Origin of the sequence: Planobispora longispora (assembly GCF_016863135.1) — a bacterium.
In the GTDB taxonomy this organism is placed as follows: Bacteria; Actinomycetota; Actinomycetes; order Streptosporangiales; family Streptosporangiaceae; genus Planobispora; species Planobispora longispora.
This window is the reverse complement of record NZ_BOOH01000016.1, coordinates 57,480-168,845: the sequence shown is the minus strand read 5'-3', so window position 1 is coordinate 168,845 and position 111,366 is coordinate 57,480. Positions and strand designations below refer to the sequence as shown.

At 71.4% G+C, this 111,366-nt stretch carries 106 protein-coding genes, 2 tRNA genes and 1 other RNA gene (2 of these 109 running past the window's edge); 48 read left to right on the top strand and 61 right to left on the bottom strand.

Annotated elements, in window-relative coordinates; genetic code table 11:
• The 13 genes from Plo01_RS09305 to Plo01_RS09245 all read right to left on the bottom strand — a co-directional run.
• On the bottom strand, nt 1-657 hold the beginning of the coding sequence (locus Plo01_RS09305; RefSeq protein ID WP_203890104.1) for an RICIN domain-containing protein. It extends 906 nt beyond the left edge of the window; only the first 657 of its 1,563 coding nucleotides appear in the window; the start codon lies at nt 655-657; its stop codon lies beyond the left edge, outside the window.
• A gap of 2 nt (nt 658-659) precedes the next feature.
• Nucleotides 660-1,421: a PilW family protein gene (locus Plo01_RS09300; RefSeq protein ID WP_203890103.1), complete on the bottom strand. Its 762-nt coding sequence runs from the start codon at nt 1,419-1,421 to the stop codon at nt 660-662.
• Entirely contained in the window at nt 1,421-3,157 is a 1,737-nt protein-coding gene (locus Plo01_RS09295; RefSeq protein ID WP_203890102.1) for a putative Ig domain-containing protein, read from the bottom strand. Before Plo01_RS09295 ends, Plo01_RS09300 begins: the two co-directional genes overlap by 1 nt.
• A 6-nt stretch (nt 3,158-3,163) precedes the next feature.
• The gene (locus Plo01_RS09290; RefSeq protein WP_203890101.1) at nt 3,164-3,730 is read right to left on the bottom strand and encodes a type IV pilus inner membrane component PilO; all 567 of its coding nucleotides are present in this window, start codon (nt 3,728-3,730) and stop codon (nt 3,164-3,166) included.
• Nucleotides 3,730-4,437 carry a PilN domain-containing protein gene (locus Plo01_RS09285; RefSeq protein WP_203890100.1) on the bottom strand — a complete coding sequence of 236 codons (708 nt, stop codon included), beginning with the start codon at nt 4,435-4,437 and terminating at the stop codon, nt 3,730-3,732. The genes Plo01_RS09290 and Plo01_RS09285 overlap by 1 nt, the downstream gene beginning before the upstream one ends.
• Complete coding sequence (gene pilM, locus Plo01_RS09280; RefSeq protein ID WP_203890099.1) at nt 4,437-5,465, bottom strand: type IV pilus assembly protein PilM; 1,029 nt, start codon at nt 5,463-5,465, stop codon at nt 4,437-4,439. The genes Plo01_RS09285 and pilM overlap by 1 nt, the downstream gene beginning before the upstream one ends.
• Nucleotides 5,466-5,524: 59 nt before the next feature.
• A complete protein-coding gene (locus tag Plo01_RS09275; RefSeq protein ID WP_203890098.1) occupies nt 5,525-6,313 on the bottom strand; it encodes a prepilin peptidase in 789 nt (262 codons plus the stop codon).
• Between the two features lie 83 nt (nt 6,314-6,396).
• Nucleotides 6,397-6,861, bottom strand: a complete 465-nt coding sequence (locus tag Plo01_RS41220) for a type II secretion system protein (protein ID WP_203890097.1) — start codon at nt 6,859-6,861, stop codon at nt 6,397-6,399.
• A gap of 119 nt (nt 6,862-6,980) precedes the next feature.
• Complete coding sequence (locus Plo01_RS09265; protein WP_203890096.1) at nt 6,981-8,210, bottom strand: type II secretion system F family protein; 1,230 nt, start codon at nt 8,208-8,210, stop codon at nt 6,981-6,983.
• Nucleotides 8,211-8,212: 2 nt separating this feature from the next.
• A complete protein-coding gene (locus tag Plo01_RS09260; protein WP_203890095.1) occupies nt 8,213-9,388 on the bottom strand; it encodes a type IV pilus twitching motility protein PilT in 1,176 nt (391 codons plus the stop codon).
• A gap of 62 nt (nt 9,389-9,450) precedes the next feature.
• Entirely contained in the window at nt 9,451-11,127 is a 1,677-nt protein-coding gene (locus tag Plo01_RS09255; protein WP_203890094.1) for a GspE/PulE family protein, read from the bottom strand.
• A gap of 219 nt (nt 11,128-11,346) precedes the next feature.
• Nucleotides 11,347-11,880 (bottom strand): DUF5709 domain-containing protein, encoded by a 534-nt coding sequence (locus tag Plo01_RS09250; protein ID WP_203890093.1) that lies wholly within the window; start codon nt 11,878-11,880, stop codon nt 11,347-11,349.
• 104 nt (nt 11,881-11,984) lie between these two features.
• Complete coding sequence (locus tag Plo01_RS09245) at nt 11,985-13,292, bottom strand: PP2C family protein-serine/threonine phosphatase (RefSeq protein WP_203890092.1); 1,308 nt, start codon at nt 13,290-13,292, stop codon at nt 11,985-11,987.
• Nucleotides 13,293-13,521: 229 nt separating this feature from the next.
• Between Plo01_RS09245 and Plo01_RS09240 the strand changes: the two genes are divergently transcribed.
• A complete protein-coding gene (locus tag Plo01_RS09240; protein WP_203890091.1) occupies nt 13,522-15,186 on the top strand; it encodes a hypothetical protein in 1,665 nt (554 codons plus the stop codon).
• Nucleotides 15,187-15,309: 123 nt separating this feature from the next.
• On the opposite strand, the gene Plo01_RS09235 is transcribed toward Plo01_RS09240, so the two are convergent.
• Complete coding sequence (locus Plo01_RS09235; RefSeq protein WP_203890090.1) at nt 15,310-15,924, bottom strand: hypothetical protein; 615 nt, start codon at nt 15,922-15,924, stop codon at nt 15,310-15,312.
• A 548-nt stretch (nt 15,925-16,472) separates the two neighbouring features.
• Between Plo01_RS09235 and Plo01_RS09230 the strand changes: the two genes are divergently transcribed.
• The gene (locus Plo01_RS09230; RefSeq protein WP_203890089.1) at nt 16,473-17,621 is read left to right on the top strand and encodes a DUF8094 domain-containing protein; all 1,149 of its coding nucleotides are present in this window, start codon (nt 16,473-16,475) and stop codon (nt 17,619-17,621) included.
• Between the two features lie 179 nt (nt 17,622-17,800).
• Here the strand turns inward: Plo01_RS09230 and Plo01_RS09225 are convergent, their stop codons facing one another.
• Entirely contained in the window at nt 17,801-18,349 is a 549-nt protein-coding gene (locus Plo01_RS09225) for a hypothetical protein (RefSeq protein ID WP_203890088.1), read from the bottom strand.
• 46 nt (nt 18,350-18,395) lie between these two features.
• Here Plo01_RS09225 and Plo01_RS09220 point away from each other — a divergent pair, with 46 nt between their 5' ends.
• From Plo01_RS09220 to Plo01_RS09205, 4 genes are read left to right on the top strand one after another with little or no spacing between them, the layout of a single operon-like run.
• Nucleotides 18,396-19,244 carry a hypothetical protein gene (locus Plo01_RS09220; RefSeq protein WP_203890087.1) on the top strand — a complete coding sequence of 283 codons (849 nt, stop codon included), beginning with the start codon at nt 18,396-18,398 and terminating at the stop codon, nt 19,242-19,244.
• On the top strand, nt 19,241-21,217 hold the full coding sequence (locus Plo01_RS09215; RefSeq protein WP_203890086.1) for a hypothetical protein: 1,977 nt from the start codon (nt 19,241-19,243) through the stop codon (nt 21,215-21,217). Before Plo01_RS09220 ends, Plo01_RS09215 begins: the two co-directional genes overlap by 4 nt.
• A 44-nt stretch (nt 21,218-21,261) precedes the next feature.
• Nucleotides 21,262-22,335: a MinD/ParA family ATP-binding protein gene (locus Plo01_RS09210; protein ID WP_203890085.1), complete on the top strand. Its 1,074-nt coding sequence runs from the start codon at nt 21,262-21,264 to the stop codon at nt 22,333-22,335.
• Nucleotides 22,335-23,081: a hypothetical protein gene (locus Plo01_RS09205; protein ID WP_203890084.1), complete on the top strand. Its 747-nt coding sequence runs from the start codon at nt 22,335-22,337 to the stop codon at nt 23,079-23,081. The genes Plo01_RS09210 and Plo01_RS09205 overlap by 1 nt, the downstream gene beginning before the upstream one ends.
• A 344-nt stretch (nt 23,082-23,425) precedes the next feature.
• On the opposite strand, the gene Plo01_RS40895 is transcribed toward Plo01_RS09205, so the two are convergent.
• Nucleotides 23,426-23,560 carry a hypothetical protein gene (locus tag Plo01_RS40895; RefSeq protein ID WP_275415372.1) on the bottom strand — a complete coding sequence of 45 codons (135 nt, stop codon included), beginning with the start codon at nt 23,558-23,560 and terminating at the stop codon, nt 23,426-23,428.
• Between the two features lie 586 nt (nt 23,561-24,146).
• Here Plo01_RS40895 and Plo01_RS09200 point away from each other — a divergent pair.
• The gene (locus Plo01_RS09200) at nt 24,147-24,677 is read left to right on the top strand and encodes a hypothetical protein (protein WP_203890083.1); all 531 of its coding nucleotides are present in this window, start codon (nt 24,147-24,149) and stop codon (nt 24,675-24,677) included.
• A 90-nt stretch (nt 24,678-24,767) separates the two neighbouring features.
• Here the strand turns inward: Plo01_RS09200 and Plo01_RS09195 are convergent, their stop codons facing one another.
• Nucleotides 24,768-25,271: a GNAT family N-acetyltransferase gene (locus tag Plo01_RS09195; RefSeq protein WP_239316046.1), complete on the bottom strand. Its 504-nt coding sequence runs from the start codon at nt 25,269-25,271 to the stop codon at nt 24,768-24,770.
• 118 nt (nt 25,272-25,389) lie between these two features.
• Between Plo01_RS09195 and Plo01_RS09190 the strand changes: the two genes are divergently transcribed.
• Entirely contained in the window at nt 25,390-26,826 is a 1,437-nt protein-coding gene (locus Plo01_RS09190; protein ID WP_239316045.1) for an LCP family protein, read from the top strand.
• A gap of 74 nt (nt 26,827-26,900) precedes the next feature.
• On the opposite strand, the gene Plo01_RS09185 is transcribed toward Plo01_RS09190, so the two are convergent.
• Complete coding sequence (locus tag Plo01_RS09185) at nt 26,901-27,155, bottom strand: hypothetical protein (protein WP_203889951.1); 255 nt, start codon at nt 27,153-27,155, stop codon at nt 26,901-26,903.
• 103 nt (nt 27,156-27,258) lie between these two features.
• Complete coding sequence (locus Plo01_RS09180; protein WP_203890082.1) at nt 27,259-27,627, bottom strand: ArsR/SmtB family transcription factor; 369 nt, start codon at nt 27,625-27,627, stop codon at nt 27,259-27,261.
• 332 nt (nt 27,628-27,959) lie between these two features.
• On the opposite strand from Plo01_RS09180, the gene Plo01_RS09175 reads away from it, so the two are divergent.
• From Plo01_RS09175 to Plo01_RS09140, 8 genes are all read left to right on the top strand, one after another.
• The gene (locus Plo01_RS09175) at nt 27,960-29,009 is read left to right on the top strand and encodes a 3-oxoacyl-ACP synthase III family protein (RefSeq protein WP_203890081.1); all 1,050 of its coding nucleotides are present in this window, start codon (nt 27,960-27,962) and stop codon (nt 29,007-29,009) included.
• Nucleotides 29,009-29,740: a glycosyltransferase family 2 protein gene (locus Plo01_RS09170; protein WP_203890080.1), complete on the top strand. Its 732-nt coding sequence runs from the start codon at nt 29,009-29,011 to the stop codon at nt 29,738-29,740. The genes Plo01_RS09175 and Plo01_RS09170 overlap by 1 nt, the downstream gene beginning before the upstream one ends.
• A complete protein-coding gene (locus Plo01_RS09165) occupies nt 29,737-30,993 on the top strand; it encodes a cytochrome P450 (protein WP_239316044.1) in 1,257 nt (418 codons plus the stop codon). Before Plo01_RS09170 ends, Plo01_RS09165 begins: the two co-directional genes overlap by 4 nt.
• Before the next feature lie 79 nt (nt 30,994-31,072).
• Nucleotides 31,073-32,617, top strand: a complete 1,545-nt coding sequence (locus Plo01_RS09160) for a class I adenylate-forming enzyme family protein (RefSeq protein ID WP_203890079.1) — start codon at nt 31,073-31,075, stop codon at nt 32,615-32,617.
• Between the two features lie 196 nt (nt 32,618-32,813).
• Nucleotides 32,814-33,767: an NAD-dependent epimerase/dehydratase family protein gene (locus tag Plo01_RS09155; protein ID WP_203890078.1), complete on the top strand. Its 954-nt coding sequence runs from the start codon at nt 32,814-32,816 to the stop codon at nt 33,765-33,767.
• 131 nt (nt 33,768-33,898) lie between these two features.
• Nucleotides 33,899-35,398, top strand: coding sequence for an LCP family protein (locus tag Plo01_RS09150; RefSeq protein WP_203890077.1), 1,500 nt, complete (start codon nt 33,899-33,901; stop codon nt 35,396-35,398).
• Nucleotides 35,399-35,680: 282 nt separating this feature from the next.
• Complete coding sequence (locus tag Plo01_RS09145) at nt 35,681-36,646, top strand: ATP-binding protein (protein ID WP_203890076.1); 966 nt, start codon at nt 35,681-35,683, stop codon at nt 36,644-36,646.
• A 62-nt stretch (nt 36,647-36,708) separates the two neighbouring features.
• Nucleotides 36,709-37,095 carry an SCO5389 family protein gene (locus tag Plo01_RS09140; RefSeq protein ID WP_203890075.1) on the top strand — a complete coding sequence of 129 codons (387 nt, stop codon included), beginning with the start codon at nt 36,709-36,711 and terminating at the stop codon, nt 37,093-37,095.
• A gap of 138 nt (nt 37,096-37,233) precedes the next feature.
• Here Plo01_RS09140 and Plo01_RS09135 read toward each other — a convergent pair whose 3' ends face one another.
• Genes Plo01_RS09135 through Plo01_RS09125 form a run of 3 tightly spaced genes read right to left on the bottom strand, consistent with a single transcriptional unit; the run spans nt 37,234 to nt 39,931 of the window.
• Entirely contained in the window at nt 37,234-38,280 is a 1,047-nt protein-coding gene (locus Plo01_RS09135; RefSeq protein ID WP_203890074.1) for an LLM class flavin-dependent oxidoreductase, read from the bottom strand.
• Between the two features lie 13 nt (nt 38,281-38,293).
• Nucleotides 38,294-38,971 (bottom strand): ribonuclease HII, encoded by a 678-nt coding sequence (rnhB, locus tag Plo01_RS09130; protein WP_203890073.1) that lies wholly within the window; start codon nt 38,969-38,971, stop codon nt 38,294-38,296.
• A gap of 9 nt (nt 38,972-38,980) precedes the next feature.
• Nucleotides 38,981-39,931 (bottom strand): LysR family transcriptional regulator, encoded by a 951-nt coding sequence (locus tag Plo01_RS09125; RefSeq protein WP_203890072.1) that lies wholly within the window; start codon nt 39,929-39,931, stop codon nt 38,981-38,983.
• A gap of 95 nt (nt 39,932-40,026) precedes the next feature.
• Here Plo01_RS09125 and Plo01_RS09120 point away from each other — a divergent pair, with 95 nt between their 5' ends.
• From Plo01_RS09120 to Plo01_RS09110, 3 genes are all read left to right on the top strand, one after another.
• Complete coding sequence (locus tag Plo01_RS09120) at nt 40,027-41,313, top strand: pyridoxal phosphate-dependent aminotransferase (RefSeq protein WP_203890071.1); 1,287 nt, start codon at nt 40,027-40,029, stop codon at nt 41,311-41,313.
• A gap of 182 nt (nt 41,314-41,495) precedes the next feature.
• The gene (locus tag Plo01_RS09115; RefSeq protein ID WP_203890070.1) at nt 41,496-42,140 is read left to right on the top strand and encodes a GNAT family N-acetyltransferase; all 645 of its coding nucleotides are present in this window, start codon (nt 41,496-41,498) and stop codon (nt 42,138-42,140) included.
• Between the two features lie 309 nt (nt 42,141-42,449).
• The gene (locus Plo01_RS09110) at nt 42,450-45,509 is read left to right on the top strand and encodes an AfsR/SARP family transcriptional regulator (RefSeq protein WP_203890069.1); all 3,060 of its coding nucleotides are present in this window, start codon (nt 42,450-42,452) and stop codon (nt 45,507-45,509) included.
• 335 nt (nt 45,510-45,844) lie between these two features.
• Here Plo01_RS09110 and Plo01_RS09105 read toward each other — a convergent pair whose 3' ends face one another.
• Nucleotides 45,845-47,287 carry a DUF7059 domain-containing protein gene (locus tag Plo01_RS09105; protein ID WP_203890068.1) on the bottom strand — a complete coding sequence of 481 codons (1,443 nt, stop codon included), beginning with the start codon at nt 47,285-47,287 and terminating at the stop codon, nt 45,845-45,847.
• A gap of 135 nt (nt 47,288-47,422) precedes the next feature.
• Between Plo01_RS09105 and Plo01_RS09100 the strand changes: the two genes are divergently transcribed.
• On the top strand, nt 47,423-47,734 hold the full coding sequence (locus Plo01_RS09100; RefSeq protein ID WP_203890067.1) for a hypothetical protein: 312 nt from the start codon (nt 47,423-47,425) through the stop codon (nt 47,732-47,734).
• 159 nt (nt 47,735-47,893) lie between these two features.
• Here Plo01_RS09100 and Plo01_RS09095 read toward each other — a convergent pair whose 3' ends face one another.
• Nucleotides 47,894-48,490: a TetR/AcrR family transcriptional regulator gene (locus tag Plo01_RS09095; RefSeq protein ID WP_203890066.1), complete on the bottom strand. Its 597-nt coding sequence runs from the start codon at nt 48,488-48,490 to the stop codon at nt 47,894-47,896.
• A 52-nt stretch (nt 48,491-48,542) separates the two neighbouring features.
• The gene (locus Plo01_RS09090) at nt 48,543-49,136 is read right to left on the bottom strand and encodes a GNAT family N-acetyltransferase (protein WP_203890065.1); all 594 of its coding nucleotides are present in this window, start codon (nt 49,134-49,136) and stop codon (nt 48,543-48,545) included.
• 86 nt (nt 49,137-49,222) lie between these two features.
• Here Plo01_RS09090 and Plo01_RS09085 point away from each other — a divergent pair, with 86 nt between their 5' ends.
• Nucleotides 49,223-49,741, top strand: a complete 519-nt coding sequence (locus tag Plo01_RS09085; protein WP_239316043.1) for a winged helix-turn-helix transcriptional regulator — start codon at nt 49,223-49,225, stop codon at nt 49,739-49,741.
• A gap of 127 nt (nt 49,742-49,868) precedes the next feature.
• Nucleotides 49,869-50,708 (top strand): SURF1 family cytochrome oxidase biogenesis protein, encoded by an 840-nt coding sequence (locus Plo01_RS09080; RefSeq protein WP_203890063.1) that lies wholly within the window; start codon nt 49,869-49,871, stop codon nt 50,706-50,708.
• 33 nt (nt 50,709-50,741) lie between these two features.
• On the opposite strand, the gene Plo01_RS09075 is transcribed toward Plo01_RS09080, so the two are convergent.
• Complete coding sequence (locus Plo01_RS09075) at nt 50,742-51,188, bottom strand: hypothetical protein (protein ID WP_203890062.1); 447 nt, start codon at nt 51,186-51,188, stop codon at nt 50,742-50,744.
• Between the two features lie 586 nt (nt 51,189-51,774).
• Here Plo01_RS09075 and Plo01_RS09070 point away from each other — a divergent pair.
• Complete coding sequence (locus tag Plo01_RS09070) at nt 51,775-52,971, top strand: amidohydrolase family protein (RefSeq protein ID WP_239316042.1); 1,197 nt, start codon at nt 51,775-51,777, stop codon at nt 52,969-52,971.
• Here Plo01_RS09070 and Plo01_RS09065 read toward each other — a convergent pair.
• The 3 genes from Plo01_RS09065 to Plo01_RS09055 all read right to left on the bottom strand — a co-directional run bounded on the left by Plo01_RS09065 (nt 52,952) and on the right by Plo01_RS09055 (nt 55,327).
• Nucleotides 52,952-53,290: a YkvA family protein gene (locus tag Plo01_RS09065; protein ID WP_203890061.1), complete on the bottom strand. Its 339-nt coding sequence runs from the start codon at nt 53,288-53,290 to the stop codon at nt 52,952-52,954. The two genes, Plo01_RS09070 and Plo01_RS09065, sit on opposite strands and share 20 nt — an antisense overlap.
• A gap of 246 nt (nt 53,291-53,536) precedes the next feature.
• Nucleotides 53,537-54,505 carry an LLM class F420-dependent oxidoreductase gene (locus Plo01_RS09060; protein ID WP_203890060.1) on the bottom strand — a complete coding sequence of 323 codons (969 nt, stop codon included), beginning with the start codon at nt 54,503-54,505 and terminating at the stop codon, nt 53,537-53,539.
• A gap of 201 nt (nt 54,506-54,706) precedes the next feature.
• Complete coding sequence (locus Plo01_RS09055) at nt 54,707-55,327, bottom strand: TetR/AcrR family transcriptional regulator (RefSeq protein WP_239316041.1); 621 nt, start codon at nt 55,325-55,327, stop codon at nt 54,707-54,709.
• Nucleotides 55,328-55,539: 212 nt separating this feature from the next.
• On the opposite strand from Plo01_RS09055, the gene Plo01_RS09050 reads away from it, so the two are divergent.
• A complete protein-coding gene (locus Plo01_RS09050) occupies nt 55,540-56,058 on the top strand; it encodes a hypothetical protein (protein ID WP_203890058.1) in 519 nt (172 codons plus the stop codon).
• A gap of 80 nt (nt 56,059-56,138) precedes the next feature.
• On the opposite strand, the gene Plo01_RS09045 is transcribed toward Plo01_RS09050, so the two are convergent.
• The 5 genes from Plo01_RS09045 to Plo01_RS09025 form a co-directional block, all read right to left on the bottom strand.
• Entirely contained in the window at nt 56,139-57,212 is a 1,074-nt protein-coding gene (locus tag Plo01_RS09045; RefSeq protein ID WP_203890057.1) for an aspartate-semialdehyde dehydrogenase, read from the bottom strand.
• Nucleotides 57,209-58,483: an aspartate kinase gene (locus Plo01_RS09040; protein ID WP_203890056.1), complete on the bottom strand. Its 1,275-nt coding sequence runs from the start codon at nt 58,481-58,483 to the stop codon at nt 57,209-57,211. Before Plo01_RS09040 ends, Plo01_RS09045 begins: the two co-directional genes overlap by 4 nt.
• A gap of 91 nt (nt 58,484-58,574) precedes the next feature.
• A complete protein-coding gene (locus tag Plo01_RS09035) occupies nt 58,575-59,105 on the bottom strand; it encodes a DUF5063 domain-containing protein (protein WP_203890055.1) in 531 nt (176 codons plus the stop codon).
• Nucleotides 59,098-59,697, bottom strand: a complete 600-nt coding sequence (gene recR / locus Plo01_RS09030; protein ID WP_203890054.1) for a recombination mediator RecR — start codon at nt 59,695-59,697, stop codon at nt 59,098-59,100. The genes Plo01_RS09035 and recR overlap by 8 nt, the downstream gene beginning before the upstream one ends.
• 3 nt (nt 59,698-59,700) lie before the next feature.
• Complete coding sequence (locus Plo01_RS09025) at nt 59,701-60,054, bottom strand: YbaB/EbfC family nucleoid-associated protein (protein ID WP_203890227.1); 354 nt, start codon at nt 60,052-60,054, stop codon at nt 59,701-59,703.
• 382 nt (nt 60,055-60,436) lie between these two features.
• Here Plo01_RS09025 and Plo01_RS09020 point away from each other — a divergent pair, with 382 nt between their 5' ends.
• On the top strand, nt 60,437-61,954 hold the full coding sequence (locus Plo01_RS09020; protein ID WP_203890053.1) for a GAF domain-containing protein: 1,518 nt from the start codon (nt 60,437-60,439) through the stop codon (nt 61,952-61,954).
• A gap of 18 nt (nt 61,955-61,972) precedes the next feature.
• Here Plo01_RS09020 and Plo01_RS09015 read toward each other — a convergent pair whose 3' ends face one another.
• Together Plo01_RS09015 and ffs are read right to left on the bottom strand one after the other, a co-directional pair.
• A complete protein-coding gene (locus Plo01_RS09015) occupies nt 61,973-64,288 on the bottom strand; it encodes a DNA polymerase III subunit gamma and tau (protein ID WP_203890052.1) in 2,316 nt (771 codons plus the stop codon).
• A 31-nt stretch (nt 64,289-64,319) separates the two neighbouring features.
• Nucleotides 64,320-64,418: signal recognition particle sRNA small type (ffs, locus tag Plo01_RS09010), an RNA gene on the bottom strand.
• Between the two features lie 82 nt (nt 64,419-64,500).
• On the opposite strand from ffs, the gene Plo01_RS09005 reads away from it, so the two are divergent.
• Nucleotides 64,501-64,589: transfer RNA gene (locus Plo01_RS09005), tRNA-Ser, on the top strand.
• A gap of 293 nt (nt 64,590-64,882) precedes the next feature.
• Here the strand turns inward: Plo01_RS09005 and Plo01_RS09000 are convergent.
• Nucleotides 64,883-65,185 carry a type II toxin-antitoxin system VapB family antitoxin gene (locus Plo01_RS09000; RefSeq protein ID WP_068928210.1) on the bottom strand — a complete coding sequence of 101 codons (303 nt, stop codon included), beginning with the start codon at nt 65,183-65,185 and terminating at the stop codon, nt 64,883-64,885.
• Nucleotides 65,186-65,298: 113 nt separating this feature from the next.
• Nucleotides 65,299-66,153 carry a KPN_02809 family neutral zinc metallopeptidase gene (ypfJ, locus tag Plo01_RS08995; protein ID WP_203890051.1) on the bottom strand — a complete coding sequence of 285 codons (855 nt, stop codon included), beginning with the start codon at nt 66,151-66,153 and terminating at the stop codon, nt 65,299-65,301.
• 261 nt (nt 66,154-66,414) lie between these two features.
• Between ypfJ and Plo01_RS08990 the strand changes: the two genes are divergently transcribed.
• Both Plo01_RS08990 and Plo01_RS08985 read left to right on the top strand, forming a co-directional pair.
• Nucleotides 66,415-66,639, top strand: a complete 225-nt coding sequence (locus Plo01_RS08990) for a hypothetical protein (RefSeq protein WP_203890050.1) — start codon at nt 66,415-66,417, stop codon at nt 66,637-66,639.
• A gap of 61 nt (nt 66,640-66,700) precedes the next feature.
• Nucleotides 66,701-67,117: a TIGR03668 family PPOX class F420-dependent oxidoreductase gene (locus Plo01_RS08985; protein WP_203890049.1), complete on the top strand. Its 417-nt coding sequence runs from the start codon at nt 66,701-66,703 to the stop codon at nt 67,115-67,117.
• 170 nt (nt 67,118-67,287) lie between these two features.
• Here Plo01_RS08985 and Plo01_RS08980 read toward each other — a convergent pair.
• From Plo01_RS08980 to Plo01_RS08965, 4 genes are all read right to left on the bottom strand, one after another.
• Nucleotides 67,288-67,377 (bottom strand) — tRNA-Ser (locus Plo01_RS08980).
• 24 nt (nt 67,378-67,401) lie between these two features.
• Complete coding sequence (gene tadA, locus Plo01_RS08975) at nt 67,402-67,845, bottom strand: tRNA adenosine(34) deaminase TadA (RefSeq protein ID WP_203890048.1); 444 nt, start codon at nt 67,843-67,845, stop codon at nt 67,402-67,404.
• Between the two features lie 70 nt (nt 67,846-67,915).
• Nucleotides 67,916-68,407: a tRNA adenosine deaminase-associated protein gene (locus Plo01_RS08970; protein ID WP_203890047.1), complete on the bottom strand. Its 492-nt coding sequence runs from the start codon at nt 68,405-68,407 to the stop codon at nt 67,916-67,918.
• Between the two features lie 16 nt (nt 68,408-68,423).
• Nucleotides 68,424-68,933, bottom strand: coding sequence for a tRNA adenosine deaminase-associated protein (locus Plo01_RS08965; protein ID WP_373871673.1), 510 nt, complete (start codon nt 68,931-68,933; stop codon nt 68,424-68,426).
• A gap of 160 nt (nt 68,934-69,093) precedes the next feature.
• Here Plo01_RS08965 and upp point away from each other — a divergent pair, with 160 nt between their 5' ends.
• The 6 genes from upp to Plo01_RS08935 all read left to right on the top strand — a co-directional run bounded on the left by upp (nt 69,094) and on the right by Plo01_RS08935 (nt 73,442).
• Nucleotides 69,094-69,732 carry a uracil phosphoribosyltransferase gene (gene upp / locus Plo01_RS08960; RefSeq protein WP_203890045.1) on the top strand — a complete coding sequence of 213 codons (639 nt, stop codon included), beginning with the start codon at nt 69,094-69,096 and terminating at the stop codon, nt 69,730-69,732.
• 369 nt (nt 69,733-70,101) lie between these two features.
• Nucleotides 70,102-70,332 (top strand): hypothetical protein, encoded by a 231-nt coding sequence (locus tag Plo01_RS08955; RefSeq protein ID WP_203890044.1) that lies wholly within the window; start codon nt 70,102-70,104, stop codon nt 70,330-70,332.
• Between the two features lie 113 nt (nt 70,333-70,445).
• Nucleotides 70,446-70,631 carry a hypothetical protein gene (locus Plo01_RS08950; RefSeq protein WP_203890248.1) on the top strand — a complete coding sequence of 62 codons (186 nt, stop codon included), beginning with the start codon at nt 70,446-70,448 and terminating at the stop codon, nt 70,629-70,631.
• Nucleotides 70,628-71,158, top strand: a complete 531-nt coding sequence (locus Plo01_RS08945) for a PH domain-containing protein (protein WP_203890043.1) — start codon at nt 70,628-70,630, stop codon at nt 71,156-71,158. Before Plo01_RS08950 ends, Plo01_RS08945 begins: the two co-directional genes overlap by 4 nt.
• Nucleotides 71,159-71,288: 130 nt before the next feature.
• Nucleotides 71,289-72,644, top strand: a complete 1,356-nt coding sequence (locus tag Plo01_RS08940) for a helix-turn-helix domain-containing protein (RefSeq protein WP_203890042.1) — start codon at nt 71,289-71,291, stop codon at nt 72,642-72,644.
• Nucleotides 72,645-72,752: 108 nt separating this feature from the next.
• Nucleotides 72,753-73,442, top strand: a complete 690-nt coding sequence (locus Plo01_RS08935; RefSeq protein WP_203890041.1) for a FadR/GntR family transcriptional regulator — start codon at nt 72,753-72,755, stop codon at nt 73,440-73,442.
• A 45-nt stretch (nt 73,443-73,487) separates the two neighbouring features.
• On the opposite strand, the gene dnaN is transcribed toward Plo01_RS08935, so the two are convergent.
• Nucleotides 73,488-74,585, bottom strand: a complete 1,098-nt coding sequence (gene dnaN / locus Plo01_RS08930) for a DNA polymerase III subunit beta (protein ID WP_203890040.1) — start codon at nt 74,583-74,585, stop codon at nt 73,488-73,490.
• A 190-nt stretch (nt 74,586-74,775) separates the two neighbouring features.
• Between dnaN and Plo01_RS08925 the strand changes: the two genes are divergently transcribed.
• Nucleotides 74,776-76,413, top strand: coding sequence for a methyl-accepting chemotaxis protein (locus Plo01_RS08925; protein WP_203890039.1), 1,638 nt, complete (start codon nt 74,776-74,778; stop codon nt 76,411-76,413).
• A 97-nt stretch (nt 76,414-76,510) separates the two neighbouring features.
• Here the strand turns inward: Plo01_RS08925 and Plo01_RS08920 are convergent, their stop codons facing one another.
• Both Plo01_RS08920 and Plo01_RS08915 read right to left on the bottom strand, forming a co-directional pair.
• Entirely contained in the window at nt 76,511-77,170 is a 660-nt protein-coding gene (locus tag Plo01_RS08920; RefSeq protein WP_203890038.1) for a response regulator transcription factor, read from the bottom strand.
• Nucleotides 77,171-77,195: 25 nt separating this feature from the next.
• Nucleotides 77,196-78,722, bottom strand: a complete 1,527-nt coding sequence (locus Plo01_RS08915) for a sensor histidine kinase (RefSeq protein ID WP_203890037.1) — start codon at nt 78,720-78,722, stop codon at nt 77,196-77,198.
• A gap of 156 nt (nt 78,723-78,878) precedes the next feature.
• On the opposite strand from Plo01_RS08915, the gene Plo01_RS08910 reads away from it, so the two are divergent.
• On the top strand, nt 78,879-79,790 hold the full coding sequence (locus Plo01_RS08910) for an ABC transporter ATP-binding protein (protein WP_203890036.1): 912 nt from the start codon (nt 78,879-78,881) through the stop codon (nt 79,788-79,790).
• Complete coding sequence (locus tag Plo01_RS08905) at nt 79,787-80,521, top strand: ABC transporter permease (RefSeq protein WP_203890035.1); 735 nt, start codon at nt 79,787-79,789, stop codon at nt 80,519-80,521. Before Plo01_RS08910 ends, Plo01_RS08905 begins: the two co-directional genes overlap by 4 nt.
• A gap of 62 nt (nt 80,522-80,583) precedes the next feature.
• Here the strand turns inward: Plo01_RS08905 and Plo01_RS08900 are convergent, their stop codons facing one another.
• Entirely contained in the window at nt 80,584-81,813 is a 1,230-nt protein-coding gene (locus tag Plo01_RS08900; protein ID WP_203890034.1) for a DUF5685 family protein, read from the bottom strand.
• A 137-nt stretch (nt 81,814-81,950) separates the two neighbouring features.
• Here Plo01_RS08900 and Plo01_RS08895 point away from each other — a divergent pair, with 137 nt between their 5' ends.
• Complete coding sequence (locus Plo01_RS08895; RefSeq protein ID WP_203890033.1) at nt 81,951-82,736, top strand: phosphodiesterase; 786 nt, start codon at nt 81,951-81,953, stop codon at nt 82,734-82,736.
• A gap of 321 nt (nt 82,737-83,057) precedes the next feature.
• On the opposite strand, the gene dnaB is transcribed toward Plo01_RS08895, so the two are convergent.
• On the bottom strand, nt 83,058-84,413 hold the full coding sequence (gene dnaB, locus Plo01_RS08890; RefSeq protein ID WP_068928231.1) for a replicative DNA helicase: 1,356 nt from the start codon (nt 84,411-84,413) through the stop codon (nt 83,058-83,060).
• Nucleotides 84,414-84,824: 411 nt separating this feature from the next.
• Between dnaB and Plo01_RS08885 the strand changes: the two genes are divergently transcribed.
• The 3 genes from Plo01_RS08885 (at nt 84,825) to Plo01_RS08875 (ending at nt 91,438) form a co-directional block, all read left to right on the top strand.
• Nucleotides 84,825-86,126: an MATE family efflux transporter gene (locus tag Plo01_RS08885; RefSeq protein ID WP_203890032.1), complete on the top strand. Its 1,302-nt coding sequence runs from the start codon at nt 84,825-84,827 to the stop codon at nt 86,124-86,126.
• A 217-nt stretch (nt 86,127-86,343) separates the two neighbouring features.
• Nucleotides 86,344-87,843 carry an APC family permease gene (locus tag Plo01_RS08880; RefSeq protein ID WP_203890031.1) on the top strand — a complete coding sequence of 500 codons (1,500 nt, stop codon included), beginning with the start codon at nt 86,344-86,346 and terminating at the stop codon, nt 87,841-87,843.
• Nucleotides 87,844-88,075: 232 nt separating this feature from the next.
• Nucleotides 88,076-91,438: a choice-of-anchor Z repeating domain-containing protein gene (locus Plo01_RS08875; RefSeq protein WP_203890030.1), complete on the top strand. Its 3,363-nt coding sequence runs from the start codon at nt 88,076-88,078 to the stop codon at nt 91,436-91,438.
• Between the two features lie 9 nt (nt 91,439-91,447).
• Here Plo01_RS08875 and Plo01_RS08870 read toward each other — a convergent pair whose 3' ends face one another.
• The 7 genes from Plo01_RS08870 to rpsF all read right to left on the bottom strand — a co-directional run bounded on the left by Plo01_RS08870 (nt 91,448) and on the right by rpsF (nt 96,047).
• Nucleotides 91,448-92,221, bottom strand: coding sequence for an amino acid ABC transporter ATP-binding protein (locus Plo01_RS08870; RefSeq protein WP_203890029.1), 774 nt, complete (start codon nt 92,219-92,221; stop codon nt 91,448-91,450).
• Nucleotides 92,218-93,063 carry an amino acid ABC transporter permease gene (locus Plo01_RS08865; RefSeq protein ID WP_203890028.1) on the bottom strand — a complete coding sequence of 282 codons (846 nt, stop codon included), beginning with the start codon at nt 93,061-93,063 and terminating at the stop codon, nt 92,218-92,220. The genes Plo01_RS08870 and Plo01_RS08865 overlap by 4 nt, the downstream gene beginning before the upstream one ends.
• Nucleotides 93,064-93,159: 96 nt before the next feature.
• Nucleotides 93,160-94,041, bottom strand: coding sequence for an ABC transporter substrate-binding protein (locus Plo01_RS08860; RefSeq protein WP_203890027.1), 882 nt, complete (start codon nt 94,039-94,041; stop codon nt 93,160-93,162).
• A gap of 252 nt (nt 94,042-94,293) precedes the next feature.
• On the bottom strand, nt 94,294-94,740 hold the full coding sequence (rplI, locus tag Plo01_RS08855) for a 50S ribosomal protein L9 (RefSeq protein ID WP_203890026.1): 447 nt from the start codon (nt 94,738-94,740) through the stop codon (nt 94,294-94,296).
• 14 nt (nt 94,741-94,754) lie between these two features.
• Nucleotides 94,755-94,991, bottom strand: coding sequence for a 30S ribosomal protein S18 (gene rpsR / locus Plo01_RS08850; protein ID WP_012895699.1), 237 nt, complete (start codon nt 94,989-94,991; stop codon nt 94,755-94,757).
• 107 nt (nt 94,992-95,098) lie between these two features.
• On the bottom strand, nt 95,099-95,680 hold the full coding sequence (locus Plo01_RS08845) for a single-stranded DNA-binding protein (protein WP_203890025.1): 582 nt from the start codon (nt 95,678-95,680) through the stop codon (nt 95,099-95,101).
• Nucleotides 95,681-95,756: 76 nt separating this feature from the next.
• A complete protein-coding gene (gene rpsF, locus Plo01_RS08840; protein ID WP_184947277.1) occupies nt 95,757-96,047 on the bottom strand; it encodes a 30S ribosomal protein S6 in 291 nt (96 codons plus the stop codon).
• Nucleotides 96,048-96,265: 218 nt separating this feature from the next.
• Between rpsF and Plo01_RS08835 the strand changes: the two genes are divergently transcribed.
• On the top strand, nt 96,266-96,595 hold the full coding sequence (locus tag Plo01_RS08835; RefSeq protein ID WP_239316039.1) for a hypothetical protein: 330 nt from the start codon (nt 96,266-96,268) through the stop codon (nt 96,593-96,595).
• Nucleotides 96,596-96,685: 90 nt separating this feature from the next.
• Here the strand turns inward: Plo01_RS08835 and Plo01_RS08830 are convergent, their stop codons facing one another.
• Nucleotides 96,686-96,871, bottom strand: a complete 186-nt coding sequence (locus tag Plo01_RS08830) for a hypothetical protein (protein WP_203890024.1) — start codon at nt 96,869-96,871, stop codon at nt 96,686-96,688.
• Between the two features lie 135 nt (nt 96,872-97,006).
• On the opposite strand from Plo01_RS08830, the gene Plo01_RS08825 reads away from it, so the two are divergent.
• Nucleotides 97,007-97,765 (top strand): deoxyribonuclease IV, encoded by a 759-nt coding sequence (locus Plo01_RS08825; RefSeq protein ID WP_203890023.1) that lies wholly within the window; start codon nt 97,007-97,009, stop codon nt 97,763-97,765.
• A 125-nt stretch (nt 97,766-97,890) separates the two neighbouring features.
• On the opposite strand, the gene Plo01_RS08820 is transcribed toward Plo01_RS08825, so the two are convergent.
• The 3 genes from Plo01_RS08820 to Plo01_RS08810 are packed head-to-tail and all read right to left on the bottom strand — an operon-like array spanning nt 97,891 to nt 102,896.
• Nucleotides 97,891-99,057, bottom strand: coding sequence for a mannosyltransferase family protein (locus Plo01_RS08820; RefSeq protein WP_239316037.1), 1,167 nt, complete (start codon nt 99,055-99,057; stop codon nt 97,891-97,893).
• Nucleotides 99,058-99,075: 18 nt separating this feature from the next.
• Complete coding sequence (locus tag Plo01_RS08815) at nt 99,076-100,392, bottom strand: glycosyltransferase family 87 protein (protein WP_203890022.1); 1,317 nt, start codon at nt 100,390-100,392, stop codon at nt 99,076-99,078.
• The gene (locus Plo01_RS08810; RefSeq protein ID WP_203890021.1) at nt 100,392-102,896 is read right to left on the bottom strand and encodes a transglycosylase domain-containing protein; all 2,505 of its coding nucleotides are present in this window, start codon (nt 102,894-102,896) and stop codon (nt 100,392-100,394) included. The genes Plo01_RS08815 and Plo01_RS08810 overlap by 1 nt, the downstream gene beginning before the upstream one ends.
• Nucleotides 102,897-103,685: 789 nt before the next feature.
• Between Plo01_RS08810 and Plo01_RS08805 the strand changes: the two genes are divergently transcribed.
• Nucleotides 103,686-104,351 carry a PadR family transcriptional regulator gene (locus Plo01_RS08805; protein WP_203890020.1) on the top strand — a complete coding sequence of 222 codons (666 nt, stop codon included), beginning with the start codon at nt 103,686-103,688 and terminating at the stop codon, nt 104,349-104,351.
• 27 nt (nt 104,352-104,378) lie between these two features.
• Nucleotides 104,379-105,458 (top strand): inositol-3-phosphate synthase, encoded by a 1,080-nt coding sequence (locus Plo01_RS08800; protein ID WP_203890019.1) that lies wholly within the window; start codon nt 104,379-104,381, stop codon nt 105,456-105,458.
• A gap of 82 nt (nt 105,459-105,540) precedes the next feature.
• On the opposite strand, the gene idi is transcribed toward Plo01_RS08800, so the two are convergent.
• Nucleotides 105,541-106,122, bottom strand: coding sequence for an isopentenyl-diphosphate Delta-isomerase (gene idi / locus Plo01_RS08795; protein WP_203890018.1), 582 nt, complete (start codon nt 106,120-106,122; stop codon nt 105,541-105,543).
• Nucleotides 106,123-106,268: 146 nt separating this feature from the next.
• On the opposite strand from idi, the gene Plo01_RS08790 reads away from it, so the two are divergent.
• Nucleotides 106,269-107,564: an MFS transporter gene (locus tag Plo01_RS08790; RefSeq protein WP_203890017.1), complete on the top strand. Its 1,296-nt coding sequence runs from the start codon at nt 106,269-106,271 to the stop codon at nt 107,562-107,564.
• Here the strand turns inward: Plo01_RS08790 and Plo01_RS08785 are convergent.
• Together Plo01_RS08785 and Plo01_RS08780 are read right to left on the bottom strand one after the other, a co-directional pair.
• Entirely contained in the window at nt 107,521-108,741 is a 1,221-nt protein-coding gene (locus tag Plo01_RS08785; RefSeq protein WP_203890224.1) for an adenosylmethionine--8-amino-7-oxononanoate transaminase, read from the bottom strand. The genes Plo01_RS08790 and Plo01_RS08785 overlap by 44 nt on opposite strands.
• A 167-nt stretch (nt 108,742-108,908) precedes the next feature.
• Nucleotides 108,909-110,306, bottom strand: a complete 1,398-nt coding sequence (locus Plo01_RS08780; protein ID WP_203890016.1) for a CCA tRNA nucleotidyltransferase — start codon at nt 110,304-110,306, stop codon at nt 108,909-108,911.
• Nucleotides 110,307-110,466: 160 nt separating this feature from the next.
• On the opposite strand from Plo01_RS08780, the gene Plo01_RS08775 reads away from it, so the two are divergent.
• Together Plo01_RS08775 and Plo01_RS08770 are read left to right on the top strand one after the other, a co-directional pair.
• A complete protein-coding gene (locus Plo01_RS08775; protein ID WP_203890015.1) occupies nt 110,467-110,988 on the top strand; it encodes an aminoacyl-tRNA deacylase in 522 nt (173 codons plus the stop codon).
• 69 nt (nt 110,989-111,057) lie between these two features.
• Nucleotides 111,058-111,366 carry the 5' end (the start) of a DUF6049 family protein gene (locus Plo01_RS08770; protein ID WP_203890014.1) on the top strand. 1,914 nt of this gene lie beyond the right edge of the window, so 309 of the gene's 2,223 nt are visible here — the first part of the coding sequence; it begins with the start codon at nt 111,058-111,060; its stop codon lies off the right edge, out of view.

The following is a 111,366-nucleotide window of genomic DNA, read 5'->3' as shown; positions in this document are numbered from 1 at the left end:
CAGTCCGGGCACGCACTTCTGCATCTTCAGCGGGGTGCCGGGGGTCGGAGTCTCGTCGGTTCCGGCGTCCATGCAGAGCGGGGAGATGGTGGGCTGGGCGACGGGGATCGCCCCGCCGTCGATGTTGGCGTTGGTCGTCTGGAAGGAGTACGTCGCCTTGATCGTCCGCGTGCCCTCGGTGTCGTCGAAGGCGATGTCCGGGGTCTCCACCCCTTTGGAGGTCAGCGTGGCGTAGGCCGGCACCTCCGTCAGAGGGCAGCTGAGGGGGCCTTCAGGGTCGTCGGGGCCGTCGGTGTCCCAGTACTTGATCTTCACCTGGTAGCGGGGTGACTTCAGCGCGTCGTCCGGGAGCACACTGCCCGTCATCGTCGTCAGGCACGGGGGCAGCTTCTCCACCAGGCCGTTGCCCTCGGCGTCCGCGGCGGCGCGGATCTGCCCGAGGGCAGCGTCGATGCCCGCCTCCGCGGCGTGCAGGGCGTGGGTCCGCTCCGACGCGGTGCGGGTGAGAGTCGCCTGGTTGATCACAATCGGTATGAGCAGCGCGCTGAGCGACACGCCGACCAGGGTGAGCAGCAGGGCCACCGGCATCGAACCCCGGTCCGCCGTCCCGGCGGGAAGCCGGAGCGACGGGCGTCCGCGGCCGAGCATGGTGATCATGACTATGGCCTCCCTTCCTGGCAGGTGTTGTCGAGTTCGGTGTTCCGCGAGGTGTTGAGGGCGGTGAACGTGGCGTCGAGCTCGGTGGACCCGGCCTTGTCGCCGTGGCCCACCTCGGCAGTCAGGTGGATCCGGAGCTGCTGGAAGTCCGGGACGAAGTCGGCGCCGACGGGACCCGCCTCGGCGGCGTCGATCCCGTCTCCGGCGAGCTTCCGCACGAAGGGGGCGTTCTCCGCCTTCTCTTCGGCAGTCGCGGTCGTGGACTTTAGGACATCGGTCGCGATGTGCGAGGCCAGCGTCTCGCCCGACGTCCCCTCGGCGGGCGGCGAGCCGGGCTTCCAGCGCAGCAGCTGCAGGACACCTCGGTCGAGGTCCAGCCGGAGCTGCTTGCACTCCTTCTCAGGGAGAGTCTCCTTCTCAGGGGGAGTCTCCTCCGCGGAGGGAGTCTCCGCCTTCACACCGTAGAACTCCACGTACCAGTAGTCGCCGTCGGTGCCCGGCTCGCCGATCCAGGAGGCGTAGCGGACCTCCTTGTCCAGCCGCTGGAACGCGACGTGCGTCTGCTCCTGCGCCGTCGCCAGTGACTCGGTCGAGCCGACGGCGCGGTAGACCTGCACGATGCCGGTGGTGAAGATCGCCATCAGCACGCCCAGGATGCCCATGGTCACGAGGATCTCGATCAGGGAGACCCCGGCGTCCCCGGTGGCCCGGAGGGCCCGGATCCGGTCCGGGAGCGCCGTCTTCACGCGCGCGCGCCCGGCCATCACCGCACCGTCCAGGTGAACATCAGGGTTGCCCACTTCTGGGTGGAGTCCACGACGTCCAGCGTGACCATGTAGGTGCCCCGGGTGGTGGGCGTTCCGGTGATCTCCCCGTCGTACTGGCCGGACTGGGCGATGCTGAGCCCCGGCGGCAGTCCGGTCGCCGACCAGGTGTTGTAACCGCTGTTGCTCCCGCCCGACGCCTTGACCGTGAGCGCGACCGGCTGGCCGGCGGTGCCGATCTGGTCGGGGGCCGACGGATTCGGCGTGGCCACGCTGAGGTCGTTCGGCTGCTTCGCCAGGATGTTCCAGACGAACCTCCTGGCGACCTCGTCGCCCGCGCTGTCCTTGACGTAGACCGTGGTCAGGTATCGGGTGCCCCACCGCGCGGTCCCAGAGATCTCGCCCGTCAGGGCGTTGATCGACAGGCCGTCCGGCAGGTTCTCCGCGCGCCACGTGTACGGCGCGTCACCGCCGGACACCGTGAGCCGCACCCCGCTGATCTGGTCGCGGATGTAGTTGGTCCGCGGGCCGGAGTCGGCCACTGCCAGCGTCAGCACCTCCCAGGTGAACGTCACCGAGTCGGTCTTACCTCCCTGATCGGTGACCTTCACGGTCACGGTCTTCGTTCCGTAGGTCGTCGGGGTGCCGGAGATGACACCGGTCGACGCGTTGATCGACAGCCCGGCGGGCAGCCCGGTGGCCGACCAGGTCAGCGGGGTGCGCCCGCCGGACACCGGGATCGCCAGCGAGACCGCGGTACCGGCCCGGGTCGCCTGGTCCTCCACGGCGGCCAGTCCCGGCAGGTCGTTGACGGTCAGGGGGAACTCGACGGTGTCGGTGTCGGCCCGGCGGTCGGTGACGGTGGCCGTGACGGTGAACTTTCCCAGCACCGTCGGCTTGCCGCTGATCAGGCCGCTCTCCGACGCGCTCAGCCCCGCCGGCAGGCCTTCCACTTTCCAGATCAGCGGGAGCCGCCCGCCGGTCGCGAGGAGCTGCAGGCTCATGTCGACCGTACGGTAGCCGAACGTGGCGCCCGGGTTGCTGATCCGGGGCGGGGGACGCTTGATGTGGAAGACCGCGTCGCTGGCCGAGCTGACCAGGGTCGAGGTGACGTAGACGCACTTCCCGGCCTCGCACCCCTTGTGGGCCCAGGTCACCGCGACCACGACGCGGAAGAACGGAACGTCCGCGGGACCGGGGGTCGGGCCGGGCTTGTCGCAGACCTGATTCTGTGTCGAGGCAGACACGGCCTGCTGCCGGCAGCGGCCGACATACCAGTTCCGCGTGTACTCCACTCCGTTGACCGTCACGACATCGGGCGCGGTCGGCAGCGGGGCCTTCTCACCCGCGGTGGGGGCGGACTCCAGCATCGGGTCCCACTCGATCTTCATCGATCGCAGATGGGAGAACACCTCTTTGGCGACCCTGTCGCCGCCCTCTCCGGCCTTCGACTCGATCTCGTGCCACTGGTTCTCCGAGCTTGTCCGACCGCGACCGGCCCTCAGGGAGGAGCCCTTGAGCGCGCGCGCCCGCTCGATGCCGTCGCCGGCCAGCTGGATGGCCACCTGCTCGCTGCGCTGCTGACCGGTGAAGGTCATCGAGTTGGTGAAGAACACCGCGAGGGCGCTCATGACGATGCCGATCACCGCGAGGGCCATCAGCATCTCGATCAGCGTGAACCCGGCGTCCGGCCGTGCCGGGACGCCCCGGTCACGGAGGGAGGCGAGGGTTCTCACTGTTTCCTACTTTCCGGTCGGCGAGGCGACGAAGATCTTCATGTTGACGACGAGGCTCCACTCGGCGGACGTCTCGCCGCTCTCGCTGACCGTGACGTCGTCGATCAGCACGGCCCGCTGCTGCACCCGCTGGATCTGGTCGAAGAACTTGTCCAGCGCGGCGGTGTCACCCGCGGCGGTCACGGCGACGGGCAGGGCGTACATCTGCACATTGCCGGCGCTGACCTGCGTGGCCCCGCCGATGTTGATCCCGTCGACGGAGACACTCGTGGCCTCGCCCGCCTTCCGGAGCTGGTCGAGGAAATCCTCCGACTGCGCCGTCGCGGGCAGCGCCTGGCGGGCCGTCTCCAGCTCGGCCTTGTACTTCGGCAGGTCGGCGTTCTCCCGGCTCAGCTCCGCGAGCCTGCTGCGCAGGGTGGCCGCCCGCACCTGCGCGGTCTCGGCCTCCGCCCGCATGGTGTCGGTCTCGTCGTGCTGCGGGCCGATGAAGAAGAACCAGCCGACCGCGAGCAGGACGGCGGCGGCGACGATGCCGCCGAGGATCCAGACCCGGTCTGCGCGTCCGGTGAGCATCAGTTCTCCTTCTTCGCGTCGGCGGAGTAGCGGCTGTCGAGCGCGGCGTCGGTGATGTCGACCTTCACGGTGAAGTCCACATCGGTCTCCTCGTGTACATCGGTGAACAGCGGGTTGCCCAGGCCGGACACCTCGCCGAGCGCGCTGACGTAGTCGGCCACGACCTGCTTGCCGGAGCCGACGCCCACGATGCTGAGCTCCCCGATCAGCTCCTTGCCGGAGGCGTTCGGGAGGGCCGACTCGCTCGTTCCGGTCCCCTCGCCGTCTATGAAGAGTCCACCGGCGACGCTGGTGATCCGCACGCCGCTCGGGGCCGCCGCGCGGACCGAGGCGAGCAGGCGGGACCAGCGCACGTCCCGAACGAGCAGCGCGGAGAGCTGCGTGTCGATCGTCTCCGCCTGTTCCCGGGTCGTGACGAGCTCGGAGAACTCGTTCTGCTTGCGGGTCCAGGTCTGGACCTCGGCCTGGGCATCGGCGAGCTGCTGCTCCGCCTCCGCCGTCTGCTGGTTGATCATGAAGTACCAGCCGGCCAGCAGCAGGGCGAACACCGTGAGGACGGACAGGACGACGGCGCGGGCCCGGCGGCCCCGCCGGGCCGTCACGATCTCCGGGGGGAGCAGGTCGGCCGCGAGAGCGAGCGGCCGGAACGGGTCCTGGACCGGTGCGGCAGGACCGGAGGGGCCGGCGGGAATGAGTGTGGTGGTCATCAGGCTGCCACTCCAAGAGCGAGGCCGACGGAGACCGCGGCGGCCGTGCGGAACCGATCGAGGGTGTCCTGCTTGTCCTTGCGGCCGCGACGGATGCGCACCGTGGGATCGGCGAGCGTCACCTCGATGCCGAGCTGGGTGTGCAGGGCCTCGACGAGGCCGGGCATGAGGGCGCCGCCGCCGGAGAGCGCCACCCGGGTGACCCGGATCGGCCGGTCGCCGGAGCCGAGGTAGGCGAACGAGTTGCGGATCTCGTTGATGAGGGGCCGGACGGCGTCGCGGATCGCCTCGGCGGCCTCGGCGTCCTCGCCGCCGCCCTGCAGGCCGGCGTGGCACTTGAGCTCCTCGGCCTGGAACGGGTCGATGCCGAGCTGGGCGGAGAGGGCCTGGGTGATCTCGGCGCCGCCCCGGGGGAGCGTGCGGACGATCACCGGCACGCCGTTGTTGTGGACGACGACGCTCGTGGCGGAGGCCCCGATGTCCACGATGGCCTCCACCTTGGAGTCCAGGCAGGACACCGCGCGCATCAGCGCGAACGAGGCGAGGTCCACCCGGGCGACGTGCAGCCCGGCCTGCTCGGCGGCGTGCACGGCGGTGGTGACGACGTCCTTCGGCGCGGCGATCAGCAGCCCGCGCACCGTCTCCTTCTCGCCCGGGTTCTCCAGAGGGAAGAAGTCGAGCAGCGACCGCTCGACCGGGAGCGGCAGCGCGTCGCGCACCTGGAACGGAAGGGACTGGCGGAGCTCGCGGAGCGGCAGGTTGCTCACGGACATCTCCCGGACCACGACCTGGGGGTTGGTCACACCGAGCACGACCTTGCGGCTGCGGAACTTGGAGGCCGCCCAGAGCCGCTTCAGCTCCGCGGTGACCGCCTTGGCGTCGTTGATGACGCCGCCCTGCACGGCGCCCGCCGGCAGCGGGACCATCCCGACGTTCGTGATGACCGGACCGTCCTTGCCGCGGGTGGTCTCCACCGCGCGGATCGACATCGAACCGATGTCCAGTCCGATGGGGTTGACCGCGGCCATCAGGTGCTCCTCGTCATCGAAGTCGTCGTGGTCGTGAAAGATCGTGGAAGCGGGCCGGGTCAGGCGACCGGCGCCAGGAGGCCGCCGTACCAGGCCGCGATCGGCCCGGCGGCGAACAGGGCGAGCAGGGCGCCGGCGAGCATGGCCGGGCCGAACGGCATGGCGGTCTTGCGACCGGCCCGCCCGGTGGCCAGCAGCGCCACTCCGGCGATCCCGCCGAGCAGGAAGGCGGCGAAGGTGCCGATGACCACCGCGCTCCAGCCCAGCCAGCCGAGGTAGAGGCCGAGCAGCCCGGCGAGTTTCACATCGCCGAAGCCCATGCCACCCGGGTAGAGCAGGGCGAGCGCGAGGTAGAAGATGAAAAGCACGGCCATCGCGGCCAGGCCGCGCAGGGCAGACGTCCAGTCGGCGCCGGCGACCACGGCGGGGGTCAGCAGCAGGGCGCCGACGACGTACGACGGCTTGACGATGGCGTCGGGCAGCCGCTGCACGTCGAGGTCGATCATGGTGAGGGCCACCGCGATCGCCGTGAGGTAGAGGTAGGCCGGCAGCTCCGGCGCCACCCCGATTCGGGCGGTCACCGCGGCGAACAGCAGCGCGGTGGCCAGCTCGACCAGGGGGTAACGGGCGCTGATCGGCGCCCGGCAGGCGGCGCACCGGCCGCGCAGCACGAGCCAGCTCAGCACCGGCACGTTCTGCCAGGGCCGGATGGCCGTACCGCAGTGCGGGCAGCGCGAGCCGGGCCGCACCAGCGACTCGGCCCGCGGCACCCGGTGGATGACCACGTTCAGGAAGGAGCCGACCGTGAGGCCGAGCACGGCGGCCAGGGCGAGCACGAGCGTGTCCATCGGGGTCTCTCCTTCCTGTCGGTGGGTTAAGCAGAGGGGTCCGGTGGGGCGGTACGGCTCCCGTACCGCCCCACCGGGCGGGATCACACCTTGCAGGTGGCGATCTTGGCGTTGGCGACCGTTGCGACCGAGCCGCCCGCAGTGCTGTCGTACACGTACACCGCACCCGAGCCGTTGGCGTTGGTGGCGCAGACGAGGTACGACTTCTTGTCGCTGGCCAGGATGTAGTTGAGGGTGGTGTTGGCCGAGACGGTCACCCGCTCCTCGTTGGGCTTCGTCGGGTCAAGCGAGAAGGCCGTCGTCTTCTGCCCGGAGACCTCCGGGTACTTGTTGCCCTTCGTCGTGTAGAAGCTCTCCACGGCGGTGATGGCGCTACGCACGTCGGACTGGGCCGCCTTGTCGGCCGCGCCCTCGCGGTAGTTCATGTAGACCGGGATCGCGATGGCGACGAGGACGCCGATGATCACGACGACCACCAGCAGTTCGATCAGGGTGAAGCCGCGGTCGCCGTGCGCGCGCTTCTGCAGGCTCTGGAGAGCTGCCTTCATGGTGATACTCCTGTGATTCGTTAGGGTGGAAATGGCCTCCGGGCGGTCGCCCGGGGGGCCGGTCCGGCCTGGTGGCCGGTTTTTCCGTGGCGCGCACGGAAAGTTCTGGGAGGGCCGTACTAGCCCTGGATGTTCTGGTAGATCGTGAACATCGGGAGGTAGAGACAGACGACCATGCCGCCGACCACGACTCCCATGACGATCACCATGAGGGGCTCGATCGCCGCGGTCAGGGCCTCTGCCGCGGTGTCAACCTCTCTGTCATAGAAATCGGCAACCTTGTCGAGCATCTGACTGATTTGTCCACTTTCTTCGCCGACCTCGACCATCTGCGCGACCATGCGCGGGAAGACGGCGTGCTTGCTCAGCTGCGTGGACATGGGAAGGCCGTCGCGCACGGCCGCCTGCAGGTCCTTCATGGCCTCGGTGATGACCGCGTTGCCGGTGGTGGCGCCGACCACGTCGATGGCCTGCATCACCGGGACGCCCACGCCCAGCAGGGTGCCGAAGTTGCGGGCGAACCGGCTGATCGCGATCTTGGCGAACAGCTTCCCGAAGACGGGCAGCCGGAGCTTGACCTTGTCGAAGGCCAGGCGGAGCTTCGGATTGCGCCGCAACTCCCGCCGGAAGAGCATGATCGAGCCGGTGAGCACAGCCACGAACAGCGGCCCCGACCAGGCCAGACTGTGGCTGGCGGTGACGAGGATCTGCGTCGGCAGCGGCAGTTCGCCGCCGAACTGTTTGAACATCCCCTCGAAGACCGGGACGATGAAGGCCAGCACGCCGGCCACGAGCACCCCGGTGAAGAGCAGGACGATGACCGGATACGTCATCGCTCCCTTGATCTTGCCGCGGAGCGCCGCGTCCTTCTCGAAGTTGATCGCGATGCGTTCCAGCGCGTTGTCGAGGAAGCCTCCGGCCTCGCCCGCCCGCACCATCGCGACCATGAGCGTGGGGAAGACCTTGGGATGCTTGGCGAGCGCCCCGGACAGCGACAGACCCGCCTCGATGTCCACCCGGACCTCGCTGATCGCCTTCTTCAGCGGCGGCTTGGTCGACTGGTCCTCCAGGACCGCGAGCGAGCGGATCAGCGACATGCCGGAGGCGGTCATGGTCGCGAACTGGCGGGCGAAGACCGCCAGGTCCTTGAGCGTGGTACGGCCGCCCAGGCCCGGGATGCTGATCTCCTTCTTCAGGAGCGAGCCGCCCTCGGTGATCGAGAGCGGGACGAGCCCCTGCTGGCGGAGGACCTGGACCGCGGCGGCCTCGTTGGCCGCCTCGACGGTGCCCTTGACCTGCTTGCCGTCGCGGCCGATGGTCCTGTACTCGAACTCCTTCGTCACCGGCATGGTCAGTTCCTCCCGACGAGGCGCTTGAACTCCTCCGCCGAGTGGCAGATGTCGAGTGCGTTCTCGAAGCTGACGAGCCCGCTGCGGACCCGGTCGGACAGGTGCTGGTCGAACGCGATCATGCCGCCGCTCCCTCCTGACTGCATGAAGGACGGGATCTGGTGGTTCTTGCCCTCGCGGATCAGGTTGCGGATCGCGGGGGTCGCGATCATCACCTCTGCGACGACCGCGCGGCCGACGCCGTCCGCCCGCGGGGCCAGGGCCTGGGTGACGACGCCCTGCAGCGCCGTGGACAGCTGCGTGCGGATCTGCTGCTGCTGGTGCGGCGGGAAGATGTCGATGACGCGGTCGATCGTCTGGGCGGCGCTCTGGGTGTGCAGGGTGGCCAGGACGAGGTGGCCGGTCTCCGCGGCGGCCAGCGCGGTGGCCGTCGTCTCCAGGTCGCGCAGCTCGCCGACCAGGATGATGTCGGGGTCCTGGCGGAGCGCGTGCTTGAGGGCCTGGGCGAACGAGGTGGTGTCCGCCCCCACCTCGCGCTGGTTGACGATGCAGCGCTTGTGCGGGTGGAGGAACTCGATCGGGTCCTCGATCGTGACGATGTGCCCCGAGCGGGTGCGGTTGGCCAGATCGACGAGGCCGGCCAGCGTGGAGGTCTTGCCCGAGCCGGTGGGCCCGGTCACGAGGACGAGCCCGCGCGGCAGGTGGGCGAACCGCGCCACCGTCTCCGGCAGGCCCAGCTCCTCCAGCGGCTTGATCTCGTGCGGGATGGCCCGGAAGGCCGCGCCGTACGATCCCCGCTGCTGGTAGAAGTTCGCCCGGAACCGGGAGACGCCCTCGATGCTGTAGGCGACGTCGAGCTCCTGGTCCCGCTCGAAGCGGCCCCACTGGGCGTCGTTCACCGCCGCGCGCAGCAGCGTCTCGGTGTCGGCCGGCTCCAGGCGGCCGTACTCCTTCAGCTGGAGCATCCGGCCGTCCACGCGGATCGCGGGCGGCGCCCCCGCCGTCAGGTGCAGGTCGGAGCCGCGCTCGGTGACCAGGGACACGAGCATCGAGTTGAGGGTTTTGATCGCGTCGCGGCGATCGCCCCTCGGGTGGTCGAACGAGTGGGAGTCGACCGCGCGCAGATCGAACGGCTGCGGGTCGAACGAGTGAGAGTCGAACGGGCGCGCTGGCTCCATCGAAGATCTTCCTGTCGTGTTCGTGGCGGCGAGTGCGGGGCGTGGCGGGTACGGCGGGCGGGTCAGATCGCGACGCGCATGACTTCCCGGATCGACGTCTGGCCCTGGGACGCCTTGATCAGGCCGTCCATGCGCAGCGAGCGCATGCCCTGGGCCTCGGCGACCCGCTGCACCTCGCTGGCGGAGGCGCGCTGGATGGTGAGACCTTCGATCTCCGGGGACATCGGCATGACCTCGTGCAGCGCGATCCGGCCGCGGTAGCCGGTGTTGGCGCAGGAGCGGCAGCCCACCGGCCGCCACAGCAGGCTCGGCGGGGGCAGTTCGCCGACCGGCCAACGGGCGGCGGCCACCTCGGCCTCGGTCGGGACGTACTCCTCCTTGCACCAGTCGCAGAGCCGCCGCGCGAGTCGCTGGGCGAGCACGCAGTCGACCGAGGAGCCGACGAGGAACGGCTCGATGCCCATCTCGGTCAGCCGGACGACCGCGCTGGGCGCGTCGTTGGTGTGCAGGGTGGAGAGCACGAGGTGACCGGTGAGGGCGGCCTCGACGGCGAGCTGGGCGGTGGCCCGGTCCCGGATCTCGCCGATCAGCACCACGTCGGGGTCCGAACGCAGGATCGCCGGGAGCACGGCCGCGAACGTCAACCCGGCCTTGTGGTCCACCTGCACCTGGTTGATGCCGGGCAGGCGGTACTCGACCGGGTCCTCGACCGTGATGATGTTGACGGTGGGCTTGCTGATCGCCGAGAGCGTGCCGTACAGCGTGGTCGACTTGCCGGAGCCGGTGGGCCCGGTCACCAGCACCATGCCGTGCGGCTTGGTGAAGGAGCCGGAGAAGCGCCGGTAGTTGTCCTCGGTGAAGCCGAGGTTGTCGAGGGCGAGGTTGACCCCGCCGGTGTCGAGGACCCGCAGGACGATCTTCTCGCCCCACACCGTGGGCAGGGTGGCGGTCCGCAGGTCGACCTTCCGGCCGTTGATCATGACGGTGATGCGGCCGTTCTGCGGGATGCGGCGCTCGGTGATGTCGACACTCGACATGATCTTCAGGCGGGAGATGAGGGCCGACTGCACGTGCTTGGGCACGGTGTCCACCTCGTGGAGCACGCCGTCGATGCGGTAGCGCACCCGCATGTCGTGCTCGGTCGGCTCCAGGTGCAGGTCCGAGGCGCGGTTCTGGATGGCCTGCTCCAGCAGCGAGTTGACGTACCGGACGATCGGCGCGTCCTCCTCGACGGAGTTCAGGTTCGACACGATCGCCTCGGCCTGCTGCTCCTCGCGGAGCATCTCGGCGATGCCGGCGAGGTCGTTCTCCTCGCGCTTGAGCCGGTCGATGATGCGGCGCAGCTCGCTGCGGGCCACCACGACGGGGCGGACCGTGAGGCCGGTCGCCGCGCGCACGTCGTCGAGCGCCACCACGTCACCCGGGTCGGTGATGCCGACGGTGATCTCGTTCTCATCCAGCGAGAGGCCGAGCACGCGGTGGCGCAGCATCAGGGTGAACGGGATCTTGGCCACCGCCACCGGGTCGATCGGATAACCGACCAGGTCGACGCTCTTGATCCCGAAGGCGAGCGCGGACGCCTCGGTGAGCTGTTCCTCCGTGACGACGTTGTCGTTGATGAGCACCGCGCGCAACGAGCGCTCGGTGCGCTCGGCCTCTCCGGCCGCGCGCTCGAGCGCCTGCGGGTCTACACCCAGCTGCTTCAGCGCTTCGAGCAGCGGGGAGAAGGTCTGATTCATGTGGGTCCCTAGAGCAGCCTGTCCCGGGACGGATTTCCGTCCCGGGTGCCCCATCGGCTGTCAGGGACGCGATCTGAGACCCATCGGCCACCCGGATTCGCCCGCGGAGCCCCGGAGCTCAGCCCGGGAACACGACGACACCGGGAACACGACGACCATCCCGGAGCTCAGACCGGGAACCTCTCAGACCGGGAACCTCTCAGACCGGGAACGCGGCCGCTACTCCGGCTCCACCCGCATGGCGGCCTCCTCGGCCGTGTAGCCGCCCGTGTCCGCGCCCACGTCCCCGGCGACGAGATCGGCCTCGGTGTCCTCCCGGACGCCTTCGTCGGGGGCGACCAGCCGCCCCGCGCGGTACGGATCGGACGAGACGGAGGCTCCCGCGTCCGAGTCGCCCTCGCCGGACAGTCCGGGCACGCCCGTCTCCAGGTCGTCCCGGCCGGACGGTTCCAGATCCCCCTCCAGGTCGTCCCGTTCGCCGTCCATCCTCATCCCGCCGCCCGCCCCGTCGGCGCCGAACATCGGCTGCTCCTCGGGAACCTCCCGGGCGAGGCGGCCCTCCAGGGACTCGCCCTGGATCTGCTCGTCGACCGTGGTCCCGAAGTCATCGACGGCGATGGGACGGTCCCCGGGCAGCGGCGCCTCCTGCGGGTCCGCCGCCCACTGCTGCTGCGGGGTGCCGTCCTGCAGGTCCGGAATCCCCTCGTCCTCGAACGCCGAACGCGGGTCGTGCTCCGGTAGGTGCTCGCTCATAGCCACTCCTGCCTGCGGTTTTCCTTATCACCCCTCGATGCCCCGACACCTGCGGCCTTAACGGACCGGCGCGAAACCGAGGCCGGTCACGATCCGGCGGGTGGTCACGGTCCGGCGGGCGGGACGCGCAGGGCGATCAGCGCGATGTCGTCGTCGGACCCGCCCAGCCCGGCGAGGATCTCGTCGCAGAACGCCTCCACCGACTCCCGGGCCAGGGCGGCGGCGTGCTGGCGGAGCCGGGTCATGCCGTGGGTGAGGTGCTCCTCCGGCCGCTCGACCAGCCCGTCGGTGTAGAGCAGGAGCGTGGACTCCGGCGGCAGCTCGTCGAAGGCGTCCTGGCGCGGCACGCCCGGGTCCACGCCGAGCAGCAGCCCCGCGCCGCCCTCCAGGTAACGGGTGTCCCCGTCGCGGGTGACCAGCAGCGGGGGCAGGTGCCCGGCGCTGGAGTGGTGGAAGCCCCACGGCCCGCTCTCCGCCCCGGTGATCAGGCCGTACAGGCAGGTGGCGGTGCGCGTGCCGTACAGGGTCTCGTTGACCGCGTCCAGACGGCGCAGGATCTCGCCCGGCGGTTCCCCCCGGTCGCAGGCCAGGGTGCGCAGCATGTTGCGGAGCTGGCTCATCACCACCGCGGCGGGCAGGTCGTGACCCGCCACGTCCCCGATGATCAGCGCGATGTCGCCCTTGGGCATGACGAACGCGTCGTACCAGTCGCCGCCCACCTCGGCGGTCTCGTGGGCCGGGCTGTAGCGCGCGGCCAGCCGGAGCGCCCCCACCTCGGGGAGCCGGTCCGGCAGGAGCGAGCGCTGCAGCCGTTCGGCGATGTGCTGCGCCGCCCGGTACAGGCGCCCGTTGTCCACGGCCAGGGCCACCCGGTGCGCCAGGTCTTCGACGATGGACTGGTCGTCGTCCGTCAGCGGCCGGTCCGGGCGGGTCCGGACGACGGTCAGCACGCCGAGGATCTGCTGCCGGGCGCGGAGCGGCGCGAGGATCGCGCTGTCCCCGCCCAGCCGCCGGAAGGTCTCGGCCTGTACGGCGTGCAACGGATCATCGGACCGCTCCGGGAACGAGATCGAGGTCAGCAGGAGCGGCCCGGCCCCGCGCAGCGCATGAGTCAGCGGTCCGGGGAGGTCGTCGCGGATCGGCGGCAGCGGCCCCTCGAACCGCCCGGGGGGCAGCCGCTCGGGATCGCGGTGCGTCACCGCCACCCGGTACGGGCGCCCCTGCTCGTCCAGCAGGTCCACCACGCACCAGTCCGCCAGCTGCGGCACCAGGATCCGGCAGAGCCTCCGGACCGCCTCCTCGGTCGACAACGTGCTGGACAGCGCCGCCGTCACGCCGCTGAGCAACGTCAGCCGGGCCAGCGCCTGCTGGAGCACCTCGTCGATGTCATGCCTGTCCGGCTTGCCGGCCATCACCCTCTCTTCCCCCACGCCCCAGGACGGGGACGCTCTCCCGAGAAAAGATCACAGGCAGGCCGGTGAAGGCTCGGGGACGCGACCGGATCGACGAAGTTTTCCTCTTCCCGCACCCGGTTTTCCTCTCCGGACACCCATCCCATTGCCGGAGCCGCCGCCCCGGAGAACGTCGGGGCCGCCGCCGCGCACGGCGGTGCCGGCCGTGGAGCGCCGATACAGTCGCGGTGTGGATGACATCGCCAGGAAAGTCGACGAGTGCCGCGCATGGCGGGAGGTGGACGCCGACGCCCTCACGCTCCTGCTCCGGACCCACCGTGAGGTGTGCCTGCGGGACGACCCCGCGCAGTGGAGCGTCTCGGACGTCGAAGCCGTGACGGAGGCGCTGGCCGAGCGGGATCTGACCCCCGAGGCCGCCGACGCGCTCTCCTCGGCCTGGCTGACCTGGTTCGACTTCCTGGTCGAGACCGGCGGGCTGACCCCGCCCAGCGCCGCCCCGCGCGAGCTGCGCTCCCTCGTCGAGGGGACCGGGGAGGCGCTGCACAACATCGGCATGGCCCCCGGCGACTACGGCAGGGCGCGCAAGCTGATGGCGGCGATGATGGCCGAGGGCGTCGACCCGGACGACGAGAACGCGGTCCAGGCCTGGATGGACCGCCTGCTCCGGGATCCGGCCCGGCTCGCCGAGGTCATGCGCGGCCCGGCCTCCCCCCGCCGGACCGTCGTCGACCGGGCCCGGCAGACCGTCGACGCGCTCCCCCCGGTACGGCTGGCGCCCGCCGCCGAGCTGGCCGCCGCCGCCCGGACCTGCGCCCCCCTCCGGACCGCCTCCGACCTGGCCCGCTGGGTCGGAGAGGGGCGCCCGCTGGCCGAGGGCGGCGACGATCTCTCAGCGGAGGACGCCGAGGCGGCGGGCGTGGCCGGCCGGCCGTGGGTGTTCGCCGCAGCGGTGGACGCGGGCCTCCTGCGGCTCTCCTACACCGAGGTGCTCCCCGGGCCGCGCCTGGCCGACTGGCCGGACGGCGACGACGACGCGGTGCTGCGCGTGTGGGTGGGCGGGTTCGACGCCGCCACCTCCGGCCCGGCCTCCCTGATGCTCGGCTCGATGCTGCTGACGAACCTGTTCCTGTCCGACGCGCCGGGGCTCGCCGTGCAGGAGCTCACCGGGCCGCTGCGCTCGGTGGTGCCGGGGGCCGACGAGCTGGCCGGGCCGGCGCTGGAGCGGCTCGCCGACTACGGGGCCGTGCGGCTGTCGGAGGACGGCGGCCGGGTCGCGATCACCCCGCTGGGCGTCTACGCGGTGGTCGAGCGGCTGCGCCGCAACGGCCAGCACGTCCGCGTCCTGCCCGACCCCTCCTCGTTGTCCGCCGGAGAATTGGTCTCCGTGCTCGGCACGGCCCGCGCCGCCGACATGGAGGCGCTGGCCGCCGGCTGGTTCGCCGCCCGGTCACCCCTCGACGGCGCCCGCGAGCTGCTGTCGGCGGTCGAGGCGCCGGAGGCGTACGCCGCCCGGAGCCTGGTCGTGCACCTCGTCGACGGTCTCGGCCGGGCCGTCGCGCCGCTCTGGCGGGAGCTGGCCGGTCATCCCGTGCTCGGCGGCTGGGCCCGCAAGATCCTGCGGGATCTCGGCGAGACGCCCGAGGAGGACCGGACGGGTGACCTGTGGATGCTCCTGGACGCCTGGGGCGCCAGCGTCGAGCAGGGTTATCCCGAGGAGGCCGCCGAGGACATCGCCCGGCTCGGCGAGGAGGCCGGGCCGCTCCTGGAGGTGCTCTGGCGGCTCGGGCACCCCGCCGCGGGACCGGTGCTCAACGCGGTCAGCACGGCCAGCCCGGACAAGAAGATCGCCAAAGCCGCCCGCCGGGCCGCGTTCAAGCTGGGCAGCACCCGGTAGCCGGACGGCCGCGGCCGGATCGGGTTCCGGCCGTCGCAGAGGCAGCCGTCGCAGAGGCAGCCGTCTCCAGGTAGCCGTGTCAGAGGCAGCCGTCTCCAGGTAGCCGTCTCAGGGCGATCTGCCTCAGGGGCGATCCGTCTCCACCGGCGCCACGTCGTCGAGCCAGGCCTGGTCCCCCTCTCCCGCGACCACGTCGAGGAGCTCCAGGTATTTGAGACCGCGATTCGTGATCTTCACGTACGGCTTGAGGTCGAACCTGTCGTCGGGCGCCTGGTGGTCCCTCCGGATGGCGTTGATGCCGGCTTCCTGGAGCGGGACCACGAACCGCATGGCGTCCAGCCGTTCCAGCTCGCGGACCATGTGGTTGGAGTACTGGACGTCGAACGGCCCGGGGGCGGCCAGCCCGCGCAGGTGCCTGAGCTCGTGTTTGGTCACGATGCCCGACAGGGCCACCTGGAGGACCTGGATGTCGGATTCGATGGCCCGCTGGCGGTCCTCGATGCGGCGCAGGCGGATCCGGCTCGCCCCGCCCGCGTCGAAGGTCAGGTCCTCGATCGAGTACTGCGACAGCACGAGAACCGCCACCGCGACCAGGATCTCCGCCGTCGACAGGCGGTGGTCCGGGGCGATCAGGCCGAGGGGGACCAGGACCAGATAGGTGACGAGGAGGATCGCCGTCACAACGGAGACGATCTGGCGCAGCGGGAGACGGCGCGCCGTACCGGACGGGGAGGGCATCGGAGATCAGTCCCCTCTCTGCTCGGCCGGAGAACCGGCCTCATGACGAGGAGACGCCTCCCGGGAACGCCGGTCAAGTGCGCGCCCCGCCGGCCTGGCGTTCACAACAAATGGCGCTATACATGAAAGCGTTTCATGTCAAGACGGTGAACGCCCGGCGATCGCTTAATCCATCCGTTAGACGAGCCGTCCAAGAATGACTGTCAAGGTTTCATAAACAGCGGGTATTACGAAAAATCTCTAGAGAAGCGCTGATACAGCCAACGTCGCGGAGGGTTAAGATCGCCGGATCACGCATTAGGGGCAGTCCATATTGCGCAGCACGCGGCGTTTCTGAGGCGGAATCCCTAATCGACAATAACCTTCGTCCTTTACCTTCCCCATGAATCACTGTCAGTCTAATATCGGGATCTATGTCGCGGAATGCACCAGATCCCCCAGACAAGGTCGTCTGGCCGTCTGAGCGCATTGCTCCCTTTACCGGACGTGACATCGACGGCAGCGCGGAGCCCGAGCAGCTGCCGGTGTTCGCGTGGCGGAAGGCCGCCATGTCCGGAATCGTCCTGACGGTCGTGAGCGGCGTGGCGATCTGGGCCGCCGCGTCCGGAACCTCCGGACCGGCGACCACGCTCACCCGTGCCACGCCCGCCCCCGCCGGAACGAGCTGGGAGGCGGTGCTCCCGCCACCGGACCCCGCACTCCCGTCATCGGGCGCGGTGCCCCCCTCCCCGGACGCGGCGGCCTCGGAGGACTCCTCGGTCGTGACCTTCCCGACGGTGGACGCCTCGCAGGAGAACCCCTCGTCCGGGAATCCCCCGGCGGAGTCCCGGCCCGTCCGGCTCACCGTCCGGGACGCGCGCCGGGTGCACGACCGCTATGCCCGTGACCTCTCCCTCGCCCAGCAGGACATGGACGACCGCGCGATGGGCCGGCTGGAGCGGGGACTGGCCCTGGAGATGTCGAGGGCGGCCTTCGAGACCGCGCGCGTGCAGGGGACGGGGGCGGCGGCGGGGCTCTGGCCCCGGCCGGAGATCTGGGTTCCCCGCGACACCGCGGGAACCACGGACTGGTTCGTCGCCGTCGCGCACGAACCGCAGGTCGCCAGGGTCAGCAAGCTGATGACCTCCACCCCCGGCGGATGGCGGCTGACGGCGTTCACCGCGGACACGCGCGTTCCCGCCGCGCCGCTCCCCGAGATCGCGATCGACGCCGACGGCTACGCCACGAGCCTGCCGGAGGACGCCCCCGGGCTGCTCGCCACCCCGCGTCAGGTCGTCCACGCCCACCTGGCGAGCCTGGAGAGCACCACGCCGGACCCCCGCTTCGCCGACGGCCCCTGGACCGACGAGGCGGTGACGTTCTGGCGGCAGGAACGCTCCCAGCTGGAGAAGTCCGGGTGGGAGCTGTCGCTCTTCTACCGGCCCGAGGGGCCGGTGCGCTCGCTGATGACGAGCGACGGAGGCGCGCTGGTCTGGTACGGCGCCCGCTCCACCGACCTCCGCGAGGCCCGGCGGGCCGGCGCGACGGTCACCCTGAACGGACCCGCCGGTATCCGTACCGGCGGTACGGCGTTCGCCCGCTCGGCGAGCGTCACATACGGCCGCATGTATGTGGCCCACATCCCACCCGCCAGTTCCGGCGAGCGGGTCCGAGTGCTCGGCGAGTGGTCCGAAGTCCTGGAGAGCCACGGCACCTGACGTCCAACCGGAAGGAGAGGAGCGTTCACGATGGCACCCTCACGTAAGCCCTCACGCGCGACGGTGCTCACCGCAGGTGTCGCGATCGGCGTGTTCGGGGCCGGTGCGGGGCTGGGAGCCGTCATCTCGGCGCGGTCCCAGACCGCCGCGGTGCAGACGGTTCGGCTGACCGCGGGCACCTACCTCCTGAGCTCCGACGCCGCAGTCTCCACGGCACAGGCGGCACGGGCGGCGCGGGCGGAACCCGACCCGGTCTGCATGTCCCTCACCGTCGACGGCCGCGCGGTCGACGGCGACGGATCGGACTGCACCGCCCTGCCCGTCATCGGCGGCGCCCTGCCCGCCTTCAGCCCCGGCAACCCCAACGGCACGCCGGCCCCGCCGTCCAAGAAACCGCCCAAGAAGCCGTCCACGCCTCCCAAACCGACCAAGTCGAGCGCCGGAAAGCCGCCGTCCCAGCCGAAGCCCACCCAGCCTCCGCCGGTCGGGACCTCGACGAAGAAACCCGCTCCCTCGAAACCGACCCAGAAACCGACCCGGAAACCGTCCGGCACCTCGAAACCCACCAGGAAACCCACCGCGAGCTCGAAACCCACCAAGAAGAACACTCCGTCCCCGAGCCCGAGAAGCGAGAAGTCGGAAGGGAGCCGGGTCGCCCCCGCCCCGCCGGACACTTCCGGCACCTCCTCGCCCTCGGCGGAGGCGCGCAGAAACGCGTCGCCCACCACGGAGGCGCCCCCTCCGACGGCCCCGCCCGGAGATACCCGGAACCCGGTGCCTCCGCCCCGCGTCACCCTCACCCCGGACGCCTCCGGCTCAGGCGGGAACACCGCACCCGACCCGGGGACGACGCCCGATCCGGGCGAGAGCCCCGCACCCGATCGCGGGACGACCCCCGATCCGGGCGAGAGATCCACGCCCGACCCCGAGACGCCCCCCGACCCGGGCGAGAGATCCACGCCCGACCCCGAGACGAGCGCCTCCCCCGAGCCCCGCGCACCCGAGACGTCGGCCTCTCCCCCGCCCGGGAACGAGGAGGCGCCCACGGAGCCCGGGGACTCCGTCAACGGCGACTCCTCCCTGCCGATCTTCCGGGATCCGGAGCTGCTCCGGCGCGCCCAGGAAGCGCTCGGACTGGACAGGGACATGCGGTACACGGACGCCGACGGCGTGTGGGACCTCACCATCGCCCCTCCGGGCACCCCGCCGTGCCGCGACTACACCGCCGAGGAGATCCGCGCGCTGAACTCACCCGGGAGCGGCACACCCGCCCCGTCCGGCGAGCAGGTCATCCCCCGTGACTCGTGTCAGTGGCCCGCCTTCATCCGCTGGCTCCTGGCGGACCCGGCCCCCGGTGAGGTCAGCAACTGGACCAAGTTCACCGGACTGCCCGAGCGCAACCTGGAGCTGGTGGTGATCGATCCACCGGCGGCCCCCTCCGGCGCCGCGCCGCCGGAGCAGCCCGATCCCGCGCAGTCCGGCCCCGGCGAGAACGGACAGTCCGGCTCCAGCGAGAACGGACAGTCCGGCTCCGGCGAGAACGGGCAGGACTCGGACGGCGGACCCGCGCAGGATTCCGGCGGCGAGCCCGCGCAGGGCTCCGGCGAGTACACGGGCCCGTGAGCTCACGCACCGGCGCCGGGAACACCGTGCTCGGCCCCGGACAGTGGGCGGCCTGGGTGAGCGAGCACGGCGCTCACCTGCTGGACTACGCCGGATACCACCTCGGAGCGGACCGGGCGCCGGCGGCGGTCGCCTCCGCCGTCGCCGCCTGCGCCGCCCGGAGCGTTCCCGAGGGCATCTCGGCGCGCGCGTGGCTGCTGGCCGTACTGCGGCGGGACTGCTCCACAGCGCCCGGCCACCGGGAGGGGTACGTCCCCGGCACCGGGCCGGGGATGCCGGACGCCCGGCTGATCGAGCGGGCGTGGCGGCTGGTCGAGCCGTTGGGCGCGGAGATCCTCCGGCTGATGTTCCGCCACGGCCTGACCCCGGACGACCTCGTCCACGTCCTCGCGCTTCCCGCAGAGGAGATCGACAGGCTCGCGACCAGGACCCAGGACATCATCGAGACCCTCGTGAGCGCCCTGGACGGCCTCGCCCACGGGCGCGGGTCCTGCCCGGAACTGCGCCCGCTGGCGGACGCGGCCTTCCCCGGCGAGCCGCGGCGGCAGACGCCCGCCGAGCACGCCTGCGCCCGGGCGAACCTGCTGTCCCACGCGGTCAGGTGCCCCGCGTGCACGCGGCCGATCAACATCCGCTACACGGTTCCGCAGATGAGCGCGCACCCGCCGATCCCGCCCCTCACGGCCGAGGCGAGCCGGCGGCTCCTGGACACGCTGCCGCCGGCCACGCCGCCTTCCACCGCGTCGGACCTGCCCGTCCCGGGGGAACGTCCCCCGGGTGCGAGCCCGGCCGGGCGCACGGCCCCGCCCGGATCCGCGGATCCTCCCGGGAGAGCCGGCCCTCCTGGAAGCGCGGACCCGTCCGAGGGGCCGGCCCCGTCCGGGGGTCCGGCCCTGTCCGCCCACCCGTCCGGGGGTCCGGACCCGTCCGCCCGCCGGTCCGGGGGCGCGGTCTCTCCGCCGGGCACGAAGCCGCCCGTGCCGCGGCGCGGGACCGCCCCGTACGCCATGGCGGGTCCCGGCCCGGCGAAGACCTCGCCCCCGCAGCCGCCTCCCCGTCCGCCCGCGGCGCCGTCCGCGCGACGGGAGGAGGAGACGCTCCCCTCCATCCCCGCCCTCCCGCGCTCGCTCCTCTCCGGGGAGGAGACCCTCCCCTCCATAACGGCGCCTGCCCGCTCGCGGGGCGTCCCGGCGCCACCGTCCCGGACCGCGGCGGACGCCGGTGATCCCGGGCAGGACACCCCCCTCTACAACGCGCTGCTCTCCCAGCTCTGGGCACGCGGGACCCCGGCCCGCGACGGCGGCGTCTCCCCCGCCGAACGCGCGAACCTCGACGTCCCCCCGACCATCCCCGACTCCGCCGTACGGCCCCCCGCCCGCCCCTGGGCGCGATCCCGCGGCCCCGGGCGGGACCGTGGCGAGTCCCGGCTCGGAGAGGCGCTCGTGTCGGCCGGGACGCGGGCGCGGGCGACGGCGATCAAGATCGCCATAATCGCCGTCGCCGGTGCGGCGGGAACCCTGACCGGGATGAACCTCCTGGGGCCCTCCATCGGCGACGGATCAGCCGAAGGCGCGCTCCCGTCCTCCCTGTCCCGGGCGTTCACGGCCGGCGCGCCCTCGGCGCCTCCCGCCGCCTCCGCGCCCGAGGACGCCGGGAACCCGCCGGCGGCGCCGCTGCGCATGCCCGCCGAGGTGACCCTGGACGACTACGGCAGGGGCAGCGTGACCCTGACCACCGCCCCGGACGCCGAGCTCCGCGAGCTCCGCGAGCTGCACTGGCGTGTATCGGCTCCCGGCCTGGACGTGACTCCCTCAAGCGGCGTCCTGAAGCGCGGGGAGACGACCGTGCTCACCCTGCGCGCCCTGCGGGTCCGGCACTGGTGCGGCGCTCCCGCCCCGATGACCGTCCCCCTCACCGTCCACGGCCCCGACGACGACTCGACCTCCACGACGGTGCGCTGGCGCACCTGCTGACAAGCCTCCCGTGCCACACCGTCCCGTGTGAAAGGACCCCGGTCATGACAGACCTCTCCCCGCAGATCCGTCCGGTGCCGCCCACCGCGTCCGCGCCGTCCGGGTCCTCCCCCGACTCCCCGTCGGCCCCCCCGCCCGGAACGCACCCGGGAGAACGGCCCGAGGGCCCGGCCGAGGCGGCGCCGGAGACGGTCCCGCTCACCGCGGAGCATCTGCTCACCAACCGGCGGCCGGAGCCCTCGGGCGGCTGGAGACGGCTTGTCTGGCAGCTGTCGGGCAGACGGTTCATCCCCGCCGAGTCCGCCGCGGAGATGGAACGGCGCACCCTGATCGCCCACGCCCAGACGCCGGTGGCGAGCGGGCACCAGCGCATCGCGGTCATGAGCCTCAAGGGCGGCGTGGGCAAGACGACGACGACCGCCGCCCTGGGCAACACACTGGCCTCGCTCCGGGGAGACCGGGTGATCGCGATCGACGCCAACCCCGACCGGGGGACCCTCGGCCTGAAGGTCAAGTCCGAGACGGCCGCGACCATCCGCACCTTCCTCGCCGAGGCTCCCCACATCGTCCGCTACGCCGACGCGCGCGCCTTCACCTCGCAGTCCCCCGCGCGGCTGGAGATCCTCGCCTCCGACACCGACCCGGCCGTCAGCGAGGCCTTCGACGCGGAGGACTACCGCACGGTCGCCAAGCTGATCGAGCGGTACTACTCGATCTGCATCACCGACTGCGGGACCGGGCTGCTCCACGGGGCGATGGGCGCGACCCTGGAGCTGGCCGACCAGATCGTGCTGGTCACCCTTGTCGCCGTGGACGGCGCCAACTCCGCCGCGGCCACCCTGGACTGGCTCAACGCCCACGGCCACGCCGAGCTGGCCAAGGACGCCATCGTCGTGCTGAACGCGGTGGAGCCGAAGACCGACGTGGACATGACGCTCCTGGAGCGCCACTTCGCCTCCCGCTGCCGCGCCGTGATCCGCGTGCCGTACGACCCCCACCTCAAAGAGGGCGCGGAAGTGGACCTGACCCGCCTGCGGCCCGCCACCCGGGGGGCCTACCTGCGCCTGGCCGCCGCGGCGGGCCAGGCGTTCGGCTTACACCTCTCCCGGAGCCGGTGATGTCCCCGACCGTCGAGGAATCCGTGCTCGACGTCGACCTGGGCCCTCCCGGCCGCGCGTTCCGGCGCAGGCTCCTCATCGCCGCCGCGGCCGCCGCAGTGATCGCGGCGGCGCTCGCGGGGTGGTCCCTCCTGCGCGGCGGCCCCGACCCTCAGCGGCCCGCCGCCTCCGGGGCCCCGGCCACGGTCACCCTCGCCACGCCCTCCGCCTACCGCGGAGACGCCGGATATCCGATCGGATTCCCGCACACCGAGCTGGGAGCGGTCTCGGCGGCGGCCGCGGCCCTGGAGGCCGCCTGGACGCTCGACCCCGCCCAGGCCGAGCAGGCCGCGGTCCTGTACGCCCTGCCGGAGCACCGGGAGGCCGCCCGGGACGGCGCGGGCGCCACCGTCGGCGGCTGGCGCAGGACCATCGGGCTGTCCGAGGAGGGATCGCTGCCCGAGGGCGCGGCCCTGCGGACCAGGACGGTCGGCGTGCAGTGGCACAACCGCGCCGAGGACCAGGTGCAGGTCTCCCTCCTGGTCCAGGTGACGGCGACCAAGGGCGTCAAGGAGGCCGGGCCGACGTACTCCAGCCCCTTCGCCATGAGCGTGCTCATGGTCTGGAGGCCCGGGATCCGCGACGGGACCGGGGACTGGCTCAACGCCCCCGACCCCCTGCCAGCCGTCGTGCCCGCGATCGCCGCTCCCGGCACCCCCGAGTTCACCGCGGCCGGATGGAAAGCCGTCACCGGTCCCACCCCGTAGTCCGAGGAGGCCCCCATGCCCCCACGCAGCTCCTCTCGGCGTGTCACCCCCGCCCCGTCCGGCTCTCCTCGGCGCGCCGCCCTCGTCTCCGGCCTCCTCCTGGCCGGGATCTCCGCGACGACCAGCGCGATCGTCGCCCAGCCCTGGATCGCCGCCGCGGAACCGATGCCTATGCCCGTCCCCTCCGCCCCGGACGCTTCCGGGCCCACGGCCACCGGGGCCCCGTCCGAGCCTCCACGGGAGGATCGGCCTGAGCCGTCACCGGAGAACCCGCCGGAACCCTCTCCGGAGGATCCGTCGAAATCTTCACCGGAGAACTCGGCCGAGCCCTCCCCGGAGGATCCTCAGAGATCTTCACCGGAGAATTCGGCGGAACCGTCGAGGGAGAGCTCACCGGAGAACCCGCGCGATCCGACCGCCGATCCCCCGAAGCCCTCGGCCACCCCGTCATCCGGCGATCCCGCGAAGCGCTCGGCCACTCCGTCGCCGAGTGATCCCACGAGATCCCCGAGCCCGCGCCCGAGCTCCGACCCGTCCGGCGGACAGGCGAGAGAGGCGTCACCCACCCCCACCGCGAGCGAAGAGCCGGCTCCCACTCCCAGCGGAACCGCCTCGGCCGCCCCGTCACCGTCCCCCACAGGGAAGGAACAGTCGAGACGTCCTGATCACGGCAGCACGCCCTCCCCGTCCGCGACACGGGGGAAGCGACCCGGAAAACCGGCGCCTCCCTCGGCGAAGCCCAAACCCACCAAGACCACCGCCAAACCCGCCAAGCCCACCGCCCGGCCCACCAAGCCGGCCAAGCCCACCGCCCGGCCCACCAAGCCGGCCAAGCCCACCGCCAAGCCGGCCAAGCCCTCTGCCCGGCCCACCACCAAACCCACCGCCAAACCCGCCAAGCCCACCGCCCGGCCCACCAAGCCGGCCGAGTCCCCTGCCCGGCCCAGCGCCGAACCCGCCGTCACGCCCGCGCCCGACCCGGCCGCCACCGAGCCCGCCGCCCGGCCCGTCCCCGCCCGCACCGACCCTGTCGAGCCCGTCCCCGCGACCACGCTCCGGCAGCCGGTGCCGGAGTCCCTCGCGACGACGCTCCGGAGTCCCGCGCTGAAGGCCCTCCCGAAGCGGGCGGCGCCGCCCGTCACCGCGAACCCGGTCCCCGCGCCGTCCACGGGCGCGCCGGCGCTCGCGATGGCGCCGCGGTCCCGGCGGGTCGTGCCGATCCCGCCGCTGGCGCGGCCTTCCGCCAAGGGCTGCCTGTCCTCCGCCGACGCCATGTGCTGGGGGTTCGCCCCCTGGCGGGGCCGTACCGACGGCTCGACCGGCTCCGCTGACGCTCTCGGCCCGGCCGGCACTCTCACACCTCCCGCCGGAGCCACGGAGGCGGGGCGGGGAAGCCGCTCGCAGGAGTTCCCCCGCTGGGTCTTCGTCCCGCCCGCGGCCCCACCGGCCGACACGCGCGTCAAGGCCGGCGGCGCGGGTGAGGCCGCAATCCCCGATCCCGCGGCGGACGCGGAGCAGCGCACGGCTCCGGGCCGGGCCGGATGCTGGGCGTTCAGCCCGCCGTGGCTCTGCGCCAGGTCCCAGGGACAGCCGTGATCTTCCGTACCCGCGGGGCAGCCGTGATCTTCCGTCCTCGCGGGGCGGTCGTTCCCGGCGCGGTGGCGGTGACGGCGCCGACCGGGTCCGTCACCGCGCCAGGCGCATCTCCAGGAGCTGGCCGGGCCACTCGCCGACCGTGAACGGCTCCGTCCTGGTGAATCCCTGGCTCTCGTAGTAGCGCACCAGCCGGCCGTCGCCTCCCGCGTAGCAGTCGACCCTGACCAGCGAGGCGCCCCGCTCGGCGGCCTCGGCGGGGGCGAGCCCCAGCAGGGCGGAGCCGACGCCGCGACCGTGGAAACGCTGGTCGATGACGAGGGCTTGGACGTAGAGTTCCGGCTCGGAGGCGGGCGCGATGTAGGGCATCGGACCGCCGAAGACGATGCATCCGGCGGGTTCGCCGTCGATCTCGGCGATGCGCATCCCTCCGGAGGCCGCCCACCCGGTGATCCGCTCCGCGCGGGCGGGGTCGGCGGAGAACGGCTCGCTGCCCCACTGGCCGGTACGGCCCTGCGCGATCAGCCATGCGACCGCGCTGTCGAACATCCTCAGAACAGCCTGAACGTCGCCGACATCACCGTTGCGGATAATCACCGGCGGATCGTAACAGGCACCGTTTTCCTCGAACGACACGTTGCGCCACGCCCCGAGTTCTTCCCCGCCTCTTATCAGGAATAAGTACACTCGGTCACGGCCGTAACGCGGTGCCCACGTGAGCGCGCTCTGGCCCGTCCTCATCTGGAGTCTTGTGAGCAGCGGTTCGATCGACGCGGTCCCTCGGAGCGCGCCCCGGCGTCGCCGCCGGTGGGTGTGGTGGCTGGCGGCGACCGTCGTGATCGTCGTGACGGCGGTGACCGCGACGGCGGTCGGCGCCTACGTCAAGCTCGCCGGGAACGTCAAGCACATCGAGGTCGGCGCCGAGGATCTGGGGACCCGGCCGGTCAAGGTGGCGACGAAGGCGATGAACGTCCTGGTCGTCGGCTCGGACCAGCGCAACGGCAAGAACGCGCGATACGGCAGGTTCGCCGGCGAGCGGACCGACACGATCATGCTCGCGCACATCTCCCCGAAGCGTGACAACGCGATGGTGATCAGCTTTCCGCGCGACTCGATGGTCCAGCTCCCGGCCTGCCGGGCCCGGCAGGAACTCCCCGGGCAGCAGCCCCACGTCGGAATGATCAACGAGTCGTTCAACTCCGGCGGCATCGCCTGCACCTGGAAGACGATCGAGACGCTCACCGGCATCCACATCGACCACTTCGTCAAGGTCGACTTCACCGGGTTCAAGGGCATGGTCGACGCGATCGGCGGGGTCGAGGTCTGCGTGCCCGAGCCGATCAACGACACCAAGGCCCTGCTCCACCTGCCCGCCGGACGGCAGACGCTCAAGGGCGAGCAGGCTCTCGGCTACGTCCGCGCCCGGTACAGCCTGGGAGACGGCTCCGACATCGGACGCATCCAGCGGCAGCAGATGTTCATCGCCTCGATGGTCAAGAAGGTGATGAGCGGTGAGACGCTGACCGACCCGACCAGGCTCTACGGGTTCCTCGACGCGGCCACCAAGTCGGTGACCACCGACCCCGCGCTCACCCCCACGGTCATGAAGGACCTCGCGACCAGCGCCCGGGGCCTGGCCGCCGGGCAGATCCACTTCGTCACGACCCCGTGGCGCTACTCGCTCACCTACCCGGGGAGGGTGGAGTGGGTCGAGCCGCTGAGCACGAAGCTGTTCAAGATCGTGGCTGGCGACAAGCCGATCGCCGACGCCGGGATCAAGGGCGGGCAGACCAAGGTGGCGCGCTCGAAGATCCATGTCGAGGTGCGCAACGGCACCTGGCGGTCCGGCCTGGCCACCCAGGTCGCGGCGACGCTGGAGGAGCGGGGCTACCACATCGCCAAGATCGGCGACACCGCGCGCAAGCCGTACCCGAAGACCACGATCGCCTACTCGCCGAAGGGCGCGACCAAGGCGCCGACGCTCTCGCGCGACCTGCTGCGCTCCGCGGGCCGGCCGGTGCCCGCGGCGACGACCGGGCGGCTCGTGCTGACGATCGGCGACGACTGGCAGGGGCTCAAGGAGCTGCGCACGGCCGCCACCGACGGCCTGGAGAGCTTCGACGCCACCAACGACTCCTGCTCGAGCGCCTGACCGTCTCCGGAGCCCCTCCGGCCCCGCGAACCCGGAAGGGCGGGAACAGGTGATCGTTCCTGCCGGGGTCAGGGTCAGGCGGTGGGGAAGGGGCCCTGGTACTCGGTGTAGTCGGAGACGCCGTCGCCGTTGAGGTCGACGCGCACCTCGTCGGTGTAGCCGTCGCCGTTGTGGTCGAGGTAGACCACGTCGGTCACGCCGTCGCCGTCGGTGTCGTAGCGCTCCTCGTCGGCCACGTAGTCGCCGTCGGTGTCGATGAGCTGGACGTCGGTGCCGCCGTCGCCATCGGTGTCGTAGTAGTCGGTGGTGGTGACGTAGAACTCGCTCATCGGGGTTTCCCTCGTCCTTTTCGTTCGTGCCGGTTCGTCAGATAAGAGGGGCGTTCCGGCCGGATGGTTACAGCGACTTCCACGATTTTTTCGCAGCCCCTCCTCAGCCGTGGCGCAGGTGCTCGCGGCTGAGGTCGAGGAGCATGCGGACGTGGGCGTCGGCGAGACGGTAGTAGATCATCCGGCCGGACCGGCGGCTGGCCACGATGCCCGCGGTCCGCAGCAGCCGCAGCGCGTGGGACACGGCGGTGTCGCTGACGTCGACCGTCTCGGTGAGGTCGCAGACGCACAGCTCGCCCGCTTCGAGCAGGGCGTACAGGAGCTGGGCTCGGGTGGGATCGCCGAGCAGCCGGAACAGCTCGGCCAGGCGGGCCGCCTCCTCGGGGGTGACCAGCCGGTCCCGCGTCGCCGCCACACGTGCCTCGTCCGGCTCCGTGGTCGTGCAGGCGTCCAGGCGGGCGACGGCTTCCATGTTCAACTCCTGAACAGATGCTCAAATGATAATGAGTATCGTATCAAGCCGACTGTCCGCGCCATCGACCATTCGTTCCGCGCCGGGTTCCGGGGCCGTGAATCCCGGGCTCCGGGGCCGTGACTCCCGGCCTCCCGCCGTTGTTGACGCGCGCACTCCGGCGCCGCGAGCCCGGGCAGCCCGACAGATGGATCCCGGAACCTGAGACACCGTGAGCCACGGGCCCGAAATCTTCACTCTTCTCCAACTAGGACAAACGTCATCCCTTTGGGTACATTGCGCGAACATGAGAAGACCGCTCCGGTCGTAGCCGGACACATCGAGGGGGCGCGATGAAGGCCCGTATCACGGGCGTCGCGACGTATCTGCCCGAGCGGACGCTGACCAGCGCGGACGTCGAGCACCGGATCGAGGGATACGTCCCCCACCGGGGGATCGTCGAGCGGATGACGGGGATCCGCCGGCGGCACGTGGCACGCGACGACCAGCAGGCGTCGGACCTGGCGGTCGAGGCCGTCCGCAGGCTCGGCCCATCCGGCCCCGGCGGGACCGGCGGGACCGGTGGGAGCCGCGCCGACGGACCCGGTGGGAGCGATGGGAGCCGCGCCGGCGGACCCGGGTACGCCGACGCCGATCTGATGATCTTCGCCTCCGCCTCGCAGGACATGGTCGAGCCCGCCACCGCGCACATCGTCGCGGCCAAGCTCGGCCTGTCGTGCCCGGTCTTCGACGTCAAGAACGCCTGCAACAGCGTGCTCAACGGCATCCAGGTCGCCGAGGCGCTGATCCTGTCGGGCGCGCACCGCACGGTCCTGGTCTGCTCCGGCGAGACCCCGTCGCGGGCGATCCGCTGGCAGGTCAGGGACCGGGCGCAGTTCGTCGACGCCTTCGCCGGGTACACGCTGTCGGACAGCGGGGCCGCCGTGCTGGTCACCGCCGACGACGAGCGCGGCATCTTCTACCGCGACTTCTCGGCCGACTCCACCGCCTGGGCGATCGGCACCCTGCCGGGCGGCGGTTCCGTGCACCCGCGCGACCCCGAGTACTCCTACTTCCGGGGCGACGGGCGGCGGCTGAAGGAGGCCTTCGAGCGGATCGGCCCCGACATCTTCCTCAACGCGCTCAAGCGCACCGGCCTGACCTGGGACGACTTCGCCGTCGTGGCGGTGCACCAGGTGGCGCTGCCGTACCTGGACTTCCTGGCCCGGACCCTGGACATCCCCCAGGACAAGCTCGTGATCAGCCTGCCCGAGCACGGCAACTGCGCCTCGGCCACGCTCCCGCTCCAGCTCTCCCTGGGCCGCTGGGAGGCCGGTGACCGGGTGGCGCTGCTGGGCCTGGGCGGCGGGATCAGCATGGGCGTGATGCTGGCGGAGATGTGATGAACCTCTGGGTGATCATTCCGGCGTACAACGAGGCCGGGAGCATCGAGGCGACGCTGCGGGCGCTGCGGGCGCAGGACGACCGCGACTTCACACTCCTCGTGGTGGACAACGCGAGCACCGACGACACCGCCGAGGTCGTCCGGCGGCACGGGGTGCAGGTGATCTCCGAACCCCGCAAGGGCACCGGCGCCGCCTCCGACACCGGCGTGCGCCACGCCATCGCGGCCGGCGCGACGCACATCGCCAGGACGGACGCCGACTGCCTGCCCCGTCCCGACTGGGTGCGCAACATCCGCCGCGCGTTCGGCGACGGGCTGGAGATGGTCGGCGGACGGCTGCGGCCCCGCACCGACGAGTTCCCGCTGAAGTTCTGGGAGCGGCGGTTCATCCCGCTCGTGGTCCAGGTGGCCGCGACGTTCGGCCGGTTCAGGCCGGGCAACCGGGACCCGCTCTACAAGGGGCCGTACGTGATGATGCCCGGCTGCACCCTCGCGATCACCGCCGGCCTCTACGAGCGCGCGGGGGGCTTCCCGAGGACCGCGATCGAGGAGGTCCACGAGGACCGCGCCCTGGTCAACCGGGTCCGGAAGATCACCTCGGCGTACGGCTCCCGCCGCGACGTGGTCGTCTACGGCTCGGTGCGGCGGCTGCGGGCCTACGGCCTGGCGGGCACGCTGGCCTGGTACGCCGACCACCGCTACCGCCCCGACGTGGTCGACGTGCGATGAGCTCCGCCCCGCCCGCCGCGCCGTCCTCCCCTTCGTCTTCCGTGCTCTCCAGGCTCTCCGGGCTCTCCCCGCTGGCCCGGCTGGACCACGAGGCCCGGCTCTACCTGGCCGCGCATCCTCTCGCCTACCCGCTGATCCGCCTGCTGGGCCGGCTCGGGCCGGTGGTGCGGGTGCCGGGACTGGGCGTGGTGGTGAACGACGCCGCGGTGGCGCGGGCCGTACTGACCGACGAGCGGTTCCGCAAGGACGGTCCCGGCTCGCCCGGAGACCTGTGGACGCCGGTGCTGGGACCGTCTGTGCTGCTCAACATGGAGGGCCCCGACCACCTGGCGCTGCGCAGGAAGCTGATGCCGCTGTTCACCCCGGCCTACGTCTCCGGCCTGGTGGCGGACGTGCTGCGCGAGCCGCTGGAGGCGCTGGACGCCCGGCTGGCCCGTGGAGAGACCGTCGATCTGGTGGACACCATGCGGGTGATGGCCGGGGCGGTGATCTGCCGGACGATCGGGCTGGGAGAGGTGCCGGAGGCGCGGGCCAGGGAGCTGTTCGCCGAGGGGGAGCGGGTCGTCTCGATGGTCTCGCTGCGGTCCCGGCGGCTCTCCGACCGCCAGGTTGTGATCGCCCGCCGGGTGCTCGACCGGATCGGGGACATCGCCCAGGCCGCCTACGAGGCCGGGGACGAGTCCACGATCATGGGCAGGATGCGGGCCCAGGGCCTGTCGGCGGCCGAGGCGAGGGGGGCGGCCGGGGCCTTCTTCCTGACCGGGACCGAGACCGTCGCCACCTTCGTCCCCCGGCTGATCGCTCTCATCTGCGACCACGGTACGACCGTGGACGGGCCGGACCGGCTGGACCGGGTGATCGACGAGGCCATGCGGGTCACCACCCCGACACCGGTCATGCTGCGCTCGGTGGCGGCCCCCGCGCTGATCGGGGGGAACGGTGAGATCGGCCCCGTCGCCGGCAGGGGGGACACCGGCGTGGCGGTGCGTCCGGGTGACCGGGTGCTGATCGCCACCCACAACTGCGCCCGCGCCCACGGCCCCTTCGACCCGTCCCGGCCCCACCCCCCGGAGCTGCGCCACCTCTGGTTCGGCGCGGGCCCGCACTTCTGCATCGGCTATCCCCTGGCGCTGGCCGAGATCCGGGCGGTGGCCTCGACGGTGCTGTCCCATCGCGTCCGCGTCGTACGGCGCCGCGCGGCCCGGGGAGTCCTCATCCCCACCTACGAGCACCTGTGGATCACCGCCTCCTGACCGCCGGAACACCGCTTCACCACCTCCCTGCTCCCGTCCTCCACCCCGACTTCCACCCCCCGTGAACTGGACTCCCCCCATGAACGACATCATCACCGGGATCATCGCGACCGCCGGGCGGGAGCCGTACCGGACCGCGATCATCGACGGCCGGGGCCGCGAGCTGACCTACGGGGAGCTGGCCCGCCGGGTGGACGCCGTCCGCGCCGCGCTGGCCGCCCCGGACGGCGCCGGCGCCGGTGACCGTGCGGGACACGGGCACGACAGTGCGCTCCGGCCGGGGGACGGCGTGCTGTTCGCGGTACGGCCCGGCGTGGACGCGGTCGTGACCGCCCTGGGCGCGGTCGCGGCGGGCGGGATGCTCGTACTCGCCGACCCCGGTCTGGCCCCCGGGGTGCTGGCCGCGCGGATGGCGGCGACCCGGCCGAAATGGGTGGTCACGGAGTCGCTCCTGCACACCCTGAGCGGTCCCCTGAAGGGCCTGGCCCGCCGCCGCGGCCTGCTCCTGCCCGACCTGCGCGACCCCGTGCCCGGCCACCCGGTCCGCCACCTCTACACCGGCCCCTGGCTGCCCGGCGTCCCCCGCGGCGCGCTCCGCCTGGCCTCGGCGCTCAAGACGGCGGACGGCCGGGGCGCCCCCGCTCCCCACCGGGTAGATCAACCTGCTGCGGCGATCTTCACCTCCGGGACCACGGCCAGCCCGCGCGGGGTCGTGCACACCCGCGGATCCCTCGCTGCGGGGTTGGAGCTGTTCCGGGAGGCGTTCCCGCTCGGACCGGGCGACGTCGTCCACACCGACCAGCTGATGCTCGGGCTGCCCGCGCTGATGGCCGGGGCCGCCTGGTCGCTCCCGGGCGGCGGGCCCCTGGTCGAGGAGCTGGCGGCGCGGCGGGCGACGCACACGTTCGCGGTCCCGGTACGGCTGGACCGGCTGCTCCGCGAGACGCCCGTCCTGCCCCCGACCCTGCGCTACCTGCTGCTCGGCTCGGCTCCCGCGCCCGCGGGGGTGCTCCGCCGGGCGGTCGAGGCCGGGCCGGAGGTGCTGTCGGTCTACGCGATGACCGAGGCCCTGCCGATCTCGATCGCCTCGGCGCGGGAGAAACTGGACCACGCCGAGAAGTACGCCGAGGGGGACCTGCTCGGGGCGCCGCTGCCGGGGGTGGGGGTGCGGGTGGCGGACGACGGCGAGCTGTTCGTCTCCGGGCCGCACCTCGCCCGGGGCTACCTCGGCGAGGAGCCGCTGCGCGAGGTCGCCACCGGCGACCTGGTCCGTATCGAGGACGGCCGGCTGATCCTGCTCGGCCGGAAGAAGGACATGATCCTGCGCGACGGGTTCAACATCTACCCGGGTCTCTACGAGCCCGCGATCACCGCGCTGCCCGGCGTCGCCGAGGCGGCCATCGTCGGCCTGGCCGACGCCGTGACCGGGGACGAGGAGGTCGTGCTCGCCGTCGTCCCGGCGGCGGGATACGACGAGACGCTCCTGCGCAAGGCGCTCCCCGACCTCGTGGACGCCGACGCGCTCCCCGACCGCATCGTCCCCCTGGACGCCTTCCCGCGCTCCGGCCGGGCCGACAAACTCGACCGGGCCGCCCTCCGCGCCCTGGTCGCCCGCCGTGCATGAGCGCCGGAACCGCCGTACCCCTCCCCACCGCCCCGGCGCTCTCGAACAACCCGCAGGGCGGAATGAGGGCTGGGGCGTCGCCGAGAGCGGGGCCTCTCCTCACCGGTCCGGCGCTTCCGGATAAGCGCGCGGGACGGGGCGGGTGTCGAGGTGGAGGGACGCGGGGGAGGTCACCGAGGGGTGGAAGGAGCACGGGGTGAGGATCGCGGTGACGGGGGCCTCGGGGTTCGTGGGCGGGGCGGTGTGCCGGGCCGCCCGGGCTGAGGGGTGGGAGGTGCACGCCTTCGGCAGGCGGGCGTCGGTGGAGGCCGGGCACGTCGGCGGCGCGCCGTACCGGACGTGGGACCTGCTCGGTGAGCGGCCGGAACCGCCGGAGGTGGACGCGGTGATCCACTGCGCGGGGAGCGTCACCGACTGGGGGCCCGCCCGGGAGATCTGGGCGGCCAACGTGACCGGGACCGCGAACGCGGCGGCGGCCTTTCCCGGTGCGCGGTTCGTGCACGTGAGCACGGCCAGCGTCTACGACCCGTTCCGGCCGACCGTGATGGCGCGCGAGGACGAGGCGCCGGTCGCCCGGTACGTCAACGCCTACGGCGCGTCCAAGGCCGCCGCGGAGCGGGCCGCGATGCGGGCGGCGCCGGACCGGACGGTCGTCCTGCGGCCGCACGCCGTCTACGGGCCCGGGGACACCACCCTGCTCCCCCGGGTCCTCGGCGCGGTCCGGGGCCGGAGGCTGCTCGCGGTCGGCGACGGGAGGCAGCGCGTCAGCCTGACCTCCGTCGGCAACCTGGTCCGGGCCTGCCTGCTGGCCGCCGCGCCCGCCGATCACCGGACGGGACGGGGAGCCGTCGGCGGTGTCTTCAACGTCACCGACGCCGAGCCCGTCGTCCTGGACGACGCCCTGCGCGCGATCCTCCGGGAACGGGGCATCCGCGCCGAGCCGTACTACCTGCCGCTGAGATTGGTGGAACCTCTCGCCGTCGCCGCCGAGACGGCCTTCCGGCTGTTCGGGCGCGCGGACCCGCCCCGCCTCACCCGCTACGCCGCCGGTCACCTGGCCGTCGAGCGCACGCTGGACATCACCGCGGCCCGGGAGAGGCTCGGCTACCGGCCGGACGCGACGTCCTTCGCCGGGGCCGCCGCCTGGTGAGCCCGCGAGGAACCTGAGTTCGGCCAATCTTGACGTGATTTGTACGGCACATCACGTCGTGCCACGGTCCGGCCATCCACGATGCGTTACTAACCTGTGACAGTTGAGGTTCCGCGAGAGATGTAAGGCGAATGTCGGGTAACGGAAATCGTCCGCGCACCGGGTCGGGCCTGGCGCTCACCGTCGGCTCCGCGCTGCTGTGGGGTCTGGCCCACCTGCGGACGGGCCGTCACCGGACGGGCGCCGTGCTGATGGCGTCCTATCTGACCCTGGTCGCCGTGGGCGTGACCGCGGCGCTCACCGCGCGACCGCTCCTGCTCACCCTGGCCGTGCAGCCGCTCTGGCTCGGGGTCTTCGGGCTGGGCGCGCTGCTGTTCGCGCTCGCCACCGTGGCGGTGGTCATCCGCTCCTACCAGCTCGTCCGGCCCCGGCCGCTGACCGGCGCCGCGGACTACCTCTCCGCCGCCGCCGTCGGCCTGCTGTGCGTGCTGATGATCGCCCCGATGGCCTACGCCGCCCGGCTCGCCTACATCTCCCGGGGCGTGGTGTCGTCGGTGTTCGACACCAGCTCCACCCCCGTGGCGGCGGATCCGTGGAAGGGCCGCGAACGGGTCAACATCCTGCTCATCGGCGCGGACGCGGCGCCCAGCCGGTACGGCGTGCGCACCGACAGCCTCACGGTGGCCAGTGTCGACACCCGCACCGGCGCGACCGTGCTGTTCGGCCTGCCCAGGAACCTGCAGCGGGTCCCGCTCCCGGTCGGCCCGGCGCGCGACCTCTTCCCCCTCGGCTTCGGCGGCGAGTCTCCGTACACGCCGGGGCTCCTCAACGAGATCTGGCAGTACGCCGAGGACCATCCCGAGCTGGCGCCGGGCGTGGCCGACGGAGAGCGCGGCCCCGCCCTGCTGAAGAAGACGGTCAGCGGCGTCCTGGGACTCGACGTCTCCTACTACGCGATGGTCGACATGAGGGGATTCGTCAGGATCATCGATGCGATGGGCGGGGTGCGGATCACCGTCCGGGACCCGATCGTGTACGGCCGGCGCAACGAGGGCCTGATCGCGGCGGGCACGCGCAGGCTCTCGGGCGAGGAGGCGCTCTGGTACGGCAGGTCCCGCACCTTCAGCGACGACTACGTGCGGATGGGCCGCCAGAAGTGCCTGATGAACGCGGTCGCCAAGCAGGCCGATCCGGTGACGGTGCTGCGGAGCTTCGAGCGGCTGGCCGACGCGGCGGTGGACGCGGTCTCCACCGACATCCCGAGGGAGCTGCTCCCCGCGCTGGTCTCCCTGGCGGACAAGGTGAAGGCCGCGAAGATCGAGAGCCTCCAGTTCGTCCCGCCGCTGATCAGCACCGCCGATCCGGACTACAGCCTGATCAAGCGGAAGGTCACCGCGGCCCTGGCGAAGAAGACCGCGGGCAAGCCGGCGCACCGGCCCGCCGCCACCCGCAGGCCCCTGGCCGCCTCCACCTCCACGCCCGCGCCCCTGGCCGCGCCGTCCTCCGCGCCCGAGACCCCCGCCGGGGACACGACCCCGCCGTCGACCACGGACACGACCTCGCCCACGGCCTCGGCGCCGGTCTCGGCCTCCCCCCAGGAATCCGTCGCCCTCGACGAGGTCTGCCCCTGACCGTCTCCCCGCCGCCTGGCCGCGCGAGACCCGCATAGCACCACCGGACCGCGCGAGACCCGCATAGCGCCACCGGGCCGTGCGAACCGGTATGCCCTCCGGACGGCCGGCATCTTGGCGGCCATCTTCCTTTCCGACATTCTGAGTCAAGACACTCTGACATTCCGCGTGCGAACACGACACGCGACCGTCCTCGCCGTATCCGCCCCCGCCGCGCGCGGAGCGTGGCATGATGTCGGCGAGGGGCTGCAATGGTTTTCATAATCAGATTGGATTTCCAACATGCGGGTGGCATTCGTCGGAAAGGGCGGCAGCGGTAAGACGACCCTGTCGGCGCTGTTCGCCAGGCACGCGGCGAGCCAGGGCGCGCCGGTCGTCGCGGTCGACGCCGACATCAACCAGCACCTCGGCATGGCCCTGGGAGTGGACGACGCCGCACTGCCCCGGCCGCTGGGCTCCCACCTGACGGAGATCAAGGAATACCTGCGCGGCGACAACCCGCGGATCACCTCGGCCGCCGCCATGGTCAAGACCACCCCGCCCGGCGGCGGTTCCCGCCTGCTGAGCCTCGACCCGGGCGACGACCCGATCCACTCCGGCTTCGCGGTCACCACCCCCGAGGGCCCCCGGCTCATGGTCACCGGCCCGTTCAGCGAGGACGACCTCGGCGTGGCCTGCTACCACTCGAAGGTCGGGGCGGTCGAGCTCTACCTCAACCATCTCGTCGACGGCCACGGGGAGTACGCCGTGGTGGACATGACAGCCGGGGCCGATTCCTTCGCCTCCGGCCTGTTCACCCGTTTCGACATGACCTTCCTGGTCGCCGAGCCGACCCGGCAGGGCATCGGCGTCTACCGGCAGTACCGCGACTACGCCGCCGACTACGACGTGCCCATCGCAGTCGTCGGCAACAAGGTCCACGGCCCCGGCGACGTCGCCTTCCTGCGCGAGCACGTCGGCGACGACCTGCTGGTCTGTCTGGAGCACTCGCCCGCCGTCCGGGCCATGGAGCAGGGCCGCCCGTTCACCCTGGACGACCTCGAACCCGCCAACTCCGAGGCCCTCGCGGTGCTCCTGAAGCACCTCGACACCCAGGAGAAGGACTGGGCGCGCTTCGGCCGCCAGGCCGCCGAGTTCCACCTCCGCAACGCGACGGCCTGGGCGAACCGGGCCGTGGGCGAGGATCTGGCCGCCCAGGTCGACCCCGACTTCGTCTTCGGGCCCACGCGAGTGTCGCTCCACCGCTAGATGGAGAGATCACCGGCCCGATTTAGCGTCTGAACAATCCCCTTGTGAGAGGAGAACGCAGTATGTCGCTGACCGTTTCGAACGATCTGCTCGACCAGGCGAGGGCCGGTGAGGTGGACGACGCGGCGTTCGTCGCCTGCGTCCGCGACTCGCTCCCCTACGCGTGGTCGGTGATCAGCGGTCTGGTCGACGAGCGCGCGCGCACCGGCGCCGAGTTCGCCGACAACACCGTCCCCCCGCCGGACGAGGCCGCCCGCGGCCAGCTCCTGCGCTGCCTGGCCAGCGACTCCATGCGCGGCGCCCTGGAGCGTCACTTCGGCGTGAAGCTGGCCTTCCAGAACTGCCACCGGGTCGCGGTCTTCGATCCCTCCGCCGCCAAGGCCCACGCCGAGTTCGTCACCGCCCGGTCCCAGATCCTCAACCAGTCCCCCGAGCTCGTCGACTGCTGACCTTCCGGACCACCTGACCACAACCAGGGCGCGGGCCTGACACCCGCGCCCTTTCACATTCACGTGACCGGGTCCAGTTCTGAAGGCATGCGAGAACCGGCACCCGACCATCGAGCTGATCACTCCGGGGTCAGACGGCTAGGGCTGCTCCGGTTCGCGGAGCCGGGGGAGGACTTCCGTGCCGAGGCGGGTGATGTTCTCCAGGGTGCGGGCGTGCTCGCCTGCGCCTTCGACCATCAGGATCAGGTGCTTCAGGCCCGTCGCCGCCGCGGTCCGCTCGATGGAGGCGACGCAGTGGTCCGCCGAGCCGACCGGGTGGGTCGCACAGAGGAAGTCGACATATCCAGAAATATCGCGTTGTGGCCGAGGCCGCCCGTCCACCGGCACGTATCCCGCCAATCCCGGCTCCAGCCAGCGCGGCATGCTCGCCTTCAGCTCCCGTACGGCCTGCGCCGTCGAGTCGGCCACGTAGCCGACCGCCGCGGCGACATGCCCGGCGTGACCCTCCCACCGTGACGGGGAGGCCCCGGCCGGAGCGTCCATGCCCGCCCGCGCCCGGTCCCCGTACGCCCGGATCATCGCGGCCTTCTCCTCGTCCCCCACGTGCATGCCCAGCAGCATCGGCAGTCCGCGCTCGGCCGCCAGCGCCACCGTCCCCGCCGAGGTGCACGCCACCACCGGCCGCATCCTGGCCGCCGGGACCACCGGCACCTCGCGGAACCGGAAGAACTCCCCGTCCGCCGCGACCGTGCCGCCGTCGTCGCGGTCCAGGGCGGCGCAGAGCAGGTCGAGGGACTCGGCGAAGCCTCGCTCGAACCGGTCCAGCCCGGTCCCGAACACCTCCAGGTCCACCCACGGCCCGCCCCGGCCCACGCCGAGCGTGAACCGGCCGCCCGAGGCGGCGTCCAGGATCGCCGCCTGCTCGGCCAGGTCCACGGGGTGCCGGGTGGACAGCACGCTCACCGCCGTGCCCACCCGGATCCGGCTCGTACGGCCCAGCGCCACCCCCGCCAGCGTCACCGCCGACGGGCACACGCCGTACGACATGAAGTGATGTTCGGCGATCCACGCGTCGTCGAACCCGGCCTCCTCGGCGGCGGCCACCGCCTCCACCGTGTCCCGCAGCACCTCGCCCGGAGACCGGCCGGGGAACCCCGCCGCGACCAGGAAGACGCCGACGCGCACCGGGCGCCGCCCGCTACCCGAAGAGCCCGAGCTGACCGGCCCCGGCCGTGACGTCCCGGTGTTTCTTCAGATGGCTCCAGCGGGGCAGCTTGTCGAGATAGGACCACGACAGGCGGTGGTGCTCGGTCGGGCCGTGCTCGTCCAGGGCCCGCCGGTGGACCGGGGAGGGATAGCCGGCGTTGCTCGCGAAGCCGTACTCCTCGAAGCCGAGGGAGGCGAGGGAGGCCATGTAGGCGTCGCGGCGGACCTTGGCGATCACCGAGGCGGCGGCGACGGAGACGCACGTCTGGTCGCCCTTGATCTCGCAGCGGACCGGCCAGGGGGCGCCGAGGTAGTCGTGCTTGCCGTCCAGGATCACCGCGCCGGGCCGGACCGGCAGCTCGGCGAGCGCGCGGCCGGCGGCCCGGCGCAGCGCCTCGGTCATGCCCAGTTCGTCGATCTCCTCGTGGGACGCCTCGCCGTATCCGATCCCGGCCGCCCACTCGGTGATCTCGGGGACCAGGGCCTCGCGGCGCGACGGGGTGAGCAGCTTGGAGTCGGTGAGCCCGGCGGGCGGCTCCGACAGGTCGGTGACCACGGCGCAGACCGCCACCGGCCCGGCCCAGGCGCCCCGCCCGACCTCGTCGACCCCGGCGACCAGCGTCGATCCGCCGGCGGACAGCAGGCGTTCGAGCGCGTAGGAGGGAGGCATGGGGCGAGTTTACGGGGCCGCCGATCCCGGGATCGCCGATTCGAGCGCTGTGAGGTCGGCGGCGAGGTAGCGGGCGGCGACGTGGATCGCCCGCAGGGTGACGGCGACGGCGGGACGCTGGACGCTGGCGGCGCGGGCGACGGCGTGGACGTCGCGGCCGGCCGGGGGGCCGGGGATCTCGCGTACGGCGATGCCGCGCACCCCCGCGGCCAGGGCCAGCGCCGGGACGGCGGCGATGCCCACGCCCTTGGCGACGAGGCTGAGGATGGTGCTCAGGCCCTCGAACTCCCACGGCACCGGCGGCGCGCCGCCGACCTCGGCGAGCATGCGATCGACCGCCAGGCGGGACGGCTCCCCGTCCGGCGTGGCCATCCACGGCTCGTCGCGCAGCTCCATCAGGTCGACCGGCTCCCCGGGGTCGGCCAGCCGGTGCCTGCGCGGCACCACGAGCACCAGGGGGTCGCGCAGGAGCGGGAAGACCCTCGTGGTCTCCGAGTCGTGCATCCGGCCGTACCAGTCGTCCACCAGCGCGATGTCCGCCTCACCCGCCTGGACCTCGCGGAGTCCGCGCCCCGCCCGGCTCTGCGACATCCGCAGGGTCAGCGAGGCGTGCCGGCGCAGCGATCCGGCCAGTGCCGGCGCGAATGCCACGGCCGCCGTGGGGAAGGCGGTTACGGCGACCCGGCCGGAAGGGGTGGCCGCCTGTGCCGACAGATCGGATTCGGCGGCCTCCACCATGGCCAGGATGCGCTCGGCGTGGGCGACGAGGCGGCGCCCGGCGTCGGTCAGCTCGGCGCTGCGCGCGGTCCTGTCGATCAGCACGGCGTTCGCCTCGCGCTCCAGCGCCGCCAGCTGCTGGGAGACCGCCGAGGGGCTGTACCCCATCGAGGCCGCGGTCGCGGCGATGCTCCCCTTCCGGGCGAACTCGCAGATCAAGGCAAGACGACGCAGATCGAGCATCGGAATTCCTTACGCCTACCCACACGAACCGAAGCTTGTCCTGATGCCTTATATCCCCGAATCTGGGAACGTTCCTAAAAGAAGGAGAATTGTCCATGAACGTCACACTCTCGGCCACTTTGGCGGCCAATGAAGAGATCGCCCGGCGACAACGCGCGGGTGAGCGGGTGCTCAACCTCGCCTTCGGCGAAGCCGGGCTCCCCGTGCACCCGTCCCTGGTGGAGAAGCTGGCCGACGCGGCCGGGCGGAACGGATACGGACCGGTCGCCGGGGCGGCGGCGCTGCGTGAGGCGGCCGCCGGTTACTGGGGGCGCCGGGGCCTGCCCACCGATCCCGACACGGTGATCTGCGGCCCCGGGAGCAAGCCCCTGCTCTACGGCCTGCTGATGGCGATCGGAGGCGACGTCGTGCTCCCGATGCCGAGCTGGGTCAGCTACGCCGCCCAGACCGAGCTGGCCGGGACGCGTCCGCTGCTGATCCCCGCGCCCCCCGGCGAGGGAGGGGTGCCGGATCCCGAGCTGGTCGTCCCCGCCGTCCTGCACGCCCGCTCCCGGGGACGCGAGGTCCGCTCGCTGGTGGTCACGCTGCCGGACAACCCGAGCGGCCGGCTCGCGGCCATGGACACGATCAAGGAGATCGCACAGGTCGCCCGCGCGCTCGATCTGACGATCATCTCGGACGAGATCTACCGGGATCTCGTCCACCGGCCGGAGACGGACTTCCTCAGCCCCGCCGACGTGGCGCCCGAGCGCACCGTCGTCACCAGCGGGCTCAGCAAGAGCCTGGCCCTGGGCGGCTGGCGGATCGGCGTGGCCCGGGTGCCCTCGGCCGACCTCCGGACCCGGCTGCTCGCGGTGGCCAGCGAGATCTGGTCCAGCCCGGCGGCGCCGGTGCAGGAGGCGGCGGCCTACGCCTACACCGAGCCGCCCGAGCTCACCGAGCGGATCGGCCTGAGCAGGCGGCTGCACGGCGCGGTCGCGCGCGCGGTGCACGCCCGGCTCGTCAGGGCGGGCGTCACGGTGGACGCCCCCCAGGGCGGCTTCTACCTCTATCCGGACTTCACCGGAGTGCCCGGGGACTTCGCGACCTCCGCCGGGCTGACCGCCTTCCTGCTCGACCGGCACGGCGTCGGCGTGCTCCCGGGAGACGCCTTCGGCGACGACCCCGCCGCGCTCCGGGTGCGGGTGGCCACCAGCCTCCTGTACGGCGAGACGGCCGAGCGGCGGCTGGCCGCACTGGAGGCCCGCGACCCCCTCGGCCTCCCCTGGATCGCCGCCTCCCTCGACCATCTCGACGAGGCTCTCGACGCTCTGACCTCGGTACGGCCCGCCGTCCGCGCCTCCCGCCGCACGGACCTGTCGGCGCTCCCCGCGGCCGGGTGATCCACTCCGCATCAGTTGGGTAACGGCACCCGGACGCCCCGCCGGAGCGGGGTGGTAAAGCCCTGGCTGACCTGCGCTTTCTCTTCTCCTGGACGGGACGGGCGACCTCTTTGCCGGATGCTCACTGAGATGTCTCGTGCTATTTGGCATTAGACATGCCAAGCAGCCCTCATCATGTGCTCATGCCCGCTTTTGTCACCCTGTCCGGGCGCTCCGTGCGCCTGGAACCGCTCAGCCTCGCGGCCGTCGACGACCTCGTCGCCGCGGCGGGTGAAGACCGTACGACGTACACCTTCACCCGCGTTCCCCATGGCCGGGAGGAGATGGTCTCCTACGTGGAGGCCGCTCTGGCTGAGCAGGCGGAGGGCCGCGCGTTGCCCTTCGCCATCCGGTGGCTGCACACCGACCGCGTCGTCGGTGCCACCCGTCTCATGAACCTGGAGTACTGGCAGGGCCCCATGCCCTGGCCTCCGGGTGCGCGTGGCGCGGTGGGCGAGGTCCCGTCCGTGGCGGACATCGGTTACACCTGGCTGGCCGCATCGGCCCAGGGCACGGGTGTCAACCGGGAGAGCAAGTGCCTCATGCTCTCCCTCGCCTTCGAGACGTGGCAGGTCCACCGCATCACCCTGAAAGCAGACGTACGGAACGTACGATCCCGGGCCGCCATCGAGGCCCTCGGCGCGCACTTGGACGGTGTGCGGCGGGCGGAGAGCCGAGGCGCCGACGACACGGTCCGAGATACCGCGTTCTATTCGATCCTGAGTTCCGAATGGCCGCTCGTGCGAGAACGCCTGCACGCGCGGCTCGGTCTGGTCGAGGCCGCGTAGAGCGTCGTCCCCCGTCACTTCGATGACCCAACGGAGCATAAGGCCCACCCGGTGCATTCCGGGTGGGCCTTTGTTCATCTATCGGATGAGCACTCGCCGCCTCGCGAGGGCCTGGAGACCGAGCATGACCGCCCCCGTATGGGGCCATGCCCGGCAAGTCACAGCATCTCGGACAGGGCTTGACGACCGATTGCCACCCGATCAACGCCTCGGTCGGCGGACGCTCACACATCCCCGGGCTCCTATGGGGCGGGCAATGAAGGATCTATCATTCCGTCATAAATATTCCCCGAGTGCGGAGATTTCGAAATGGCTGTTCAGGGCAGCGAAGCCGGATTGCGCTTCGCCGTACTCGGCCCTGTCCAGGCCTGGCGTGACGGTGCCGAGCTGGATCTGGGCACCCCGCTGCAACGTTCCATTCTGGCGATGTTGCTCCTGCGCGAGGGCCGGGCGGTGACCCCGACCGAGATGATCGACGCCGTATGGGGGGAGGAGGCGCCTCCCCGGGCGCTGGGCGCGCTGCGCACCTACGTCTCCCGGCTGCGCACCGTCCTCGAACCCGGCCGCTCCCCCCGGACCCGGCCGGAGATGCTCACCTCCGTGGGCAAGGGCTACGCGCTGGTCCTGACCGACGCGACCCTCGACCTGACCCTCTTCACCCGGCACGTCCAGGAGGCCGAGGCGGCCCGGCGCGCCGGCGACCTCGCCTCGGCCGCCGAGAGCCTGCGCGCGGGACTGGCGCTGTGCACCGGCGAGCCCCTGGCCGGGGCCGTGGGACCCTATGTGGAGCACCAGCGCGACCGCCTGGCCGAGCGCCGGACGAGCGTGCTGGAAAACCTCATGGACCTGGACCTCGAGCTGGGCCGGCACGCCGACGTCGTCTCCGACCTCATCGCGCTGACCGCCGAGCACCCGCTCCGCGAGCGGCTGCGCGCCCAGCTCATGCTGGCCTACTACCGGTGCGGCCGGCAGGCGGACGCGCTGGCGGTCTTCAGCGAGACCCGCCGGGTGCTCGCCGACGAGCTGGGCATCGACCCCGGCCCCGAACTGGCCGCCCTGCACCGGCGCATCCTCGCCGCCGACCCCGGCCTCGCCCTCGCCGAGCCGGTACGGCTCCCGTCCCCCGCCGAACCCTCCGCGGGACAGGCCCGGAAGGAGTCCGCGAGAACCTCCGGGATCGCCGCGGAGGCGATCACCGCTCCGCCCGAGGTGCCCGAGCTGCCCCGCCCGGCGCAGCTCCCGGCCGCGGTCAGCGACTTCACCGGCCGCTCCCAGATCATCACCCGGCTGCGCACCCTGCTGTCGGTCCAGGGCGCCCCCCAGGGCGGCGCCGAGGGCGTGCCGGTGGCCGCCATCTCCGGCATCGGGGGCGTCGGCAAGACGGCCCTGGCGGTGCACGTCGCCCACGCCATGCAGGACCTCTTCCCCGACGGGCAGCTCTACGCCGACCTGCGCGGCTACGGCGAGGAGCCGACCGCCCCCGAGTCGGCGCTGGCGGCGTTCCTGCGCGGGCTGGGCCTGCCCCCCGACGTCATCCCGGACGGCCTGGCCGAGCGCTCGGCGTTGTTCCGCTCGCTCCTGGCCGAGCGGCGCATGCTCGTGCTGCTCGACAACGCCCGCGACGCCGTGCAGGTCACGCCCCTGCTGCCCGGCTCGACCGGATGCGCGGCGATCGTGACCAGCCGTCACAAGCTGGCCGACCTGGCCTCGGCCCGGCTGTTCGACCTGGACGTGATGGAGCCGGAGGAGGCGCTGTCCCTGTTCGGCTCGGTCGCCGGCGCCGAGCGGGTGGCGGCCGAGCGGGCCGCCGCCATGGACGTGGTCGCCGCCTGCGGATTCCTGCCGCTGGCCGTGCGGATCGTGGCGGCCCGCCTGGCGGCCCGGCCCACCTGGACGGTCGCCTCGCTGGTCGCCCGGCTGGCCGACGAGCGCCGCCGGCTGGACGAGATGCGGGTGGGCAACCTCGCGGTGGAGGCGACCTTCGCCCTGGGGTACGGCCAGCTGGAGAAGGCCCAGGCCCGGGCGTTCCGGCTGCTGTCCCTGCCCGGCGGGCCGGACATCTCGGTCTCGGCCGCGGCGGCCGTACTGGACCTGGACCCGACCCGGACCGAGGACCTCCTGGAGTCACTGGTGGACGCCAGCCTGCTGGAGGCCCCCGCCGCGGCCCGCTACCGCTTCCACGACCTGCTCCGGCTCTTCGCCCGCCGGGCCGCCGAGCGCGGCCCCGAGCCCGAGGCGGGCCCTCCGGCGCTGCGCCGGCTGCTCGACTTCTACCTGGCCTCGGCCCAGTCGGCGCACCGGCTCGCCTACGAGGGCAGCGTGGTCGCCGAGCAGTTCGCCGTGACCGGCTCCGGGCACGTGTTCTCCTCCGCCGACGAGGCCATGACCTGGCTCGCGGTCGAGGCCGACGCGCTGTTCGCCTCCATCTCCCAGACCGCCGGCGCCGCCGACGCCGCGTCGTTGCTGCCCGCGGCCGACCTGCTGCTGGCCATGGAGCCGCTGCTGGAGTCCGGCAGCCACGTCCGCGAGTTCGACCAGCGCATCCAGGAGACGCTGGCCGCCGCCCGGCGGGTCGGATCGATCTCCGCCGAGCTGCGTTGCCGCTACCTGCTGGGCCGGCTGCTGTTCGGCGCGAACCGGCTGGCCGAGGCGGAGGACGCGTTCCGGGCCGCGCTGGAGCTGTCGGCCGGAGGCGACCGGATCGTCACCGGCGAGACGCTGAACGCGCTGGCCGTCGTGGTCGGGCGGCAGCGCCGCCACGTGGAGGCGCTCGCCTGGTTCGACTCGGCCCGCAAGGCGTTCCGGGAGATCGGCGGCCAGGGCGGCGAGGCGCTGACGCTCAGCTACTCCGCCCGCGAGCACCTGTTCCTGGGCCAGCCGGAGGAGGCGATCGCCGCCGCGGAGCAGGGCCTGGCGATCTTCAGCGAGATCGGTTCGGCCGCGGGCACCGCCCGCGCCCGCTACCACCTGGGCATCGTGCTGTCGCGGGTCGGGCGCCTGAACGAGGCGGTCCACCACCACGCCGAGTGCCTGGCCTTCTTCCGGGCGGGCAACCAGCGGGTGTGGGAGCAGCGGGTCTGCTCGCGGCTGGCGGAGACGTTCATCACGGCGGACCGCTTCGGCGACGCCGTCCGCCACGCCGAGCAGGCCCTGAACGTGAGCCGCGAGATCGGGCACCCGTACGGCGAGGCGCAGGCCCTGTGGGTGCTAGGCCGGGCGCTCTCCGGGCAGGGCAGCCTCGCGCGGAGCCGCGACTGCCTCCGGCGCGCCCACGACCTCTTCGCCCGCCTCGGCGCCCCCGAGGCCGGGGACCTGCGGGCCGTCCTCGACCGGGACCGGCTCGGCGACGGGTCCGAGCCCGTCGTATAGCGCGTCGTCGAGGCGGGTCATCCACACGTGGTTGATCAACGCAGTCCTTTGCTCATGGGCTCATGGCGACACCGCGCACGGCTCCTGGCGACGCCGCGCACGGCGGGTACGGGGTTCGAGGCCCGGCCGGCCGCCGCAGCCACCGCTCGGCGCGTAGGGGGCCCGGGTCTATACCGGTGCGCCTTGCGGCGGCTAGCCGCCTCACATCGACGACCGGCCGGATCTCCGGACACCTGCCCTTCACCCCCCGGGCCGGTGCCGTGCCCCGAGCTTCTCCCATCCCGTTCAACGTCGGATCAACAACCGATCGCGGGATATCCACAACCTGTGGAGGATCACCCTGTGGATATGTGGAAAAACCCCTCGGCGATCAGTGGACGGAGCGTCTCCGGCGCCTTCGTCAGCAGGTCATCGGCGTCCTCACCGGTCAGGTCGGCGATCGCGGCGAGCAGCGGGGCCAGTGGATAATCGCCGTCGCAGACGCCCGCCAGGGCCGCCTCCACCGTCCCCACCTGAGCGCTGCGGCACAGTCCCCGCGTCTGCCTGAGCACGATCGTGGAGGGATCCTCCGCCCCCGGCGAGCCGATCCGCTCCTCCACCACCCCGTCGGCGACCGCCAGCCGCGCCGCGAGGAGCCCGGCGTCGCTCAGCCGATGCGCGTCGGCGATCGAGCCGAGCACCTCGTCCACGTAGCCGCCCACCGGGAGCTCCACCCGCCGGCCGTACTCCTCCACCCGGACGACCGGGTCCAGGCTCCCGGAGTCGTGCAGGGTGATCCAGCCGAACCCGATCCCGGTCACCCCGGCCGCCTCGAACCAGCCCAGCCAGTCGTCGTAGAGCTGCTCGTAACGGGCGGTGCCCTGCTCGGCGGCGTCACGCAGCCACAGCTCGACGTACTCGGCCGGGTCCTGGACGTCCCGCTGGACCACCCAGCCGTCGCAGCCGCTCTCGGCCAGCCAGCCGCCCACCCGGTCCCGCCAGTCCTCCCCCGCCACGTGCAACCAGTTGGCCAGGAGGTGGCAGGTGCCGCCGGGGGCGAGGAAGCGCGGCGCCCGCCGTACGAGATCACGGCAGAAACCGTCCGCCTCGAACCCGGACTCACGGTAGGCGAACCGGCCCTCCGGAGAGATCACGAAGGGCGGGTTGGAGACGATCAGGTCGTACCGCTCGCCCTCGACCGGTTCGAAGAGCGAGCCCTCGCGGGCGTCCACGCCGTCGATCCCGGACAGCGCCCAGCTCATCCGGGCCAGCTCCAGCGCGCGGGGGTTCACGTCGGTGGCGACGATCTCCTCCGCCCGCCCCGCCAGGTGCAGCACCTGCACCCCGCACCCGGTGCCCAGGTCGAGGGCGCGCCCCACCGGTCTGCGAGTGGCCAGCTGGGCGAGGTTCGCCGAGGCGCCGCCCGCCCCCACCACGTGGTCGGCGCGCAGCGCCGGGTCCCCCGGCCGGACCTTCCGGTCGGAGACGACGTATCCACCGGTCTCCCACGGCTGCAGATGCACCGCGGCGGCGATCCGGGGGCCGTCGGCCGCCAGCAGGCCCATGGTCGCGAGCTCAGCCACCGGAAGGCCCTCGGGTGCCTCGACGGGGACTCCGAGCCACCACAGCCGGATCAGCGTGCCGAGCGGGTCGCCGTCGCGGGTGGCACGCAGCGCGGGCACGAGCTCCTCCCGGGAGAGGGCCGCGGCCGCGACGTCGCCGAGCCGTTCCCGCACGCCGTCGATGGTGTAGCCGGTCTCGACGAGCAGGTCGCGGAGCCTGTCCAGAGGGTCTTTCACCGGTTCATCCTCGCATCATCGATACCCAAAGTGATGAGACTGTTACAGATCGACGTAAGAAATCCGCAAGCGCCGTACAAGTATCAAGCGGTAATCCTGAATGGGCCGCCTCATCGCACCACACGAGGATCCGCCATGTTGATCCCCTGCCTCGCCTGCGAGTCCCGCTTCCGGCCGGACGAGTACTTCCAGGCATGCCATGACTACCGCCGGGGCAAGGACCTGGTCTTCTGGACCTGCCCGCGCTGCGGGAACCAGGACGAGCTGCGCGTCTTCCCCGGCGAACTCGGGTTCGGCTACCAGCGCCGCGGCAAGTTCGACGTGAGCGACCGGCTGCCCGTGCCCGGCCTGCGGCGACAGCGCCAGGAGCTGCGCCTGGACATCTCGCTGGAGGAGAAGGTCTGGCGCGTTCCCACCCGGCCGCGCCAACTGACGGGAGCGCACTGAGCACGGGAAGAGCCCGGACGCGAGAAGGGCTCTGGCGCATGCGAAGGTCTGGATGCGCGTGAAGGACCCGGCATGCGCGTGAAGGACCCGGCATGGGCGAAGGGCTCGAACGTGCGGGAACGACCCGGGCGCGCGCGAAGAGGTCCCGGGCCGGGCCGGTCAGCCGGGATGCCGGCGCAGGCCCTGCCAGGCGGCCTCGCAGAGGCCGGAGATCTCCTCGGGCGTGGGCTGGTGCGCCCCGACGAACCACAGGCGGCACATCTCCATGGCCGGGCCGAGCCACAGGACGTAGCACATCGTCGGATGCACCGGCTGGAGCAGTCCGGCCTTCATGTGCGGCCGCCACCAGTCGGAGACCTGCCGGAAGAACGCCCGCCGCGACTCGGCGACCTCGACGCCCCCCGGCTCGTCCCGCTTGGGCGGGCGCTCGCTGATCAGCAGGTGGGCCCGCTCACGGTGCTCGCCGCACCAGGACATGTGCAGGGCGACGATGGCCTCGATGCCCTCGCGCGCGCCCTCGTGCCGGCGCAGCTCGGTGATGAAGGCTTCCTGGTACATGTTCAGGGTGTCGGCGTAGAGCACCCCGAAGACGTGCTCCTTGCTGGCGAAATGGTGGTAGAAGCTGCCAACGCTGACGCCGCTCTCCTTGCGGAGGCTGGCCAGCGTGGTCGCCGAGACACCGTCCTGACTGAATCGGCGCAGGGCTCCGTCGACGATCCGGCTCCGGCCATCGCGACCGTTCTTGGCACTCTTCACGAGGTCAATGGTGGAGCAACAGAACCTTGTTCCGCAAATACCGCGGCACGCCTCAGCCGGGATCGATCTTAGTGGACACCTCCACGGTCCCGGAAGAGACCCGCATCACAGCCTCCGGCCACTCTTTGCGGATCATCGACAGCACCTTGCGGTTGCCGCCCAGCACGTCCATCCCCACGGTCCGAGCCCCGCCCGCGGCCGCCCGGCGCAGCAGCCTGCGGACCAGCCGGGACCCCAGCCCGCGCCCCTGCCAGTCGTCGGTCACCACCACGGCGATCTCGACGTCGTTCCCGCCGCCGCGGAAGCTCATCGCGTGCCCGACCACGGCGTCCTCGCACACCGCCAGCAGCACGTCACGCCGCTCGTCCGTCGCCAGCAGCGCGCGCACCATGCTCGCGCCCGGATTGCCGAGCCCGGTGAAGAAGCGCAGCGTCTGAGTGTGCGGCGACAGTCCTTTGAGGAAGCCGCGGACCCGCTCGTCGTCGTCCATCCGCGCGGGCCGGATCTCGACTCCGTCGGCCGGCAGGAGCCGCCCGCCGTCCCACGCCAGGGGTCGCCCGGCCTCTCCGGGGGCGACCCCTCCGGCATTCCCCGACGGCGGCCGCACCGGGTCGCGGCGGGGCCGTACCAGCTGAGTTCGAATCATGGACTCAGAGTCTCTCAGAGCATCTGGGTCTGTCAACTAGACTTAGCTGCGTTGGAGGTGACGCCATGGCCACTTACGATGCGGACATGAGTGAGGCGACCCTCGGCAACGTGCCCTTCCGGGTGGACAACTGCTCAATCGAGCGCACGCTGGGCATCGTGGGCGAAAAATGGACATTTCTGGTACTTCGGGAGGCGTTCAGCGGAGTGCGCCGCTTCGCCGACATGCAGGCCGCCACGGGAGCGCCCCGGCAGGTGCTGAGCGCCCGGCTGGCCCGGCTGGTCGACGAGGGGCTGCTGCGCAAGGTCCCCTACCGTGAGCCCGGCCAGCGCCAGCGGGACGAGTACCGGCTGACGCAGATGGGTCTCGACCTCTATCCGATCATGGTCGCGCTGATGCACTGGGGCGACCGGTACCTGTCCGAACCGGACGGACCGCCGGTCCTGCTCACCCACCGCGGCTGCGGCGCCCTGGTCGAGCAACATTTCCGGTGCGCCGACGGTCACGAGATCGCCGGTCCTCGCGAGGTCACCCCCGTCCACGGCCCGGGCGCCTCGGTCACGGCGGCCGGATCGCCGGCGCACGCGGGCGACGCGGCGAGCTGATCCCGAGCCGGAGCCCCGGTCGTCATCCCCGGAGCCGCCGGGTGTCCCCCCGCGGAGGACACGCCCGGCCGGCCGGACGGGGCGGCCGGGGAACGGGGCGGTCGGTCCGGTGCCTACCCTTGGGAGCGTGTACCGGTTCCTGCTGACCCCTCGATGGATCGCACTCCACGTCGTGGTGCTGCTGGTCATCCCCGCCTTCGTCTTCCTCGGACAGTGGCAGTTCGGCCGTTTCGAGGAACGCTCGGCCAGCAGCGACCGGATCTCCGCCAACCTCGAGGCGCCCCCGGTCTCCGTCACCTCGCTCACGAGGGCGGGCGGCGCCGTGAGCGAGCGGGACAAGTACCGCACCGTGACGGCCACCGGCGCCTTCGACGCGGCCCACGAGCTGCTCGTACGGCGCCGCGTCCAGAACAGCGCCGTCGGCTTCTACGTCCTGACCCCCCTGAACGTCGGGAACGGCGAGGCCGTCCTGGTGAACCGGGGCTGGGTCAAGGCGGGCGCCACCGCCGACGCCCTCCCCGAGGTCCCCGCGCCGCCGACAGGTCAGGTAGCTGTCACCGGGCGGATACGTCCTTCCGAGACCGAGGAGTCCTCCGGCCTCCGCGACCGCGGGGGGCTCCCCCGGGGACAGGTGCTCCTGATCAACACCGAGGCGATCGGCAAGGGCCTGCCCTACCGCCTCCTGGGCGGATACGTCGATCTGATCGAGCAGTCACCGGAGGCCGCCGCGGCGCCCGACCCCGTCCCCGCGCCGGAGGTCGGCGAGGGCGGCGGGCTGAACCTGGCGTACGGCGTGCAGTGGTGGCTGTTCATCGGGATCGCGATCGGCGGCTGGCTCCTCCTGATCCGCCGCGAGGCCGCCGACCTGCAGGCCGAGGCCGCCAAGCGGGACGAGCAGCCCGAGCAGGACGAGCGGGATGGGCGGGATGGGCGGCCGGAGGCGGAGACCGAGGCGACGACCGCCTGATCCCCGTCCTCCTCTGTCCGGGACGGGTCCGGTCTATCCGAGGAGAAGCCCGGCGAGATGGCCCACTCCCATGGCGGCGACGGCGGACAGGAAGCCCAGCCCGATCGAGAGCAGGCAGCCCGACCCGCCGCCCACCCGCCCGCGCGGCGTGGGATGGCGTTCGGCCCCGTACCAGATCGGCCGGGGTTCGAGCAGGAGGAAGAGGATCGCGCCGACCTGGCCGACGGTGAACAGCCAGAACCAGGCCCACCGGTTGCCCAGCCGGGGTGTCGAGCCGAGCATGACCAGGAATGCGATCACCCAGGCGACGCCGACCACCCAGGTGCCAGCGACCAGGGGGACGTGGAACGGCCAGTCAGGGAAGATCCAGTTGGAGTCTCCGGCCGACGGCTCCACCTGGTTCACCCGGACGGGCTTCTCGCCGATGTCGCGCCGCAGCTGCCCGACCGAGTAACTGTCCGGGCTCCCGCTCGGCTCCATGGTGGCGTGCCAGACCAGCGGCCCCTCCGACCAGAACAGGCGGGAGATGTCCCCTCCTCGGGCCCTTCACGCCAGTAGGTGACCTGGGTGACCCGGCCGGCGTCCACCGCCGCCCGGAACTCCTCCAGCGTGCGATTGGAAGGCGCGAAGCTCAGCGCGACGACGAGGGCGCCCCGAGCAACACCACGAGCAGCGTGACCCGTACCGCGACCCCCGCGACGCGCCAGGCGGGGCGCACCCGCTGCTCGTCCATCTGTCCTCCAGGATTGAGGCATCCGACGCTCCCCCGCCCTTCCTTCCTACCTCCGCGCGGCCGGCAGGCGGCGAGCCCATGCCGAACGCGACAGGGTGCGGGGCGGAGGACCGGCCGGCCGCGCTAAACCTAGATTCCCTATGAATTCCTGATATTCGAGGGATTAATGGGTAGGAGCGGCGGCCAGGGCCCGCCATGAGCAGCACCCTCCCGGCGGGTCCGAAGCCTCGGAACCGCCGACCATCCCCCTCCGGCGGTTCCGGGGCGGATCCGGGATCAACACGAGACCTCGCGGCTTGTCCACCGTGATGCCAGCGCCGTACCGTTAATCGCGTGACGACGCCGCTGCTGCCCGACCCCGAGCCCAGGCGGCGGGACTATGTGATCATCTCTGCCGATGACCACCTGATCGAGCCCCCCGACATGTTCGAGGGCCGCCTCCCCGAGAAATACGCCGACCTCGCTCCCAAGGTGGTGGAGACCGACTCGGGTCACCAGGTCTGGCGGTACGGCGGGGCCACCTACCCCTGCGCCGGGATCGACGTCGGCGCCGGGCTGCCCCGCGAGCAGTGGACGCTCGACCCGGTCCGTTTCGAGCACATGCGGCCCGGCTGTCACGACATCGAGGCCCGGATCGAGGACATGGACCGCGGCGGCGTCTGGGCGGCGCTCTGCTTCCCCGGAATGCTGGCCGGGCAGTCCGGCCTGGCCTTCGCCAGGACCCGCGACCAGGAGCTGGGCCTGGCGCTCCTGCGCGCCTGGAACGACTGGCACGTCGAGGTCTGGGCGGGCACCTACCCGGAGCGGATCATCGCGCTCCAGCTCCCCTGGCTGGCCGACCCGGAGATCGCCGCCAAGGAGGTCCGGGACAACGCCTCCCGCGGCTTCAAGGCCGTGGTCTTCCCCGAGTTCCCCTCCCGCCTGCGCCTGCCCTCGATCCACAGCGACCACTGGGACCCGTTCCTCCGGGCCTGCGAGGAGACCGGCACCGTCGTCTGCCTGCACACCGGGGCCGGCTCCTGGACCCCCGTGCCGTCCAACGACACGCCCATCGAGGCGATCACCACGCTCGTGCCGGCCAGCGCCATGTTCGCCTGCGCCGACTGGCTCTGGTCGGGCGTGCCGCTGCGCTTCCCCGCGCTGCGGATCCTGATCGTGGAGGGCGGCGTGGGCTGGCTGCCGATGCTGGCCGAGCGGGCCGACTACGCGCTGGACCACCCGGTCGCCGGGGAGGCCTCCTGGGAGGGCGGCCTGAAGCCCAGCGAGGTGCTGCGCCGCAACTTCTTCTTCGGCACGCTCAACGACCACGCCCTGTCGGGCGTGCGCCTGGCCGTGGGGCTGGAGCACGTGCTGCTGGAGAGCGGTTACCCGCACTCCGACTCCACCTGGCCCGACACCCAGCAGTCGGTCGCCCGCACGCTGGGCGCGCTGCCGCCCGCCGACATCGCCCGGGTGGCCTACGGCAACGCCGCCCGCCTGTTCGGCCACCCGCTCCCGTCCCGCGCCTGGCTCAGGATGGAACAGCTCTGATGTGGTTGCGCTCCCACTCGACGTAGCGTCCGCTCTCGCCGAGCAGGGAGCCCATCAGCCACAGGAAGACGCCGAAGTCGTCGACCACGCCGATGAGCATCAGGAACTCCGGGATGACGTCCACCGGCGAGATCATGTAGAGCACGCCGAGGCCCAGCATGGCCAGCCTGCCCCTGCCCATTCCGGGGTAGGCCCCGTTGAGCACCGAGCTGACGAGCCGGGGGATCGCCCGGAGCCGGGCTCCGAGTCCCGGCGTCCCCGGCCGGGTCACATCCCTGTACGTCTTCCACGCCTGCGCCGCGCGCGCCGCCTTCGCCATGGGAACCTCCTCGCAGAACACGCCCGTCCGGCCGTGTCCCTTCCGGGGCGCTTCAAAGATCCGAGAAGCGCCCCTACCCGGCCTCATCGCGATATAACGCGTGATCCTCTTCGCGAGTTCCCCGCCGGTGATCCACTCGGCGCCCACTCGGCACTCGCCATTCCCACTCGGCACTCGCCATGCCCACTCGGCGCCGTGGCGCACCCTTCCCCGCCGGCCGACGGCCTCTCGCCCCGCGGGCGGCTCTCAGCCCGCGCTGGGGGCCAGATCCCGTACGGCCTGCGCGATGGGGACCTCCCCGCCCGGGATGGGCGCGAGCACCGGGGTGGTGAGGCCGTTGTCGACGTACTCCCGGATCCGGGCGCGGCAGGTGGCCGCGTCGCCGTGCACGACGAGATCGTCCACGACCTCGTCGGGGATGGCCTTGAGCGCCGCCTGGCGGTCTCCGGCGGCCCACGCCTCGTGCAGCGGGCGGAGGATCTCCTCGCGCCCCAGCCAGTCGTGGAAGGCCGCGTAGACGGGGACCGTCAGGTAGCTGGCGAGCATCCACCGGGCGAGTTCCCTGACCTTCTCCGTGTCCTCGCTGACGCACACGAAGAGGCGGGCGATCAGCTCGGTGTCCGGGCCGACCTCGGCGCGGACCTTCCGTACGTCCTGCGGGGAGAGCCAGTTGGTGATCGCGCCGTCGGCCTCCCCTGCGGCCAGGTGGAGCATCCGGGGCCGGAGCGCGGCCAGGACGATCTTCGGTGCGACCTTGGGGGCGCGCTCCAGCTTGAATCCCTTGACCTCGAACGTCTCGTACTTCTCGGTGACCTTCTCACCGGCCAGCGCCTTCTTCAGGAAGCGCAGCGTGTCACGGGTCCTGGAGAACGGCTTGACGAACTCCCCGGCGTTCCAGCGCTCGACGATGGCCGGGGAGGAGGAGCCGATGCCCAGCACGAACCTGTCGGGGGCGAGGTCCGCGAGCGTGGCGGCCGACATGGCCAGCAGACCGGGACCGCGGGTGGAGACCGGGACGATCGCGCTGCCCAGGCGGAGGCCGGGGGCCCACTCGGAGGCCAGCGCGAGCGGCGTGAAACCGTCGACCCCGTTGACCTCGGCCGACCAGATGTCGGTGTATCCGAGGCCCGGCAGCTCGGCGACCAGATCCTTGGACGCGGCCAGCGACCGGTCGTAGAAGGGGACCGTCATCCCCCAGCGTGCGCCCGTCGTCATCGTGCTGCCTCCCATGTTCCTCATCGGACACTGTCGAGAATTCTCTAGAACGACGTTCTGATGTAGCTTGCCGCACTTACACCGGGGGACGTCAACAACCAGACCATACCAACCGGACGGTATGTAATGGAGGCGGCTCTCCCCTGAACGTCCGAAACCGCGTCGCGGATGCCGAAGGCCCCGAGCCGTCTCCGCCGCCCCCTAGGAGCGCAGCTCGTGGACCCCGGCGATGAAGTCCCTGGCGATGCCCCGCAGGCCCGGCAGGTGGGAGAGGTCGACCAGCCGGTCCACCAGCGGCACGGTGAGCTCGATGAGCCGGTAGGTCTTCCGGCACCCCTCCGAGGTGTCGTGCACCCAGAACAGCACCACGCCCATCGAGAGCAGCCAGAGCAGCTCGGGCAGCTCCTTGCGGAGCTCCGGGTCCATCCGGCTCCCCGAGCCCTCCACCACCCGCCGGTAGATCGCGATCGACGACTCCCGCGCGGGCGACGACTCGACGCTGAACGGGCTGAGCGGATTGCTCGGCTCGGCCGCGTGCTTGAAGAACTTCACCGCGAACTCGTGGTACGGGTCGGAGACCCGCACCCACTCGCGCAGCACCCCGCCCAGCCGCCCGGCGAAGGAGCGCTCGCTGGCCAGCAGCTCCTCGCACGCCGCTTCGTGCTCGGCCTGGGCCCGGTCGTAGTAGGCCTGGATCAGCGCTTCCTTGGAGGAGAAGTAGTAGTAGGCGTTGCCCACGGAGACCCCCGCCTCGGCGGCGATGGCGCGCATCGTGGTGGCCTCGTAGCCCCGTTCGCGGAACAGCCTCAGGGCCGTCTCCACGATGATCTCACGAGTCCGGTCTGATCCCCGGACCCTCTTCTGAGTAGACGTGGCCACGCTCGTCACTGTACGTCTCACGGCCCGGTTAGGTCATCGCGGCGCACGGTGATCGGCATCACAGGGTAAAAATCAGGCGCGCGCAGGAGTCGCCGGGTTTCACCGGTGGCATTGCTTCTCTCGGCGGAAGGGCGATCCGCGACAGAGGACGGACGATGGGGATACGCCTCCGCACACTGCGAAGAACCACCGGAGCCGGCAGAGCTCTCACCGCCGGGATCCTGCTCCTGCCGCTGTCCGCGGCCGCGCTCGTCCCGGAGAGCGCCGCGGCGGCCGAGCATCCCGTACGGCTCAGCCACCTCCAGGCGGCCGAACGCCTGGAGCAGGCCGGACTCCGCTGGATCTCCTCCGGCGAATGCGCCGACCGGGACAACCGGAGGTGCACCTCGTTCGAGGAGATGCGGGTGTTCACCCTCAGGAGAGTGATCAAGCTCAAGCGGTGCAGCGGCTGCCCCGTCGTCCTCACCGGCGGTACGGAGAACGGCCACGAGCGGGGCCGCTACAGCCACCGCAACGGCTACAAGGTCGACGTCGCACTCGATCCGTGCATCGACCGCTACATCACCGGCAGGTACGCCTTCATCGGCCGGCGCGACGACGGAGCCCGGCTCTACCGCGCCCCCCGGGCCCTGTACGCCCGTACGTCATCCCACTGGGACATCCTGTTCCGCTGAGTCGCGCCGGACCGCCGTGCGGACGGTCTGCGCCGTCCGCACGGCGGTCCGGGACTGCCCCGGACCGTCCGGACGGCCGTCTAACCGGCGAACTCCGCCGCGACCAGCTCGGCGATCTCCGCCGCGTTCAGGGCCGCGCCCTTGCGCAGGTTGTCGCCGCAGACGAACAGGTCGAGCGTGTTCGGGAAGTCGAGCGCCTGGCGGATCCGGCCCACGTAGGTGGGGTCGGTGCCCACGACGTCCGCCGGGGTCGGGAAGACGCCGTTGGCCGGGTCGTCCATGACGACCACGGTCGGGGCGGCCTCCAGGATCCGGTGGGCGTCGGCGACGGTGATCTCGCGCTCGAACCTCGCGTGCACGGCCAGCGAGTGGGTGGTGATCACCGGGACGCGGACGCAGGTCGCCGAGACCTTCAGATCGTCGATCCCGAGGATCTTCCGGGACTCGTTGCGGAGCTTGATCTCCTCGGAGGCCCAGCCGCCGTCCTTGAGCGAGCCCGCCCACGGCACGACGTTGAAGGCCAGCGGGGCCGGGAACGGGGACTCGTCGTCGCCCAGCTCGTTCTGGACGGCCTTGCGCACGTCGCCGGCGGTCTGCCCGACCGTACGGTCGCCCGCGAGCGCCTCGACCTCGTCGTAGAGACGGGCCGAACCGGCCACACCCGCGCCGGAGGCCGCCTGGTAGGAGGCGACCACCAGCTCGCGCAGGCCGTACTGCTCGTGCAGCGCGCCCATCGCGGCCATCATCGACAGCGTGGTGCAGTTCGGGGTGGAGATGATGTTCCGCGGCCGGTTGCGCGCGGCCTCCGGGTTGACCTCCGGCACGACCAGCGGCACGTCCGGGTCCATCCGGAAGGTGCCGGACTTGTCGATGACGACCGCGCCGCGCCCGGCGGCGATCGGCACCCACGTCGCGGAGACCTCGTCGGGCACGTCGAAGATCGCGATGTCGACACCGTCGAAGACCTCGGGGGTCAGCTCCTGGACGACCACGTCCTCGCCGCGGACCTGGAGGACCTTGCCCGCGGAGCGGGCGGAGGCGACGAGCTTGATCTCGCCGTAGACGTCCTCACGGCTGGAGATGATGTCGCGCATGACGGTGCCGACGGCACCGGTCGCGCCGATAAGGGCAAGGGTGGGCTTGCGAGGGCTCATCGCCCGGTACCTCCGTAAACAACGGCCTCAACCTGGTCCGCGTCGAGGTCGAACGCGCGGTGCGCGGCGCTGACGGCCGCGTCCACCTCGTCCTGCCCGACGATCACCGAGATGCGGATCTCCGAGGTGGAGATCATCTCGATGTTCACCCCCGCGTCGGCGAGGGCGGCGAAGAACGTCGCGGTGACGCCCGGGTGCGAGCGCATGCCCGCACCGATCAGGGACACCTTCCCGATCTGGTCGTCGAACTGCAGCGACTCGTAGCCGATGCGGTCCTGGACCTTCTTCAGCGCGGACAGCGCCGTGGGGCCGTCGCTCGCCGGAAGGGTGAAGGAGATGTCCGTCCGTCCGGTCGCCGCCGCCGACACGTTCTGCACGATCATGTCGATGTTGATCTCGGCGTCCGCCAGCGTTTTGAAGATCGTCGCAGCCTCGCCGACCTTGTCGGGCACCCCGACAACGGTGATCTTGGCCTCGCTCCGGTCGTGCGCGACACCGGAGATGATCGGCTGCTCCATCTCTGTTCCCTCACTGTCGGGGTCGGAGACGACCCACGTGCCTTCCTTGGTGCTGAACGAGCTTCTGACGTGGATCGGCAGGTTGAACCTGCGGGCGTACTCGACGCAGCGCAGGTGCAGGATCTTCGCGCCGCAGGCCGCCATCTCCATCATCTCCTCGTAGGAGATCTTGGGGATCTTGCGGGCGGCCGGCACGATGCGCGGGTCCGCGGTGAAGATGCCGTCCACATCGGTGTAGATCTCACACACGTCGGCTTCCAGGGCGGCGGCCAGCGCGACCGCGGTGGTGTCCGAGCCGCCCCGGCCCAGCGTGGTGATGTCCTTGGAGTTCTGCGAGACGCCCTGGAACCCGGCCACGATCGCGATCTGGCCGAGGTCGAGGGCCTCGCGGATCCGCCCGGGCGTGACGTCGATGATCCGCGCCTTGCCGTGGGTGGAGTCGGTGATGACCCCGGCCTGGGAACCGGTGAACGAGCGGGCCTCGTGCCCCAGGTTCGCGATCGCCATCGCCAGCAGCGCCATCGAGATGCGCTCGCCGGCGGTCAGCAGCATGTCGAGCTCGCGGCCCGGGGGCAGCGGGGAGACCTGCTGGGCGAGGTCCAGCAGCTCGTCGGTGGTGTCACCCATCGCGGAGACGACCACGACGACATCGTTGCCGGCTTTTTTCGTCGCGACGATCCGCTGGGCGACCCGCTTGATGCAGGACGCGTCGGCGACGGACGAACCACCGTACTTCTGAACAACGAGCGCCACGAGATGTCTCCGAAGCAATCTAGGGCTGTGGAGCTCTCAGTCTACTGGCGCACCGATATGTTCCCCCTGGTTTAGACCACTATGTGGACGATCACACCGTCGTGCGCTCTTCGGCCACGTCCAGCCGGGTGTGGGCGACGAGCGCCTGGAGCGCCCGCATCGCCGCTCCCGCGTGGTTTCCCCAGGTGTTGAAGTAGGAGTACTGCCACCACCAGAGCGCCTCCAGCGGGCGGCCCGCCTGGTAGTGCCTCAGGCCGTGGATCAGGTCGGCCGCCACCGCGGTCAGGTCGTCCGAGAGGCGGTACGGCGTGACGGAGGTGTCCTTGTAGGGGTCGAAGACCTCGGCGTAGTCGTCCACCGGGCCCAGCCGCTCGGCGAGCGCCGTACGGACGGCGTCGACGTCCGGGTCTTCGCTCAGGTGCGGCTCCCAGTTGCCGGACAGGATCACGTCCTGGCTCGCGCCGAGCTGCGCGCCGGCCGAACTGACCTGCGCCACCTCCACCAGCAGCAGCGGCAGGATGGCGTCTCCGCCCTCGCCGCCGGCCAGCCGGGACAGGCCGTCCAGATAGTTCTGCGCGTGCACTGCGATGCGATCGGCGAATGCGTTCCATTCGTCAGACATCCAGCAGCCTCCGTCCTTCGAACGCGCGGCCCAGGGTGACCTCGTCGGCGTACTCGAGATCACCGCCTACCGGCAGACCGCTGGCCAGTCGTGTGACTTTCAAACCCATCGGCTTCACCAGACGGGCCAAGTAGGTCGCCGTCGCCTCCCCCTCCAGGTTGGGGTCGGTGGCGAGGATCAGCTCCGTCACCCGGCCGTCGGCCAGGCGCGTCATCAGCTCGCGGATGCGCAGGTCGTCGGGGCCGACGCCGTCGATCGGGCTGATCGCCCCGCCGAGCACGTGGTAGCGGCCGCGGAACTCGCGGGTCTTCTCGATCGCGACGACGTCCTTGGGCTCCTCGACGACGCAGATCACATGGGGATCGCGCCGGGAGTCACGGCAGATCCGGCACTCCTCCTCGGCCGCCACGTTCCCGCAGACGCGGCAGAAGCGGACCTTCTCCTTGACCTCCAGCAGCGCGTGCGCGAGCCGCTTGACGTCGGTCGGCTCCGCGGCCAGCAGGTGGAACGCGATCCGCTGCGCGCTCTTGGGACCGACGCCCGGCAGCATGCCGAGCTCGTCGATCAGGTTCTGGACGACCCCTTCGTACATGGCCTAGAACCCGGGCAGCTGGCCGAGCCCGCCCCCGCCGCCCAACCCCTGGGCGAGCGGACCGAGCTTCTCCTGCTGCATGTCGGCCGCCGCCCGCACGGCGTCACGGATCGCCGCGATGACGAGGTCGGCGATGGTGTCGGCCGTCTCCTGGGGATCTCCGGGATCCACGGCCTCCGGGCGGATCTTCAATTCCAGCAACTCACCCGCGCCGTTGACCGTGGCGACGACCAGGCCCCCGCCCGCCGAACCCTCGATCTCCGCGTCGTTCAGCTCCTGCTGGGCGCTCACCAGCTGCTGCTGCATGAGCTGTGCCTGCTCCAGCAACTGCTGGAGGTTGACGTCCCCTGGGTTCACCGTCATGCGCTCCTCATCCACGACATCAGTCGTCACCGAGCCTACGGGGTGAAAGCCGGGTCGTGCACTGGCACGGGCGTGTGTTCCCCGGGGATGCGCGTGCGGCCAGGGAACTGTTCCCAAAGGACACATGCGCCGGCCGGGAAACGGAGACGGCTCGTACGCCGGGTCCCGGACCCCCCTCCAGACATCCGGGACCCGGCGTCGCAACACCGGAGCGGCCGCGTTCGGCGGTGCGTGATCACACCGTAACGAAGCGTGGGTTGCACACACGTTGCGTTCATTCCCTCACGTTGCGCACCAGTGGTTTGCTTCAATGAGCGCAGGGCACGGTGCCCACCCACCGGTGCCCTGGCCATCGGCTCGACATCAGGGAGTGCGTATGACCGGCGGCCGCCCGAGCTCCACGAGTTCCACGAGCTCCGCGAGTTCCCCGGCCTCCGTACGGATCACCGATCCGGACGCCCACGCGGCGCGGCTGCGCCGCCTGCACGAGGCGGTGCTGACGGACGGACGGCCGGCGCCCGGCGACGCCGCCCCGCGGAGCCTGATCTCCGACTCCTGGCGCCGCTCCCTGGCCGCGGGCGTCGATCCCGGCACCGTCTCGGCCCCGCCCGCCTTCTCCCCCGGCGACGTCCGGGACATCAGGTCGTCCCACCCGATGGGCGACCTGCTGCCGCTCATCACCGGGACGCTCCTGCGCGTGGCCGACGAGACCGCCCACGTCCTCATCGTCACCGACGCGGAGGCGCGGGTGCTCTGGCGCGACGGCAACAGCCGGGTGATGCGGCGCGCCGACGAGGTCGGCCTGGCCGACGGCTTCCACTGGGGCGAGCGGATGGTCGGCACCAACGGCATCGGCACCGCCCTGGCGACCGGCCGCCCCGTCCACGTCTGCTCGGCCGAGCACCTGCTCAGCGTGCTCCACCCCTGGTCCTGCTCGTCGGCGCCGATCACCGACCCCGACAGCGGCGACGTGCTGGGCTGCATCGACATCAGCGGCATCATGAGCGCCCTGCACCCGGCGACCGTCACCCTCGTCGAGACGACCGCGCGCCTGGCCGAGAGCCACCTCCGGCTCCGCATGCGCGAGCGCGACGACCGGTTCCGCGCCCGTCACGAGTGCCGCCTGAGGGCGCTGCGCGGCGCGCCGGGCGCCCTGATCACCTCCACCGGCCGGATCGTCGCGGGCAACCGCCTCCCGGGATGGGGCGACCGCATCACGCTGCCCGGGTCCGGCAGCGAGGTGCCCCTGCCGGACGGCCGGACCGGCGTCCTCGAACCGCTGGAGGGCGGCTTCCTGCTCCGCTTCCCCGGTCTGGCCTGCGCCCCCCGGCTGTTCCTGTCCTTCCTCGGCGCCGAACACCCCTCGGCCCGCCTGGACGGGGTGCGCATCCCGCTGTCGCTGCGCCACGCCGAGATCCTCGCCCTCCTCGCGCTGCACCCCCGCGGCCTGACCGCCGACCAGCTCTCCTTCCACCTGTACGGCGACGAGGGCAACCCGGTCACGGCCCGAGCCGAGATCCACCGTCTCCGCAGCCAGCTCGGCCCGGCCGTGGCCGCCAAGCCGTACCGGCTGACCTGCGCGGTCGAGGCCGACTTCCTGGCCCTCAAGCGCCTGCTCGCCGGCGGGGACGCCGCCCGCGTCGCCGAGGTCTACCGGGGCCCGCTGCTGCCCCGCTCCGAGTCCCCCGCCATCCGCGGCGAGCGCGAGGAGCTCGACGGCCAGGTGCACGCCTGTCTCCTGCGCCGGGGCACCGCGGACGACCTGTGGACCTACGTCGGCACCCAGCACGGCAGAAACGACGTCCACGTCCTGGAACGCCTCGTCGCCGCACTCCCCGCCGACGATCCCCGGGCCGTCACCGCCCGCATCCGCCTGGCCGCCTGCGACACCTGACCAGCGGCGGGACGCCGGTCAGGAGTGGTCGATCTCCTCGATGATCTGGCCGCCGAGCTCGCGCTGGATGAGGGCCATGCCGCTGAGCTCGTCGACGTCGGCGTCCGCGTCGTTCAGCGGGTCGACCTCGTCGGTCTCGGGAGCGGGGCCGCGTCCCGGGATCGCGTCCGGCCACGCGGGCTTGTTCCCGCCCGCGCGGGGACCCGACTGGGCTGCGGCCCGGGCCGCCGAGCGGGCGGCGGCCAGACCCGGGCCGAGAGCGGGCGGCGAACCGGGGTCTTCCGGCAGGGGCTCGTCCGGCCAGGACTCATCCGTGGTGGCCGGGGCCTGGCGGGCGGGCGGGGAGGCCGGAGCCGTCCGCGCCGCGCGGTCTTCCCGGACGACCGGAGCCTCCTGCCGGGCCTGGGCCGGGCGGCCCTCCTGCTCCGGCGGGGCGGCCGGGGCGGGGACCGAGGGCGACGGGTCGGACCGGGGCGTTTCCGGCTCCGGCCGGGGGGCCGGGGGCTGGGGCGGGGCGGCGGGGGGACGGCCGCCGGACGCGGGGGCGCCGCCGCCGTACCCGCCCACGACGGCCTCGACCTTCCAGTTGCCGCCCAGCACGTCCTGCAGCGCCGCCGCGACGACCGTGTCCTTGCCGCCGCCCGTGAAGTTCCTCATCGCGCCGACCTGGGTGAACCCCAGCGTGACGACCTTGCCCTCCACTCCGACGACCTGGGCGTTGGTGTTGACGTTCGCCCAGACGACGATGCTGCGCCGCTTGAGCGCGGCGAGCACCTGCGGCCACATCTGCTGGACGGTCCCGGCCTCCGCCCCGGACATGGGCGGCGCCTGCACCTGGGCCGGGGCCTGCGTCTGGACCTGGGACGGAGCGGGCGCCTCCGCCGTGGCGGCGACGCCGGGCCTGACGGGGGCGGGCCAGTCGTCGGCCCCGGCCGCCGGGGCCGGGGAGGCGGGCGCCCCGGGGGCCGTGCCGGAGTCCGGGCGCGCCGCCGTGCCGCTCCCGTCCCGGGCGGGCGGCGCGGCGTCGGGAGGCGCCGGAGACGGCGGAGACGGAGCCGGGGGCACGGCGGGAGCCGCGTGTCCGGCGGGAGCCGCGTACGCCGCAGGGGGCGCGTACGCCGCAGGGGGCGCGTACGCCGCGGGAGGCGGCGCGGCGTATCCCACCGGAGCGACCGCGACACCGCTCTTCTCCAGCCGCTCCAGCCGGGCGAGCAGCGCCGTCTCTCCCTGCGCCGCCCCGGGCAGCAGGACCCGGGCGCACATCAGCTCCAGCAGCAGCCGGGGCGAGGCCGCGCCGCGCATCTCGATCAGTCCGGTGTTGAAGACCTCGGCGGCCCGGGTCAGGTCGGCGGGTCCCATCGACGCCGCCTGCGCCTGGAGGCGCTCCAGCTCGTCGGCGGGCCGGTCGAGCAGGCCGCTGCTCGCCGCCTCCGGCACGTTGGCCAGGATCACCAGGTCGCGGAAGCGCTCCAGCAGGTCCATGGCGAAGCGCCGGGGGTCGTGACCGCCCTCGACCACCCGGTTCACCGCCTGGAACACGCGCGCGCCGTCCCGCGCCGCGAACGCGTCGACCACGTCGTCGAGCAGGTCTCCGTCGGTGTAGCCGAGCAGGGATACCGCGCGGGCGTAGGTGATGCCCGCCTCGTCGGATCCGGCGTACAGCTGGTCGAGGATCGACAACGAGTCACGGGCGGAGCCCGCGCCCGCCCGGACCACCAGCGGCAGCGCGGCGGGCTCGAACGGGACGTCCTCGGCGGTGAGGATCTCCTCCATGAGCGCGCGCAGCGCCGTCGGCGGGATCAGCCGGAAGGGGTAGTGGTGGGTCCGGGACTTGATCGTCCCGATGACCTTCTCCGGCTCGGTGGTCGCGAAGACGAACTTCAGGTGGGGCGGGGGCTCCTCGACGAGCTTGAGCAGCGCGTTGAACCCCTCACGGGTCACCATGTGCGCCTCGTCGATGATGTAGATCTTGTAGCGCGCCGACACGGGCGCGAAGAAGGCCCGCTCGCGCAGGTCGCGGGCGTCGTCCACACCGCCGTGCGAGGCCGCGTCGATCTCGATGACGTCGAGGTGGCCGGGACCGGTCGGGGCCAGCGCCACACACGACTCGCACTCGCCGCACGGGTCGGGGGTCGGCCCCTGCTCGCAGTTCAGGGAGCGGGCGAGGATCCGGGCGCTGGAGGTCTTTCCGCATCCACGGGGCCCGCTGAACAGGTAGGCGTGGTTGATCCGGCCGCTCCGCAGAGCCTGCCGCAGCGGTTCGGTGACGTGCTCCTGCCCCTTGACCTCGGCGAAGGTTCCGGGGCGGTATTTGCGGTAGAGCGCCAGACTCATCCAGGGAGCTCCCGCCTGCGAGGGGTCCTGCAACGAAGGAACCCCTCGCACACCCGCCAGAGCCCGCTTATCCTTGCTGCCTTCCGGCCCTGGGGAGGTTCACAGGATGACGCCGCGCGAGGGGTCCGGGGACAGTCTATCCCCACGACGCGGTACTCGATGCCGCGAATTGGTGTGCGATGCACTGCCAGAAGTCCGCTAAGCTTGCGGGCGGAGGATTCGCCTAGTTGGCCTAGGGCGCACGATTGGAAATCGTGTTGGGGGCAACCCCTCAGGAGTTCAAATCTCCTATCCTCCGCCAGCTCAGAGGGGCTGGGCCGCAGCTGCGGCCCAGCCCCTCTGGCGTTCTCCGGCTTGCCCGATCCCCGTCCGCGCCCGGTCAGGCTCTCGCTCCCCGATCCCGCTCCGCCCCGGAGTCCCGATTCTCCGCCCCGGAGTCCGGGTCTCGCTCCGCCCCGGACCGGCGCCGCGGACCGGGCGCCTCGGCCGCGGATCCCGCCGTGACACCCGGGCCGCCGGAGCGGGCGCACGACGGGTGGGGCTCAGCGGCGAACACGGCTCAACCGTCCGAACGGATCTCGCAACGGGTGCGGCTCAGTCGTCCGAACGGAGCTCCAGGACCCGCGCGTGCAGGACCGAGCGCTGGTGCAGGGCGGAACGCAGGGCCCGGTGCAGGCCGTCCTCCAGATACAGCTCGCCGCGCCACTGCACCACGTGCGGGAAGAGATCGCCGTAGAACGTGGAGTCCTTGGCGAGCAGGGAATGCAGGTCGAGCACCGCTTTCGTGGTGACCAAAGCGTCGAGCCGGACCTGGCGCGGCGGTATCTGGGCCCACTCACGATTCGAGAGGCCGTGGTCGGGGTAAGGCCGTCCATCGCCGATCAACTTGAAGATCACCCATATATTTTAGGAGAGAATCGGATTCTTTGCCCGCCCCTGTTTTCTCGCGCGACACGGGAGCGGTCGCGGAAGCCGTACGGGAACGGGCAAAGAGGGCTTCCGATTCCTCCTCAAATTCCTCCGGAGAAGGTGTCGCAGCGCCGCGGGTCACCGGTCTCGTAGCCGGTGGAGAACCACTTGACGCGCTGCTCCGAGGTGCCGTGGGTGAACCCCTCCGGATCGACCCGGCCCTGGGCGCGCTTCTGGATGTTGTCGTCGCCCACGGCGGCGGCCGCGCTCAGCGCCTGCTCGATGTCGGCCTGGGTGAACGGCTTCTCGAACAGCCCGGTCTCGTAAGCGTTCTTGGCCCACGCGCCCGCGTAGCAGTCCGCCTGCAGCTCCACCCGGACCGCCCCGCTCTCCGGCCCCTGCCGGTCGCTCTGCGACTGCCCCAGGACGCCGGTCAGATTCTGCACGTGATGGCCGTATTCATGCCCGATCACATAAGCCTGGGCGAACGGTCCGCCCTCCGCGCCGAAGCGGCTCTGCAGCTGGTCGAAGAAACTCAGGTCAAGGTAGACCCGCTGGTCGTTCGGGCAGTAGAACGGCCCCACCGAGGAGTCGGCGGCGCCGCACCCGGTGTTCACCGCGCCGGAGAACAGCACGGTCTTCGCCGGCTGGTATCCCTCGACGGCGTTGGGCCAGTACTCCTGGATGCTGTTGACCACGCCGACGACCCGGCACTCCTCGTTCTGGTCGGCGTCCTCGCCGGTCTTGCACTGGGCCCCCAGGTTCGAGCTGGGGCCCACCGGTGCGGGGTCGCCACCGGTGATGTTGCCGGGGTTGATCCCGAATATCAGCGCCACGATGAGCGCGATGATTCCCGCCGCACCTCCGCCGACCGCGAGCCCGCCTCCGGGGAGACGTCCCCGGCCACCACTCTCGACCTGCGAAGTATCCAGCTGGACATCGTCTCTGAAGTCCATTGCCGACGTCCCTTCCATCCGCCTGGGGTTTCTCCCCTGCCCCCAGAAGCGCCCGGCATTCCGCCGGCGCCCTCCGCCCGGCGGAAGGCACGCGCCTCCGAGGAACGATCACCTGACCTTGCGTGATTGCCGCAGCTCAAAGGGGTATCCCCAGGATGTCCAGAGGCGATCGCTCTTCTCGCGGGGTACGGCGCCGGCCGGCAGAAGCCGTGCCCCCGCCCCGGCCGGGGCATGGTCATCCCCGTCATCCCCAGGAGACTCATGACCGACGACACCAGGCGAGCAATCCGCACGGCCCTGCAGACCGCCATCGGCGTCGCCGTGGCACTGCCCATGATCGTGGACGCGACGGGCGTCCCCGAGGCGCTGCCCGGCCTGGCGACCGCCCTCGCCGTCGCCGGGGCCTTCGCCCGGGTGATGGCGCTCCCGGCCGTCCAGGCGCTCCTGCCCCGCTGGCTCCGCACCGGCGACGTCCCCCGGAAGTAGCCGTGGGCCCCGCTCCGCCGTACGGTGCCGGGCAGGACACCGTGCGGCGTCGAGGAGACGGATGGACCAGACCGAGGCGAGGCGGCGGTTCGCCCTGGCGCGGGTCGCGCAGCTGGCCACCGCGGACCGCCACGGCGTTCCCCACCTGGTGCCCGTCACCTACGCCGCCGACGGCGACACGATCGTGTTCGCCGTCGACCACAAGCCCAAGCGCACCATGGACCTGCGCCGGCTGCGCAACATCGCCGAGAACGACCGCGTCTGCCTCCTGGTGGACCACTACGACGACGACTGGTCCCGGCTGTGGTGGGCGCGGGCGGACGGCAGGGCGGCGATCGCAGAGGACCCCGCCGCCCGCGCGCACGCCCTCGCCCTCCTGACCGCGCGCTACGCCCAGTACCGCGCCCGCCCGCCCGAGGGCCCCGTCGTCTCCGTCACGGTGGAGTCGTGGCGCGGCTGGTCCTACACGGACGCGTGAGTCCTGCACGAGCGAACGCGCTCTGCATGGACGGGCGGGCTCTGCACGGGCGAACGCGCTCTGCGCAAGCGGGCGGGCTCTGCACGGCGGGCGACGCGATCCCGGCGCGCGCGTGATCCGGATACGCGAAGGGCCTCCGAACCGGTTTCCCGGACGGAGGCCCTCGGCGATGGCGGTGGTGGTGGGATTTGAACCCACGGATGAGTTGCCCCATCACACGCTTTCGAGGCGTGCGCCCTCGGCCACTAGGCGACACCACCGCCGAGCAGCTTACCGGATAACAGCTATTGCTCGCTCGACCGGCGGGCGGCGAAGAACTCGGTCAGGACTTCCGCGCACTCGTCGCTCAGCACGCCCATGACGACCTCCGGGCGATGGTTGAGCCGGCGGTCCCTGATCACGTCCCAGAGCGAGCCCGCCGCCCCGCCCTTGGCGTCGACGGCGCCGTAGACGACGCGGTCGACCCGGGCCAGCACGGCCGCCCCCGCGCACATGGTGCAGGGCTCCAGCGTGACCACCAGCGTGCAGCCGCCCAGCCTCCACTCCCCGCGTGCCCGCGCCGCCTCCCGCAGGGCCAGCACCTCGGCGTGCGCGGTGGGGTCGCGCAGCGACTCGCGATCGTTGCCCGCCCGCGCCAGGACCTCGCCGCCGGGGCCGAGGACGACCGCGCCGACCGGCACCTCGCCGCGCCCCCCGGCCCGTACGGCCTCCGTCAGAGCCAACCGCATCGCGGGGACGTACCCGGGATCCGCCGCGGCGGGAGAAAGGGAGGAGGCGTGATCGGTCAAGCGTGATCCGTCAGCGGAGCCGGTCGAGCTCGTCGGCGAAACCCAGCCGCTCGGCGACCACCGAGAGGGTGTCCGCGGGGAGCGCGCCCTCCTCCATGCTGAGCTCGATGAGCTCCTCGGGGCTCAGTCCCAGGTCGCTCAGGAGCTCGAAGTCGCCCGCGGGCCGTACGCCCAGCTCGGGCGCGTCTCCGCCCGGCGCCACCCCGGCCAGCTCGCCGAAGAGCGCGCCGAGATCGTCGGTGAGCGCGGCCTGGGCGTCGGACAGGAAGGCGCGGGGCTCCGCGTCGCCCTCATAGCGGACGATCGCGAACCACTCGTCCTCCACCTCGACGCAGAGCAGCGCCAGCTCGTCCCCTTCGATCCCGAGGTGCTCCTGCGCCGCGTCGCCGAGGTCGTCGACGATCTCGGCCTCGCCGAGGTCGATCTCGGCGCCGTTCCAGCCTTTCGGGGTGCGGACGAAGGCCGCCGAGAAGGTGCTGCTGCCGGATGGTCTGGAGGGCATGGCCGATCTCCCGAGGTCAGCCGAACATGGAGTCGATGGCGCGTTCGAACGGCTCGGAGAACCCCAGCCGGGCGGCGATGCTGGACAGCACGTCCTCGGGGAGCAGGTCGATGTCCCCGGACAGGACACCGAGTTCCATCTCGTCGAGCCCCAGGTCGGCGAAGATCGACAGGTCTCCCGCGGGGAGCGCCGTCTCCTCGTCCTGGAGGATCGCATCGAGCTCTTCCTCGTCGGGCACCGGGACGTCGAGGTACTCCAGTGCCTGCCGCGCGAGGGGGAAGTCCCACGACGCGGCGATGTCGGAGAGGAAGACCTCGACACGTTCGCCGAACACCCGTAGCGCCACGAAGAACTCATCCCCCACAGCGACCAGGCCAATCGTGCCGCTCAGGCTCGGCTGCTGGCGCAGGGCGTGGATGAGCCCGTGGAGATCGGAGGTGAGCGCCACGGGGAGCATCTCCGCTTCCCACCGGTCATCCTCGCGATAGACCACGATGGCGAAGTCGAGCACATCTTCGTCTGTCATCGTCATCCCCACCGAGCGGCCCTGGTACGGAGGCCAATGCTTCCAGAACCGGGCTGCAGTCGTACGACGTCCGTCCAAATTGTGATCAGATCTCCCCCGTGGGCGTGTCACGGGTAGTCCGTTATCCCCTCAGCGGCCCTGGAGGATACCGTTTATCCCCATGGAGACCCTGGTCGTTGACCACCCGCTCGTGGCACACAAGCTGACCGTCCTGCGGGACGAGAACACCGACTCGCCGACCTTCCGGCGGCTGGCCGACGAGCTCGTGACGCTGCTCGCCTACGAGGCGACCCGGCACGTCCGGGTGAGCGAGGTGACGGTGCAGACGCCCGTCGCCCCGGCGCGGGGCGTACGGCTGGCGCACCCCCACCCCCTGGTGGTGCCGATCCTCCGCGCCGGTCTCGGCATGCTGGACGGGATGACCCGGCTGCTGCCGACCGCCGAGGTGGGCTTCCTGGGGATGATCCGCAACGAGTCGACCCTCAAGGCGGAGACCTACGCCACCCGGCTCCCCGACGACCTGTCCGGGCGTCAGGTCTACGTGGTCGATCCGATGCTGGCCACCGGCGGCACCCTGGCCGCGGCGATCGAGTTCCTCTTCGAGCGCGGGGCCGACGACGTGACCGCCCTGTGCCTGCTGGCCGCGCCCGAGGGCATCGCCTACATGGACCAGGCGTTCGCCGGCAGCGGCAAGCCGATCCGCCTGGTGACCGCCGCCCTCGACGAGCGGCTCAACGAGCACGGCTACATCGTCCCCGGCCTGGGCGACGCCGGAGACCGCCTCTACGGCGTCGTCTGAGCCGCACCCGCCGCCCGGACCCACCTCACCCGCCGCCCGGATCCACCTCACCCGCCGCCCGGATCCACCTCCCCCGCCGCCCGGATCCACCTCCCCCGCCGCCCGGATCCACCTCCCCGCCGGAAACGCCGTTCCCGGCCGCGATCGGAGGCTCTTCGGTCACGCTCGGAACGCCCGTCACTCTCCGGCGTCACAGAGCCGCCCGGAATCACTCGCTTGCCCTACGACTCGCCTGTTTTCTCCTGCGGGTCGGCGGGGCATTCGTCCAACCCATCGTTACAATCTGTCGTTACATGGGTACGAAGAGTGCCGAAGCATCTCTTCCGCGCCCTCGATCCCGATGGTCGTGGACGCATCTCAGGGAGAACAGTGAGCGAGCGAAACACCCCGGCCCCGGACCCGGACCCATACGCGGAGGTCAGCGCCACGCTGCGGGAGGAGTTCTCCGAGGTCCACCCGGCCGCCACCGTGACCCGCTGCATCGACGCGGCGCACTACGGCGCACTGGAGATCACCGGGTACGCCCATCCCGGTCTGGTCGAGCGGATCGCCCGCAAGCATCTCCAGGTCCTCGCGCTGGTCGCGAGCGGGCGCGAGTAACCCCCGCATCATCGGTCCTCCCAGGTCTCCCCGGTCCTCCGGCCGGCGTCAGACCTGATGGGCCGATGCGCTTTACCCCGCGAGGGGCGTGGGTAATGTATACGTCGGGTGCAGTGGGTGAGTGGTGGCTGGAGGCCGAAGTGCAGGTCAAGAAGGTTCTGAAGTACGGCGCCATCGCCTTCGTCGCATTCTTCCTGCTCAAACGGCCGGATGACGCGGCAGGCGCGGTTCGGGGCGCCCTCGACTCGGTGTTCGACGCGGCCGACTCCCTGGCCCAGTTCGTGTCCCATCTGTCATGAGACTCGTGACCCATGGGGACTCCGCCCCATCGTCGGTCAACCGCTATCTGCTCCCCCACGAACACCAGGTCATCATGGTGCGGCGCCACCCGGCCGTGCTGCTCCGTCCCGTCGCGGAGGTCTTCGGCGGACTCATCATCGCCGGACTGCTCAGCACGTGGCTCAGCAATCAAGACGCCGGCGGAGGCATCTTCGTCGTCTGGTGGGCCTGGCTTCTCGTCTTGATCCGCTTTGTATGGAAAGTCGCGGAATGGTCAGTTGACTACTTCGTAGTAACTTCCAAACGCATGCTGCTCACCACGGGCCTCATCACGCGTAAGGTCGCGATGATGCCGCTCACCAAGGTGACCGACATGAGCTTCCAGCGCTCCCTGCTCGGCCGGATGCTGGGATACGGGGAGTTCATCCTGGAGTCGGCCGGTCAGGACCAGGCGTTGTCGACCGTCCCGTACATCCCGTATCCGGAGACCCTCTACCTCGAGGTCTGCCAGATGCTATTCCCCAGCGCGAACGACTCGGACGATTAATCCGCTCCGCCCGGTATGACGGAGCAGCCGGGAAGAGCGCGGCCGATGATTCTTGCTGGGGGTTACCTTATTCGACTTCTTCATGCAATCATGGCGGAAACATTGACCATCCCCCGCCCTGAGAGATCAGATGCCGAGTCAGGGAACCATCGGTGACCGTGTCCGCGGGTTGCGGCTGAGCAGGCGCATGTCCCAGGCGCAGCTGGCCGGGCCGGACCTTTCCGACAGCTACGTCTCCCTCATCGAGTCGGGCAAGCGCACGCCCACGCCTGTGGTCGCCCGGTTACTCGCCGAGCGGCTGGGGTGCACCACCGAGTTCCTGCTGCACGGCATCGAGCCGCGCCAGCGCATCGACACCGAGCTCGGCCTGCGCCATGCGGAGCTGGAGCTGCACCACGGCGATCCCGCCGCGGCGGCCGACCGCTTCGGCGAGATCGTCAAGGTCGCGGGCGAGGAGAACGCCATGCTGGCCGCCCACGCGCGGTTCGGCAGGGCCCACGCCCTGGAGGCCCGGGGTCTGATCGGTTCCGCGGTGGAGGCGTTCGAGAAGCTCCGCCGCGAGGCCGCCGCCCACCCGGAGCGCCTGGCGATCCTGCCGCTGACGGTCGCCCTGAGCCGGTGCTACCGCCGCGGCGGCGACAGCCTGCGCGCCCGCGACCTGGCGACCGCCGCCCTGGCCCAGGCCGGCCGGCTCTCCCTGGTCCAGGGCGAGCTCGCCGCCGATCTGGCCCTCTGCCTGCTGGAGAGCGTGACGGCGCGCGACCTGCGCTCCTCCGCCATGGCATACGTCCGCGAGGTCGTCCTGGCCAACGGCGTGCCGGCCGCAGCCGGCCGGGAGGACGAGGTCCACGCCCTCTGGCAGGCGAGCGTCACCGCCGCCGACAACGAGGACTCGGCGCTGGCCGTCCACCTCGCCGACGACGCGATCGCGACGGGCCGTCCCGCGCGGATGTCGGTCAAGTTCGCCCGGATCGCGATGGAGTGGGCGCGGCTGGTGGCGGTCTCCGACGATGAGCCGATCGAGGAGACCTACGAGCTCGCGAGCGCCGCGACCGGAGTTTTTGCATCGTTCCCGCGCCACGCCCACGACCACGCCAGGAGCCTGGTGGTGCTGGCCCAGCTGGGTCTGCGGCGCGGCGATCTGGAGGGCGCCGACCGTACGGCCGGGTCCGTCCTCACCCTGCTCCCGGACCGTTCCAGTGTCGTCGCCGCCAGCGCGCGGCTGGTGCTGGCCGAGGTGGCGCTCGCGCGCGGAGAGGATGCCGTCCCCGTTCTCGACGGCGCCCGTGAGGCGCTCGCCGCGGCGCAGCCGGCCCTCGCCGCCCTCGATCGCGAGTGCGCTCAGGCCTGGCGCCGACTCGGCGACCTCTACGGCCGAGCGGGTGTGCGAGAAGAGCAGACGAGCGCGTATCGTAAGGCGCTGGAGGCGGTCGGTGTCCGCGGCGCGCTGGTAGGCATGATCGTCGATTCGGCACTGGTCCGGTAAGACGTTCCTTGCTCCCGGCGTTCCAGATTTGGTTTTATGCCTCTGGAATAATTAGGGTCTATCAGTCATTGACTCATAGGATGATTGGTTCCCCAGAGGAGGCGGACTGTGAGTCTGCGTACGGCGCAGCGAGCGTCCCTCGTCGACCAGGTGATTGATCAGCTCAAAGAGCAGATCACGTCGAACTCCTGGCAGATGAACGCGAAGATCCCCACCGAGACCGTGCTCGCCGAGCAGTTGGGGGTCGGACGCAACACCGTCCGCGAGGCCGTACGGGCGCTGACCCACGCGGGCTTGCTGGAGTGCCGCCAGGGCGACGGCACTTACGTGCGGGCCACGAGCGAGCTGTCCGGCGCCATGCTGCGGCGGCTGCGCGCCGCCGAGCAGCTGGAGATCCTGGAGGTCCGGCGGGCCCTGGAGGTGGAGGCCGCGCGGCTGGCCGCCACCCGGCGCACCGACGAGGACATCGCCGCCATCGAGGCCGCCCTGACCGAGCGGGAGAAGGCCTGGGAGCTCGGCGAGCCCAACGCGTTCGTCGAAGCCGACCTCGCCTTCCACGTCGCGGTCGTCCGGGCCACGCACAACCGCGTCCTGGTCGACCTCTACGAGGACTTCTCCGCCGCCCTGCGGGCCAGCATCACCGCCGCCGGCACCTCGCTCAACAGCAGCTACATCCCCCACGACGCGATCGCCCGCGCCATCGCCGCCGGTGACGCGAGCGCGGCCGAGCGAGCCGGCCACGCGTGCATGGAGCACATCCTCATCTCGCTGACCGAGTCGCAGGAGATCTCCTCCTGACGGGCGGCCGGGGCTCTCGAGCCCCGGCCGGGTGAGCCCCTCGCGTCAGGCGTGGCGCAGCGACATGACCAGGTAGCGGAAGTCTGGCTCGGCGTCCCCGGGGACCTCGGCGATGAGCGCGGGACGGGTCGGGGACTCCATGTTGATCCGGACCAGCTCGGTGTGGACCCCGGCCAGGCCGTCCAGCAGGAACTGGGACTGGAAGGCGATCCGGATGTCGTCGCCGGTCAGCTCGGCGTCCACCACTTCCATGCCCCGGCCGAAGTCGCCGCCTCCCGCCTGGACGACCACCTGCCCCTGGGTGAACGACAGACTGATCGCGGTGTTGCTCCCCGCGACCAGCGCAACCCGCTTGATCGCCTCGACGAACGGGGCGGTCTGCAGGTCGGCCCCGATGGACCAGCTGTCGGTCAGCCGTGAGCGATAGTCGATGAACTGCTCGTCCAGCAGGCGGACCGTGGTGCTGCGGCCCACGCTCTCGAAACCGGCGATGCCCTCGCCCACGGCCACCGCCACCTCGCCCCCGCGCAGCGACCTGGCCACATCGACGAGCACGCGCGCGGGGACCATGGCGGCCGCCGCGGCGTCGGGCTGCTCGGGACGCCAGTCGAAGTCCCTGGCGGCGATGCGGTAGCGGTCGGTCGCGGCCATCGTCATGTTCTCGCCGGAGACGTCGATCCTGACGGCGGTCAGCATGGGCAGGGCCTCGTCACGGCTGGCCGCCGGGGCGACCTGGCCGACCGCGGTCGCGAAAACCCCGCCGCCGACGGCGCCGATCCTGGGGGGCATCTCCGGCAGCGTCGGGAAGTCCTCCACCGGCATGGTCAGCAGGCCGAACTCGGCGCTTCCGCAGGTCAGCACCGCCTCCGACCCGTCGGTGACGACCTCCACGGGCTCGTCGGGCAGGCTGCGCGTGATCTCCGCGAGGATCCGGCCCGGGAGCAGCACCCGGCCGGGCTCCGCCACGTCGGCCTCCACCGACGCGCGGGCCGAGACGTCGTAGTCGAAGGCCGACAGCACGAGGTCGTCACCCGCCTCCAGGAGCAGGCCGGACAGGACCGGGACGGCCGGCCGGCTCGGCAGCACCCGGGCGGCCCACGCCACAGCCTCGGCCAGGACATCACGGTTAACCCGGAACTTCACCTCGTGTCCCCTTCTGCTGGCGGATGCCGTACTTCTTCAGAACGTTAGCCGCTGCCGCCGACAGAACAAGCTCAGGCCGCGTTCCCCCACTTCACCGCGTTCCGCGGCAAAAAGGGCGGAAAGCGGTGGAAGGCGGTGGAAATTCGCACAGGTGCCTCAACTCCGCGTCCCACCGGCCGATGCTCCGAACATGAGCAGAGGGATGAACACGATGCGCGACGCGCTGGGCCGGATGACCATCAGCAAGGGACTACGTTTCGGCTTCGCCGTGGTGATCGGCATGTTGCTGCTCCCCGCGGTCACCTCTGCCTGGTTCCTGTGGCAGGCGTCGTCGTCGGTGAACGACATCACCGAGGCCGGCATGCCCGGAGCGCGGCTCACCGGCGAGGTCGACGGGCTGATGAACAAGTACCGCAAGGAGCAGTGGGAGTATCTCGCCCTGCCCCCCGGCGACGAGGAGCGGGCTGCGACGGTCGAGGCGATGGCCGAAGAGGACGCCGAGATGAAGGATCTGATCGCCGATCTCCGCGCGCTGCCGCTGGACGAGGCGCACCTCACCACTCTGGACGCCTTCGAGAACGCCTGGTCCGAGTACGTCGGCGTGACCCGCCCGCTGGTCGAGCTGGCCGACAAGGGTGACATCCCGGCGGCCCGCGAGACGTTCGACGGCGGCGCCGGCGACGAGCAGTGGGACAAGCTCAAGGAGAACGTGGCGGCGCTGCGCGAGCTGGACGCCCTGGCCGCGGCCGAGAGCCACGACGACGCCCGCCGCGACCTCATCGTCGGCTTCACCGCGCTGGTCGTGCTGCTGGTGGCCGCCGTGGCCGTCTCGCTGACCGTCCGCCGGGTGCTGGACCGGCGCATCTCCACCGGGCTGCGCCGCCTGTCCGTCGCCGCCGAAGGGATCGCCCGCGGCGACCTCGACCAGCGCGTCGAGGTGACCGCGGACGACGAGATCGCCGAGGTCGCCGCCGCGTTCGACCGCATGGTGGAGTACCTCAACGGGATGGCCGAGGTCTCCCGCCGGATGGCCGAGGGCGATCTCGCCGTCGACACCGCCCCGAAGTCGTCCGAGGACCGGCTGGGGCAGGCGTTCACCTCCATGGTGGCCAACCTCAACGGCTCGATCGGGGAGGTGCGCCACTCGGCGGGCGCGCTCGACGCGGCCTCCCAGGAGCTGTCCGGCGTCTCCGCCGGCGTGCGCACCGCCGTGGGCGAGGTGGTCGGCAACGCCGAGCGCCAGGCCGGCCTCGTCGACGAGGCCCAGCGAGCCGCGCACCAGACCTCCGGCCTGGTCGAGGACGGCATCGGCACGGTGCGGCAGCTGGCTCAGGTGATGCGCGACCTCGACCAGAAGTCCACCCGGATCGGCGACATCGTCGACACCATCTCCCGCATCGCGGGACAGACCAACCTGCTGGCGCTCAACGCCTCGATCGAGGCCGCCCGGGCCGGCGTGCACGGATCCGGTTTCGCGGTGGTCGCGGCGGAGGTCCGCACGCTCGCCGAGGAGAGCAGCAAGGCGGCGCAGTCCATCGCGGACGTGGTGAACGAGATCCAGCAGACCAGCGGCGAGGCCGTCATGGTCGTCGACGAGCACGCCCGCGCGGCGTTCGAGCGCATCGCCGAGGGCACCACCACGCTGCGGGCCGCCCTGGACGAGGTGGGCTCCTTCGCCCGGGCCAACATGACCTCGACCGAGCGCATGGCCGAGGCCACCGGGGCCGTCGCGGACTCGATCCGGCAGCTCACCAGCACGGCCGACCGGCTGCGCGAGGTCACCGGCCGCTTCGAGGTGCGGCGGGCGGCGCCCGCCGGCCGGAACTGACCGGGGTACGGCCGACGGGCCCGCCGACCGGAAGTGGTCGAAGTACGGCAGGCGGGCCCGCAGGCCGGAACTGACCGGGCCTGGAGACGACGGGCGCTCAGGAGCGGACGGCGTTGAGGTAGGCCAGGACGGCCAGGACGCGGCGGTTGTCGTCGTCGGAGGGGGCCAGGTCGAGCTTGGTGAAGATGCTGGCGGTGTGCTTGCCGACCGCGCTCTCGCTGAGGAAGAGCCGCTGGGAGATGGCCGCGTTGGAGCGGCCCTCCGCCATCAGCTCCAGAACCTCCCGCTCGCGCGGCGTCAGCGCGGCCAGGGGTTCGTGCCGGGCGGTGCTGGCCAGCAGCTTGGCGATCACCTCGGGGTCCATCGCGGTCCCCCCGGCGGCGACCCGGCGCACGGCGTCGACGAACTGCTCGGCGTTGAACACCCGGTCCTTGAGGAGGTAGCCGATCGCGCCGGACCCGTCGGCGAGCAGCTCGCGGGCGTAGAGCTGCTCGACGTGCTGGGAGAGCACCAGGACGGGCAGGCCGGGGACCGCCCGGCGGGCGGCCAGCGCGGCCTGCAGGCCCTCGTCGGTGAAGGTGGGCGGGAGCCGGACGTCCACCACGGCCACGTCGGGCCGCTCCCCGGTCAGCGCCTTCAGCAGCTCGGGCCCGGACTCCACGGCGGCCACCACCTCGAACCCGTGGGCCCGGAGCAGGTGGACCAGGCCCTCCCGGAGCAGGTGGAGGTCTTCGGCGATGACGACGCGGGCGCTCATCGGCCCGGCCTGACGATGCGGGGGATCACCGGTGCAACCATAGGCGGCGCGGGGTGGCCTCGGCCATCCACCGTTCGCGGGAGTGCTGGATCGGGATCAGCACGGCCGCGCCGTACATGGCGATGCCGAGGGCGATGTTGAAAATGATCAACGGCCACTGCACCGGCTCGGGCAGGTAGAGGATGTAGAACCAGCTCTTGTTCTCATTCTCGATGATCTTCATGATCGCCGTGACGATTCCCTGCGGGAAGAGCGGGAGCCAGGCGAGACCGTAGCCGAGCCCGACGATCGCCCATTTCCACTTGGGCATCTGCGCCCTCTTGTCGGAGTCGTCCTCCCAGACCAGCGCGTGCGGCAGGTCGACGGTGACGATCGTCGGGCCGCCCGGCGGACTGCTGATGGCCAGCACCCCGTCGAAGGCGGCCAGCCGCCGCTCGATTCCGCGCAGCCCGCTGCCCCGCGCCGGGTCGGCCCCGCCCGAGCCGTCGTCGGTGACGGTGATCCGCAGGGTCTTCCCCCGGTTGCTGATGTCGATCCAGACGCGGTCCGCGCCCCCGTGCCGGACCGCGTTGGTCAGCAGCTCGCTGACCGAGAAGTAGGCCGCCGACTCGACGGGCGGCTCGGGGCGGGTCTTCAGGTCCACGGTGACCTTGACCTCCAACGGGCTGTCCAGGGCGAGGGCCCGTACGGCGTCGCCCAGGCCGCGCTCGGACAGCACCGGCGGGTGGATGCCCCGGACCAGGCCGCGCAGCTCGGTGAGCGCCGTGGAGGAGGCCTCGCGCGCCTTGCCCAGCAACGCCTTGGCCGCCGTGGGGTCGGTCTCCACCAGCGCCTCGACGGCGCCGAGCGTCATGCCGATGGCCACCAGCCGGGCCTGGGCCCCGTCGTGCAGGTCGCGCTCGATCCGGCGCAGCTCGGCCGCCTGCGAGTCGGCCGTCTCCAGGTGCGCCTGGTTGAGGCTGTGGATCCGGCTCGCCAGCAGGGACTTGGCCGTGGGGCCGAGCAGCATCTCGTTCCACCAGCCGTAGAAGCGCAGCAGCCAGGGGGCCGCGGCGGTCGCGGCGACGGCCATCAGCCCCAGGAGCAGCGCCACCGGGTGCCCCTGCCGCGCCGTGGGCACGGCGTACCCGATGGCGATCACGGGCAGCAGCAGGGCGGCGCCCAGAAGCGGGTTGAGCGTGACCCAGAGCAGGTCCCGCCAGGTGGCCGGGTCGCCGAACATCCACTTCCAGCGGTTGTTCCACTCGGGCACGCGGGGTGTCTTGTAGAGCTGGCGGTCGTGGCGGTACCACCCGTCGGGCTGGCGCCGGACCGGCGGCGGGGGCGGCAGGTAGGACGGTCCGATCTCCCGCCCGAGCCACCTGCCGCTCAGCCTCCTGGCGAGCGCCGTGCGCCGCCGGAGCATCCTGGTCCCCGGCGGGAACAGGAAGACGAGTCCCAGCGCGAACGAGAGCACGATCATCAGCACGACCACGACCGTCAGAACCACGTCCGTCAGGGCCAGCAACCCCAGGGACAGGGAGCGGGCCGTGGCCACCGCGTATCGCCTCATGCCATGAAGTCTCGGTGATCGGCCCGGGTCCTGCCAGTGGGGTCGCGCGCCGTACGGGGGTGGAGTTATCCCCACCCCCGTCCGGTGTCCAGGCCGACCCGTGCTCGGTAGTCAGACCGATTACGCCGGAGACGCGCCGTTTCTACCGTCGTTGTCATGAAGGTGATCGAGGTAAGCAACCTCCGCAAGCGGTACAACGACCGGTTCGTGGTGGACGATGTGTCGTTCACCGTCGAAGAGGGCGAGATCTTCGGTGTTCTCGGCCCCAACGGCGCCGGCAAGACGACCACCGTCGAGTGCGTCGCCGGCCTGCGCACCCCCGACTCCGGCGCCGTGAAGGTGCTCGGCGGCCTGAGCGGCGAGAAGCTCAAGGAGAAGCTCGGCGTGCAGCTGCAGAGCTCCGCGCTCCCCGAGCGGCTCAAGGTCTGGGAGGCGCTGGACCTGTACGCCTCCTTCTACAAGGTGTCCGTCGACCCGATGGCGCTGATCGAGCGGGTCGGGCTCGCCGACAAGCGCAACACCCGCTACGGCAAGCTCTCCGGCGGCCAGCAGCAGCGGCTCTCCATCGCGCTGGCGCTGGTCGGCAACCCCCGCGTGGCCATCCTCGACGAGCTGACCACCGGCCTGGACCCGCAGGCCCGCCGGGACACCTGGGAGCTCATCGAGCAGATCCGGGCGGACGGCGTGACGATCGTGCTGGTCACCCACTTCATGGAGGAGGCCGAGCGGCTCTGCGACCGGATCGCGCTGATCGACTCCGGGAAGGTGGTCGCCATCGACAGCCCGGAGGGGCTGATCTCCCGCATCGACCACCAGCAGACCGTCAGGTTCCGGGTCTCCGGCCGGCTCGACGACGCCGTGCTGAAGGCGCTGCCCGAGGTGTCCGGGGTGCACCGGGACGGTGACCGGATCGAGGTCACCGGCGACGGCAACCTGCTGCTCGCGATCACCACCACCCTCGCCGGGGCCGGTGTCGTCCCCGCCGACCTCCGGGTCGAGCAGGCCACCCTCGACGACGCGTTCCTCGCCCTGACCGGCAAGAAGATCACCAATGGAGACGCCCGATGAACAAGATGATCCTGGTCGAGGCCAAGCTGTTCCTCCGCGAGCCCGGCGCGCTGATCTTCGCGATCATGCTTCCGCTCGGCCTCCTGCTCGGCCTGGGCATGATCCCCGACTTCCAGGAGGCCAGCCCGGAGATGGGCGGCCAGCGGGTGATCGACAATCACCTGCCCGCGATGATGACGATCCTCGCGGTGGTGACCATGGCGCTGACCGTGCTGCCCGGCACCCTGGCGGCGTACCGCGAGGCCGGCGTGCTGCGCCGGATGTCCACCACCCCGGTCAGCCCGTTCCGGCTGCTGGTCGCCCAGCTCGTCAACAACCTCGTGATCGCGGTGATCGCCACGGCCCTGCTGATCGGGCTGAGCAACCTCGTCCACGGCACCCCCCTCCCCGGGAGCCCGCTGGCCTTCGCCGGTGTGTTCCTGCTCGGCACCGCCTCGATGTTCGGACTGGGCCTGCTGATCGCCGCGCTGGCCCCCACCGCCAAGGCCGCGCCGGGCGTCGGCTCGATCCTGATGTTCCCGCTGCTGTTCATGGCGGGCATGTGGATCCCCCGGGAGCTGATGCCCGACCTGGTCCGGCAGATCGGCGACTTCCTGCCCATGGCGCCGTTCGCCCAGGCCCTGCGGGACACCTGGGCGGGGAACGCTCCCCAGATGCTGCACCTGATCGTGATGGCGGCGACCCTGGCCGTCACCGGCGGCCTGGCCGCCCGGTTCTTCCGCTGGCAGTGACCCGGACTCCCGGCGCCCCGCCGCCGGTGGCCCGCCTCCCCGGTACGGTCCCGTGCCGGGGATCAGCAGTCGCAGCCGCAGCCGTCGCAACAACCGCCGTCCTTGCAGCAGGAACAGGCGTCGCAACAGCCCGAGCACCCGTTGCAGCACTGCCCGCAGGCGTCGCAGCCGCCGCAGTCCAGGCGCTCCCCGCAGGACTTGAAGCGGTCCTCGTCCCACGGCGGCCGGTAGATCCCGCAGGTGCAGGCCATGAAGCTGAGCGCGAAGCAGAGCCGGGGCCCCCATCCGGGCTCCGGCTTCAGCCTCGGGTCCCGGGGGGTGGTCTTGCCCGGGTCGCGCGGAGTCCGCGGAGGGGCGTTCTGGGCGAGAGGCCCGTGCGCGTCCTCTCCGGCGAGAGCCCCCGCGCCCTCCCGGGGGGAGCACCGACCGGCCGCCGGAGCCTCCTGGCCGAAGACCCGGTCCACCGAGCGGCGGACCTCCTTCACCAGCAGCGCCTTCACCAGGCTCCGCTCCTCCAGGTCCAGATCGGCGACCGCCAGGCGGATGCCGAGCAGCGCGTCGTCGCAGAGGCGGCGGGCCTCGGCGAGGTCCGTGCCGGTGGCGGGCAGCGGGTTGTAGGCGCCGGCGGCGCGGTCTTCCGCTAGGTCCTCCACCGCGTCCACCAGGTGGGCGACCCGGCCGAAGCAACGCCCGACCTCGGCGAGGAGGGCGGCGTTGTGCGGCTTGCCGGCGAGGGTCGCGGTGTGCGCGAACGCCGCCGCGACCGCGTCCTCGGTCGGCCCGGTCAGGTCGAGGAGGGTCAGGTCCGGTACGGCCTCCAGGCGGGTCTGCCGCTCCACCGCGTCCGTCAGCACGGCGGGGTCGAAGCCGACGGCGGCGGCCGTACGGGCTCCGGCCGACTCCCACCGGGCGGCCACCCGGCCCGCGACCGCGGCGACCGGCCGGCGCGCGTAGATCCCGTCACCGTCGGCGATGTGGTCGCGGACCTTGCCCGAGGCCAGGATCAGCGAGGTCGCCGCGGCCAGCCGCACCCCCTCGGCCCGGGCGCCGACCACCTCGGCGCCGGAGAACCCGCGCAGCGCGCAGGGGGCGGCCTCGCGGCGGGGCGAGAGCGCGGGTGCCTGCGCCTCGGTCAGCACCGAGACCAGCAGCCCGTCGTAGTTGGTCACCAGACGGGCCGCGTGCCCGTGCTCGTCGCGCAGCGCCAGGCAGAGGCCGCACAGGTGGGCCATCCACGCCGCGAAAAGCCCGCCGCACATGCCGTGCCGGCACGGCCGAACGATCCCGAACATCTCCACCCCGTCGTCGCACCGGATAAGTGCGGAAAAACTCCCACATGCGCCTTAAGAATGACTTGCAGACGATATGTCATGTGGAGACGTGGAACGCCGGGAAGGCGTGACGGACCGGAAGGTGGCACGCTGGGGAGATGGTGACCCTGGCACACATCAGCGACATCCACATCGACGACACCCCCCGCAGCGTCGACCGGACCCGGGCCGTCATGCGGCACCTGGCCGCCCTGCCCGGTCCCCTCGCCGCCGTCGTCGTGACCGGCGACATCGCCGACCACGGCCTGGTCGGGGAGTACGAGATCGCCCGCGAGCTCCTGGACTCCGGCCTCCCGACGATCGTGTGCCCCGGCAACCACGACGACCGCCAGGCCTTCCGCAAGGCGTTCCTCCGCGAGGAGGAGACCGGTCAGGGCGCTCGCAGCGGCTCCGGCGACGGCTACGGGGACGGCTACGGCCCGGTCAACCAGGTGCTCCGGCTCGACGGCCTCACCGTCGTCCTGTGCGACTCCAGCATCCCCGGACGCCCCGAGGGATACCTGCAGGACGAGACGATCGCCTGGCTGGACGCCGTCCTCGCCGAGTCTCCCGGCGTCCCGACCCTGGTGGGCATGCACCATCCGGCCACCGTCCTGGGCGTCCCCTACGTGGACGAGATCCGCCTGCGCGAACCCGAGCGGCTGGAGGAGGTGCTGCGCCGTCACCCCCAGGTCGTCGCCGTCCTCGCAGGACACGCCCACACCCCGGCGAGCACCCGGTTCGCGGACCGCCCCCTGCTGGTCGCCCCCGGCGTCGTCAGCACCCTGCTGCTGCCCGCGGAGAGCACCCTGCCGATCCCGCTCGACCTCGACCTGCCGCCCCAGATCTCCCTGCACGTCCTCGACGGCGACCGTCTCACCACCCACATCCGGATGGTCGTCTGAGAGCCCACCAGCCCGCCAGCCCGCGCGCCCGTCGAACCCGGCGGGTCCGCACCCCGTACTGCCTGCTGACGGGGGAATCACCCGGTCGCCGTCTCCCGGACGGGCGAGCGGCGGGTCGTCACCGGATGGTCCGGGTCGCTCAGGGGGTACGGGGTCCCCGCCTACCCGAAACCGCTCTACGCGTACGGGGGGACCGCCTTCCCGATCACCGCCATCGACCGGTTCGAGGTCGTGACGGACGACGGCAGGACCCTCGTCACCTTCGACGTGTGAGACGGCCGGCGGGACCGGCGGGCATCCGCGCGTGCGGTGATCGGCGTGTCAGTGCGTGGCCATGTCCACGAACCGGCTGTAGTGGCCCTGGAAGGCCACGGTCACCGTGGCGGTGGGACCGTTACGGTGCTTGGCCACGATCAGGTCGGCCTCTCCGGCACGAGGGGATTCGCGCTCGTATGCGTCTTCCCGATGGAGAAGGATGACCATGTCCGCATCCTGCTCGATACTTCCCGACTCGCGAAGGTCGCTGACCATGGGCCTCTTGTCCGTTCGCTGCTCCGGGCCACGGTTCAGCTGGGAGATCGCGATGACCGGGACCTCCAGCTCCTTGGCGAGCAGCTTGATCGCACGGGAGATCTCGGAGACCTCGTTCTGGCGGCTCTCGGTCTTCTTCGGCGAGGACATCAGCTGGAGATAGTCGATGATGACGAAGCGCAGGTCGTTGCGTTGCTTCAGGCGGCGGCACTTGGCCCGGATCTCCATCATCGACATGTTCGGCGAGTCGTCGATGAACAGCGGCGCCTCGGCCACCTCGCCCATCCGCCGGGCCAGTCGCGCCCAGTCGTCGTCGGTCAGCGAGCCCGACCGCATGGAGTGCAGCGCCACCCGGGCCTCCGCCGAGAGAAGGCGCATCGTGATCTCGTTTCTGGACATTTCCAGCGAGAACACGACAGTCGTCATGCCGTGCTTGATGGCGGCGGATCTCGCGAAATCCAGCCCCAGAGTCGACTTGCCGATCGCGGGGCGGGCGGCCACGACGATCATCTGGCCGGGGTGGAGGCCGTTGGTGAGGGAGTCGAGGTCCTGGAAGCCGGTGGGGACGCCGACCATCTGGCCGCTCCGGCTGCCGATGGCCTCCAGCTCGTCGAGGGCGCCCGGCATGATCTCGGACAGGGGGACGTAGTCCTCGGAGGTGCGCCGCTCGGTGACCTTGTAGATCTCCGCCTGGGCGCGGTCGACCAGGTCGTCGACCTCCTCGTCCTGACCGCCGTAGCCGTAGGAGACGATGCGGGTGCCGGCCTCGATGAGGCGGCGGAGGATGGCCTGCTCGCGGACGATGCGGGCGTAGTAGCCCGCGTTGGCGGCGGTGGGCACGACGGAGGTCAGCGTGTGGAGGTAGGCGGCGCCGCCGACCCGGGCGACCTCCCCGCGCTTCTGCAGCTCGCCGAAGACGGTGACGGCGTCGGCGGGGTCGCCGCGTCCGTAGAGGTCGGTGATGATGTCGTAGACGAGCTGGTGCGCGGGACGGTAGAAGTCGTCGGAGCGGAGGATCTCGACGACGTCGGCGATGGCGTCCTTGGACAGCAGCATGCCGCCGAGGACGGACTGCTCGGCCTCGATGTTGTTCGGCGGCGTGCGCTCGAACCCCGGCTCGAAGACTGGCGGCTCCACGAGGCTCACCCACGCACCCCCCTTCGATCGCGGTCCTGCCACCCCCAGTTGTAGCCGACCGGTATGACAGTTTCGCCGTTCTCCGGAGCAGGTGGCAACGCGACCTGTCGACAAGGCTGTGGATAACGTGTGGAGTTCTCCGGCAGAGGTGTGGGCAGCCTGTGGAAACTCCTGTGGACAATAGTTTTCCACAGCCCGCGACACCCTTCTGAGCAGGGGAAATCTCCTCCACCGGCTGTGGAGGAAAGAAAGTCGGGGCGACACGCCGAGACCGGTTTCGCATGGCTCACCGGACCGGCGCGGCTTCGTCGGCCACCGCGGGCCCCCTCCGCCCCGGCCGTCCCCGCCGACCGTTCACCCCCTCCCGGAAGGCCCGCACCCCTGTGGAAAACGGTCGCATGTAAGAGGCAGAATAGGGCCGTGCCCATTACTCTCGGTGACCGCGACCGGCAGATCCTCAAGCTGGCCGTTCCCGCCTTCGGAGCCCTGATCGCCGAGCCGCTCTTCCTCCTGACGGACACGGTCATCGTCGGCCGCCTGCCCGCTCCCGCGCTCGGCGCGCTGGGGGTCGCGAGCACGGTGCTGAGCGCGCTGGTGGGTCTGTGCGTCTTCCTCGCCTACGGCACCACCGCGGCCGTGGCCCGGCAGATCGGCGCGGGCGACACCCGGCGGGCGATCCGCCACGGGGTGGACGGCCTCTGGCTGGCCGCCGGGGTCGGCCTGGCCGCCATCGCGGCGGTGTGGCCGCTCGCGCCCTACCTCGTCCACCTGCTCGGGGCGGAGGGCGAGCTGGCCCGGCAGGCGGTCACCTACCTGCGGGTCAGCCTCCTGGGCGTGCCGTCGATGTTGCTGGTGCTGGCCGGGACGGGCGTGCTGCGCGGGATGCGGGACGCCATGACGCCGCTGCTGGTCTCCGTCGGGGCCTTCGCGCTCAACGCGCTGCTCAACGTCCTGTTCGTGCTGGGACTCGGCTGGGGCGTCGCGGGCTCGGCCTGGGGCACCGTCCTGGCCCAGACCCTCGCCGCCGCGGTCTACCTGGTGATGATGTTCGCCCGCCACCGGGCCCCCTTCCGGCCCGACCCGGCCGGGATCAGGGCCGCGGGGACGGCGGGGGCCGCCCTGGTGGTCCGTACGGCGTGCCTGCAGGCCGTGCTGATCATCGCCACGTCCGCGGCCACCCGGATGGGAGAGGCGCAGATCGAGGCGCACACGATCATCTTCAGGATCTGGACCCTCCTGGCCTTCGCCCTGGACGCCATCGCCATCGCCGGGCAGACCATCACCGGTCACTCCCTGGGCGCCGGCGACGTGGCGGGCACACGCGCCGCGACCCGGCGGATGGTCGCCTGGGGCGTCGGCTCCGGCGTGGCCCTCGGCCTCCTGGTGATCGTGAGCGGGCCGTTCCTCCCGGGCCTGTTCGACGCGGAGGCGGCGGTGGCCCGGGAGCTGTCCGCCCCGCTGTGGGTGGCGGCGCTCCTGCAGCCGGTCGCCGGGGTGGTGTTCGTCCTGGACGGGGTGCTGATCGGCGCGGGGGACCAGTCCTACCTCGCCCGGGCGGGGGTGTGGACGACGCTCGCCTACCTGCCCGCCGTTCTGCTGGTGCTCGTCTCCGGGGGCGGCCTGGTCGCGCTGTGGACGGCGCTGGGGGTGTGGATGGCGGCCCGGCTGGTGACCCTGGGGCTGCGCGCGAGGGGTGACAGGTGGCTGGTGACCGGCGCGTGAGAGGGCGGCGGGCGCCGTAACCGCCGGGCATGTGACGGGTGGTGCACGGAAGACCGCCGAGGTGGTGATCGGCGTGTGACACGGAGGTGTCCACGACGTAATCGCATACCCCTTGTACCGCCGCATCCCCTACGGCACTGTGAAACGGGTCCGGCAACAAAGGTGTTGTACCGTCACGATTGGCCGCATCGTGCCCGAGGGTCGCTCTTCATCCGTCATGCGCCGCCTGCCCCCGACCGAGGCGACAGGCCTCTGGAGCGGTGCCCGTCATGCCCTGCCCACGGCGTACGGCACGACCGACCTCGTCGTCCTCGGCCTCGGCGTCATGATCGGCGCGGGGATCTTCAGCCTCGCCGGCCGCCAGGCGGCCACCATGGCCGGGCCCGGCGTGATCCTCTCCTTCATGATCGCGGGCATCACCAGCCTGCTCGTGGCCTTCTGCATCGCCGAGCTGTCGTCGGCCATGCCGGCCTCCGGAAGCGCTTACACCTTCACCTACGTCATCTTCGGCGAGGTGTGGGCCTGGATCGTCGGCTGGGCCCTGGTGATGGAGCTGCTGCTGGCCACCGCGGTGGTGGCGCGCGTCTGGTCGCTGTTCGCCGCCCAGATGCTCGCCGATCTGGGCGTGCGCGCGCCCGAGCCGCTGGCCGGGTTCATCGGCCAGATCGAGGGCTTCGACCTGTTCACCCTGCTCATCCTGGTGCTGCTGACGGGCGTGGTCGCGCTCGGCGCCCGGGTCGGCCTCCGCGCCCTGTGGATCATCGTGATCGCGAAGCTGGTGGCCATCGGCGCGGTCATCATCGTCGGCGCCACCCACTTCGACCAGGACAACCTCGCCGCCATCCCGGCCCCGCCGGCCCCGGTCGAGGCGGCCTACGACACCCTGCACTCCCCGCTGCTCGGCATCGTCCTCGGCCAGACGACCGCGTTCGGCTGGTTCGGCATCTTCGCCGCCGCCGCCACGATCACCTTCGCCTACATCGGCTTCGACGTGGTGGCCACGGCCGCCGAGGAGGCCGAGGACGCTCCCCGGTCCGTCCCCAAGGGCATCATCCGGGGCCTGGTGATCACCACGGTCCTCTACATCGCGGTCGCGATCGTGGTGGTCGGCATGACCCCGTACGACAAGATCGACACCGATGCCCCGCTCGCCAGCGCCTTCCGCCAGGCGGGCGAGGGGTTCATGGTCCACGTCATCAACATCGGCGCGGTCCTGGGCCTCACCACGGTCGTGCTGGTCCTGCTCGTCGGCCTGACGCGGGTGGTCTTCTCGATGGCCCGCGACGGGCTCTTCCCCCGCCCGCTGGCCAAGATCAACCGCAGCTACCACAGCCCGACCACCGCCACCCTGGTCATCGGCGGCCTGGCCATCCTGCTGGCCGAGTTCGTGCCGGTGCTCACGCTGGAACCGCTGGTCGTGATCGGCACCCTGTTCGCGTTCATCATGGTGGCCGCCGGAGTGATCCGGATGCGCCGGACGATGCCGGACCTGCCCCGGGGCTTCCGCACCCCGCTCTCCCCTTACGTGCCGATCGCCTCGATCCTCGCCAGCCTCTGGCTCATGGTGAACCTCCAGGTCGTCACCTGGCTGTACTTCCTCGCCTGGATGGCCTTCGGCCTGCTGGTCTACCTGGTGTACGGCAGACGCAAGAGCGTCCTCGGCGGCGGCAGCCCGCCGCTCGCCCTCGTCGACGCGCGGGGGCGGCACCGCCGCTGACGAGGACGGGACGCGGCCGCGAGGACCGGCCGGGCGAGACCCGGCGTGAAGATCTGTGGCCCGGCGAGGCAAAAATCATGTGATTTACCTCAAGTTCTGACATCTCCCACCGAAGCTCCTCTCACGCTTCGAATCCGGAAGCTCACCTTCGGTAGGAGATATAGATCATGGACGGTAGGTCATGGCCATAGGGTCACCGCGGCCCGCGAGGGCCGCCACGTACCGGAGCCGCGTGACGGCTCTGGCGATGTCCCTCCTCCTGGGAACCACCGCGTCACTGCACCTGCAGGCGGGACCGGCCGCCGCGGCCACCCCGGCGGCGGAGGCCGCGGCCGAGACCGCGCTCGGCGTGAACATCGCGCCGGTGCGCGACTGGACCCCCGAGTGGCCCTTCGTCGACGCCTTCCGGACCTCGCGCCCCTGGATCAGCCAGCGGACGGGCGCCGGCTGGGGGCAGGGGCCGGCGCTGCAGCTGGACGAGCACGGCTGGGTGCGCAGCATGGAACCCGGCCAGTACGTCGACGCCGCCATCTTCACCAGCGGCGACTACCCGATCGGCACGTACGTCGTCACCTGGGAGGGCGACGGCGACGTGACGTTCTTCGGCGGCGGCACGATCTCCAACCGCACCGCCGGCCGCTTCGAGTACAACCCCCAGACCGCCGGCCGCGCGGACTACGCCCCCGGCAGCGGCGGGCGCTTCCTGCGGATCACCCGGACCGATCCGGACGACTACGTCCGCAACATCCGCGTCTGGATGCCGGGCTTCGAGCACACCGGCGAGCAGCAGGTGTTCCACCCGCAGTTCCTCGACAGCCTGGAGGGCATGAAGACGCTGCGCTTCATGGACTGGATGGGCACCAACGCCTCGCCGTACACCACTTGGGAGAGTTACCCGACCCCCGAGTCGTCGACGCAGGTGCGCGGCGTGGCGGTCGAGCTCATGATCGATCTGGCCAACCGCGTCGGCGCGGACCCCTGGTTCAACATCCCGCACCAGGCCGACGACGCGTTCGTCCGGTCCTTCGCCCGGGTCGTGCGGGACAGGCTGGCGCCGGGACGCAAGGCCTACGTCGAGTACTCCAACGAGCTGTGGAACAGCGCCTACGCCTTCCAGCAGACCCCGTGGGCCCGCACCAGGGGTCAGGAGCTCAACCTGGCCGCGGAGCCGTGGGTGGCCGGCCAGCGCTACCAGGCGCTGCGCTCGGTGGAGACCTTCCGGATCTGGAACGAGGAGTTCGGCGCCGAGGCCGGCGCCCGGCTGGTGCGCGTGATGGGAGTCCAGTCCGGCAACATCGGCGTGGCCCGCGACGTCCTCTCCTACCAGAACACCCACCAGCACGTGGACGCGATCGCCGTCGCGCCGTACTTCGACTGCAGCGACCGGTGGATCCCCGGCGACTCCCGCACCCACTTCCCCGGGCACCCCACCGTCGCCCCGTACGTCAAGGAGGGCGGCGTCGACCGCCTGCTCCAGGCGTGCCAGCGCTCGATCGACACGGGCGTGCGCGACCAGATCCTCCGCCACAAGGAGCTGGCCGACCAGTACGGCCTGTCCCTGGTGGCCTACGAGGCCGGTCAGCACCTGGCCGGCATCCTGGGCGCGGAGAACGACGACGCCCTGACCGCGCTGTTCGGCGCCGCCAACCGGCACCGGCGCATGCGCGACCTGTACGCCCGGTACCTGGACCAGTGGCGCGAGCTCGGCGGAGGCGCCATCGCGCTGTTCCTCACCACCGAGCACCTGTCCAAGTGGGGGTCGTGGGGCCTGAGGGAGCGCCTCGACCAGCCGCTGGCCGACGCCCCCAAGGCCCTGGCGGCCGACGAGTTCCTCCAGGCGCTGCGCCAGGTGCCGGTGCGGGTGTCCGCGCCGACCGTCACCTCCCTGTCGCTCCAGTCGGACCTGGCCGCCGGCGGCGCCACCCTCACCCTCAGGGGCGCCAACCTGGCCAGCACGAGCACGGTCCGCTTCGGCCAGGTCAGCGCGCCCTTCCACACCGTCCAGGCCGACGGCGTCACCCACCTCGTCGTCACCACTCCCCGGTTCGACCGGGGCGGCGTCGTCGACGTGACGGTGACCAACCCGGCGGGTGTCAGCCCGGCGACGCCGGCGTCCCGGTTCACCTACCACCCGCCGCCCGCCGTGACCTCGCTCTCCCCCGCGACCGCCCTGACCGTCGGCGGCACCACCGTCACCCTCACCGGCACGGCGCTGACCGGCGCCGAGACGGTGCGCATCGGCACGGTCACCGTCCCGGCGCGGATGCTGTCGCCGACCTCGATGGAGTTCACCGTCCCCGCCCGGACCCAGACCGGAGCGGTCGACGTCACCGTCACCACCCCGTACGGCACCAGCCCGGTCGTGCCCGCCGCCCGGCTGACCTACGTCAACCCGCCCCGGCCCGTGGTCACGAACATGTCCGCCTCCAGCGGACCGGCCCAGACCTCCACGACGGTGCTGATCAACGGATCCAACTTCCGCGGCGCCACGAGCGTCACCATCGGTTCCCAGGAAGCGGCGTTCACCGTCCTGTCGGACTCCCAGATCCGCGCGGTCTTCCCCCCGCAGCCCCACAACACCTGGGTGAACGTGCACGTCTTCACGCCCGGCGGCCACAGCGACGCGCACGCGGAGACGGACTTCCACTACATCGCCGCACAGGTTCCCGCCGTGACCGGCCTGTCCGTCACCGGCGGACATGCCGACGTCCCCCACACCGTGCTCGTCAACGGGCGGGGCTTCACCTGGGCGACGCAGGTGACCGTCGGCGGCGTGCCGGCGCCGTTCACCTTCGTCTCCAGCACCCAGCTGAGCGCCACCTTCCCCGCCCGGACCTCTCCGGGAGCGGCCGACGTGCAGGTCACCACTCCGGCGGGCACCAGCCCGATCACCGCGAGCGGCGTGTTCACCTACACCGCGCCGCCGCCGCAGCCACAGCCGGAACCGCAGCCGGAGCCACAGCCGGAACCGGAACCGGAACCGCAGCCAGGGCCACAGCCGGAACCTGAGCCCGAACCTGAGCCGCAGCCGCAGCCGCAGCCGGAACCCGAGCCGCAGCCGGAGCCCGAGCCGGTCGTGACCGGTCTGTCCGTCACCGGCGGCCGGACCCACGTCCCGCACACCGTGCTCGTCAACGGACAGGGCTTCACCGGGGCGTCACGAGTGACCGTCGGCGGCGTGCCGGTTCCGTTCACCTTCGTCTCCGACACCCGGCTGAGCGTCACCTTCCCCGCCCGGACCTCCCAGGGCAAGGTCGGCGTGCAGGTCACCACCCCGGCGGGCACCAGCCCGATCGCCCAGGACGGCGTGTTCACCTACACCGCGCCACCGCGGCCGGTCGTGACCCGCCTGTCGGTGAACCGCGGGCCGGCCAAGGCCCGGACCACGGTCCTGGTCGACGGGAAGGGCTTCACCGCCGCCTCCCGGGTGACCGCGGGCGGCGTGCCGGCCTCGTTCACCCGCGTGTCGGACACGCGGCTCAAGGTGGTCCTCCCCACCCGCGCGGCCGGAACCGCGTACGTGCAGGTGACCACCCCGGGCGGCGTCAGCGCCGTCGCCAAGGCCGCGGCCTTCACCTGGGTGGCGTCCCGGTGAGCGCGCCGGTCAGATCCTGCGGGCGTCGAGCACGCTCTTGAGGAACTCGCGAGTCCGGGGCTCCCGGGGATCGGTGAAGATCTCCTCGGGAGTCCCGCGCTCCAGGAGCACGCCGCCGTCGAGGAAGCAGACGGTGTCGGCGATCTCCCGGCAGAAGCCCATCTCGTGGGTGGTCAGGATCATCGTCATCCCGCCCGCCTTGAGCTCCCTGATGACTCCCAGCACCTCGGTCACCAGCTCCGGGTCCAGCGCCGAGGTGACCTCGTCCAGCAGCATGAGGCGGGGCCGTACGGCCAAGGCCCGGATGATGGCCACCCGCTGCTGCTGGCCGCCGGAGAGCCGGTCGGGGTAGGCGCCGGCCTTGTCCGCGAGGCCGAACCTGTCCAGCAGCTCGCGCGCCCGCTCCTCGGCCTCGGGGCGGGCGACCCCGTGCACCTTGCGCGGGGCGAGCGTGATGTTGTCCAGCACGGTCATGTGCGGGAACAGGTTGAACGCCTGGAACACGATGCCCATGCGCTTGCGCACGTCGTCGGGGTCCGCCCGGACGTCGGTGATCTCGACCCCGTCCAGGTGGATCGTGCCGTCGTCCACGGTCTCCAGCAGGTTCACGCAGCGCAGCAGCGTGGACTTGCCCGAGCCGGAGGCGCCGATGAGGCAGACCACCTCGTGCGCCTCGACCGACAGGTCGATGCCGCGCAGCACGGGAGCGCCGTGGTAGCTCTTCCACAGGCCCTCGACGGCCAGGACGGGCCCTCCCGGGCCCTCACCGCGGTCGTGCTTCACTGGCCGCGCCTCCTCTGCGAGCGGGCCGCCAGATGGTCGGTGAAACGGGCCATGGGGATGGTGAGCAGGACGAACAACAGCGCCCCCGCCAGGTAGGGCGTGTAGTTGAACTTGCTCGACGCGTAGATCTGCGCCTGGCGCAACGCCTCGACCACCCCGATGGTCGAGACCAGGGAGGTGTCCTTCTGCAGCGAGACGAAGTCGTTGAGCAGCGGCGGCACGACCCTGCGCCAGGCCTGGGGCAGGACCACGTAGCGCATGGTCTTGCCGTGGCTCAGCCCGAGGGAGCGGGCCGCGGCCCGCTGGCTGGGGTGGACCGAGTCGATGCCGGCGCGGAACACCTCGGCGACGTACGCCCCGTAGGAGAGCGTCAGCGCGATGACGCCCAGTGTGACCTCGTCCCTCGGCGCGCCCTGCAGATCGAGCGCCGGGACGCCGAAGCCGACCAGCAGGATCACCAGGAGGGTCGGCACCCCGCGGAACACGTCGGTGTAGGCCACCGCCAGGGCCCGCAGCGGGAAGAAGACCGGCGCCCGCAGGGTGCGCACCAGGGCGACGAGCAGCCCGACGACCAGGATCAGCGGCTCGGCGATCAGGAAGATCGTGACGTTCGTCCAGAACCCGTCGAGCACGTCCGGCCAGGCCTTGGCGAAGGCCTCGGCGCTGAAGAACGTGTCGCGGACCCGCGGCCACCCCGGCGAGCCGGTGACGACCGCGGCCAGCACGCCGAGGAAGACGATCGTGGAGACCGTGGCGATCGTGCCGGACCGCGCGGCCCGGACCCGGCGGAGCCGCTCCCGCTGGAGCTGGCGCTCGCTCTTGACCCAGGTCACCTCGCTCACGCCGCCTCCTCCGTCGGCTGCGTCCGTGACGCCGCTGTGCCCATGGCTCGCTCGCTCACGGTCGCCCCGCTCTCCACCGGAGTCCGGCGGGGTGGGTCACTTCAGCTCCGGCGCGCCGGCGGCCGCGCTGAGCCACTGCTCCTCGATCTTCGCCAGCTCGCCCGAGGCCTTGAGCTCGTCGAGGGCCTTGTCGACGCAGGAGACCAGCGCGCTGCCCTTCTCGAAGACCAGGCCGAACTCCTCCGGCGTGCCGCCGGTGGCGCTGAACTGGCCGACGATCGCCGAGCCCTCGACCTGGGCCGCGGTGACGTAGAACGCCGTCGGCAGGTCCACCACGATGGCGTCCACCTGCTTGTTCTTCAGCGCGTTCACCGCGTCGACCTGCTCGGTGTAGACCTTGGGCTCGGCGGAGGGCTGGATGACGTCCTTGACCGCCTGCAGGCTGGTGGTGCCGACCTGCACGCCGATCGCGGCGTCTTTCAGCGACGCCAGGTCCTTGGCCGAGGCGAACTTCGAGCCCTTGACCGCGACGACCGCCTGCTTGACGGTGTAGTAGCCCTTGCTGAAGTCGACGACCTTGGCCCGGTCGGGGGTGATGGAGATCTGGTTGACGTCGAAGTCGAACTTCTTGGCGCCCGGGGCGAACGCGGTGTCGAACTTGACGCTCTCCCAGACGACCTCGTCCTTGGAGAATCCCAGCCGGGTCGCGACGGCGTAGGCGACGGCGCTCTCGAAGCCCTCGCCGTTCGCGGGGTCGTCGCCCTTGAACCAGGGCTCGTAGGCGGGCTTGTCCGTGCCGACGGTCAGCTTGCCCGGGGTCTTCAGGGCCAGCTGGTCCTTGGCGCAGGCCGCGGCCGGCGTGCTCGCCGTGCCGGTGGGGCCGGAGGGAGTCGCCCGGCTCGTCTCCGAGGCCGGGGCGCAGGCCGCCGTGGCCGCCGCGAGGACGCCGAGTGCGAGCAGCATCGAGGGACGGACCATGGCAAACCTCCAGTCAGCGGACGACCCCAGAATTCTATGGACCCGTCCTGATCATCGGCGAAGCGGCTCCCCTCCCTCGGAGAGCGGTACCGCCGCCGACGGCGGGCGGACCGGAGGCGTCCCGCCCGGTGACCGGTGTCGCCGCCGACGGCGGGCGGACCGGGGATGTCCCGCACAGAGCCGCCCCGCACGGCCCGGAGACGGCGAGGGCCCCTCCCCCGATCGGGGAGGGGCCCTCGCTCACGCCTGCGGTCAGGCCGCGACGACCTCGATGTCGAGGGCGGCGGAGACCTCCGGGTGCAGCTTCACGCTGACCCGGTGAGAGCCGAGGCTCTTGATCGCATTGGTGATCTCGATGCGACGGCGGTCCAGCTGGGGGCCGCCGGCGGCCTTGACGGCCTCGGCGACGTCGCCCGTGGTGACGGAGCCGAAGAGGCGGCCGGACTCGCCGGCCTTCGTCTTCAGGACCACCTTCAGGGACTTGAGCTGGCCGGCGACCTCCTGGGCGGTGCCCAGGTCGCGGATCTCGCGGGCGTCGCGCGCCTTCTTGATCGAGGCGATCTGCTTCTCGCCGCCGCGCGTCCACAGGATCGCGAAGCCGCGGGGCAGCAGGTAGTTACGGCCGTAGCCGTTCTTGACCTCGACGATGTCGCCGGGGGCGCCGAGGCCGGTGACCTCACTGGTGAGAATGAGCTTCATCTGTCCGGACCTCCTTAGCGCGCGGTGCTCATGTACGGCAGGAGCGCCATCTCACGAGCGTTCTTGATAGCGGTCGCCACGTCACGCTGGTGCTGGGTGCAGTTGCCCGTCACCCGGCGAGCACGGATCTTGCCGCGGTCGGAGATGAACTTCCGAAGCAGCGCCGTGTCCTTGTAGTCGACGTAGGAGATCTTGTCATGGCAGAACAGGCAAACCTTCTTCTTAGGCTTGCGCAGTGCCGGCTTGGCCATCGTGGTGCTCCTTTCAGAGCCCCGCCGTGGGGCGGGAATGGTCGCTGCGGATACTGGGGACTGGATGGTGCGATCCCGGGGGGTTCCGGAGAACCCCTCGGAAGGCGTCAGAAGGGCGGCTCGTCGCTGAAGTCGCCGCCGCCGAAGCCGCCGCCGCCCTGCGGGCCGTTGCCGTAGCCGCCGCCCTGGGGGCCGTTGCCGTAGCCGCCGCCACCACCGCCGCTGTAACCGCCGCCCTGCGGGGCGGCGGGTGCCGCGGAGGCCCAGGGGTCGTTGGCCGGGCCGCCGCCGAAGCCGCCGCCACCGCCGCCGCCACCCTGACGGGCGGTCTTGTTGACCTTGGCGGTGGCGTTACGGAGCGAGGGGCCGACCTCGTCGACCTCGACCTCGTAGACCGTGCGCTTCTCGCCTTCCTTGGTCTCGTAGGACCGCTGGCGCAGCCGTCCCTGAACGATGACCCGCATGCCGCGCTGCAGGCTCTCGGCGACGTTCTCCGCCGCCTGCCGCCAGACGTTGCAGGTCAGGAACAGGCCTTCGCCGTCCTTCCACTCGTTGGTCTGCTTGTCGAGGAACCTCGGAGTGGATGCGATACGGAACCGGGCCACCGCCTGCCCCGCGGGGGTGAAGCGAAGCTCCGGGTCGTCGACGAGGTTGCCGACGATGGTGATCTGAGTGTCGCCTGCTGCCATGGCTAGCGCTGCCCTTCCTGCGGCCTTGCTGGTTATCGGCTCAGATTACGGCTGACGCCCGACAAAATGCCGCTGTTTAGTGCACGTCCGGGCGCAGGACCTTGGTGCGCAGGATGCCCTCGTTGAGGTTCATCTGCCGGTCGAGCTCCTTGACCGTGGCGGGCTCCGCGGTCAGGTCGATGACGGCGTAGATGCCCTCGGGCTTCTTGGCGATGTCGTAGGACAGCCGACGACGACCCCACACGTCGACCTTCTCCACGGTGCCGCCGTCATTGCGGACGACCGTGAGGAACTGGTCGAGGGAAGGGGCCACCGTGCGCTCATCGAGCGAAGGGTCGAGGATGACCATCACTTCGTAACGACGCATGCTGGCTTCCAACCTCCTCTGGACTGTTGCGGTCACGACACCGTGCCGTGACAGGAGGACGCTGACGTCTTCGCCGCGGGCACCCAGGTCGGCGCTCGGACGGAGGGGCGGCTGTGACACGCCCACACGACGTAGCCACGACAGCCTACCAGGGCGTCAAGGGTTGGGCGGACATCCCGGGGGAACCCCAGTACCAGAGGAAAGGGGAGGTGTGATTCATGTCGCACGCTATCCGTCCCACCGGGAAGACGATGGGTTCCACCGGAAAACCCTCCATGTTCACCTTGAACACCGACGGGCAGCGGCATCCCGTCGAGAACATCATGAGTGTCAGCACTCTTCTGCTCGGCCTGGTCGCCTTCTTCTCCGGCCTCTCCCCGGCCGCGCACATGATCGCGGCGTGGGCCGGAGCAGTGGGCTTCTTCGGGGGCCTCTACTCGCAGTACATCTCGGCGACGACCCGCGAGCGTTCCCTGAACATCGTGGGCATCGTCGGCTCGTTCGTGGGCGCGGCCCTCGGCATCTACCACGGCGGCTTCGTCCCGTGACCCGCGGTCCGGCCCGAGCCGTCCCCAGGACGTCCCGGGCCGGATGTCCCCGCGTCCGGCCGGATGTTCCCGTGTCCCGGACCGTGCCTCTCAGCCCAGGTGCAGGTCCACACCCAGCAGGATGAGGAACCACAGCAGGACCGCGAGCAGGGCTTCGGCGATGTCCCGCAGAAGTCCCGGAGTGATGTAGTCGTAGACCCAGGCCACGTAAAGGCCGACCAGAAGGTAGATGAGGGCGACCAGGCTGATCCCTCTGCGGTAGTACCGGTAAGCCATCGACGACTCCTCGGGGGATGGCCCGCACGTCGCGGGCGGTGGGGCGCGCCCTGCGACTGCCCTGGGACCGGACGATCAAACGGGCGGCGGGAAACAGCCCCTGGCGGTGGCGATGAAACGGCTACGCTCGGACACATGCCACGTATCGGAGCCCATGTCGACCAGGACGACCCGCTGGCGCACGCCAGAGCGCGCGACGCCGAGGTCGTGCAGTTCTTCCTCGGCGACCCCCAGGGCTGGAAGGGCCCGGTCATCGGCGAGAAGACCCGGGAGATCGCCGGTTCCGACGTCGACGTCTACGTCCACGCCCCCTACGTCATCAACGTGGCCACCGCCAACAACCGGATCCGCATCCCCAGCCGCAAGCTGCTGAGCGCGCACCTGGCGGCGGCGGCCGAGCTGGGCGCCAGGGGGCTGATCGTGCACGGCGGGCACGTGGGCGCCGGGGACGATCCGCAGAAGGGGTTCGACAACTGGCGCAAGGTGTTCGAGCGCCTGGAGGAGCACGAGGTCCCGGTCCTCATCGAGAACACCGCGGGAGGCGGCAACGCGATGGCCAGGAAGCTGGAGCGGATCGCCCGGCTCTGGGACGCGCTCGACGGCTTCGACGTGGGCTTCTGCCTCGACACCTGCCATGCCCACGCGGGCGGGGAGGAGCTGGCCGACGTGGTCGAGCGGGTGATGGCGATCACGGGGCGGATCGACCTCGTCCACTGCAACGACTCGCGTGACGCGTTCGACTCCGGGGCCGACCGGCACGCGAATCTCGGGGCCGGCCAGATCGACACCGCGCTCATCCTCGACGTCTGCCGGAAGGCGGACGCGCCGATCGTGGTGGAGACCCCGTCCGGCGGACAGGCCGAGGACATCGCTTTTCTCCGGAAAAGCCTCTGAGTTCTGCCTTTCTCGGGAAGGGCCGCCAATCCCGGGATATCCACAGTTATCCACAGACCCGAGAGAAATCCCCAGGCTGTGGATAACTTCCCTGGATTACTTTCCCAGGGAAAGGGGTAAGGCGGTCACCCCACCCAGGCGCCGTCGGTGAACGTCAGGACGTTGAGGGCCATCAGCGGGCCTATGACCAGCGCGTACGCGACGATGAGCGCCGTCCTCCAGCGCGGTCCCGGGGTGCTCATCCGGGCGGCGAGCAGGAAGAGCGGCCACCACAGCAGCGCCGAGCGCGGGATCGACAGGTAGTACGCCGAGCACATCAGCGCTCCCACCTGGAGCCCGACGTAGATGAACTCGCTCCACCGCCGCTGGTAGAGCAGGATCAGCACGAGCGTCACCCCGACGACCGCCCCGGCGATCTCCATCCGGAACGCCCAGGCGAACTGCCCGTCCGCCATGGCCGACTGCCACGTGGTCGCCAGCGACTCCCACGGCCACACCAGCGTCCGGCCCCAGCCGGCCTCCTGCGCGTGCTTCCAGGCCAGCCAGTCGCCCGTCCTGCCGTACTGGTAGGCGGAGTAGGCCAGCAGCGGCAGGAACGGCAGGAGCAGCCAGGGCGCCTGCCGTACCGGCCGGCGCTGGACGGCGAACTCCACGATCAGCGCCAGCGCCAGGAACAGGCCGGTGATGCGCATGCAGGACGCGCCGGCCGCCAGCGCCGCGGCCATCGGCCAGTTCCCCTTGCGGGCGGCCAGCCAGGCCGGGATCGCGAAGGCCAGGAACAGCGACTCGCTGTACCCCGCGAACAGGAACACCGACATCGGCCAGAGCAGCAGCGCCAGCACCGCCCGCCAGCCGGCCCCGGGCGGCCCCTCGAACTCCGCCAGCCGCGCCAGCGCGACCACCGCCACCGCGCCCGCGACGAAGGAGATGAGCAGTCCGGCGAGCGTCCAGTCGCCCGTGATCAGGTTCACCGCGCGCAGCGCCAGCGGCATGCCGGGGAAGAAGGCGGGCAGCCCCTTGTCCGGCTCACCGGCCGGGTCGCCACCGTAGCCGTGCTCGGCGATGGTGATGAGCAGGCTGGCGTCCCAGTGCTTCCAGCGCTCCGCGAACGGCGCAACACTCTCTCCCTTCGCCGTGGCCGCGGCTCCCACGACAACGAGGACGACGATTCCCAGGCGGGAGGAGAGCCAGAGCAGCAACGCCTCCATCATGGTGGCGTGCGCCGTCCCGGCCCCGGGTCCCGGCTCCCGCTCGGGCCCGGTGGCGCGCGCGTGCTCGGTGGAGGCGGCCATGCGTCCCGTCCCGGACGATCAGGTCAGCGCGAGCCGGAACCGGTCCGGCGCGTCGTCGAAGACGCCGCCGGCCCGGTCGTCGGTCCCGTCCTGTCTGATCACGTCCTTGTCGGGCTTCAGGATGTCCCGCACCACGAAGGCCATCATGATCAGGATGGTGATCGCCCGTCCCCACACGGCGGTGAAGTAGGTGTCACCGGAGATGCCCAGGTGCGCGTTGCCCTCCTGGAGCCCGACCAGATAGAGCCAGATCGCGAAGAAGTACCAGCACTCGGCGACCATCCACAGGGCGATGGGCTTCCAGTTCGGCCGGGCCAGCACCGCGAAGGGGATCAGCCACAGCACGTACTGCGGTGACCAGACCTTGTTGGTGAGCATGAAGGCGGCCAGCGTGAGGAAGCAGAGCTGCGCCAGCCGGGGCCGGTCCCGCGCCGTCAGCGTCAGCACGGCGATCCCGAGGCAGAACGCGCCGAGCGACAGGATGCCCAAGGTGTCGAGCCGCTCGGGATCGCCGACGAACGGCCAGGTCTTCTGCTGGAAGAAGTACCAGACCGAGCCCCAGTCGGCCGGGCGCTCCTGGCTGAAGACGTAGAACCGCTTCCAGCCGTCGAAGGCGAAGAGCATGATCGGCACGTTGACGACCAGCCAGGCGCCGACCGCGCCGGCGAGCGTCTGCGCGAACGGCTTCCACCGGCCCGTCCGCAAGGCCAGCAGGAACAGCGGGCCGAGGAACATCAGCGGGTAGAACTTCGTGGCGATCGCCAGGCCCAGCAGCACGCCGGCGAGCCACTGCCGCCGCTTGGACCAGGCGAGCAGCGCGCCCAGCGCGAGCGCGTTGGCGGCCAGGTCCCAGTTGATGTAGGCGGTGAGGATCAGGGCGGGGGCCAGGGCGTACCACAGCGCGTCCCAGCGGCGGGCCGGACCGGCCAGCGCGGCCATCATCAGCACGCCGACGACCAGGCAGATCGCCATGAGGATCACGGTCAGGTCGTAGAACATCGTCCCGGCCTCGGCGGTCCCCGGGTCACCCGGGATGATCCGCCGGAAGAACTCCATGATCCCGCCGATGCCGACGGGATACTCGACCGGGTAGTCGAAGTAGGGGACCTTGCCCTCGTTGAGCTTCTCGTTCCACCACAGCGGATAGATGTCGGTGTAACAGAAGTTCGTGAACTGCAGCGTGCCGTCGTTCCAGGCGGCCCCGAAGCGGCACGGCCACTTCCACAGGTAGGCGAGGAGCGCCCCCAGCCCCGCGAACAGGGCCAGGGGCACGTACGGCACCGCGCGCGCGCCGAGGTCGGACAGCGGGGTCCGGACCCGCTCGATGTTCTTCATCAGGGGCGTCTGCCGCTCGGCGTCGGGGTGGGCATGACCGCGGCGCCCGGTGAGGTGCCGAAGCCGTCGTCGTTCCCCTGCCCGTTGCCGTTTCCGTTGCCCTGCTGCCCCTGCGCGTCGCACGAGCCGTCCCAGGGCAGGCAGTCGCGGCCCTCGGGCTCCTGGCCGACGCCGCCGTCGCCCCCGCCGTTGTCGTCGGGCCACTCGAAGCTGGGGTTCTCGGTGTCGTCCGGGTCGGGGACCGTCGGCGTCGGCGTCGGCTTGGGCGTGGCCAGGTTCTTCGGAATGCCGACGCCGGCCTTCGTCGGGAACTGGACGACCTCGTCCTTGGCCGTGGCGAGGGCCATGTAGTCGTGCCAGATCTGGGTCGGAGTGCCGCCACCGCCGATGAAGGCGGGCATCTCCTCTTCCTTCCAGATCACCTTCGCCTTCCCGTCCTTCGGCAGGCCGTACTTGTTCACCTTCACCTTGCGCTTGCCGTCCATGGTGTACGGCACGTCCTTGGACATGCCCACCGCGGTGACGAGCTGCGGGGTGTAGCCGACGAACCAGGCGTCCTTGTAGCCGTTGTTGGTGCCGGTCTTGCCGGCCACCGGGCGCGTGCCCAGGTTGGCGGCGCCGCCGGTGCCGCCCTTGACCACGGCCTGCATGGCGTAGGTCGCGTCCGCGGCCGAGTCGGGGCTGATGACCTGCTGCTCGTTGCGCAGCTCGGGCAGCATGAGCGAGCCGTCGAGCTTCTTCACTTCCTTGACGGTGTGCCAGGGAACGTGCTTGCCCTCGTTGGCGAAGATCGAGTAACCGGCGGCCTGCTCGACCGCGGTGACCGAGGCGCTGCCGATGGTGACCTGGTACTTCTGCTCGTCGACGGCGTAGTCGACGCCGTTCTTGCCGCCGTAGATGGAGTTGAACTTGGCGCGCTCGCCGACCCCGGCCTCCTTGGCGATCCTGGCCACCTCCTGCAGGGTGACGACCTCGCCCATCTGGACGAAGACCGTGTTCACCGAGCTGGCCATGGCCTTGACCATGTTGATCGCGCCGAAGCTCTGGTTGCCCGCGTTCTGGATCGGCGTGGTCCCCGGCATCTTGATGGGGCTCTTGCCGTCGACGTAACTCTCCAGGGAGTGCCCGGCCTCCAGCCAGGCGGCCAGGACGTACGGCTTGAAGGCGGAGGCGGCCTGCTTGGTGGAGTCGAAGGCGCGGTTGAAGGAGGAGTTGATGAAGTCGTCGCCGCTGTAGAAGGCGAGCACCCGGCCGTTCTTGGGATCGACCGAGGCGACCGTGGCGTGGATGGTGGGATCCAGGCCCTTGGTCTTGGCGTTCACCACCTTCTTGGCCTGGAGCATCATCTCCTTGTCGAAGGTCGTGACGACCCGGAGCCCCTGGGTGTCCAGCATCTCCTCGCTGATGCCCCGGCTCTCCAGCTCCCGCAGCACGATGTCGAGCATGTATCCCCGGAGACCTCGGTTGATCTCCTTGATCTCGATCTTCCTGAACTTCAGCTTCTCGAACGGGGTGCTCTTGAACTTGTCGTAGGCGGCGGAGTTCATCGTCGCCATGCCGTCGAGCACGTAGGCGTAGCGCTCCTTGGTGGCGGCGAAGTTCTTGTCGCCCTCCAGCGCGTCGAACCGGCCGGGGTTCTGGATGCGGCCCGCGAGGTAGGCGGCCTCGGGGACGGTCAGGTCCCAGACGTCCTTGCCGAAGAAGGTCGTGGCCGCGGCCTGGATGCCGTAGGCGCCCTGGCCGAAGTAGATGGTGTTGAGGTAGCGGGTGAGGATCTCTCCCTTGTCCAGCTCCCGGCTGACCTTGACCGCGACGAAGATCTCCTTGATCTTCCGCTGGATCGAGACGTCCTTGCTGATGCCCTCGTAGTAGTTGCGGACGTACTGCTGGGTGATCGTCGAGGCGCCCTGCACCTGGGCACCGCTGAGGGTGCTCCAGACCGACCGGGCCATGCCGGAGAAGTCGATGCCGCCGTCATCGCGGAAGCTGCGGTTCTCCGCCGCGATCACCGCGTCCTGGACGTGTACCGGAATCTTGTCGATGGTCACCGGGACGCGCTTGACGCCCATCCGGGCGAGCACGGTCTTGCCGTCCCGGTAGTAGATGATGCTTCCGCGGTCGTCCGTGTCGGCCTTCTTGGTCGTGGGGACGGGCGTGTTCGCGTAGGCCACGGCGATCATGCCGAAGACGCCCGCGGCGAGGACGGCCCCGCTCGCCATCACCAGCTTCCAGCTGGGCACGAAGCGCTTCCAGCCCTGCCTGCGCGCCGGCTTCCTGCGGGAACCGCCGGGCCCCTCGGGACCGCCGGGGCCGTTGGAGCCGCCGGGGCCGTTGGAGCCACCGGGGCCGTTGGAGCCACCGGGGCCGTTGGAGCCGCCGGGGCCGCCCGGACCCCCGCGTCCCCCGGATCCTCCGGGACCGCGCCCGCCCCGCCCGCGCCCGCCTCCGGCGTCACCTGCGCCGGAGCCCGGGGGACGGCCCCCGCCCGCCTGCGAGGCGAGCATGGCCTGGGTGTCCTCGAAGGCCGCCTCGGCACGGCGTCTCGTGGGATCCGTGTCCCGCTGCTGCGGCCCGTCCTGTCCCGGCCGCCTGCCGGGGGCCGCCCCCTGCCGCGGGTCGGGACCCGCGCCCGGGCGGGGCGCGGGGACCTGACCGGGCCGGGGGCCCGGAACCGTCCCCTGCGGGGGGACGGGACCTGCGAGGCGGGGACCGTGCCCCTGCGGCCGTCCCTGGGGAGCCCCCCGGCTCACGTCACCGGTTTGGGCCGCCGGGAACGGGGGGACGGTACGGGGAGCGGCTCCTGGGTTCGAGCGACGGCGCCGCCCCGAGCGAGCCGATCCGTCAGGGCTCTGCTGACCCCTGCCCGGCTCCGGGTCATAGCTGTTGCTGTAACTCACGCGTCCTCGTTCGGTCATCAGGTTCTACAACGGTGTGCAGGCGGGTGAGATTACCTCCGGATGCCCGGAGATCTCAGCGCCTTGGTTCACTGGTAGCCGACCTGTTCTGGGGGATCTCCGTTCCCATGGACGGCCGAGACCGTCTGCTGGCTTCGGGAGCAACCTTGGCAGACCTCTCCCTCACGAACGTGGAATTCCCCGTATTCGCAATGGGTCACGGGCGCGTGTGAGTCAGAGCTCACTCCCGCTCCTTGTGACCACATAGGCGCCACACTACGGCTTTTTCACGTTTGCCCCCAACCTCTTGGGAAAGTTGCGATTGCAGCGATATGTCGGATCGACGTATCCTCCAGATGTATCGGCTCGATACATCGACGCGAGAGGTGGTGGTTTCCAGTGGCCGGTGGACGCGGTGGCGTGCTGGAACTCGCTGTGCTCGGGTCGCTGCACGAGACCCCGCTACACGGCTATGAGCTGCGCAAACGTCTCAACGCCCTGCTCGGCATGTTCCGCGCGTTCTCCTACGGGTCGCTCTACCCCTGCCTGCGCCAGCTGCTGGCCGACGGACTCATCGCGGAAGAGGAGCCTCCTGCCGAGAGCGCGGTCCCCCTCACCGGCCGCCGATCGAAGATCGTCTACCGGCTGACCGCGGAGGGGAAGGAGCGGCTCCAGGAGCTCCTCACCCAGGCCGGCCCGTCGGCCTGGGAGGACGAGAGCTTCGGCATCCACTTCGCCTTCTTCCGGCACACCGAGGCGGAGGTGCGCCTGCGCATCCTCGAAGGACGGCGCAGCCGGCTGGAGGAGCGGCTCGACAGCGTCCGCACGGCCCTCGCCCGCACCCGGGAGAGGCTGGACAGCTACACCCTGGAGCTCCAGCGCCACGGCCTGGAATCGGTCGAGCGCGAGGTGCGGTGGCTCAACGAGCTGATCGCGACGGAGCGGCAGGGGTCCGCGGCGGGCGAGGCGGGCGGCGGGCAGCCGGCCGTACACGAAGGAACTTCCCGGACGTCCGCGTCCGGAGACGATACGCCGGGTCGGCAGTCCGCCCCGGAAGACAACTGACGATTAGAACAAAGGGGAGCGAGTGCCATGGGTTCGGTGCGCGTAGCCATTGTCGGTGTGGGCAACTGTGCCACGTCGCTGGTGCAGGGGGTGCACTACTACAAGGACGCCGACCCCGACACCCGGGTGCCGGGCCTGATGCACGTCAAGTTCGGCGACTACCACGTCGGCGACGTCGAGTTCGTCGCCGCCTTCGACGTCGACGCCAAGAAGGTCGGCCGCGACCTGTCCGAGGCCATCGTCGCCTCGGAGAACAACACCATCAAGATCTGCGACGTGCCGCCGACCGGCGTCATCGTGCAGCGCGGCCACACCTTCGACGGTCTGGGTGAGTTCTACCGCGAGATGATCGAGGAGTCCGACGAGGCCCCGGTCGACGTGGTCCAGGTGCTGAAGGACAAGCAGGTGGACGTGCTGGTGTCCTACCTGCCGGTGGGCTCGGAGGAGGCCGACCGCTTCTACGCCCAGTGCGCCGTCGACGCCAAGGTCGCCTTCGTCAACGCGCTGCCGGTGTTCATCGCCTCCGACCCGGTCTGGGCGGAGAAGTTCACCGAGGCCGGGGTGCCGATCGTCGGCGACGACATCAAGTCCCAGGTCGGAGCGACCATCACGCACCGGGTGATGGCCAAGCTGTTCGAGGACCGCGGTGTCGAGCTGCTCCGCACCTACCAGCTCAACTTCGGCGGGAACATGGACTTCATGAACATGCTGGAGCGCAAGCGCCTGCAGTCCAAGAAGATCTCCAAGACCCAGTCGGTCACCTCGCAGATCCCGCACGAGATGGGCAAGGCCGACGTGCACATCGGCCCGTCCGACCACGTGCCGTGGCTGGACGACCGCAAGTGGGCCTACGTCCGCCTGGAGGGCCGCTCCTTCGGCGACACCCCGCTGAACCTGGAGTACAAGCTGGAGGTGTGGGACTCCCCCAACTCCGCCGGCATCATCATCGACGCCGTCCGCGCCGCCAAGATCGCCCTCGACCGCGGCATCGCCGGCCCGATCCTCTCGGCCTCCTCCTACTTCATGAAGTCCCCGCCGGAGCAGTACTCCGACGACGAGGCCCGCGAGTACGTCGAGAAGTTCATCCGCGGCGAGGTCGAGCGCTGACCGCTCCCCTCACCCCCGAGCCCTTCGTCCACCCCGGGCGGAGGGCTCTCGCCTTTGCCCGCCCCGGACGGGATGGGACGGGTCAGCGGGCGGCGGGAGGGAGGTCGGCGGGGCTGGCGACGGGCCACAGGAGGGGGTCGGAGCCGAGGTCGTCGAGGTGGGAGAGCTGTTCGCGGCACCAGGGGGAGATCGCCATGTCGTTGTGGAGCACGTCGTCGGCGAACTCCTTCCAGGGCATCCAGCGCACGTCGTCGACCTCGTCGGCGTTGGGCGCCGCCTCGGCCGAGACGACGGCCCGGTAGACCGGGCAGAGCTCGCGCTCGACGATGCCGTTGTCCATGACCGCCCGGTAGGAGAAGCGGGGCAGCAGCAGGTCCACCCGGTCGACCTGGAGACCCAGCTCGTAGGAGAGGCGGCGGATCACCGCGTCCGGGAGCGACTCGCCGGGCAGGGGGTGGCCGCAGCAGCTGTTGGTCCACACGCCCGGCCAGGTGAGTTTGTGCAAGGCACGCCTGCTGAGCAGCACTCTGCCGTTCTCGTCGAACACGTAACTGGAGAAGGCGAGGTGGAGCGGCGTGTCGGTGCCGTGCACCGCCGCCTTGGGCGCCGTGCCGATCGCGTTTCCGTCGGTGTCGACAAGGACGACGTGCTCATCAGGTGTCACTCGACCGAGGGTACGTGATCATGTCTGCTCACCACACCTGATCGGCGATAGGTTATGAAAGATCCGGATATGTCGTTTCAGGTCATTTGAGATATCAGGGATGTTCCCGATGCTGTGATCGGGATCGGCACGCATAGGCTGGGCGAGTGTCGTTCGTATCCGATCTGCGTGTGGTCCTGCGGGGGCGGGACTTCCGGCGGCTGTACAGCACCCGCCTGGTCTCGCAGTTCTCCGACGGGATCTTCCAGTTCGCGGTGGGCGGGTTCGCCTTCTTCAGCCCGGAGAAGAGCACCAGCGCCGTCCAGATCGCCGCGGGCCTGGCCGTACTGCTTCTGCCGTACTCCGTCCTCGGACCGTTCGCAGGCGTTTTCATCGACCGCTGGTCCCGGCGGCAGATCCTGGTCGTCGCGCCGCTGATCCGCGGCACGCTGCTGCTGGCCACCGGGGCCCTGCTCCTCGCCGGCGTGCCCGACTGGATCTTCTACGCCGCCGCGCTGTGCGTGCTCGGCGTGAACCGCTTCTTCCTGGCCGCGCTGGGAGCCTCGCTCCCGCACGTCGTCCCGTCCGACCGGCTGATGGTGGCCAACGCGGTCACCCCGACCTCGGGCACCGTGCTGACCTTCGTCGGCGTGGGCGTCGGCTACCTGCTCAGGAAGGCCTTCGGAGCCGACGACCAGGGCATCGCCGTGCTCATGGTCATGTCCGGCCTCATCTTCGGGCTCAGCGCGCTGATCGCCGCGACGATGCGCCGCGAACTGCTCGGCCCCGCCTACGACCCGAACCGGCCGCAGGCCCGCGAGGCCGTGCGGCACGTGCTGAGCGGCCTGGCCGACGGCGCGCGGCACATCGTCCACCACCGGGCCGCCGCCGCGGCGATGGGCGCGATGGCCACCCACCGGTTCATGTACGGCATGTGCACGGCGATGCTGGTGATGCTCTCGCGCTACTACTTCGCCGAGAGCGCCGAGGACGCGCTGGACGCGGTGACCGTGGTGGTCGCCACGTCGGGGGTGGGCTACTTCCTGGCCGTGCTGGTCACGCCGTGGGCCACCGAGCGCTTCGGCGTCCAGCGGTGGATCCCGGCCATGCTCGTCACCGCGGGAGTCGTGACGTTCGCCCTGTGCGCGCCGTTCCAGCAGTGGGGCTTCGCCGTCGGGGGCTTCGTGCTCGGCATCGCCGGGCAGAGCATCAAGATCTGCGCGGACACGATGGTGCAGCGGGACATCGAGGACGCCTACCTCGGGCGCGCGTTCTCGATCTACGACATGCTCTTCAACGGCAGCTACGTCCTGGCCGCCGCCCTGGCGGCGCTGCTGCTGCCGCAGGACGGCAAGTCGCTGCTCGTGCTCGGCCTCATCACCGCCGGATACGCCGGCGGGGCGGTGGTCTACCGGATCGTCACGCCGCGCCGAGCGCCCGTGCCGCAGCCGTCATCGCGGTAGTGATCCGCTCCAGGTCGTCGCCGATCCCGTACGGCGGCATGGTGTAGATCAGGTGGCCGAACGGCCGGAGCCAGACGCCGTGCCGCATCACGATGTCCTGAATTTTCGAGACATCGACGGGTGCGGTGGTCTCGATCACGCCGATCGCGCCGAGCACGCGCACGTCCTTCACCCCGGGGAGCCCGGCGATCCCGGCCAGGCCCCCGGCGAGCCCCGCCTCGATCCCGGCGACCTCCTCCCGCCAGGGCCGCTCGGCCAGCAGGTCGAGCGAGGCCCCCGCGACCGCCGTGGCCAGCGGGTTGCCCATGAACGTCGGCCCGTGCATCAGCACCCCGATGCCCGCCGCGACCCGCTCGGTGCACAGGGCCGCCGCCAGCGACATGTAACCGCCGGTCAGCGCCTTGCCCAGGCACATGATGTCGGGCTTGATCCCGGCGTGGTCGCAGCCGAACAACTCCCCCGTGCGGCCGAAGCCGGTGGCGATCTCGTCGGCGATCAGCAGGACGCCGTGCTCGTCGGCCAGCTCCCGGAGCCGGCGCAGGTAGGCCGGGTGGTAGAAGTGCATGCCGCCCGCGCCCTGGACGACCGGCTCCACGATGATCGCCGCCAGCTCGCGGGCGTGCCGGGCGACCGTCGCCTCCAGCTCGGCGAGGTAGGACTCCTCGTGGCGGGCGGGGGGCCGGGGGACGAAGAGGTGCTCAGGGAGCGCGCCGGAGAACAGGTGGTGCATCCCGTTGACCGGGTCGCACACGGCCATCGCCCCGAAGGTGTCGCCGTGGTAGCCGCCCCTGACCGTCAGCAGGCGGCTCCTCCCGGTGAACTGGAAGGCCATCTTGATCGCGACCTCGACGGCCACCGACCCGGAGTCGGCGAGGAACACCTTCGGCAGGCCGGTCATGCCCGCGAGCCGGTGCGCCAGCCGTACGGCGGGCTCGTGGGTGAGGCCGCCGAACATGACGTGCGCCATGTCCCCGAGCTGGTCCCTGACCGCCTGGTTGAGACGCGGGTGGTTGTAGCCGTGGATCGCCGCCCACCACGACGACATCCCGTCGACCAGCTCCCGCCCGTCGGCGAGGGTCAGCCGCACCCCCTCGGCCCGCACCACCTGGTGCACCGGCACGGCCGGGGGCGTCGCGGCGTAGGGATGCCACACGTGATCGCGATCGAGACCTAGCACGTCCACGCGGCCACCTTACGCGCCGCCCACGGCGCCGGGCCGCACCGTACGGCATCCCGCCGACCCGGCGCCTCATCGACTGCCCCGGGCCGGCGGGCGGGAGAGGACCGGACCGTGCCGTATCGCCTCCCGGCGTCCCGTCGGACGTTCCGGGACGGCGGGCGGGGTCAGGAGATCAGGCCGTTCTCCCGCGCCCACGCGCGCAGGGCCTCGGCGGCGGCCTCCTTGCCGATGACGCCCTCGTCCATGCGCAGGTCGAGGAGGAACTTGTAGGCGCGACCGACGACCGGGCCGGGCGGGACGCCGAGGATCGCCTGGATCTCGTTGCCGTCCAGCTCGGGACGGATCTTGCCGAGCTCCTCCTCCTCGGCGAGCCGGGCGATGCGCTCCTCGAGCTGGTCGTAGGTCCGGGACAGGGCCTGGGCCTTGCGCCGGTTGCGAGTGGTGCAGTCGGCCCGGGTGAGCTTGTGGAGGTGTTCGAGCAGGTGCCCGGCGTCCCGGACGTAGCGGCGCACCGCCGAGTCGGTCCACTCGCCGGTGCCGTACCCGTGGAAGCGCAGGTGCAGCTCGACCAGGCGGGAGACGTCGGCCACCACGTCCTTGGGGAACCGCAGCTCCGCCATGCGCTTCTTCGTGATCTTGGCCCCGACCACCTCGTGGTGGTGGAAGGAGACCCGGCCGCCCGGCTCGTGCCGCCGGGTCTTGGGCTTGCCCGCGTCGTGCATGAGCGCGGCCCAGCGCAGGATCCGGTCCGGGCCGCCCTCCTCCTGGTCGATGGCCTGCTCCAGGACGATCAGGGTGTGCTCGTAGACGTCCTTGTGCCGGTGGTGCTCGTCGATCTCCAGGCGGAGGGCGGGCAGCTCGGGCAGGACGTGCGCGGCCAGCCCGGAGTCGACCAGGTAGCCGAGCCCCTCGCGGGGGTGGTCGCCGCAGATCAGTTTGTCCAGCTCGTCGCGGATCCGCTCGGCGGAGACGATCTCGATCCGGTCGGCCATCGCGGTCATCGCGGCGAAGGCCGCCGGGTCCACGGTGAAGCCGAGCTGGCTGGCGAACCGGGCGGCGCGGAGCATCCGCAGCGGGTCGTCGTCGAAGGACTGCTCCGGCGGACCCGGGGTGCGCATCACCTTGGCGTGCAGGTCGTCCAGGCCGCCGTGCGGGTCCACGAACTCCCGGCCGGGCAGCCGAAGCGCCATCGCGTTGACCGCGAAGTCGCGGCGGGCGAGGTCGCCCTCCAGAGTCTCGCCGTAGATCACCTCGGGCTTGCGCGAGCGGGGGTCGTACGACTCGCTGCGGTAGGTGGTGATCTCCAGCATCCAGTTGCCCTTGCGCGCGCCGACCGTGCCGAAGTCGATGCCGATCGTCCAGGTCGTGTCGGCCCAGTCGCGGATGAGCTCCAGGACCGCCTCGGGGCGGGCGCTGGTGGTCAGGTCGAGGTCGTTGCCGATCCTGCCGAGCAGGACGTCACGGACGGAACCGCCCACGAGGGCGATCTCGTATCCCCGCCCGGCGAAGAGATCGCCGAGCTCGTCGACGACCGGGGCGATCTTCCGGAACAGCTCGCTCATGCCGTGCCGCTGGCTCTCAGTCAGATTTGAAAGGGACAAACCGGGTAGGTCCTTCGGTTAGGGATACGTTCCCCGCTGGGGATACGCCGTGTAGCGATCACCAGGTTACGGTCGGTCAGGGAGCCGGACGGGGCTGAGCGACGAGGCAGGGAGGACATTCATGAAGGACGCCCTCGCGATCCACCGATGGCTCCTGGCCCACCAGATCCATCATGAGATCGTACGCCTTCCGCGCGCGTTGACGTGTGCCGACGAGCTGCCCGAGGTGCTGTCCGCCGACCCCGCGACCTGCGTGGGCGTCTCCGTCTTCGAGGTCACCACGCGGATCGGCCGCGAACCGGTGGCGGTCGTCTCCCCGGTCGGGTCGCCGCCCAGGCCGGGCGCCATCGGCGGCGCGCTGGGCGCCCGCAGGGTCCGCCCCGCCTCCGCCTTCACCGTGAACTCCGCCACCGACTACGCCGCCGGGCTGGTCTGCCCGCTGCTGCTCCCCGAGGGGCTGACCGTGCTCGTGGACGAGCGGCTGCACAGGATCACCGGACTCGTGCACACCCCGACCGGCGAGCGCCACACCGCGCTCCTGATACACGCCGCCGACCTGCTCGGACTCGTCTCCGGGAAGGTCGCCGACCTCTCCCAGCCCCGGATCAGAACCGAGCCGGTGACCGCACAGCTCGCCGGGTAAGCCCGGCGGCGCCGGTCGGACACCCCTTAGCATTACGGGCGTGCGCCGTATTCCACCCTTGGCCGGCACGTGATCCGCAAGGCCGCGCTGCTCGCCTCCCTCACAGCCACGCTGCTCTCTCCGGCGGCCGTGGCCCTTCACGGTACGGCGAGCGCGCAGGCGGGCACGGCGAGTGCCGCCCCGAACACGGCGCGCCAGACCGCCCAGCTCGTGGTCGAGGAGATCGGGCCCGACCTGCCCCGGGAGCCGACCACCGAGATCAAGGTCTCCGGCTCCCTCCTCAACACCGGCAAGGAGGTCCTCAGCAACCTCTACATCCGGATGAACTACTCCCCGCAGCCGTTCACCCAGCGCGCCCACATGGCCGCCTACCTGAGC

What these genes read in the sequence shown, in the direction of transcription:
- Plo01_RS09020 (WP_203890053.1), top strand. Translation starts at nt 60,437, where the DNA reads ATGACCGGCGGCCGCCCGAGCTCCACGAGTTCCACGAGCTCCGCGAGT.
- Plo01_RS08965 (WP_373871673.1), bottom strand. Translation starts at nt 68,933, where the DNA reads ATGACAGACGAAGATGTGCTCGACTTCGCCATCGTGGTCTATCGCGAG.
- Plo01_RS08905 (WP_203890035.1), top strand. Translation starts at nt 79,787, where the DNA reads ATGAACAAGATGATCCTGGTCGAGGCCAAGCTGTTCCTCCGCGAGCCC.
- Plo01_RS09210 (WP_203890085.1), top strand. Translation starts at nt 21,262, where the DNA reads ATGACAGACCTCTCCCCGCAGATCCGTCCGGTGCCGCCCACCGCGTCC.
- Plo01_RS09115 (WP_203890070.1), top strand. Translation starts at nt 41,496, where the DNA reads ATGCCCGCTTTTGTCACCCTGTCCGGGCGCTCCGTGCGCCTGGAACCG.
- Plo01_RS09150 (WP_203890077.1), top strand. Translation starts at nt 33,899, where the DNA reads ATGTCGGGTAACGGAAATCGTCCGCGCACCGGGTCGGGCCTGGCGCTC.
- Plo01_RS09175 (WP_203890081.1), top strand. Translation starts at nt 27,960, where the DNA reads ATGAAGGCCCGTATCACGGGCGTCGCGACGTATCTGCCCGAGCGGACG.
- rpsR (WP_012895699.1), bottom strand. Translation starts at nt 94,991, where the DNA reads ATGGCCAAGCCGGCACTGCGCAAGCCTAAGAAGAAGGTTTGCCTGTTC.
- Plo01_RS09285 (WP_203890100.1), bottom strand. Translation starts at nt 4,437, where the DNA reads ATGACCACCACACTCATTCCCGCCGGCCCCTCCGGTCCTGCCGCACCG.
- Plo01_RS08985 (WP_203890049.1), top strand. Translation starts at nt 66,701, where the DNA reads ATGGACCAGACCGAGGCGAGGCGGCGGTTCGCCCTGGCGCGGGTCGCG.
- Plo01_RS08970 (WP_203890047.1), bottom strand. Translation starts at nt 68,407, where the DNA reads ATGCCCTCCAGACCATCCGGCAGCAGCACCTTCTCGGCGGCCTTCGTC.
- Plo01_RS09235 (WP_203890090.1), bottom strand. Translation starts at nt 15,924, where the DNA reads ATGCCCTCCCCGTCCGGTACGGCGCGCCGTCTCCCGCTGCGCCAGATC.
- Plo01_RS08860 (WP_203890027.1), bottom strand. Translation starts at nt 94,041, where the DNA reads ATGGTCCGTCCCTCGATGCTGCTCGCACTCGGCGTCCTCGCGGCGGCC.
- Plo01_RS08945 (WP_203890043.1), top strand. Translation starts at nt 70,628, where the DNA reads ATGAGACTCGTGACCCATGGGGACTCCGCCCCATCGTCGGTCAACCGC.
- Plo01_RS09290 (WP_203890101.1), bottom strand. Translation starts at nt 3,730, where the DNA reads ATGCTCACCGGACGCGCAGACCGGGTCTGGATCCTCGGCGGCATCGTC.
- Plo01_RS09065 (WP_203890061.1), bottom strand. Translation starts at nt 53,290, where the DNA reads ATGGCGAAGGCGGCGCGCGCGGCGCAGGCGTGGAAGACGTACAGGGAT.
- Plo01_RS08820 (WP_239316037.1), bottom strand. Translation starts at nt 99,057, where the DNA reads ATGGCCGCCTCCACCGAGCACGCGCGCGCCACCGGGCCCGAGCGGGAG.
- rnhB (WP_203890073.1), bottom strand. Translation starts at nt 38,971, where the DNA reads ATGCCTCCCTCCTACGCGCTCGAACGCCTGCTGTCCGCCGGCGGATCG.
- Plo01_RS09100 (WP_203890067.1), top strand. Translation starts at nt 47,423, where the DNA reads ATGTTGATCCCCTGCCTCGCCTGCGAGTCCCGCTTCCGGCCGGACGAG.
- Plo01_RS08815 (WP_203890022.1), bottom strand. Translation starts at nt 100,392, where the DNA reads ATGAAGAACATCGAGCGGGTCCGGACCCCGCTGTCCGACCTCGGCGCG.
- ypfJ (WP_203890051.1), bottom strand. Translation starts at nt 66,153, where the DNA reads ATGGACTTCAGAGACGATGTCCAGCTGGATACTTCGCAGGTCGAGAGT.
- Plo01_RS08810 (WP_203890021.1), bottom strand. Translation starts at nt 102,896, where the DNA reads ATGCTCGCCTCGCAGGCGGGCGGGGGCCGTCCCCCGGGCTCCGGCGCA.
- Plo01_RS09015 (WP_203890052.1), bottom strand. Translation starts at nt 64,288, where the DNA reads ATGAGTCTGGCGCTCTACCGCAAATACCGCCCCGGAACCTTCGCCGAG.
- Plo01_RS41220 (WP_203890097.1), bottom strand. Translation starts at nt 6,861, where the DNA reads ATGAAGGCAGCTCTCCAGAGCCTGCAGAAGCGCGCGCACGGCGACCGC.
- Plo01_RS09075 (WP_203890062.1), bottom strand. Translation starts at nt 51,188, where the DNA reads ATGGAGCCGAGCGGGAGCCCGGACAGTTACTCGGTCGGGCAGCTGCGG.
- Plo01_RS09125 (WP_203890072.1), bottom strand. Translation starts at nt 39,931, where the DNA reads ATGCTCGATCTGCGTCGTCTTGCCTTGATCTGCGAGTTCGCCCGGAAG.
- Plo01_RS09050 (WP_203890058.1), top strand. Translation starts at nt 55,540, where the DNA reads ATGGGGATACGCCTCCGCACACTGCGAAGAACCACCGGAGCCGGCAGA.
- Plo01_RS08845 (WP_203890025.1), bottom strand. Translation starts at nt 95,680, where the DNA reads ATGGCAGCAGGCGACACTCAGATCACCATCGTCGGCAACCTCGTCGAC.
- Plo01_RS09165 (WP_239316044.1), top strand. Translation starts at nt 29,737, where the DNA reads ATGAGCTCCGCCCCGCCCGCCGCGCCGTCCTCCCCTTCGTCTTCCGTG.
- Plo01_RS09090 (WP_203890065.1), bottom strand. Translation starts at nt 49,136, where the DNA reads ATGATTCGAACTCAGCTGGTACGGCCCCGCCGCGACCCGGTGCGGCCG.
- Plo01_RS08825 (WP_203890023.1), top strand. Translation starts at nt 97,007, where the DNA reads ATGCCACGTATCGGAGCCCATGTCGACCAGGACGACCCGCTGGCGCAC.
- Plo01_RS09205 (WP_203890084.1), top strand. Translation starts at nt 22,335, where the DNA reads ATGTCCCCGACCGTCGAGGAATCCGTGCTCGACGTCGACCTGGGCCCT.
- rpsF (WP_184947277.1), bottom strand. Translation starts at nt 96,047, where the DNA reads ATGCGTCGTTACGAAGTGATGGTCATCCTCGACCCTTCGCTCGATGAG.
- Plo01_RS09260 (WP_203890095.1), bottom strand. Translation starts at nt 9,388, where the DNA reads ATGGAGCCAGCGCGCCCGTTCGACTCTCACTCGTTCGACCCGCAGCCG.
- Plo01_RS09250 (WP_203890093.1), bottom strand. Translation starts at nt 11,880, where the DNA reads ATGAGCGAGCACCTACCGGAGCACGACCCGCGTTCGGCGTTCGAGGAC.
- Plo01_RS09230 (WP_203890089.1), top strand. Translation starts at nt 16,473, where the DNA reads ATGTCCGGAATCGTCCTGACGGTCGTGAGCGGCGTGGCGATCTGGGCC.
- Plo01_RS09265 (WP_203890096.1), bottom strand. Translation starts at nt 8,210, where the DNA reads ATGCCGGTGACGAAGGAGTTCGAGTACAGGACCATCGGCCGCGACGGC.
- Plo01_RS09060 (WP_203890060.1), bottom strand. Translation starts at nt 54,505, where the DNA reads ATGACGACGGGCGCACGCTGGGGGATGACGGTCCCCTTCTACGACCGG.
- pilM (WP_203890099.1), bottom strand. Translation starts at nt 5,465, where the DNA reads ATGGCCGCGGTCAACCCCATCGGACTGGACATCGGTTCGATGTCGATC.
- Plo01_RS09140 (WP_203890075.1), top strand. Translation starts at nt 36,709, where the DNA reads ATGTCGCTGACCGTTTCGAACGATCTGCTCGACCAGGCGAGGGCCGGT.
- Plo01_RS08940 (WP_203890042.1), top strand. Translation starts at nt 71,289, where the DNA reads ATGCCGAGTCAGGGAACCATCGGTGACCGTGTCCGCGGGTTGCGGCTG.
- Plo01_RS09185 (WP_203889951.1), bottom strand. Translation starts at nt 27,155, where the DNA reads ATGAGCGAGTTCTACGTCACCACCACCGACTACTACGACACCGATGGC.
- recR (WP_203890054.1), bottom strand. Translation starts at nt 59,697, where the DNA reads ATGTACGAAGGGGTCGTCCAGAACCTGATCGACGAGCTCGGCATGCTG.
- Plo01_RS09275 (WP_203890098.1), bottom strand. Translation starts at nt 6,313, where the DNA reads ATGGACACGCTCGTGCTCGCCCTGGCCGCCGTGCTCGGCCTCACGGTC.
- Plo01_RS09300 (WP_203890103.1), bottom strand. Translation starts at nt 1,421, where the DNA reads ATGGCCGGGCGCGCGCGCGTGAAGACGGCGCTCCCGGACCGGATCCGG.
- tadA (WP_203890048.1), bottom strand. Translation starts at nt 67,845, where the DNA reads ATGCGGTTGGCTCTGACGGAGGCCGTACGGGCCGGGGGGCGCGGCGAG.
- Plo01_RS09110 (WP_203890069.1), top strand. Translation starts at nt 42,450, where the DNA reads ATGGCTGTTCAGGGCAGCGAAGCCGGATTGCGCTTCGCCGTACTCGGC.
- rplI (WP_203890026.1), bottom strand. Translation starts at nt 94,740, where the DNA reads ATGAAGCTCATTCTCACCAGTGAGGTCACCGGCCTCGGCGCCCCCGGC.
- upp (WP_203890045.1), top strand. Translation starts at nt 69,094, where the DNA reads ATGGAGACCCTGGTCGTTGACCACCCGCTCGTGGCACACAAGCTGACC.
- Plo01_RS09035 (WP_203890055.1), bottom strand. Translation starts at nt 59,105, where the DNA reads ATGTCTGACGAATGGAACGCATTCGCCGATCGCATCGCAGTGCACGCG.
- Plo01_RS08800 (WP_203890019.1), top strand. Translation starts at nt 104,379, where the DNA reads ATGGGTTCGGTGCGCGTAGCCATTGTCGGTGTGGGCAACTGTGCCACG.
- Plo01_RS09245 (WP_203890092.1), bottom strand. Translation starts at nt 13,292, where the DNA reads ATGGCCGGCAAGCCGGACAGGCATGACATCGACGAGGTGCTCCAGCAG.
- Plo01_RS09085 (WP_239316043.1), top strand. Translation starts at nt 49,223, where the DNA reads ATGAGTGAGGCGACCCTCGGCAACGTGCCCTTCCGGGTGGACAACTGC.
- Plo01_RS08895 (WP_203890033.1), top strand. Translation starts at nt 81,951, where the DNA reads ATGGTGACCCTGGCACACATCAGCGACATCCACATCGACGACACCCCC.
- Plo01_RS08925 (WP_203890039.1), top strand. Translation starts at nt 74,776, where the DNA reads ATGAGCAGAGGGATGAACACGATGCGCGACGCGCTGGGCCGGATGACC.
- Plo01_RS09180 (WP_203890082.1), bottom strand. Translation starts at nt 27,627, where the DNA reads ATGGAAGCCGTCGCCCGCCTGGACGCCTGCACGACCACGGAGCCGGAC.
- Plo01_RS08775 (WP_203890015.1), top strand. Translation starts at nt 110,467, where the DNA reads ATGAAGGACGCCCTCGCGATCCACCGATGGCTCCTGGCCCACCAGATC.
- Plo01_RS08915 (WP_203890037.1), bottom strand. Translation starts at nt 78,722, where the DNA reads ATGAGGCGATACGCGGTGGCCACGGCCCGCTCCCTGTCCCTGGGGTTG.
- Plo01_RS09170 (WP_203890080.1), top strand. Translation starts at nt 29,009, where the DNA reads ATGAACCTCTGGGTGATCATTCCGGCGTACAACGAGGCCGGGAGCATC.
- Plo01_RS08910 (WP_203890036.1), top strand. Translation starts at nt 78,879, where the DNA reads ATGAAGGTGATCGAGGTAAGCAACCTCCGCAAGCGGTACAACGACCGG.
- Plo01_RS09145 (WP_203890076.1), top strand. Translation starts at nt 35,681, where the DNA reads ATGCGGGTGGCATTCGTCGGAAAGGGCGGCAGCGGTAAGACGACCCTG.
- Plo01_RS08830 (WP_203890024.1), bottom strand. Translation starts at nt 96,871, where the DNA reads ATGGCTTACCGGTACTACCGCAGAGGGATCAGCCTGGTCGCCCTCATC.
- Plo01_RS08990 (WP_203890050.1), top strand. Translation starts at nt 66,415, where the DNA reads ATGACCGACGACACCAGGCGAGCAATCCGCACGGCCCTGCAGACCGCC.
- Plo01_RS09160 (WP_203890079.1), top strand. Translation starts at nt 31,073, where the DNA reads ATGAACGACATCATCACCGGGATCATCGCGACCGCCGGGCGGGAGCCG.
- Plo01_RS08920 (WP_203890038.1), bottom strand. Translation starts at nt 77,170, where the DNA reads ATGAGCGCCCGCGTCGTCATCGCCGAAGACCTCCACCTGCTCCGGGAG.
- Plo01_RS08900 (WP_203890034.1), bottom strand. Translation starts at nt 81,813, where the DNA reads ATGTTCGGGATCGTTCGGCCGTGCCGGCACGGCATGTGCGGCGGGCTT.
- Plo01_RS08880 (WP_203890031.1), top strand. Translation starts at nt 86,344, where the DNA reads ATGCGCCGCCTGCCCCCGACCGAGGCGACAGGCCTCTGGAGCGGTGCC.
- Plo01_RS09120 (WP_203890071.1), top strand. Translation starts at nt 40,027, where the DNA reads ATGAACGTCACACTCTCGGCCACTTTGGCGGCCAATGAAGAGATCGCC.
- Plo01_RS08835 (WP_239316039.1), top strand. Translation starts at nt 96,266, where the DNA reads ATGTCGCACGCTATCCGTCCCACCGGGAAGACGATGGGTTCCACCGGA.
- Plo01_RS09045 (WP_203890057.1), bottom strand. Translation starts at nt 57,212, where the DNA reads ATGAGCCCTCGCAAGCCCACCCTTGCCCTTATCGGCGCGACCGGTGCC.
- Plo01_RS08780 (WP_203890016.1), bottom strand. Translation starts at nt 110,306, where the DNA reads ATGAGCGAGCTGTTCCGGAAGATCGCCCCGGTCGTCGACGAGCTCGGC.
- Plo01_RS09255 (WP_203890094.1), bottom strand. Translation starts at nt 11,127, where the DNA reads ATGAATCAGACCTTCTCCCCGCTGCTCGAAGCGCTGAAGCAGCTGGGT.